At 63.3% G+C, this 110,439-nt stretch carries 119 protein-coding genes, 1 tRNA gene and 4 pseudogenes (1 of these 124 only partly in view); 88 read left to right on the forward strand and 36 right to left on the reverse strand.

Annotated elements, in window-relative coordinates:
• From FJ418_RS23100 to FJ418_RS23275, 36 genes and pseudogenes are all read left to right on the forward strand, one after another.
• Positions 1–84 (forward strand): annotated as a pseudogene (locus FJ418_RS23100) (elongation factor Tu); the annotation flags it as partial.
• Between the two features lie 69 nt (positions 85–153).
• Complete coding sequence (rpsJ, locus tag FJ418_RS23105) at positions 154–462, forward strand: 30S ribosomal protein S10 (RefSeq protein ID WP_006205468.1); 309 nt, start codon at positions 154–156, stop codon at positions 460–462.
• A gap of 108 nt (positions 463–570) precedes the next feature.
• On the forward strand, positions 571–1,290 hold the full coding sequence (gene rplC / locus FJ418_RS23110; protein ID WP_127252190.1) for a 50S ribosomal protein L3: 720 nt from the start codon (positions 571–573) through the stop codon (positions 1,288–1,290).
• On the forward strand, positions 1,290–1,910 hold the full coding sequence (gene rplD, locus FJ418_RS23115; RefSeq protein WP_140646283.1) for a 50S ribosomal protein L4: 621 nt from the start codon (positions 1,290–1,292) through the stop codon (positions 1,908–1,910). Before rplC ends, rplD begins: the two co-directional genes overlap by 1 nt.
• The gene (locus FJ418_RS23120) at positions 1,907–2,200 is read left to right on the forward strand and encodes a 50S ribosomal protein L23 (RefSeq protein WP_040983033.1); all 294 of its coding nucleotides are present in this window, start codon (positions 1,907–1,909) and stop codon (positions 2,198–2,200) included. Before rplD ends, FJ418_RS23120 begins: the two co-directional genes overlap by 4 nt.
• Before the next feature lie 22 nt (positions 2,201–2,222).
• Positions 2,223–3,056 carry a 50S ribosomal protein L2 gene (rplB, locus tag FJ418_RS23125; protein WP_140646282.1) on the forward strand — a complete coding sequence of 278 codons (834 nt, stop codon included), beginning with the start codon at positions 2,223–2,225 and terminating at the stop codon, positions 3,054–3,056.
• Between the two features lie 16 nt (positions 3,057–3,072).
• The gene (gene rpsS / locus FJ418_RS23130) at positions 3,073–3,351 is read left to right on the forward strand and encodes a 30S ribosomal protein S19 (protein ID WP_015317982.1); all 279 of its coding nucleotides are present in this window, start codon (positions 3,073–3,075) and stop codon (positions 3,349–3,351) included.
• 2 nt (positions 3,352–3,353) lie between these two features.
• Positions 3,354–3,743, forward strand: a complete 390-nt coding sequence (gene rplV, locus FJ418_RS23135) for a 50S ribosomal protein L22 (RefSeq protein ID WP_006205462.1) — start codon at positions 3,354–3,356, stop codon at positions 3,741–3,743.
• Positions 3,743–4,474, forward strand: coding sequence for a 30S ribosomal protein S3 (rpsC, locus tag FJ418_RS23140; protein ID WP_140657155.1), 732 nt, complete (start codon positions 3,743–3,745; stop codon positions 4,472–4,474). Before rplV ends, rpsC begins: the two co-directional genes overlap by 1 nt.
• A gap of 27 nt (positions 4,475–4,501) precedes the next feature.
• A complete protein-coding gene (gene rplP, locus FJ418_RS23145; RefSeq protein WP_027170364.1) occupies positions 4,502–4,915 on the forward strand; it encodes a 50S ribosomal protein L16 in 414 nt (137 codons plus the stop codon).
• Between the two features lie 12 nt (positions 4,916–4,927).
• Positions 4,928–5,128: a 50S ribosomal protein L29 gene (rpmC, locus tag FJ418_RS23150; protein ID WP_137934271.1), complete on the forward strand. Its 201-nt coding sequence runs from the start codon at positions 4,928–4,930 to the stop codon at positions 5,126–5,128.
• 11 nt (positions 5,129–5,139) lie between these two features.
• Positions 5,140–5,379, forward strand: a complete 240-nt coding sequence (gene rpsQ / locus FJ418_RS23155; protein WP_023675136.1) for a 30S ribosomal protein S17 — start codon at positions 5,140–5,142, stop codon at positions 5,377–5,379.
• An 83-nt stretch (positions 5,380–5,462) separates the two neighbouring features.
• Positions 5,463–5,831: a 50S ribosomal protein L14 gene (gene rplN, locus FJ418_RS23160; protein ID WP_006205457.1), complete on the forward strand. Its 369-nt coding sequence runs from the start codon at positions 5,463–5,465 to the stop codon at positions 5,829–5,831.
• A gap of 12 nt (positions 5,832–5,843) precedes the next feature.
• Positions 5,844–6,158, forward strand: coding sequence for a 50S ribosomal protein L24 (rplX, locus tag FJ418_RS23165; protein WP_095765510.1), 315 nt, complete (start codon positions 5,844–5,846; stop codon positions 6,156–6,158).
• Positions 6,151–6,729 (forward strand): 50S ribosomal protein L5, encoded by a 579-nt coding sequence (gene rplE / locus FJ418_RS23170; RefSeq protein WP_095765509.1) that lies wholly within the window; start codon positions 6,151–6,153, stop codon positions 6,727–6,729. The genes rplX and rplE overlap by 8 nt, the downstream gene beginning before the upstream one ends.
• Positions 6,730–6,755: 26 nt before the next feature.
• A complete protein-coding gene (gene rpsN, locus FJ418_RS23175; RefSeq protein ID WP_042642199.1) occupies positions 6,756–7,061 on the forward strand; it encodes a 30S ribosomal protein S14 in 306 nt (101 codons plus the stop codon).
• A gap of 12 nt (positions 7,062–7,073) precedes the next feature.
• On the forward strand, positions 7,074–7,472 hold the full coding sequence (gene rpsH / locus FJ418_RS23180; protein ID WP_042642201.1) for a 30S ribosomal protein S8: 399 nt from the start codon (positions 7,074–7,076) through the stop codon (positions 7,470–7,472).
• Positions 7,473–7,562: 90 nt separating this feature from the next.
• A complete protein-coding gene (rplF, locus tag FJ418_RS23185) occupies positions 7,563–8,096 on the forward strand; it encodes a 50S ribosomal protein L6 (protein ID WP_140646281.1) in 534 nt (177 codons plus the stop codon).
• A gap of 138 nt (positions 8,097–8,234) precedes the next feature.
• Positions 8,235–8,597: a 50S ribosomal protein L18 gene (gene rplR, locus FJ418_RS23190; protein WP_140646280.1), complete on the forward strand. Its 363-nt coding sequence runs from the start codon at positions 8,235–8,237 to the stop codon at positions 8,595–8,597.
• A 148-nt stretch (positions 8,598–8,745) separates the two neighbouring features.
• On the forward strand, positions 8,746–9,309 hold the full coding sequence (rpsE, locus tag FJ418_RS23195; RefSeq protein WP_032933400.1) for a 30S ribosomal protein S5: 564 nt from the start codon (positions 8,746–8,748) through the stop codon (positions 9,307–9,309).
• Positions 9,310–9,334: 25 nt separating this feature from the next.
• Positions 9,335–9,532, forward strand: a complete 198-nt coding sequence (gene rpmD / locus FJ418_RS23200; protein WP_027170355.1) for a 50S ribosomal protein L30 — start codon at positions 9,335–9,337, stop codon at positions 9,530–9,532.
• A gap of 22 nt (positions 9,533–9,554) precedes the next feature.
• Entirely contained in the window at positions 9,555–10,028 is a 474-nt protein-coding gene (gene rplO / locus FJ418_RS23205) for a 50S ribosomal protein L15 (protein ID WP_140646279.1), read from the forward strand.
• Between the two features lie 258 nt (positions 10,029–10,286).
• Entirely contained in the window at positions 10,287–11,627 is a 1,341-nt protein-coding gene (gene secY / locus FJ418_RS23210) for a preprotein translocase subunit SecY (protein WP_140678320.1), read from the forward strand.
• Entirely contained in the window at positions 11,624–12,214 is a 591-nt protein-coding gene (locus FJ418_RS23215) for an adenylate kinase (RefSeq protein WP_140657161.1), read from the forward strand. Before secY ends, FJ418_RS23215 begins: the two co-directional genes overlap by 4 nt.
• A 210-nt stretch (positions 12,215–12,424) precedes the next feature.
• The gene (rpsM, locus tag FJ418_RS23220) at positions 12,425–12,793 is read left to right on the forward strand and encodes a 30S ribosomal protein S13 (RefSeq protein ID WP_140646276.1); all 369 of its coding nucleotides are present in this window, start codon (positions 12,425–12,427) and stop codon (positions 12,791–12,793) included.
• A gap of 141 nt (positions 12,794–12,934) precedes the next feature.
• Positions 12,935–13,324 carry a 30S ribosomal protein S11 gene (rpsK, locus tag FJ418_RS23225; protein ID WP_006205444.1) on the forward strand — a complete coding sequence of 130 codons (390 nt, stop codon included), beginning with the start codon at positions 12,935–12,937 and terminating at the stop codon, positions 13,322–13,324.
• 97 nt (positions 13,325–13,421) lie between these two features.
• Positions 13,422–14,432: a DNA-directed RNA polymerase subunit alpha gene (locus FJ418_RS23230; RefSeq protein WP_040983001.1), complete on the forward strand. Its 1,011-nt coding sequence runs from the start codon at positions 13,422–13,424 to the stop codon at positions 14,430–14,432.
• A gap of 104 nt (positions 14,433–14,536) precedes the next feature.
• Positions 14,537–14,968 carry a 50S ribosomal protein L17 gene (rplQ, locus tag FJ418_RS23235; protein WP_140646275.1) on the forward strand — a complete coding sequence of 144 codons (432 nt, stop codon included), beginning with the start codon at positions 14,537–14,539 and terminating at the stop codon, positions 14,966–14,968.
• Between the two features lie 193 nt (positions 14,969–15,161).
• Positions 15,162–16,649: a DegQ family serine endoprotease gene (locus FJ418_RS23240; RefSeq protein WP_140869588.1), complete on the forward strand. Its 1,488-nt coding sequence runs from the start codon at positions 15,162–15,164 to the stop codon at positions 16,647–16,649.
• 47 nt (positions 16,650–16,696) lie between these two features.
• Positions 16,697–18,007: a replication-associated recombination protein A gene (locus FJ418_RS23245; RefSeq protein WP_140784991.1), complete on the forward strand. Its 1,311-nt coding sequence runs from the start codon at positions 16,697–16,699 to the stop codon at positions 18,005–18,007.
• Positions 18,008–18,302: 295 nt separating this feature from the next.
• On the forward strand, positions 18,303–19,127 hold the full coding sequence (locus FJ418_RS23250) for an aspartyl/asparaginyl beta-hydroxylase domain-containing protein (RefSeq protein ID WP_140869591.1): 825 nt from the start codon (positions 18,303–18,305) through the stop codon (positions 19,125–19,127).
• Between the two features lie 98 nt (positions 19,128–19,225).
• Positions 19,226–19,315: pseudogene (locus FJ418_RS32720) on the forward strand (sigma-54-dependent Fis family transcriptional regulator); the annotation flags it as partial.
• Positions 19,316–19,463: 148 nt separating this feature from the next.
• Positions 19,464–20,444: an RluA family pseudouridine synthase gene (locus FJ418_RS23260; protein WP_140646271.1), complete on the forward strand. Its 981-nt coding sequence runs from the start codon at positions 19,464–19,466 to the stop codon at positions 20,442–20,444.
• 43 nt (positions 20,445–20,487) lie between these two features.
• Positions 20,488–21,363, forward strand: coding sequence for a DMT family transporter (locus FJ418_RS23265; protein ID WP_140869742.1), 876 nt, complete (start codon positions 20,488–20,490; stop codon positions 21,361–21,363).
• A 103-nt stretch (positions 21,364–21,466) separates the two neighbouring features.
• Complete coding sequence (locus FJ418_RS23270; protein ID WP_140869594.1) at positions 21,467–22,258, forward strand: ATP12 family chaperone protein; 792 nt, start codon at positions 21,467–21,469, stop codon at positions 22,256–22,258.
• 195 nt (positions 22,259–22,453) lie between these two features.
• On the forward strand, positions 22,454–24,343 hold the full coding sequence (locus tag FJ418_RS23275; RefSeq protein WP_140869597.1) for an MFS transporter: 1,890 nt from the start codon (positions 22,454–22,456) through the stop codon (positions 24,341–24,343).
• Between the two features lie 82 nt (positions 24,344–24,425).
• Here FJ418_RS23275 and FJ418_RS23280 read toward each other — a convergent pair whose 3' ends face one another.
• On the reverse strand, positions 24,426–24,617 hold the full coding sequence (locus tag FJ418_RS23280; protein ID WP_140869600.1) for a DUF2735 domain-containing protein: 192 nt from the start codon (positions 24,615–24,617) through the stop codon (positions 24,426–24,428).
• A gap of 313 nt (positions 24,618–24,930) precedes the next feature.
• On the opposite strand from FJ418_RS23280, the gene FJ418_RS23285 reads away from it, so the two are divergent.
• Positions 24,931–25,968 carry a glutamine synthetase beta-grasp domain-containing protein gene (locus tag FJ418_RS23285; protein WP_140646267.1) on the forward strand — a complete coding sequence of 346 codons (1,038 nt, stop codon included), beginning with the start codon at positions 24,931–24,933 and terminating at the stop codon, positions 25,966–25,968.
• Between the two features lie 121 nt (positions 25,969–26,089).
• Here the strand turns inward: FJ418_RS23285 and FJ418_RS23290 are convergent, their stop codons facing one another.
• Together FJ418_RS23290 and FJ418_RS23295 are read right to left on the reverse strand one after the other, a co-directional pair.
• Positions 26,090–27,256 (reverse strand): P1 family peptidase, encoded by a 1,167-nt coding sequence (locus FJ418_RS23290; protein WP_140869603.1) that lies wholly within the window; start codon positions 27,254–27,256, stop codon positions 26,090–26,092.
• Positions 27,257–27,286: 30 nt separating this feature from the next.
• On the reverse strand, positions 27,287–27,889 hold the full coding sequence (locus FJ418_RS23295) for a TetR family transcriptional regulator C-terminal domain-containing protein (protein ID WP_140869606.1): 603 nt from the start codon (positions 27,887–27,889) through the stop codon (positions 27,287–27,289).
• 146 nt (positions 27,890–28,035) lie between these two features.
• Here FJ418_RS23295 and FJ418_RS23300 point away from each other — a divergent pair, with 146 nt between their 5' ends.
• The gene (locus FJ418_RS23300; RefSeq protein ID WP_140869609.1) at positions 28,036–29,460 is read left to right on the forward strand and encodes an APC family permease; all 1,425 of its coding nucleotides are present in this window, start codon (positions 28,036–28,038) and stop codon (positions 29,458–29,460) included.
• 160 nt (positions 29,461–29,620) lie between these two features.
• On the opposite strand, the gene glnA is transcribed toward FJ418_RS23300, so the two are convergent.
• Entirely contained in the window at positions 29,621–31,030 is a 1,410-nt protein-coding gene (glnA, locus tag FJ418_RS23305) for a type I glutamate--ammonia ligase (protein WP_140646263.1), read from the reverse strand.
• Positions 31,031–31,076: 46 nt separating this feature from the next.
• Positions 31,077–31,415 carry a P-II family nitrogen regulator gene (locus FJ418_RS23310; RefSeq protein ID WP_018428041.1) on the reverse strand — a complete coding sequence of 113 codons (339 nt, stop codon included), beginning with the start codon at positions 31,413–31,415 and terminating at the stop codon, positions 31,077–31,079.
• 348 nt (positions 31,416–31,763) lie between these two features.
• Between FJ418_RS23310 and FJ418_RS23315 the strand changes: the two genes are divergently transcribed.
• Together FJ418_RS23315 and FJ418_RS23320 are read left to right on the forward strand one after the other, a co-directional pair.
• The gene (locus FJ418_RS23315) at positions 31,764–33,281 is read left to right on the forward strand and encodes an NAD(P)H-hydrate dehydratase (protein WP_140869745.1); all 1,518 of its coding nucleotides are present in this window, start codon (positions 31,764–31,766) and stop codon (positions 33,279–33,281) included.
• Positions 33,278–35,284 (forward strand): hypothetical protein, encoded by a 2,007-nt coding sequence (locus FJ418_RS23320; RefSeq protein WP_140869612.1) that lies wholly within the window; start codon positions 33,278–33,280, stop codon positions 35,282–35,284. The genes FJ418_RS23315 and FJ418_RS23320 overlap by 4 nt, the downstream gene beginning before the upstream one ends.
• Position 35,285: 1 nt before the next feature.
• Here the strand turns inward: FJ418_RS23320 and waaF are convergent, their stop codons facing one another.
• From waaF to FJ418_RS23340, 4 genes are all read right to left on the reverse strand, one after another.
• Positions 35,286–36,305, reverse strand: coding sequence for a lipopolysaccharide heptosyltransferase II (gene waaF / locus FJ418_RS23325; protein WP_140869748.1), 1,020 nt, complete (start codon positions 36,303–36,305; stop codon positions 35,286–35,288).
• A gap of 60 nt (positions 36,306–36,365) precedes the next feature.
• Complete coding sequence (locus FJ418_RS23330) at positions 36,366–37,307, reverse strand: glycosyltransferase (protein WP_140869615.1); 942 nt, start codon at positions 37,305–37,307, stop codon at positions 36,366–36,368.
• 56 nt (positions 37,308–37,363) lie between these two features.
• Entirely contained in the window at positions 37,364–38,896 is a 1,533-nt protein-coding gene (locus FJ418_RS23335) for an acyl-CoA carboxylase subunit beta (protein ID WP_140708852.1), read from the reverse strand.
• A gap of 64 nt (positions 38,897–38,960) precedes the next feature.
• On the reverse strand, positions 38,961–39,308 hold the full coding sequence (locus FJ418_RS23340; protein ID WP_140646259.1) for a hypothetical protein: 348 nt from the start codon (positions 39,306–39,308) through the stop codon (positions 38,961–38,963).
• Here FJ418_RS23340 and FJ418_RS23345 point away from each other — a divergent pair.
• Entirely contained in the window at positions 39,307–40,731 is a 1,425-nt protein-coding gene (locus FJ418_RS23345; RefSeq protein ID WP_140869752.1) for a DEAD/DEAH box helicase, read from the forward strand. The genes FJ418_RS23340 and FJ418_RS23345 overlap by 2 nt on opposite strands.
• 72 nt (positions 40,732–40,803) lie before the next feature.
• Here FJ418_RS23345 and FJ418_RS23350 read toward each other — a convergent pair whose 3' ends face one another.
• Both FJ418_RS23350 and FJ418_RS23355 read right to left on the reverse strand, forming a co-directional pair.
• Positions 40,804–41,793: an alpha/beta fold hydrolase gene (locus tag FJ418_RS23350; protein ID WP_140869618.1), complete on the reverse strand. Its 990-nt coding sequence runs from the start codon at positions 41,791–41,793 to the stop codon at positions 40,804–40,806.
• 69 nt (positions 41,794–41,862) lie between these two features.
• A complete protein-coding gene (locus tag FJ418_RS23355; RefSeq protein WP_140785003.1) occupies positions 41,863–42,711 on the reverse strand; it encodes an SDR family NAD(P)-dependent oxidoreductase in 849 nt (282 codons plus the stop codon).
• 191 nt (positions 42,712–42,902) lie between these two features.
• On the opposite strand from FJ418_RS23355, the gene FJ418_RS23360 reads away from it, so the two are divergent.
• From FJ418_RS23360 to FJ418_RS23385, 6 genes are all read left to right on the forward strand, one after another.
• Positions 42,903–43,937 carry a cysteine synthase A gene (locus FJ418_RS23360; protein WP_140869621.1) on the forward strand — a complete coding sequence of 345 codons (1,035 nt, stop codon included), beginning with the start codon at positions 42,903–42,905 and terminating at the stop codon, positions 43,935–43,937.
• Complete coding sequence (locus FJ418_RS23365) at positions 43,937–44,680, forward strand: alanyl-tRNA editing protein (RefSeq protein ID WP_140869755.1); 744 nt, start codon at positions 43,937–43,939, stop codon at positions 44,678–44,680. The genes FJ418_RS23360 and FJ418_RS23365 overlap by 1 nt, the downstream gene beginning before the upstream one ends.
• 32 nt (positions 44,681–44,712) lie before the next feature.
• Entirely contained in the window at positions 44,713–45,564 is an 852-nt protein-coding gene (sseA, locus tag FJ418_RS23370; protein ID WP_140869624.1) for a 3-mercaptopyruvate sulfurtransferase, read from the forward strand.
• On the forward strand, positions 45,564–46,127 hold the full coding sequence (locus FJ418_RS23375; protein ID WP_140869627.1) for a GNAT family N-acetyltransferase: 564 nt from the start codon (positions 45,564–45,566) through the stop codon (positions 46,125–46,127). Before sseA ends, FJ418_RS23375 begins: the two co-directional genes overlap by 1 nt.
• A 129-nt stretch (positions 46,128–46,256) precedes the next feature.
• A complete protein-coding gene (locus FJ418_RS23380; RefSeq protein WP_140646255.1) occupies positions 46,257–46,814 on the forward strand; it encodes an OmpA family protein in 558 nt (185 codons plus the stop codon).
• Positions 46,815–46,957: 143 nt separating this feature from the next.
• On the forward strand, positions 46,958–47,425 hold the full coding sequence (locus FJ418_RS23385) for a DUF1203 domain-containing protein (RefSeq protein ID WP_140657196.1): 468 nt from the start codon (positions 46,958–46,960) through the stop codon (positions 47,423–47,425).
• Positions 47,426–47,850: 425 nt separating this feature from the next.
• On the opposite strand, the gene ald is transcribed toward FJ418_RS23385, so the two are convergent.
• Positions 47,851–48,966, reverse strand: a complete 1,116-nt coding sequence (gene ald / locus FJ418_RS23390) for an alanine dehydrogenase (RefSeq protein ID WP_040982961.1) — start codon at positions 48,964–48,966, stop codon at positions 47,851–47,853.
• 203 nt (positions 48,967–49,169) lie between these two features.
• Between ald and FJ418_RS23395 the strand changes: the two genes are divergently transcribed.
• Entirely contained in the window at positions 49,170–49,643 is a 474-nt protein-coding gene (locus FJ418_RS23395) for an Lrp/AsnC family transcriptional regulator (RefSeq protein ID WP_140657197.1), read from the forward strand.
• Here the strand turns inward: FJ418_RS23395 and FJ418_RS23400 are convergent.
• Positions 49,640–50,296 carry a 5-formyltetrahydrofolate cyclo-ligase gene (locus tag FJ418_RS23400; RefSeq protein WP_140869630.1) on the reverse strand — a complete coding sequence of 219 codons (657 nt, stop codon included), beginning with the start codon at positions 50,294–50,296 and terminating at the stop codon, positions 49,640–49,642. The genes FJ418_RS23395 and FJ418_RS23400 overlap by 4 nt on opposite strands.
• A 173-nt stretch (positions 50,297–50,469) precedes the next feature.
• Between FJ418_RS23400 and FJ418_RS23405 the strand changes: the two genes are divergently transcribed.
• From FJ418_RS23405 to FJ418_RS23495, 20 genes are all read left to right on the forward strand, one after another.
• A complete protein-coding gene (locus FJ418_RS23405; protein ID WP_140869633.1) occupies positions 50,470–51,735 on the forward strand; it encodes an NAD(P)/FAD-dependent oxidoreductase in 1,266 nt (421 codons plus the stop codon).
• 140 nt (positions 51,736–51,875) lie between these two features.
• Complete coding sequence (locus FJ418_RS23410) at positions 51,876–53,864, forward strand: bifunctional 2',3'-cyclic-nucleotide 2'-phosphodiesterase/3'-nucleotidase (RefSeq protein ID WP_140869636.1); 1,989 nt, start codon at positions 51,876–51,878, stop codon at positions 53,862–53,864.
• Positions 53,865–54,005: 141 nt separating this feature from the next.
• The gene (locus FJ418_RS32600) at positions 54,006–54,134 is read left to right on the forward strand and encodes a hypothetical protein (RefSeq protein WP_281405928.1); all 129 of its coding nucleotides are present in this window, start codon (positions 54,006–54,008) and stop codon (positions 54,132–54,134) included.
• Between the two features lie 101 nt (positions 54,135–54,235).
• On the forward strand, positions 54,236–54,526 hold the full coding sequence (locus FJ418_RS23415) for a Dabb family protein (protein ID WP_140646248.1): 291 nt from the start codon (positions 54,236–54,238) through the stop codon (positions 54,524–54,526).
• 70 nt (positions 54,527–54,596) lie between these two features.
• Positions 54,597–55,481 (forward strand): VOC family protein, encoded by an 885-nt coding sequence (locus FJ418_RS23420; RefSeq protein WP_140869639.1) that lies wholly within the window; start codon positions 54,597–54,599, stop codon positions 55,479–55,481.
• Positions 55,478–56,323 (forward strand): 3-deoxy-8-phosphooctulonate synthase, encoded by an 846-nt coding sequence (gene kdsA / locus FJ418_RS23425; RefSeq protein ID WP_140869642.1) that lies wholly within the window; start codon positions 55,478–55,480, stop codon positions 56,321–56,323. Before FJ418_RS23420 ends, kdsA begins: the two co-directional genes overlap by 4 nt.
• Before the next feature lie 87 nt (positions 56,324–56,410).
• Entirely contained in the window at positions 56,411–56,617 is a 207-nt protein-coding gene (locus FJ418_RS23430; protein WP_140657211.1) for a dodecin family protein, read from the forward strand.
• Between the two features lie 70 nt (positions 56,618–56,687).
• Positions 56,688–57,053, forward strand: coding sequence for a PRC-barrel domain-containing protein (locus FJ418_RS23435; RefSeq protein WP_095818099.1), 366 nt, complete (start codon positions 56,688–56,690; stop codon positions 57,051–57,053).
• A gap of 388 nt (positions 57,054–57,441) precedes the next feature.
• A complete protein-coding gene (gene eno / locus FJ418_RS23440; RefSeq protein ID WP_140646244.1) occupies positions 57,442–58,716 on the forward strand; it encodes a phosphopyruvate hydratase in 1,275 nt (424 codons plus the stop codon).
• Between the two features lie 155 nt (positions 58,717–58,871).
• Positions 58,872–59,195 carry a septum formation initiator family protein gene (locus tag FJ418_RS23445; RefSeq protein ID WP_140869645.1) on the forward strand — a complete coding sequence of 108 codons (324 nt, stop codon included), beginning with the start codon at positions 58,872–58,874 and terminating at the stop codon, positions 59,193–59,195.
• Positions 59,196–59,370: 175 nt separating this feature from the next.
• The gene (gene pdhA, locus FJ418_RS23450) at positions 59,371–60,408 is read left to right on the forward strand and encodes a pyruvate dehydrogenase (acetyl-transferring) E1 component subunit alpha (protein WP_140869648.1); all 1,038 of its coding nucleotides are present in this window, start codon (positions 59,371–59,373) and stop codon (positions 60,406–60,408) included.
• Between the two features lie 15 nt (positions 60,409–60,423).
• The gene (locus FJ418_RS23455; protein ID WP_140869651.1) at positions 60,424–61,821 is read left to right on the forward strand and encodes a pyruvate dehydrogenase complex E1 component subunit beta; all 1,398 of its coding nucleotides are present in this window, start codon (positions 60,424–60,426) and stop codon (positions 61,819–61,821) included.
• Between the two features lie 3 nt (positions 61,822–61,824).
• Positions 61,825–62,109, forward strand: a complete 285-nt coding sequence (locus FJ418_RS23460) for a hypothetical protein (RefSeq protein WP_140708881.1) — start codon at positions 61,825–61,827, stop codon at positions 62,107–62,109.
• A 9-nt stretch (positions 62,110–62,118) separates the two neighbouring features.
• On the forward strand, positions 62,119–63,495 hold the full coding sequence (locus tag FJ418_RS23465) for a pyruvate dehydrogenase complex dihydrolipoamide acetyltransferase (protein ID WP_140869654.1): 1,377 nt from the start codon (positions 62,119–62,121) through the stop codon (positions 63,493–63,495).
• A gap of 14 nt (positions 63,496–63,509) precedes the next feature.
• Positions 63,510–63,935, forward strand: coding sequence for a hypothetical protein (locus FJ418_RS23470; protein WP_140869657.1), 426 nt, complete (start codon positions 63,510–63,512; stop codon positions 63,933–63,935).
• Positions 63,932–64,570: an SGNH/GDSL hydrolase family protein gene (locus FJ418_RS23475; protein WP_140708888.1), complete on the forward strand. Its 639-nt coding sequence runs from the start codon at positions 63,932–63,934 to the stop codon at positions 64,568–64,570. The genes FJ418_RS23470 and FJ418_RS23475 overlap by 4 nt, the downstream gene beginning before the upstream one ends.
• A gap of 18 nt (positions 64,571–64,588) precedes the next feature.
• Entirely contained in the window at positions 64,589–66,055 is a 1,467-nt protein-coding gene (lpdA, locus tag FJ418_RS23480) for a dihydrolipoyl dehydrogenase (protein WP_140869660.1), read from the forward strand.
• Positions 66,056–66,211: 156 nt separating this feature from the next.
• On the forward strand, positions 66,212–66,469 hold the full coding sequence (locus FJ418_RS23485; protein WP_140646236.1) for a GlsB/YeaQ/YmgE family stress response membrane protein: 258 nt from the start codon (positions 66,212–66,214) through the stop codon (positions 66,467–66,469).
• Between the two features lie 119 nt (positions 66,470–66,588).
• Complete coding sequence (gene lipA / locus FJ418_RS23490; RefSeq protein ID WP_140646235.1) at positions 66,589–67,554, forward strand: lipoyl synthase; 966 nt, start codon at positions 66,589–66,591, stop codon at positions 67,552–67,554.
• Positions 67,555–67,560: 6 nt separating this feature from the next.
• The gene (locus FJ418_RS23495) at positions 67,561–68,016 is read left to right on the forward strand and encodes a type II toxin-antitoxin system RatA family toxin (protein WP_140785016.1); all 456 of its coding nucleotides are present in this window, start codon (positions 67,561–67,563) and stop codon (positions 68,014–68,016) included.
• Here FJ418_RS23495 and FJ418_RS23500 read toward each other — a convergent pair.
• Entirely contained in the window at positions 68,013–68,501 is a 489-nt protein-coding gene (locus FJ418_RS23500; RefSeq protein ID WP_140708894.1) for a CinA family protein, read from the reverse strand. The genes FJ418_RS23495 and FJ418_RS23500 overlap by 4 nt on opposite strands.
• Positions 68,498–69,727 (reverse strand): bifunctional 2-C-methyl-D-erythritol 4-phosphate cytidylyltransferase/2-C-methyl-D-erythritol 2,4-cyclodiphosphate synthase, encoded by a 1,230-nt coding sequence (locus FJ418_RS23505; protein ID WP_140869663.1) that lies wholly within the window; start codon positions 69,725–69,727, stop codon positions 68,498–68,500. Before FJ418_RS23505 ends, FJ418_RS23500 begins: the two co-directional genes overlap by 4 nt.
• Positions 69,728–69,867: 140 nt before the next feature.
• On the opposite strand from FJ418_RS23505, the gene dusB reads away from it, so the two are divergent.
• The 8 genes from dusB to hflX all read left to right on the forward strand — a co-directional run bounded on the left by dusB (position 69,868) and on the right by hflX (position 80,073).
• Complete coding sequence (gene dusB / locus FJ418_RS23510; protein WP_140869666.1) at positions 69,868–70,896, forward strand: tRNA dihydrouridine synthase DusB; 1,029 nt, start codon at positions 69,868–69,870, stop codon at positions 70,894–70,896.
• Entirely contained in the window at positions 70,893–72,035 is a 1,143-nt protein-coding gene (locus FJ418_RS23515; RefSeq protein WP_140646230.1) for a nitrogen regulation protein NR(II), read from the forward strand. Before dusB ends, FJ418_RS23515 begins: the two co-directional genes overlap by 4 nt.
• Positions 72,032–73,492: a nitrogen regulation protein NR(I) gene (gene ntrC, locus FJ418_RS23520; protein WP_140657239.1), complete on the forward strand. Its 1,461-nt coding sequence runs from the start codon at positions 72,032–72,034 to the stop codon at positions 73,490–73,492. The genes FJ418_RS23515 and ntrC overlap by 4 nt, the downstream gene beginning before the upstream one ends.
• Before the next feature lie 121 nt (positions 73,493–73,613).
• Entirely contained in the window at positions 73,614–75,905 is a 2,292-nt protein-coding gene (locus FJ418_RS23525; RefSeq protein WP_140869669.1) for a PAS domain-containing sensor histidine kinase, read from the forward strand.
• The gene (locus FJ418_RS23530; RefSeq protein ID WP_140646227.1) at positions 75,895–77,256 is read left to right on the forward strand and encodes a sigma-54 dependent transcriptional regulator; all 1,362 of its coding nucleotides are present in this window, start codon (positions 75,895–75,897) and stop codon (positions 77,254–77,256) included. The genes FJ418_RS23525 and FJ418_RS23530 overlap by 11 nt, the downstream gene beginning before the upstream one ends.
• Positions 77,257–77,434: 178 nt before the next feature.
• On the forward strand, positions 77,435–78,298 hold the full coding sequence (locus tag FJ418_RS23535) for a D-amino-acid transaminase (protein WP_140869672.1): 864 nt from the start codon (positions 77,435–77,437) through the stop codon (positions 78,296–78,298).
• Between the two features lie 143 nt (positions 78,299–78,441).
• On the forward strand, positions 78,442–78,687 hold the full coding sequence (hfq, locus tag FJ418_RS23540; RefSeq protein ID WP_006202172.1) for an RNA chaperone Hfq: 246 nt from the start codon (positions 78,442–78,444) through the stop codon (positions 78,685–78,687).
• Complete coding sequence (gene hflX / locus FJ418_RS23545; protein WP_140869675.1) at positions 78,688–80,073, forward strand: GTPase HflX; 1,386 nt, start codon at positions 78,688–78,690, stop codon at positions 80,071–80,073. It begins immediately after the preceding gene.
• On the opposite strand, the gene mazG is transcribed toward hflX, so the two are convergent.
• Both mazG and FJ418_RS23555 read right to left on the reverse strand, forming a co-directional pair.
• Positions 80,070–80,906 (reverse strand): nucleoside triphosphate pyrophosphohydrolase, encoded by an 837-nt coding sequence (mazG, locus tag FJ418_RS23550; RefSeq protein ID WP_140869678.1) that lies wholly within the window; start codon positions 80,904–80,906, stop codon positions 80,070–80,072. The genes hflX and mazG overlap by 4 nt on opposite strands.
• Before the next feature lie 70 nt (positions 80,907–80,976).
• Entirely contained in the window at positions 80,977–82,161 is a 1,185-nt protein-coding gene (locus tag FJ418_RS23555) for an amino acid aminotransferase (RefSeq protein ID WP_140869681.1), read from the reverse strand.
• 146 nt (positions 82,162–82,307) lie between these two features.
• Here FJ418_RS23555 and FJ418_RS23560 point away from each other — a divergent pair, with 146 nt between their 5' ends.
• The 5 genes from FJ418_RS23560 (at position 82,308) to FJ418_RS23580 (ending at position 85,819) form a co-directional block, all read left to right on the forward strand.
• Positions 82,308–82,829, forward strand: a complete 522-nt coding sequence (locus tag FJ418_RS23560) for a sigma-70 family RNA polymerase sigma factor (protein ID WP_246672454.1) — start codon at positions 82,308–82,310, stop codon at positions 82,827–82,829.
• Positions 82,826–83,599 (forward strand): anti-sigma factor, encoded by a 774-nt coding sequence (locus FJ418_RS23565; protein WP_140869684.1) that lies wholly within the window; start codon positions 82,826–82,828, stop codon positions 83,597–83,599. Before FJ418_RS23560 ends, FJ418_RS23565 begins: the two co-directional genes overlap by 4 nt.
• A 34-nt stretch (positions 83,600–83,633) precedes the next feature.
• Complete coding sequence (locus FJ418_RS23570) at positions 83,634–84,350, forward strand: Bax inhibitor-1/YccA family protein (RefSeq protein ID WP_140708914.1); 717 nt, start codon at positions 83,634–83,636, stop codon at positions 84,348–84,350.
• Positions 84,351–84,529: 179 nt separating this feature from the next.
• On the forward strand, positions 84,530–85,405 hold the full coding sequence (locus tag FJ418_RS23575; protein ID WP_140869686.1) for an aldose 1-epimerase family protein: 876 nt from the start codon (positions 84,530–84,532) through the stop codon (positions 85,403–85,405).
• Positions 85,406–85,408: 3 nt separating this feature from the next.
• A complete protein-coding gene (locus FJ418_RS23580) occupies positions 85,409–85,819 on the forward strand; it encodes a hypothetical protein (protein WP_140869689.1) in 411 nt (136 codons plus the stop codon).
• A 16-nt stretch (positions 85,820–85,835) separates the two neighbouring features.
• Here FJ418_RS23580 and FJ418_RS23585 read toward each other — a convergent pair.
• The 9 genes and pseudogenes from FJ418_RS23585 to FJ418_RS23625 all read right to left on the reverse strand — a co-directional run.
• A pseudogene (locus FJ418_RS23585) lies at positions 85,836–86,167 on the reverse strand (arginase family protein); the annotation flags it as partial.
• 123 nt (positions 86,168–86,290) lie between these two features.
• Positions 86,291–87,133 carry an alpha/beta hydrolase gene (locus FJ418_RS23590; protein WP_140869694.1) on the reverse strand — a complete coding sequence of 281 codons (843 nt, stop codon included), beginning with the start codon at positions 87,131–87,133 and terminating at the stop codon, positions 86,291–86,293.
• A 351-nt stretch (positions 87,134–87,484) separates the two neighbouring features.
• Positions 87,485–88,306, reverse strand: coding sequence for an MBL fold metallo-hydrolase (locus tag FJ418_RS23595; RefSeq protein ID WP_140869697.1), 822 nt, complete (start codon positions 88,304–88,306; stop codon positions 87,485–87,487).
• Between the two features lie 3 nt (positions 88,307–88,309).
• A complete protein-coding gene (locus FJ418_RS23600) occupies positions 88,310–89,104 on the reverse strand; it encodes a TatD family hydrolase (RefSeq protein WP_140869700.1) in 795 nt (264 codons plus the stop codon).
• Positions 89,104–90,651, reverse strand: a complete 1,548-nt coding sequence (metG, locus tag FJ418_RS23605; protein ID WP_140869703.1) for a methionine--tRNA ligase — start codon at positions 90,649–90,651, stop codon at positions 89,104–89,106. The genes FJ418_RS23600 and metG overlap by 1 nt, the downstream gene beginning before the upstream one ends.
• 89 nt (positions 90,652–90,740) lie before the next feature.
• Complete coding sequence (locus tag FJ418_RS23610) at positions 90,741–91,796, reverse strand: DNA polymerase III subunit delta' (RefSeq protein ID WP_140869705.1); 1,056 nt, start codon at positions 91,794–91,796, stop codon at positions 90,741–90,743.
• Complete coding sequence (gene tmk / locus FJ418_RS23615; protein WP_140869758.1) at positions 91,793–92,467, reverse strand: dTMP kinase; 675 nt, start codon at positions 92,465–92,467, stop codon at positions 91,793–91,795. The genes FJ418_RS23610 and tmk overlap by 4 nt, the downstream gene beginning before the upstream one ends.
• Positions 92,468–92,539: 72 nt before the next feature.
• Complete coding sequence (locus FJ418_RS23620) at positions 92,540–93,718, reverse strand: D-alanyl-D-alanine carboxypeptidase family protein (protein ID WP_140869708.1); 1,179 nt, start codon at positions 93,716–93,718, stop codon at positions 92,540–92,542.
• A 121-nt stretch (positions 93,719–93,839) separates the two neighbouring features.
• On the reverse strand, positions 93,840–95,102 hold the full coding sequence (locus FJ418_RS23625; RefSeq protein WP_140869711.1) for a septal ring lytic transglycosylase RlpA family protein: 1,263 nt from the start codon (positions 95,100–95,102) through the stop codon (positions 93,840–93,842).
• Positions 95,103–95,168: 66 nt separating this feature from the next.
• Here FJ418_RS23625 and FJ418_RS32055 point away from each other — a divergent pair, with 66 nt between their 5' ends.
• From FJ418_RS32055 to FJ418_RS23635, 3 genes are all read left to right on the forward strand, one after another.
• Positions 95,169–95,345, forward strand: coding sequence for a hypothetical protein (locus FJ418_RS32055; RefSeq protein ID WP_181167062.1), 177 nt, complete (start codon positions 95,169–95,171; stop codon positions 95,343–95,345).
• A 333-nt stretch (positions 95,346–95,678) separates the two neighbouring features.
• Positions 95,679–95,768: transfer RNA gene (locus tag FJ418_RS23630), tRNA-Ser, on the forward strand.
• Between the two features lie 332 nt (positions 95,769–96,100).
• The gene (locus tag FJ418_RS23635) at positions 96,101–96,787 is read left to right on the forward strand and encodes an outer membrane protein (protein ID WP_181167063.1); all 687 of its coding nucleotides are present in this window, start codon (positions 96,101–96,103) and stop codon (positions 96,785–96,787) included.
• 327 nt (positions 96,788–97,114) lie between these two features.
• Here the strand turns inward: FJ418_RS23635 and FJ418_RS32060 are convergent.
• Positions 97,115–97,465 (reverse strand): annotated as a pseudogene (locus FJ418_RS32060) (autotransporter domain-containing protein); the annotation flags it as partial.
• 93 nt (positions 97,466–97,558) lie between these two features.
• Here FJ418_RS32060 and FJ418_RS23645 point away from each other — a divergent pair.
• The 3 genes from FJ418_RS23645 (at position 97,559) to rimO (ending at position 100,417) form a co-directional block, all read left to right on the forward strand.
• Entirely contained in the window at positions 97,559–97,966 is a 408-nt protein-coding gene (locus FJ418_RS23645; RefSeq protein ID WP_181167064.1) for a DUF930 domain-containing protein, read from the forward strand.
• A gap of 272 nt (positions 97,967–98,238) precedes the next feature.
• Positions 98,239–98,925, forward strand: coding sequence for a TerC family protein (locus FJ418_RS23650; RefSeq protein WP_140859370.1), 687 nt, complete (start codon positions 98,239–98,241; stop codon positions 98,923–98,925).
• Between the two features lie 178 nt (positions 98,926–99,103).
• Positions 99,104–100,417: a 30S ribosomal protein S12 methylthiotransferase RimO gene (gene rimO, locus FJ418_RS23655; protein ID WP_140869720.1), complete on the forward strand. Its 1,314-nt coding sequence runs from the start codon at positions 99,104–99,106 to the stop codon at positions 100,415–100,417.
• Between the two features lie 85 nt (positions 100,418–100,502).
• On the opposite strand, the gene FJ418_RS23660 is transcribed toward rimO, so the two are convergent.
• From FJ418_RS23660 to FJ418_RS23695, 8 genes are all read right to left on the reverse strand, one after another.
• Positions 100,503–101,570, reverse strand: coding sequence for a BMP family ABC transporter substrate-binding protein (locus FJ418_RS23660; RefSeq protein ID WP_140646205.1), 1,068 nt, complete (start codon positions 101,568–101,570; stop codon positions 100,503–100,505).
• A 51-nt stretch (positions 101,571–101,621) separates the two neighbouring features.
• Positions 101,622–102,542: an ABC transporter permease gene (locus tag FJ418_RS23665; RefSeq protein ID WP_140657797.1), complete on the reverse strand. Its 921-nt coding sequence runs from the start codon at positions 102,540–102,542 to the stop codon at positions 101,622–101,624.
• A complete protein-coding gene (locus FJ418_RS23670; protein WP_140782750.1) occupies positions 102,542–103,672 on the reverse strand; it encodes an ABC transporter permease in 1,131 nt (376 codons plus the stop codon). Before FJ418_RS23670 ends, FJ418_RS23665 begins: the two co-directional genes overlap by 1 nt.
• Complete coding sequence (locus FJ418_RS23675; protein ID WP_181167065.1) at positions 103,669–105,246, reverse strand: ABC transporter ATP-binding protein; 1,578 nt, start codon at positions 105,244–105,246, stop codon at positions 103,669–103,671. Before FJ418_RS23675 ends, FJ418_RS23670 begins: the two co-directional genes overlap by 4 nt.
• 254 nt (positions 105,247–105,500) lie before the next feature.
• A complete protein-coding gene (locus FJ418_RS23680) occupies positions 105,501–106,478 on the reverse strand; it encodes a quinone oxidoreductase (protein WP_140869726.1) in 978 nt (325 codons plus the stop codon).
• Positions 106,479–106,608: 130 nt separating this feature from the next.
• The gene (gene pcsA, locus FJ418_RS23685; protein WP_181167066.1) at positions 106,609–107,427 is read right to left on the reverse strand and encodes a phosphatidylcholine synthase; all 819 of its coding nucleotides are present in this window, start codon (positions 107,425–107,427) and stop codon (positions 106,609–106,611) included.
• Positions 107,424–108,038 (reverse strand): DUF1326 domain-containing protein, encoded by a 615-nt coding sequence (locus tag FJ418_RS23690; protein WP_140869730.1) that lies wholly within the window; start codon positions 108,036–108,038, stop codon positions 107,424–107,426. Before FJ418_RS23690 ends, pcsA begins: the two co-directional genes overlap by 4 nt.
• A gap of 13 nt (positions 108,039–108,051) precedes the next feature.
• Entirely contained in the window at positions 108,052–108,942 is an 891-nt protein-coding gene (locus FJ418_RS23695) for a DUF2182 domain-containing protein (protein ID WP_140869733.1), read from the reverse strand.
• Between the two features lie 101 nt (positions 108,943–109,043).
• Here FJ418_RS23695 and FJ418_RS23700 point away from each other — a divergent pair, with 101 nt between their 5' ends.
• Positions 109,044–110,255, forward strand: a complete 1,212-nt coding sequence (locus FJ418_RS23700) for a UbiH/UbiF family hydroxylase (protein WP_140869736.1) — start codon at positions 109,044–109,046, stop codon at positions 110,253–110,255.
• Here the strand turns inward: FJ418_RS23700 and FJ418_RS23705 are convergent.
• A protein-coding gene (locus FJ418_RS23705; protein ID WP_140869739.1) for an AEC family transporter crosses the window boundary here: on the reverse strand, positions 110,232–110,439 show its 3' portion. Its footprint extends 755 nt past the window's final position; the window shows 208 of its 963 coding nt (coding positions 756–963); its start codon lies off the right edge, out of view; the stop codon is at positions 110,232–110,234. The two genes, FJ418_RS23700 and FJ418_RS23705, sit on opposite strands and share 24 nt — an antisense overlap.

Below are 110,439 nucleotides of genomic sequence, written 5' to 3' on the forward strand. Positions count from 1 at the left end.
GCCATGGAAGAGAAGCTGCGCTTCGCCATCCGTGAAGGCGGCCGCACCGTCGGTGCCGGCATCGTCGTCACCATCAAAGAGTAATTTGGACTGAAACCGATCTGTCGCGGGCGCGGGAGCTGCCCGCGCCGCGCCAGAACAAGGAATTGACGCATGAACGGACAGAATATCCGCATCCGCCTTAAGGCGTTTGACCACCGGGTGCTCGACGCCTCGACGCGCGAAATCGTGTCGACCGCCAAGCGCACCGGCGCCAACGTCCGCGGCCCCATTCCGCTGCCGACGCGGATCGAGAAATTCACGGTCAACCGGTCGCCCCACGTCGACAAGAAGAGCCGTGAGCAGTTCGAGATGCGCACGCACAAGCGGCTGCTCGACATCGTCGATCCGACCCCGCAGACGGTCGATGCTTTGATGAAGCTCGATCTGGCGGCCGGTGTCGACGTCGAGATCAAGCTCTAAGAGAATGAGAGCGCGGTAAGGGGCGGTGCCCCTGGCCCGGAACTCTAAAGGAACAAGAGGCGTGGAGGGGCGATAGCCCCGACAGGGAACTCTAAAGGAATTGAACCGATGCGTTCAGGTGTGATTGCAAAGAAGGTGGGAATGACCCGCATCTACAACGATGCCGGGGAGCACGTTCCCGTCACCGTTCTCCAGATGGAGAACTGCCAGGTCGTGGCCCAGCGCACGCAGGAGAAGAACGGCTACACCGCCGTCCAGCTCGGCGTTGGCCTTGCCAAGGTGAAGAACACGTCGAAGGCGATGCGCGGCCATTTCGCCGCCGCTTCCGTCGAGCCGAAGGCGAAGGTCGCCGAGTTCCGCGTCTCCGCCGACAACATGATCGACGTCGGTGCCGAGCTGACCGTCGAGCACTTTGTCGCCGGCCAGAAGGTCGACGTCACGGGCACCTCGACCGGCAAGGGCTTCCAGGGCGTGATCAAGCGTCACCACATGGGTGGCGGCCGCGCCACGCACGGTAACTCGGTCTCGCACCGCACGCACGGTTCGACCGGTCAGCGCCAGGACCCCGGCAAGGTGTTCAAGGGCAAGAAGATGGCCGGCCACATGGGCGACACCCGCGTCACCACGCAGAATGTCGAGGTCGTCTCGACCGACGCCGATCGCGGCCTGATCCTGATCCGCGGCGCGGTTCCCGGCGTCAAGGGCGCCTGGATACTGGTTCGCGACGCCGCCAAGGTTGCGCTGCCGGCCAATGCGCCGAAGCCCGCCGCGATCCGTGCCGCTGCTGCCGCCAAGAACGAAGCCCCGGCCACTGAGGGAGCCGAATAATGGATCTCAAGATCACAACGCTGGGCGGCAAGGACGCCGGCAAGGTGAAACTCTCCGAGGAGATTTTCGGCCTTGATCCGCGCGAAGACATCCTGCAGCGCGTCGTGCGCTGGCAGCTTGCAAAGAAGCAGCAGGGCACGCACAAGGCCAAGGGCCGCGCCGAAATCGCGCGCACCGGCGCCAAGATGTACAAGCAGAAGGGTACGGGCCGCGCCCGTCACCACTCGGCTCGCGCCCCGCAGTTCCGCGGCGGCGGCAAGGCACACGGCCCGGTCGTTCGCAGCCACGAGCACGAGCTGCCGAAGAAGGTCCGTGCGCTTGGCCTCAAGCACGCTCTCTCGGCCAAGGCCAAGAGCGCTTCGCTGATCATCGTCGACGAGCTGAAGCTCACCGAGGCCAAGACCAAGGCGCTGGTGGCGAACCTCGAGACGCTGGGGCTGACCAACGCCCTGGTTATCGGCGGCGCCGAGCTTGACCAGAACTTCAAGCTGGCCGCGACCAACATTCCCAACATCGACGTGCTGCCCATCCAGGGCATCAACGTCTACGACATTCTGCGCCGCGGCACGCTGGTCCTTTCGAAGGCCGCCGTCGAGGCTCTCGAGGAGCGCTTTAAATGACCGACCTCCGTCACTACGACGTGATCGTCTCGCCGGCGATCACCGAAAAGTCGACCATGGCTTCCGAGCAGAACCAGGTCGTCTTCAACGTCGCCAAGAAGGCGTCGAAGCCGGAAATCAAGGCTGCCGTGGAAGCTCTCTTCGGCGTCAAGGTGACGGCTGTGAACACGCTCGTCCGCAAGGGCAAGATCAAGCGCTTCCGCGGCACTGTTGGCCGCCAGGGCGACGTCAAGAAGGCGGTTGTGACGCTGGCCGACGGCCAGTCGATCGACGTCGCGACGGGTCTCTGAGCAAGGCCGCGAGGACAGGACAATGGCACTCAAGAAATTCAACCCGGTAACGCCGAGCACCCGCCAGCTGGTCATCGTCGACCGCTCGGGCCTCTACAAGGGCAAGCCCGTCAAGGGCCTGACCGAAGGCCTGACCAAGTCGGGCGGCCGCAACAATTACGGCCGCATCACGGCCCGCTTCATCGGCGGCGGTCACAAGCGTTCGTACCGCATCATCGACTTCAAGCGTAAGAAGTACGACGTCGTCGGCACGGTCGAGCGTATCGAATACGATCCGAACCGCACCGCCTTCATCGCGCTGATCAAGTATGACGACGGCGAGCTGTCCTACATCCTGGCCCCGCAGCGTCTTGCTGCCGGCGACAAGATCGTGGCCGGCGAAGCGGTCGACGTGAAGCCGGGCAACGCGATGCCGCTGGCCGCGATGCCGGTCGGCACGATCGTCCACAACATCGAGCTGAAGCCGGGCAAGGGCGGCCAGGTCGCCCGTTCGGCTGGCGGTTACGCCCAGCTCGTCGGCCGTGACCAGGGCATGGCGATCCTGCGCCTCAACTCGGGCGAGCAGCGTGTCGTGCACGGCTCCTGCATGGCCACCGTCGGTGCCGTGTCGAACCCCGACCACGGCAACATCAATGACGGCAAGGCCGGTCGCACCGTGTGGCGCGGCAAGCGCCCGCACAATCGCGGCGTGACCATGAACCCGGTTGACCATCCGCATGGCGGCGGCGAAGGCCGCACCTCCGGTGGTCGCCATCCGGTTTCCCCGTGGGGCAAGCCGACCAAGGGCAAGAAGACGCGGTCCAACAAGGCGACCGACAAGTTCATCCTGCGCTCGCGTCATCAGCGCAAGAGCTAAGAAGAGGTAACGCCAAGTGACTCGTTCGATTTGGAAAGGCCCCTTTATCGACGGCTACCTTCTCAAGAAGGTGGACAAGGTTCGTGAAGGTGGTCGCAATGAGGTGATCAAGATGTGGAGCCGTCGCTCCACCATCCTGCCGCAGTTCGTCGGCCTCACCTTCGGTGTCTACAACGGCCAGAAGCACGTTCCCGTCTCGGTGAACGAAGACATGGTCGGCCACAAGTTCGGTGAATTCGCTCCGACCCGGACCTATTACGGTCACGGCGCGGATAAAAAGGCGAAGAGGAAATAATCATGGGCAAGGCCAAAGCTCCGCGCAGGCTTGCTGATAACGAGGCGCGTGCCGTTCTGCGCACGATCCGCATCAGCCCGCAGAAGCTCAACCTGGTTGCCGCGCTGATCCGCGGCAAGAAGGTCGCGACAGCGCTTTCCGATCTTGAATTCTCGGCCAAGCGGATTTCCGGCACGGTCAAGAAGACGCTGGAATCGGCGATCGCCAACGCGGAAAACAATCACGACCTCGACGTTGACGCTCTGATCGTGGCGGAAGCCTATGTCGGCAAGTCGATCGTCATGAAGCGTTTCCACGCCCGTGGCCGCGGTCGCGCCAGCCGTATCGAAAAGCCGTTCTCGCACCTCACGATCGTCGTTCGTGAAGTCGAGGAAAAAGGGGAGGCCGCATAATGGGCCAGAAAGTCAATCCGATCGGGCTGCGTCTCGGCATCAACCGTACCTGGGATTCGCGCTGGTTCGCGAACACCGGCGAATACGGCCAGCTGCTGCACGAGGACCTCAAGATCCGCAAGTATCTCGAGAAGGAACTCAAGCAGGCCGCGATCTCGAAGGTCGTGATCGAGCGTCCGCACAAGAAGTGCCGCGTCACCATCCACGCCGCGCGTCCGGGCCTCATCATCGGCAAGAAGGGCGCCGACATCGAGAAGCTTCGCAAGAAGCTGACCGAGATGACGAAGTCCGAAACGCACCTCAACATCGTCGAAGTGCGCAAGCCGGAAATCGACGCCACGCTGGTCGCCCAGTCGATCGCCCAGCAGCTCGAGCGCCGCATCGCGTTCCGCCGCGCTATGAAGCGTGCCGTTCAGTCGGCCATGCGTCTCGGCGCCGAAGGCATCCGCATCAACTGCTCCGGCCGTCTCGGCGGCGCCGAAATCGCGCGCATGGAGTGGTACCGCGAAGGCCGCGTGCCGCTGCATACGCTGCGCGCCGATGTCGACTACGGCACCGCCGAGGCGAACACGGCCTACGGTATCTGCGGCGTCAAGGTGTGGGTGTTCAAGGGCGAGATCCTCGAGCATGACCCGATGGCCTCCGAGCGCCGTGCAACCGAAGGTGATGCCGCGCATGGCGGCGGTGCTGGCGGTGAGCGTGAACGCGGCCGCCGTCGCGAGAACGCCTGAGACATTTGAGAATTTGGAGTTAGAACGATGCTGCAGCCAAAGCGCACAAAGTTCCGCAAGCAGTTCAAGGGCCGTATCCACGGTACCGCCAAGGGCGGCACCAATCTGGATTTCGGCGGTTTCGGGCTGAAGGCGCTTGAGCCGAACCGCGTCACCGCGCGCGAGATCGAGGCGGCCCGCCGCGCGATCACCCGCGAGATGAAGCGCGCCGGCCGCGTCTGGATCCGGGTGTTCCCGGACCTGCCGGTCACCTCGAAGCCGACCGAAGTCCGCATGGGCAAGGGCAAAGGCGCAGTCGACTACTGGGCGGCGCGCGTCAAGCCCGGCCGTATCATGTTCGAGATCGACGGCGTTAGCGAGGAGACGGCTCGTGAAGCGCTGCGTCTCGGCGCCGCCAAGCTCTCGGTCAAGACGCGCTTCGTGCAGCGCATCGCAGAATAAGGACAGGCGATCATGAAAGCCGAAGACATCCGGACCAAGACCCAGGATCAGCTGACCGACGACCTGGCGGCCCTCAAGAAGGAGCAGTTCAACCTGCGCTTCCAGAAGGCCACCGGCCAGCTCGAGAAGACCGCGCGCGTGAAGCAGGTCCGCAAGGACATCGCGCGCATCAAGACCATCGCCGCGGAAAAATCCGCGGCCAAGAAGGCTTAAGGACGAGAACCATGCCAAAGCGCATCCTGCAGGGCACCGTCGTCAGCGACAAGAACGAGAAGACGGTCGTGGTCAAGGTCGAGCGTCGCTTCACCCATCCGGTGATGAAGAAGACCGTGCGCATGACCAAGAAGTACAAGGCGCACGACGAGAACAACGCCCACAAGGTCGGCGACCAGGTGTTCATCCAGGAATCGAAGCCGATTTCCAAGGACAAGCGCTGGGTTGTCGTCTCTTCGGATCAGGCTTGATCCGGGCGAACGAACCGAATTTTGGACAGACCGGGGAGGGGTGAAAGAACCCGTCCCGTTAGAAAAGAAGAAGGCGGCCAGTCATGATTCAGATGCAAACAAACCTCGACGTCGCGGACAATTCCGGCGCCCGTCGTGTCATGTGCATCAAGGTGCTGGGCGGCTCGAAGCGGAAATATGCCTCCGTCGGCGACATCATCGTGGTGTCGATCAAGGAAGCCATTCCGCGCGGCCGCGTTAAGAAGGGCGATGTGATGAAGGCGGTCGTGGTTCGCACGGCCAAGGACATCCGCCGCCCGGACGGCAGCGTGATCCGTTTCGACAAGAACGCGGCCGTTCTCGTCGACAATAAGAAAGAGCCGATCGGCACCCGTATCTTCGGACCGGTTCCGCGCGAATTGCGCGCCAAGAACCACATGAAGATCATCTCGCTCGCGCCTGAAGTGCTGTAAGGAGCCGGACCAATGCAAAAGATCAAAAAAGGCGACAAGGTCGTCGTGCTTGCCGGCAAGGACAAGGGCCGTTCGGGCGAAGTCCTGTCGGTGCAGCCGAAGGAAGACACCGCGGTCGTCCGCGGCGTGAACCTCATTCGCCGTCACCAGAAGCAGACCCAGTCCCAAGAGGCCGGGATCATCACCAAGGAAGCGCCGATCCACCTGTCGAATATCGCGCTGGCCGACCCCAAGGACGGCAAGCCGACCCGCGTCGGCTTCACCATCCAGAAGGATGGCAAGAAGGTGCGCGTCGCCAAGCGTTCGGGAGAAGTCATCAATGGCTAAGGCTGAAACCAAGCAGGCAACTGCCAAGAACGAGCCGCGCCTCAAGAAGGTCTACAACGAGACCATCCGCAAGGCGATGCAGGAGCAGTTCGGCTACGACAATGACATGCAGGTTCCGCGCATCGACAAGATCGTGCTGAACATGGGTGTCGGCGAAGCAACCGCAGACTCCAAGAAACCCTCGGTCGCGGCCGAGGATCTCGCGCTGATCGCCGGCCAGAAGGCCGTCGTCACCCGCGCCCGCAACTCGATTGCCGGCTTCAAGGTGCGCGAGAACATGCCGATCGGCGCCAAGGTCACGCTGCGCAAGGAACGCATGTACGAGTTCCTCGACCGCCTCGTGAACATCGCGCTGCCGCGCGTTCGCGACTTCCGCGGACTGAACCCGAAGAGCTTTGACGGCCGTGGCAACTATGCCATGGGCATCAAGGAGCACATCGTGTTCCCGGAGATCAACTACGACAAGGTTGATCAGGTCTGGGGCATGGACGTCATCGTTTGTACGACGGCGAAGACGGACGACGAGGCAAGAGCGCTGCTCAAGGCCTTCAACTTCCCCTTCCGCCAGTAACGGCAGCGAAAAAGGAAACATCTGAAATGGCAAAGACCAGCTCAGTCGAGAAGAACAACCGGCGCCGCAAGCTCGCCGACCAGTACGCCGCCAAGCGCACGGCGCTCAAGGCCATCATCATGGATCAGTCCAAGCCGATGGAAGAGCGTTTCCGCGCCCAGTTGAAGCTTTCGGCGCTGCCGCGCAACTCGGCCAAGATCCGCATCCGCAACCGCTGCGAAGTGACGGGCCGTCCGCGCGCCTATTATCGCAAGCTGAAGCTTTCGCGTATCGCGCTTCGCGATCTGGGCAATACCGGCCAGATCCCGGGCCTGGTCAAGTCGAGCTGGTAAGGAGACACTGAGATGTCATTGAGCGATCCTCTCGGCGATATGCTGACCCGCATCCGCAACGCCTATGGCCGCAAGAAGTCGAGCGTTTCGACCCCGGCCTCGCGTCTGCGCGCCCGCGTCCTCGAAGTGCTGAAGTCGGAAGGCTATATCCGCGACTACAGCCAGACCGATTTCGAAAACGGCAAGTCCGAAATCGAGATCGAGCTGAAGTATTTCGACGGCGCTCCGGTCGTGCGCGAAATCGAGCGCGTCTCGAAGCCCGGTCGCCGCGTCTATGTCTCGGCCAAGTCGATCCCGCAGGTCGCCAACGGCCTCGGCATCGCCATCCTTTCGACGCCGAAGGGCGTCATGGCCGACCATGAAGCACGCGAGCAGAATGTCGGCGGCGAGATCCTCTGCCAGATCTTCTGATCCGGCGCGAGATTGATGAATGGGCTTCGGTTCTCGGGATCGCGCCCGGGAACTGGAACCTGAAACGAAAGAAGTGACGAGGACAACAAAATGTCTCGTATCGGAAAGAAACCCGTTTTGCTGCCGCAGGGCGTGACCGCGTCCGTCAACGGCCAGACCGTGACGGCGAAGGGCCCCAAGGGCGAGCTGAAGTTCGTGGTGAACGACGAAGTGCTGGTCAAGATGGAGAACAACGAGATCTCCGTCGAGCCGCGCGACCAGACCAAGAACGCCCGCTCCAAGTGGGGCATGTCGCGCACGCAGATCGTCAACATCCTGCAGGGCGTGAGGGACGGCTTCGAAAAGAAGCTCGAGATCACCGGCGTCGGCTATCGCGCGGCGTTGCAGGGCAAGAACCTGCAGCTGGCGCTCGGCTTCAGCCACGACGTGGTTTATCAGACGCCGCAGGGCATCACCATTACGGTGCCGAAGCCGACCGAAATCACCGTCTCGGGCATCGATAAGCAGCAGGTTGGCCAGGTCGCCGCCGAGATCCGCGAATATCGCGGCCCCGAGCCCTACAAGGGCAAAGGCGTGCGCTATGCCAACGAGCGCATCGTGCGCAAGGAAGGCAAGAAGAAGTAATAGGCCTGGCCCCGAAAAGCTGCAGACTTTTCGCAAAGGGCCAAGCCGCAGAAGTGTAACGCCGCGGGGAGCGGCCGCGGGAGGCTTGGCCTACCGCACAGGGTTGCCCCCGTTTTCTGAAGGCAAGGAACTGACATTATGGCAAGTCCCAAAGAAACCATCCAACGCCGCGCGCAGCGCGTGCGCCGCCAGCTGAAGAAGGTCGCCGGCGAGCGTCCGCGGCTTTCGGTGCACCGCACCTCGAAGAACATTTACGTCCAGGTCATCGACGACGCCAACGGCCACACGCTGGCCGCCGCCTCGACGCTGGAGAAGGACCTCAAGGGTTCGCTCAAGACCGGCGCCGACACCTCTGCCGCCGCCGCGGTCGGCAAGCTGATCGCCGAGCGTGCCACCAAGGCAGGCGTCAAGGAAGTCGTCTTCGACCGCGGCCCGTACATCTATCATGGCCGCGTCAAGGCGCTGGCCGAGGCTGCCCGCGAAGGCGGTCTCAGCTTCTAATGCATGATCCCGAACCGGGAGGTCCGCGCAGCGAAAAGTTGCAGACTTTTCGGATAAGATCATGCAAAGGAAAAATTCGCCGCTGACGACCCGAAGCGGCGTCGGCAAACAGCAACCCGTGCTTCCGGAAAAGAACAAGGACTAGGATATGGCACAGGAACGTAGAGAAGGCGGCCGCGGCCGCGAGCGCGAAGAGCGTGACGACGGCATGGTGGACAAGCTCGTCCACATCAACCGCGTCGCCAAGGTGGTGAAGGGCGGCCGTCGTTTCGGCTTTGCCGCTCTCGTCGTCGTCGGCGACCAGAAGGGCCGCGTCGGCTTCGGCCACGGCAAGGCGCGCGAAGTGCCGGAAGCGATCCGCAAGGCGACCGAGTCGGCCAAGCGCGACATGATCTTCGTGCCGCTGCGTTCGGGCCGCACGCTGCATCACGACGTCGAGGGCCGTTGGGGCGCTGGGCGCGTTCTGCTGCGCGCCGCCAAGCAGGGTACCGGCATCATCGCCGGCGGCCCGATGCGCGCCGTCTTCGAGACGCTCGGCATGCATGACGTGGTCGCCAAGTCGATGGGTTCGTCGAACCCCTACAACATGGTTCGCGCCACCTTCGACGCGCTGAAGAGCCAGATGCATCCGAAGGATGTGGCTGCCGCGCGCGGCATCAAGTACTCGACCCTTCAGGCCCGCCGCGGCACCGCCGTTGCGGCTGAAGAATAGTCGACGCTGACCAGGGATTTCGACCATGGCCAAGAAAGCTACCAAGACCATCACCGTCGAGCAGATCGGCTCGCCGATCCGCCGGCCGAAGGAGCAGCGCGCGACGCTGGTCGGCCTCGGCCTGAACAAGATGCACAAGCGGCGCACGCTGGAAGATACCCCTTCGGTGCGCGGCATGATCGCCGCCGTCCAGCACCTCGTCCGCGTCGTGGACGAGGCCTGAACGGAAGCGCAGGAGAAGAAACATGAAACTCAACGATCTGCGTGACAAGGACGGCGCCACGCACTCCAGGAAGCGCCTCGGTCGCGGCATCGGCTCCGGCTCGGGCAAGACCGCCGGTCGCGGCGTCAAGGGCCAGAAGGCCCGCTCGGGCGTTGCCATCAACGGCTTCGAGGGCGGCCAGATGCCGCTCTACCGGCGCCTGCCGAAGCGTGGCTTCAACAACATCTTCGCCAAGAGCTTCACCGTTGTGTCGCTGGCTCGTATCCAGGCCGCGATCGATGCCAAGAAGCTCGACGCCAAGGCGACCGTGACGGCCGAGGCCTTGGTTGCCGCCGGCGTCATCCGCCGCGCCAAGGACGGCGTGCGCGTGCTGTCCGACGGCGAACTCAAGGCCAAGCTCTCCTTCGACGTCGCCGGCGCCTCCAAGGCCGCGATCGAGAAGATCGAGAAGGCCGGCGGTTCGGTGAAGCTGCCGGAAGCGGCCGCCGCCGAGTAACGGCAATTTGAAGCGCGGCCGACCGGGATGATTTCGCATTTTCCGTCGAGCCGCGCTTTGACCGGATGAATTGGGCGGCCGCGTCAACGCGGCCGCTTGCATGTTTACGGTCCGGAGCTTATCTCGTGAGCTTCGGTGACACGCGCCGCCTGAGCTGCGGGCATCGAGCGTGATATGGAAATCAAAAGAAGTAGAGCATGATATCGTCCGAAAACCGCTCCACACTTTTCGGCATCATGGTCTAGCGGAGAATCAGGCATGGCCTCGGCTGCTGAACAACTAGCCTCCAATCTGAATTTCGCGGCCTTCGCCAAGGCCGAGGACCTCAAGAAGCGCATCTGGTTCACCATCGGCGCGCTGCTCGTCTACCGCCTCGGCACCTATATCCCGCTTCCCGGCATCAATCCCGACGCTTTCGCCCAAGCCTTCTCCTCGCAGAGCAAGGGCGTGCTCGGCATGTTCAACATGTTCGCCGGCGGCGCCGTGCAGCGCATGGCGATCTTCGCGCTGGGCATCATGCCCTATATCTCCGCCTCCATCATCATGCAGCTGATGACCTCGGTCATCCCTTCGCTGGAAACGCTGAAGAAGGAAGGCGAGCAGGGTCGCAAGATCATCAACCAGTACACGCGCTACGGCACCGTGCTCCTGGCGCTGATCCAGGCCTACGGCATTTCGATCGGCCTCGAGGGCGGCAACGGCATCGTCAACGATCCCGGCATGTTCTTCCGCATCTCGACCGTCGTCACGCTGGTCGGCGGCACCATGTTCCTGATGTGGCTCGGCGAGCAGATCACCGCGCGCGGCATCGGTAACGGCATTTCGCTGATCATCTTCTCCGGCATCGTCGCCGGCCTGCCCCGCGCGATCTCCGGCACGCTGGAACTCGGCCGCACCGGCGCGCTGTCGACGGGCCTCATCCTCGCGATCATCGTGCTGGCCATCATCGTCATCGCGCTCATCGTTTTCTTCGAGCGCGCGCAGCGCCGTCTGCTCATCCAGTATCCGAAGCGCCAGGTCGGCAACCGCATGTTCCAGGGCGATACCTCGCATCTGCCGCTGAAGCTCAACACCTCTGGCGTCATCCCGCCGATCTTCGCGTCCTCGCTGCTGCTTCTGCCGGCGACGGTCGCGGGCTTCTCGCAGGCGACGAACCTTCCGGCCTGGGCAAGCACGATTCTCGCCTCGCTCGGCCACGGCCAGCCGCTTTACATGATCTTCTATGCGGGCATGATCGTCTTCTTCGCCTTCTTCTACACGGCGATCGTCTTCAACCCGAAGGACACGGCCGACCAGCTCAAGAAGCACTCCGGCTTCATCCCGGGCTATCGTCCGGGCGAGCGCACCGCCGACTATATCGACTATGTTCTGACCCGCATAACCGTCATCGGCGCCATTTATCTGGTGCTGGTCTGTCTGCTGCCGGAGTTCCTGATTTCGGCGACTGGCGTACCTTTCTACCTCGGTGGCACATCGCTTCTGATCGTGGTCAGTGTCACGCTCGACACGGTGGCGCAGATTCAGGGTCACCTGATCGCGCACCAGTATGAGGGCCTGATCAAGAAGTCGAAGTTGCGCGGGGGGAAGAGGAGCAGATGAGGCTGATATTGCTTGGGCCGCCAGGAGCGGGCAAGGGGACGCAAGCACAAAGACTGGTAGAAAAACACGGCATCCCTCAGCTCTCGACTGGTGACATGCTGCGTGCCGCCGTCCAGGCCGGAACCGAGGTCGGCAAGCGTGCCAAGGCGGTGATGGATGCCGGTGAGCTGGTCTCGGATGCGATCGTCAACGCCATCGTCGCCGAACGCATCGATCAGCCGGATTGCGCCAAGGGTTTCATCCTCGATGGTTATCCGCGCACGCTGGTCCAGGCCGACGCGGTGGAGGCGATGCTCGCCGAGCGCGGCATAGCGCTCGACACCGTCATCGAGCTCGTCGTCGATGACAAGGCGCTGGTTGGGCGAATCGTCAAACGCGCCGAAGATGCCAAGGCCGCCGGCCAGCCGGTGCGCAAGGACGACAACCCGGCGGTGTTCGAGGAACGCCTGCGCGAATACTACAAGAAGACGGCGCCGCTGATCGGCTACTACTACGCCAAAGGCAAGCTCAAGACCGTCGACGGCATGGCCAGTATCGATGCCGTGACCGCCGAGATCGGCAAGGTCCTCGCGGCTGCGGCGAAGTAGGCCGGGCCGACAATTAAAGATTGCGCTTGACTGAAGTGGGCCGTTGGGGTATGGCGGCCCGTCTTCCTATCAGGCATGGACTTTGCTTGCCCTTGCGGGCAAGGCGGTCGCTTTGAACCAGGAAACTCCCGCAAGGGCCGGCCTCCACCGGACGCGGGGCAACTTCGACAGCGCCGGGCATGCCCGGCCCACATGGAGAAAGAGAAGAAAATGGCTCGTATAGCCGGCGTCAACATTCCGACTAACAAGCGCGTCGTCATCGCGCTTCAGTACATTCACGGCATCGGCAAGAAGTTTGCCCAGGAGATCGTCGACAAGGTCGGCATCCCGGCGGACCGCCGCGTCAACCAACTGACCGACGCGGAAGTGTTGCAGATCCGCGAGGCGATCGACCGCGATTACCAGGTCGAAGGCGACCTGCGCCGCGAAGTCTCGATGAACATCAAGCGGCTCATGGACCTCGGCTGCTACCGCGGCCTGCGTCACCGCCGCTCGCTGCCGGTCCGCGGCCAGCGCACGCATACCAATGCGCGCACCCGCAAGGGTCCGGCCAAGGCGATCGCCGGCAAGAAGAAGTAATTTAGGGGAGTAAGGGAGTAGGGCAGTAAGGCAATAGGGATTGTGTTTTCCCTACTCCCTTACTGCCTTACTCCCCTACTGCCTTCCCAAGGTGGAGCCGCTGGCATTACGGCGGTGTAGAGATCAACTGAAAGGACTACCATGGCCAAGGAAGCCGCTCGTGTTCGCCGTCGCGAACGCAAGAACATTTCGTCGGGCGTTGCCCACGTCAATTCGACCTTCAACAACACTATGATCACCATCACCGACGCGCAGGGCAATTCGATTGCCTGGTCATCGGCTGGCGCGCAAGGTTTCAAGGGTTCGCGCAAGTCGACCCCGTTCGCCGCCCAGATGGCTGCCGAGGACGTCGCCAAGAAGGCCCAGGAACACGGCATGCGCATGCTCGAGGTCGAGGTCTGCGGACCCGGCTCCGGCCGTGAATCGGCGCTCCGCGCGCTGCAGGCGGCGGGCTTCACCATCACCTCGATCCGTGACGTGACGCCGATCCCGCACAATGGCTGCCGTCCGCGCAAGAAGCGCCGCGTCTGATTTTTAAGCGCCGCGCGAACGCCACGGCGTTCCTCCGCGGTTTTCCGTGTCGCCCGCCACGATTGGATGGTGGCGGGGCAAAGGAAGGAAGACATTTATGATCCAGAAAAACTGGCAGGAACTGATCAAGCCGAACAAGATCGAGTTCTCGTCGAAGAAGAAGACGCTGACCACTCTGGTGGCCGAGCCGCTCGAGCGGGGCTTTGGCTTGACGCTGGGCAACGCGCTGCGGCGCGTGCTTCTGTCTTCGCTGCGCGGTGCGGCCGTCACCGCCGTGCAGATCGACGGCGTGCTGCATGAATTCTCGTCCATCGCCGGCGTGCGCGAGGACGTGACCGACATCGTGCTCAACATCAAGGAAATCGCCATCCGCATGGAAGGCGATGGTCCCAAGCGCATGGTCGTTCGCAAGCAGGGCCCGGGCGCCGTGCTCGCCGGCGACATCCAGACCGTGGGTGACGTCGAGATCCTCAACCCCGACCACGTCATCTGCACGCTGGACGAGGGCGCCGAGATCCGCATGGAGTTCACCGTCGACACCGGCAAGGGCTATGTGCCGGCAGAGCGCAACCGCGCCGAGGACGCGCCGATCGGCCTGATCCCGGTCGACAGCCTCTACTCGCCGGTCAAGAAGGTCTCCTACAAGGTCGAGAACACCCGCGAGGGCCAGGTGCTCGACTACGACAAGCTGACCATGACCATCGAGACCAACGGCTCGATCTCGGGCGAGGACGCGGTGGCTTTCGCCGCCCGCATCCTGCAGGACCAGCTTGCGCTCTTCGTCAACTTCGACGAGCCGCAGAAGGAAGTCGCCGCCGAAGCCGTCACCGAGCTCGCCTTCAACCCGGCGCTGCTCAAGAAGGTCGACGAGCTCGAGCTTTCGGTGCGTTCGGCCAACTGCCTGAAGAACGACAACATCGTCTATATCGGCGACCTGATCCAGAAGACCGAAGCCGAGATGCTGCGCACCCCGAACTTCGGCCGCAAGTCGCTGAACGAGATCAAGGAAGTGCTGGCGGCCATGGGCCTCCATCTCGGCATGGAAGTGCCGGACTGGCCGCCGGAAAACATCGAAGACCTCGCCAAGCGTTACGAAGACCAATATTGAGCATGAATTCCAAGGATCGGCGGCGAGAGCCGCTCGATCCGACGGTCATGCGGAAAACCATCAGAGGCCGTGGCCTCTTGAACAACTGAAGAAGGAAAAGAGCCATGCGCCACGGTTTCAAAGGCCGTCGCTTCGCCCGCAGCGTAAGCCACCGCAAGTCAATGTTCGCCAACCTCGCCGTGTCTCTGATCGAGCACGAGCAGATCCTCACCACCCTGCCGAAGGCGAAGGACCTGCGTCCGATCGTCGAGAAGCTCGTCACGCTCGGCAAGCGCGGCGACCTGCACGCCCGTCGTCAGGTCATCGCCCAGATCGGCAATGAAGGCGTCGTCAAGCGCCTGTTCGAAACCCTCGCCCCGCGCTACGCCACCCGCAACGGCGGCTATCTGCGCATCATGAAGGCGGGCTTCCGCAAGGGCGACAACGCCGCGATGGCGGTCATCGAATTCGTCGACCGCGACACCTCGGCCAAGGGCGCCGCCGACCGCGCCCGCCTCGAGGCCGAGGGCGCCAACGAGGAAGCCGCGGCCGCCTGAGGTCAAGCGTTTTCGTCAATGACTTCAAGGGGCCTGCGGGCCCCTTTTTGCATTTGCCGGAGGGGCGGCAGGCGTGCAGATTTTTCGCCCTTGCGCGAACGCTTTTGCGCGACAAGTGTCGCATTTGTGTGCATTAGCCTTTCATTCTGCACAATCGTCAGGACAATGGCGCCCGATCTGGAGGGATTCGAGAATGCACCTCAAACGACTGTTTCTTGTTGCCGCGCTGGCGGTCTTCGCCGCGGCACCGGCCGCAAGACAGGCTTTTGCCGAGGATGCCGCCAAGCCGGCCGATCCGGGCCTCTCCGATGTGCTGACCGATCTCCTGCATGGCGTCGAAGGCGAGAACGGCACGTCCGGCCCCGACAAGCGCGTGCCGTTCGGCCGCGAGGAGGTGCAGCTCTCCTTCGCGCCGCTGGTCAAGCAGACGGCCCCGGCCGTGGTGAATGTCTATGCCTCGCAGACCGCAAAGGTGACGTCGCCTTTCGAGGGCGATCCCTTCTTCGAGGAATTCTTCGGCCGCGCCCAGCCCCGCGCGCAGTCCTCGCTGGGCTCCGGCGTGCTGGTCGATCCGAGCGGCGTCATCGTCACCAACTTCCACGTCATCAAGGACGCCGACGAGGTGAAGGTCGCGACCGCCGACGGACGCGAGTTCACCTCCAAGGTCATGCTCAAGGACGAGACGCTCGATCTCGCCGTGCTCAAGATCTCGGCCGACAAGCCGTTCCCGGTGATCGCCATCGGCGATTCCGACGCGCTCGAGGTCGGCGACCTGGTGCTCGCCATCGGCAACCCGTTCGGCGTCGGCCAGACCACCACCAGTGGCATCGTCTCGGCGCTTGCCCGCAGCCATATCGGCGTCTCCGATTCGGGCTATTTCATCCAGACCGATGCGGCCATCAATCCCGGCAATTCGGGCGGCGCGCTGATCAACATGGGCGGCCAGCTGGTCGGCATCAACACCGCGATCTACAGCCGCAGCGGCGGCTCGATCGGCATCGGCTTCGCCATTCCCTCGAACATGGTGCGCGCCTTTGCCGACGCCGCCAAGGCCGGGCTCGACTTCTTCGAGCGCCCCTATATCGGCGCCGAGTTCGAAATGGTGACGCCGCAGATCGCCGAATCTCTCGGCATGGAGAAGCCGACCGGCGCCCTGGTGTCGTCCGTGGACGCGACCGGGCCCGCGGGCAAGGCCGGCTTGAAGCCTGGCGACGTCATCCTGTCGCTCAACAACACGCCGGTCGAAAGCATCGAGGCACTCGACTACCGCATGGCGACGCTGTCGATCGGCACCAAGGCGACGTTTGCCGTGCTGAGCAAAGGGCAGCAGGCGACGTTGGAGATTCCGCTGGAGCGCGCGCCGGAAGGCGCCAAGCCCAGCGAAGTCACCTTGCGCGGTCGCAGTCCCTTTTCCGGCGCCAAGGTCACGGAGCTGTCGCCCCGGCTTGCCCAGCGCCTTGGCCTTCGCACGGATATCAAGGGCGTCACCGTCATCGATATCAGCCGCGATTCGCCGGCCGCCGATTTCGGCTTCCAGCCCGGCGATATCGTGCGCGAGGTCAACGGCACCACCATCGACACTGCGGCGAAGCTGGCGCAGGTTGCTCAGCAGGACACGCGCTGGTGGCGCTTTACCGTCGAGCGCGGCGGGCAAATACTGCGCCAGGTGTTGCGCTACTGAGGCGGTCTTCCCATCTTTGAAGATCGCTTTTCAACCAAAAGACTTGCATGGCCGATCTGTTCAGTTCCGATGAACCGGAGAAAGTGGCGCCCGGGCGACCGCTCGCCGACCGGTTGCGCCCCAAAAACCTCGGCGAGGTCGTGGGCCAGGAGCATCTGACGGGTCCCGATGGCGCCCTGACCAGGTTGATCGATTCCGGTTCGCTCGGCTCGATGATCTTCTGGGGGCCGCCCGGCACCGGCAAGACGACGGTGGCGCGGCTGCTCGCCGGCGAGACCAATCTTGCCTTCGAGCAGATTTCGGCCGTGTTTTCCGGTGTCGCGGACCTCAAGAAAGTCTTCGAGGCAGCGAAGCTCAGGCGCTCCAACGGGCGCCAGACGCTGCTCTTCGTCGACGAGATCCATCGCTTCAACCGCGCCCAGCAGGACGGTTTTTTGCCGGTGATGGAAGACGGCACCGTGGTGCTGGTCGGCGCCACGACAGAGAACCCGTCCTTTGAGTTGAATGCCGCGCTTCTGTCCCGCGCGCGCGTGCTGGTGTTCCGTTCGCTGGGCGAGGAAAGCATCGCCAAGCTGCTGGCGCGCGCGGAAGAAACCGAGGGCAGGGCGCTGCCGCTCGATGAAGAAGCGCGCGCGATGCTGATCCGCATGGCGGATGGCGACGGCCGCGCCTCGCTGACGCTCGCCGAGGAAGTCTGGCGCGCCGCCAAGAAAGGCGAGGTGTTCGGCCCGGAGGGCCTGCAGCGCGTCATCCAGCGCCGCGCCCCGATCTACGACAAGGGCCAGGACGGCCATTACAATCTGATCTCGGCGCTGCATAAATCGGTGCGCGGCTCCGATCCGGATGCGGCGCTCTACTATCTTGCCCGCATGTTCGATGCCGGCGAGGATCCGCTCTATCTCGGTCGCCGGCTCGTGCGCATGGCAGTGGAGGATATCGGGCTCGCCGATCCACAGGCGCTTGTCGTCGCCAATGCGGCCAAGGACGCCTATGACTATCTTGGTTCGCCCGAGGGCGAACTCGCCTTCGCCCAGGCCGCTGTCTATCTGGCCACAGCGCCGAAATCGAACGCGGTCTACACCGCCTTCAAGGCTGCGACCGCGGCCGCCAAGGAGTTCGGCTCGCTGCTGCCGCCGAAGCACATCCTCAATGCGCCGACCAAGCTGATGAAGCAGGAGGATTACGGCGCCGGCTATCGCTACGACCATGACGAGCCGGACGCGTTTTCAGGCCAGGACTATTTTCCGGAAAAGATGGGCCGGCGCACTTTCTACGATCCGCCGGAGCGCGGTTTCGAGCGCGATATCCGCAAGCGGCTGGAATACTGGGCAAAGCTGCGCGGCGAACGGAGCAGCTGAGTTGCGCGGCCCGGCGGTCGGCACGCTTCGTCGCAAAGCCGCGCCATGGCGAAAGCGTCGTCGGCTTCGAATTCCTGATCGACGATCTGATCCCTTGGGAAAGATGGGACGAGCTTGGTTTGCCGGCCGTACATTGAGTTGAAGTGGAGTAACATACTCCAATCATCCGGGCCGACCACCGGGACCGTGCGCGGCATTGTGCCGGGAAACAAAAAATCTTATCAAGACGCACGGCGGGCGGGGGTCGCCGTGATTTTGGCAAACGGAACAGGATCGCGCTCCCGCGCGAATGACAATGACAAAGAAAACCGTCAAGACGCTCCGCAAGGCTGCGATTGCAGTCGTGGTTCTCGCGCTCGCCGTCTACTTCATCCCGATCCTGACCGCCATCTGGGTCGTTTTCGGCCTGATCGACGTCATGCGCAACGACCAGAAGAACCGGAACCTGTTCGAGCGCTATTTCCTCGGCAATGGCCTTTTCACCTGGCTGCTGTCGCCGTTCAACCTGATCGTCGACCTTCTCTGCTACCGCAACCCCGGCGTCTGGAAGCCCGAGCAGTTCCCCCAGGACTATCAGCGCGAGATCAACGAGGTGCTGGGCGTCTTCAACGCCCGCAAGGACGAGATCATCGCCGATATCGACGCCAATTTCGGCACCGGCCGGCGCGGCATGTATGTCTACCAGTGGTACGGCAAGCACAAGATCGACAACGTTCCCGAATTCAACAAGGACTACAAATACATCAAGACGATCGCGGTATCCGTTTTCAGCAAGCGTGAATCCACGTCCTGGCATTTCGGACCGCTCCGGCTCAGCCTGCGCATCCTCTACAACCTGATCCCGGTGAAGGCGGAGATCTTCGTCCAGTGCGGCAGCAAGAAGAACTACTGGTACGACAACCCGCTGTTCATCTTCGACGACACGCTCTTCCACCGCTCGGTCAACGAATATGACGGCCGCCGCTATTGCGTCTTCATCGACATCATCCGTCCGTCTCCGTTCCCGAGGCTGATCGCTGGCCTTCTCTCGATCGTCTCGGTCAGCGTGGAGCGCATCAATTCCGTCTTCTACAAGAACTGGAAGATGATCGGCTCGTCCAAGCCGAAGGCTGCCAACTGATCCTGGCGCCTTTTGAATCTCCGGTTCGGGCGGCGTGCGGCCGAACCTCGGATGTCTGCTCTTACCAACGTCCTATAGCGTCGGCTGGCTGCCGCCGGGTCGGCGGGGTCGGCTGCTGCGTGATGCTGGCCGACCGCGACGGCATCCCCGTCGAGCGCCGGGGCGCGGTCGCCGACGACGAAACCTTCGATGAATGGGCCTGTGGACCGGTTCCTGACCGCTCGACCGTCTGTGCGCGGCGACGATTGGGGCAATCGTCGCGCTTTGTTGGGCCTTTGGCTCGCACAATGCCTGCCTTAGTGCTATGGCGCCGCTTTCAAACGGAAAAGCGTATCCATGGCGGGTGTTGAACAGATCACGATTGAGGCCGGCGAGGCGGGCATGCGGCTCGACCGCTGGTTCAAGGTCCATTATCCGGGCCTCGGCTTCGGCCATCTGCAGAAATTGCTTCGGTCCGGCCAGATCCGCGTCGACGGCGGCCGGGTAAAGGCCGACACGCGTGTCGAGCCCGGCCAGTCTGTCCGCGTTCCGCCGCTCGACGTCGATAAGAAGGGCGACGCGCCGCTCACCGGTCACTCGATCCGCAACCAGGGCGATGCCGACGTGCTCGCCAAGATGCTCTTGCATGAGGACCCGAAGGTTTTCGTCTTCAACAAGCCAGCGGGGCTCGCCGTGCAGGGCGGCTCCGGCGTCACCCGCAATGTCGACGACATGCTCGAGGCCTGGCGCAATCAGAAGGGCGAGAAGCCGCGCCTCGTCCACCGCCTCGACCGTGACACGTCCGGCGTGCTGGTGGTTGCCCGCACCCGTCTTGCGGCGATGAAGCTGTCGGAAGCGTTCCGGGCGCGAGAGACCAAGAAAACCTACTGGGCGCTGGTCAAGGGCGTGCCGCCCAAGCGCGAGGACAAGATCTCGACCTGGCTGATCAAGGAGCCGACGGAGGATGGCGACCGCGTGCGCGTGGCCGCGCATGGAGAGAAGGGCGCCGACCACGCCGTCTCCTACTACCGCGTCATCGAGCAGGCGGCGCAGACGATGACCTGGCTGGAGATGGAGCCCTATACCGGCCGCACCCACCAGCTTCGCGTTCACGCCGCCTATATAGGTTGTCCGATCATCGGCGACCCAAAATATTTCGAGGCAGATACCAACTGGGATTTCCCGGGCGGCATTCAAAACCGCCTGCACCTGCATGCGCGCCGCATTATCATCCCGCATCCGGACCAGGGCGTCATCGACGTCACGGCGCCGATGCCGCCGCATATGCGCCAGAGCTGGAACCTGATCGGCTTCGACGACCAGAGCGCGGAGGACTGACTTGGCTGTCGCCCCCGCATTGGATCGTCGCGATGCAGTCGACATGGCCGCGGCTGTCATTATGGTCGGACTGACCTTTTCCTGGGGCCTGAACTACGTCGCCGCCAAGCTCTCATACGCCGGCTACGACCCTGTCTTCGTCTCGGTCGCACGATCGCTCATTGGGGGAGCCTGCGTGCTTGGCTGGTGCCGGCTGCGCGGCATCAAGCTGTTCGAAGCGGATGCGACTTTGCCCGCCGGCATCGTCGTCGGCGTGCTCTTCGGCGTCGAGTTCCTGTGCCTCTATATCGGGCTCGAATACACCACCGTTGCCCGCAACACGCTCCTGGTCAACACCATGCCGTTCTGGGTCCTGATCGGCGGCCATTTCCTGCTTGGCGAGCGCATCAACCCACGCAAGCTCGGTGGGCTTGTTCTGGCCTTCTGCGGCCTGGCGGCGGTTTTCTCCGACGGCATCACTGCCGGCAGCGACGCGACGCTGACGGGTGACCTGCTCAGTCTCGGCTCGGGCATTCTCTGGGCGGCGACCAGCATCTTCATAAAGCGGTCGAAACTGGTGGAAACCAACGCCGAAAAGCTTCTGCTTTACCAGCTGGCGGGTGCAACTGTCGTTGGCCTGCTTGTGATGCCTTTCGCCGGCCCGCCGATCCGTGCGCTTGCCGCCTTGCCGACACTGGCGCTGCTCTTCCAGTCTTTCTATATCGTCGCCTTCACCTATGTGTTGTGGTTCTGGCTGCTCACGCGTTATCCGGCCGCCGGTCTGTCGAGCTTCGCCTTCCTGTCGCCGGTGTTCGGCGTCCTGTGCGGTGCGGTGCTGTTGGGCGAGCTGCCGACGACCAGGATAATCCTGGCGCTCGGCCTGATCGCCGCCGGGCTGATCATCGTCAATCGCCCGGCGCGCAGGCAACCCGCACCATAGAGCAACTCGCCGAACGGCAAGCTGCTCCATCTCTTTGTTTTGACGCAATTCCGGACGGAAAACCGCTTCACACGTTCCCTGGAATTGCTTTAAGGAGTTCGGCATGCGCGACATCCTCGAAGACCTCGAAGCCGGAAAGCTGCTTTCCGACCCCGATCCCGTGCGCCGCGCCCAGATCCAGATGAAGACGCCGCTGCCGAAGCGTTTCTACAAGGCTGTTTCGGTGGCTCCCGTCGAGAATGGCTTTGCCGTTCATCTGGACGGCCGGCCCGTGCGCACGCCGGGCAAGGCTGTGATGGTGCTGCCGACCGAAAACGCTGCCGCGCTCGTTGCCGATGAATTCAGCGCGCAAGGCGAGGTCATCGATCCCGTGACGATGCCTGTCATGCGGCTCGTCAACACTGCCATCGACGGCGTCGCCTCGGATCCGCAGGCGGTGCTGGAGGACGTGCTGCGTTTCGCCTCGTCCGATCTTTTGTGCTACCGCGCCGATGGCCCGCAGGGACTGGTCGATCGCCAGAACAAGCTCTGGGATCCGGTGCTGGACTGGGCACGCGGCAGCCTCGGCGCGCGCTTCAACCTTGCCGAAGGCGTCATCCATGTCGAGCAGCCGCGCGAGGCGATCGCCGTGCTCGGCGCGCATCTTGGCCAGCGTGTCGAGCCGATGCGGCTGGCCGCCATTCATGTCATGACCGCGCTGACCGGTTCGGCGCTGCTGGCTTTGGCCGTCGATTTCGGTCACCTCGACGGCGAGGAAGCTTGGGCTGCCGGCCATGTCGACGAGGACTGGCAGATCGAGCATTGGGGCCAGGATGCGGAGGCCGTTGCGCGCCGCTCGGCGCGCAAGCGCGACATGATGGCGGCGGTCAGCCTGCTCGAAGCGCTGCAAGCCTAGAGCAATTCAAGCGCGGCGCCGCTTTCGCAGCGCACCTAATACCAAAGTCATAATCCCATCGTCGCGGTGCCTTTCGCCCGCCCTTTCTGTCATTTTTTCCTTTGTTGGCTGCGTCTTTGAGTCCGCGTTCGGAGGAGCGCGGACGGTGGCGCGCAGCCATCGAGGACAGACGGGATCTCACGGGAGGATACATCAATGGCAATGGCTTCGACCGCCGGCGGAACCAGCCGCGGCATGACGCGGGAGCAGAAGAAAGTCATCTTCGCCTCCTCGCTCGGCACCGTTTTCGAATGGTACGATTTCTATCTCTACGGCTCGTTGGCCGCCTTCATCGGCTCGACCTTCTTCAGCCCGGCGATTCCCGAGGCAACGCGCAACATCTTTGCGCTGCTTGCCTTTGCCGCCGGCTTCCTTGTCCGACCGTTCGGCGCGCTGCTTTTCGGCCGCATCGGCGATCTCGTCGGCCGCAAATACACCTTCCTCGTCACCATGACGATCATGGGCCTGTCGACCTTCCTGGTCGGCTTGCTGCCCGGCTACGCATCCTTGGGCATCTTGGCTCCCGTGATCCTGATCGGGCTGCGCATGTTGCAAGGCCTGGCGCTCGGCGGCGAATATGGCGGTGCTGCGACCTATGTCGCGGAGCACGCGCCTGACGACCGTCGCGGTTTCTATACGTCGTGGATCCAGACGACGGCGACGCTCGGCCTTTTCCTGTCGTTGATCGTCATCCTGATTGTTCAGGGCTCGCTCAGCAAGGAAACCTACGCTTCCTGGGGCTGGCGCATTCCCTTCATCGTTTCTTTCCTGCTGCTTGCCGTTTCGATCTGGATCCGGCTGTCGCTCTCGGAGTCGCCGACCTTCCAGCGCATGAAGGAAGAGGGCAAGGGCTCCAAGGCGCCGCTCTCGGAAGCCTTCGGTCAATGGAAGAACGCCAAGATCGCGCTGCTGGCGCTGCTCGGCCTCACCGCCGGCCAGGCCGTGATCTGGTACAATGGTCAGTTCTATGCGTTGTTCTTCCTCACGAACGTGCTGAAGGTCGACGCGCAGTCGGTCAACATCATGATCGCGATTGCGCTCGCCATCGGCTCTATCTTCTTCGTCGTGTTCGGCTGGCTGTCCGACAAGATCGGTCGCAAGCCGATCATCATGGCAGGCCTTGCGCTCGGCATCGTCTGCACCTTCCCGCTGTTCAAAGCGCTGACCTGGTCCGCCAATCCGGCACTGGCCACCGCGCAGCAGAACACCCGCGCGACGGTGACGGCCGCGCCCGGCGACTGCAAGTTCCAGTTCAACCCGGTCGGCACGGCAAAATTCACGACATCCTGCGATATCGCGACTTCGTTCCTGACCAAGAACTCGGTGCCTTATGATGTGGTGACCACGGCAACCCCAGGCACCGCAGCCTCGGTCAAGATCGGCAACGAGACGGTGGAATCCTATGACGCCGTCGCCGCCGGCGATCAGGCCAAGGCCAAGGACGCGGCCTTCGCCAAGGCGGTGAACATGTCGCTTCAGGACGGCGGCTATCCGTTGAAGCGCGCCGCGGCCAAGGTGGCGGACCAGAAGCTCGACGCCTTCATCGCGGCCAATCCCGAGCTGAAGCTTGACGCGGCGGCCATCCGCGGCGGCGAGAAGGCGGCGGTTCCGACCGACAAGGCGATCGCCGACAAGCTCCTGACCAAGGATGAGGCAGCCGGTGCGCCGGAAGTCACCGTCTACACCGTCCCGGGCGGTGGCGCCTTCGCCATGACTGCCGATCCGGCAGCGATCAACTGGCCGCTCACGATCGGTATCCTGTTCATCCTGGTGCTGTTCGTCACCATGGTCTACGGGCCGATCGCCGCGATCCTGGTCGAGATGTTCCCGACCCGCATCCGCTACACCGGCATGTCGTTGCCCTATCACATCGGCAATGGCTGGTTCGGCGGCCTGCTGCCGGCGACGGTGTTCGCGCTCAGCGCCTATAAGGGCGATATCTACTACGGCCTCTGGTACCCGGTGATCATCGCGGCGATGTCGCTCATCATCGGCATGATCTTCGTCAGGGATACACTCGGCACCGACCTCCACGCCAAGGACTGACCTCGATCGTCCGCTCAAAAGAAGAAAGCCCGGCGCGAGTGATCGCGCCGGGCTTTTCCGTTCATGAAGCTCAAAGAGGCGATCAGCTCTTGCGCTGATTTTCTTCCTCGACGGCTGCTTCGTGGTACCAGCCGTCAAAGTCGGCATGCTCGCCGCGAAGCGTCGCAAGCTCTGCCGCGAATTTGGCCTTGGCGCCTAAATTTGTGGCAGACTTGCGTCCTGCCAGCGGGAACATCAGGATTTTTGCCGACGGACGCGGCTGCACGACTTGCATTGGCGACCTCCTTGCTTGTCCGGGAACTTGCCGATTCAACTTATCAAGCAAGATAGGTTCTGCGATTCGTTTAGGCAATATGCCTACAGAAAGATCATTATTTGCCAATTATTTATGCAGAAATGTCGATTGAGCGATCCGAGCGCACAAGTGAGGCGGCTGAGCAAAATCAACGCCTTGCCATGACCATTTTGCCGCACCCGCCGAAGGCGGAGTGGCATACGAATTGCTTTTTAATGATCGGCAGGCCGGCAAGCCCGGCCATGCGTTGACGCCGCCCACTTGCGGCGCCCAAGCAACGAGAGGCACTGGAATGACCAAATACAAGCTCGAGTATATCTGGCTCGACGGATACGTCCCGACCCCCAGCCTGCGCGGCAAGACCCAGATCAAGGAATTTGCCGAGTTCCCGACGCTGGAGCAGCTGCCGCTGTGGGGCTTCGATGGCTCGTCCACCAACCAGGCCGAGGGCCACAGCTCCGACTGCGTGCTGAAGCCCGTCGCCGTCTATCCGGATCCGGCCCGCACCAATGGCGTGCTGGTCATGTGCGAAGTCATGATGCCCGATGGCGTGACGCCGCATGCCTCGAACAAGCGCGCCACCATCCTCGACGACGAGGGCGCCTGGTTCGGCTTCGAGCAGGAGTATTTCTTCTACAAGGACGGCCGTCCGCTCGGCTTCCCGGAGAGCGGCTATCCGGCGCCGCAGGGTCCTTACTACACCGGCGTCGGCTACAAGAATGTCGGCGACGTCGCGCGCAAGATCGTCGAGGAGCATCTCGACCTGTGCCTCGCCGCCGGCATCAACCATGAAGGCATCAACGCCGAAGTGGCGAAGGGCCAGTGGGAATTCCAGATCTTCGGCAAGGGCTCCAAGAAGGCCGCCGACCAGATGTGGATGGCCCGCTACCTGCTGCTGCGCCTGACCGAGACGTATGGCATCGACATCGAGTTCCACTGCAAGCCGCTCGGCGACACCGACTGGAACGGCTCGGGCATGCACTGCAACTTCTCCACCTCCTACATGCGCGAAGTCGGCGGCAAGGCCTATTTCGAGGCGCTGATGGCCCAGTTCGACAAGAACCTGATGGATCACATCGCCGTCTACGGCCCGGACAACGACAAGCGCCTGACCGGCAAGCATGAAACCGCGCCGTGGAACAAGTTCAGCTACGGCGTCGCCGATCGCGGCGCTTCGATCCGCGTGCCGCACTCCTTCGTCAAGAACGACTATAAGGGCTATCTGGAAGACCGCCGCCCGAACTCGCAGGGCGACCCCTACCAGATCGCCTCGCAGGTCCTGAAGACGATCTCCGAGGTTTCGACCGCGGCCGTTTCGGCTGCCGCCTGATTTGTTTCGAGGTCACAGGCTTAAGCCTGTGATAAGACGAGAACGACAAAAAAGCCCCGGCGGGTCAACGCCGGGGCTTTTTGCATGGCAACTACCAGCGAGAAATCTCCGCCGACTATCGTCAACTGGTGATGACGCCACGCGATTTAAGCGCCGCCACCACTCGGCCGTGCGGCAGGGCGGGGGTGCGGTTGCCGTCACGACCGACCATATCCTCGTTGGCGACCAGCGCGTTGAGCACGGCCTCCTCGGTCGCCTGCACGACGGCCGTGTAGAAGTCGTCCATGCGGCCCCAGGGAACGAAGTCCATATGGCTGTAGCTCTCCGCGGTCGGCGCGCCTTTCGGGAAGCGGCCATTGAGCGCATCAGGGTTGGCAGTCGAGAAGGCGAGGAAGATGTCGCCGGAAAAATGCGAGCCAGCGGTGCCGGTGCGCGCCAGCCCGAGCGGCACGCGCCGCGCCAGCGCCTTGCACTGTCCAGGCAGCAGCGGCGCGTCGGTGGCGACGATGCCGATGCAGGAGCCGGCGCCCGTCGGCCGACCGCTGAAATACACCTCCATTGGATTGTCGGCGGTAAGCTCGTGCCCGAGCGGAACGCCAGCGATGCTGATCTCATGTCGTGAACCGAAATTGGCCTGCAGGAAGACGCCGACCGTGTAGGCGCGGTGGCCATAATCGACGATCCGCGACGCTGAGCCGGAGCCGCCCTTGAAGGCGTAGCAGTTCATGCCCGTGCCGCCGCCGACGGATCCTTCCTCGATGGCGCCGGCGGCCGCATTCTCGATCGCCTCGATCGCGTGGTCGACGGTGACATGCGAGCCGTTGATGTCGTTGAGATAGCCGTCCCAGGTCTCGGCCACCACCGGCAGCAGCCATTGGTTCGCCACCTCGGGCTTGTTGCGCGCTACCCAGTCGATGATGCCGCGATGGCAGGGGCCGACGGCGTGCGTGTTGGTGATCAGGATCGGCATGGAGAGGCTGCCGGCCTCTTCCAGCCATGAAGCGCCGGTCATCTCGCCATTGCCGTTGAAGGAATGATAGCCGGCAGCCAAAGCCACGCCGATGCCGTCACGGCCGAGCGGCAGGATCGCGGTGACGCCGGTGCGGACTGGCCCGTGACCCATGTTGAGCTTACCGCCGCCCTTGATCAGCGTTGAATAGCCGACGAGCACGCCATCGACATCGGTGATGGCATTGGCAGGTCCCGGGGTGCCCGGCAGGGGAATGCCGAGGCCGCGGGCGCGCGTCTTGCCGGCCGGCGTGGTGGTCAAGTCTATTCGTTGATCCATGCTGAGGATGCTCCGTTGATGAAAGCCGGCTCAGCGTAGGCTGCAGCCGGTCGCGAGTTCGGCGTAACCGGTGAGGATCGCCATTGCCGAGGCGTGGTCGACAGCCGGCACGACGTTGACGAGGTGAAGGCCGAGCCCGTCTTCCATGACGACGAGACTGCGGGCGATGACTTCGCTCGCAGCATTGAGCACGAAGACGCCGGTCGCCGCGCCCGCTTCGAGGATGCCGACATAGATCGCCACCTGGCGCTCGAACAGCGTGATGTGTCGGGCGGCATAGCTTGCGTCCGAGCGCGAATAGGCGACGAGCTCCAGGAGAAGTCGGCAAAGCTGGTCGCCCGGGTCGGTCGGCAGGCCGCTGTCGAGCATTGTTTTCAGGCGCGCCCTCGGATCGGCGATTGTTGCGACCGCTGCCGCGCGCTGCGTGCAGAAGCGCTCGACCGCCTTTGCCTGCACGTCGTCCAGCAGCTCCTTGAGGCCGGGATAGTAATAGAGCAGGGCGCTCGAGCTCATGCCGGCCTCGTTGGCCACGTCGCGCAAGGTGACGGCGGCGAGGCCGCGTTTGGCGATCATCGATTCCGCAGCCGCTACCAGGATCAGGCGGCGATCGGTCTGTGTCTTGGGTCTGCCCATTTCATTTTCCTGAATATGATTCAATAAAAACTGACCAGTGGATTTTTGCAAGCCGACATATCGCATATTTGTTGACGCTATGTGTCGACGCGGCTAGCTTCCGTTACGGATAGTAATTTTTATCAAATTAAAAAAAGGGGAGGACAATGTCCACAAACGAAGCCACTACAGAGGCCGCCGACAAGGTCGCGCCCGGCGCCAAGGGTCTCGACCGGGCGCTGAACGCGCTGGGCACGCTGATGATCGTGCTATCGGCGGTGACGCCGGCATCATCCGTCTTCATCATCGTTCCAGGCGTCATTGCGCTGGCCGGCACCGGCTCGTTCCTGAGCTTCGTGATCGCGGCCGTCATCGGCCTGTTCATGGCCTTCGTCTATGCCGAGCTCTCCTCGGCCTACCCGATGGCCGGCGGCGAATACACCATGATCGGCCGCACGCTCGGGCGCTTCTGGGGTTTCGTCACGCTGGTGCTCGTGTTCGTGTCGATCGTGCTCATCGTCGCGGTCATCGCGCTCGGCGTCGGCACCTATCTCGGCGTCCTCATTCCCAATCTCAGCCCGCAGTGGGTGGGTGTGGTGACCATCATCCTGGCCGGCGCCGTCGCCGCCATGCGCATCAAGCTCAACGCTTTCGTCACCGGCATCTTCCTCGGCATCGAGACGCTGGCGCTGCTGGTCCTGATCTGGCTTGGCTTCACGCATATCGAGCGGCCGCTCTCCAGCCTTTTCACCGCGCCGCAACTGCTCGACGCCACGACCAACACGCTGGTTCCGGCCTCGGCCGCCATCATCCTCGCATCCACCGCCGTGTCGCTCTTTGCCTATAACGGCTACGGCGCCGCCGCCTATTTCGGCGAAGAGACGCACGCCGCCAAGCGCAACATCGGCAAGGTGGTGCTCTGGGCGCTGGTGATCACGGTCGCCGCCGAGCTCATTCCACTGACCGCGGTGCTGCTCGGCGCGCCAGATCTCGTCGGCCTGCTCTCCGCATCCCAGAAGATCGAGTATTTTCTCGAGGCGCGCGGCGGTCATTGGCTGACGGTGGCGATCAGCCTGGCAATCGCGGTCGCCATCTTCAACGCCGTCATCGCCATCATCCTGCAGGCGGCGCGGCTGTTGTTCAGCTCGGGCCGCGACAAGACCTGGTTCGGGCCGATCAACAACGCGGTCGCGTCCGTCCATGGCACTTACGCTTCGCCATGGATCGCCACCATCGTGGTGGTGGTGCTGGCCGCACTGGCCTGCTTTATCGACCTCAACCTCTTGCTGGTGGTCAGCGGCACGTCGCTGGTGGTGATCTATGCGCTGCTCTGCGTCGCGGTCTTCGCCGGCCGCCGCAACGGCACCACCGCGGGCGGCCACTATCGTATGCCGCTGTTTCCGGTGCCGGCGATCCTCGCCTTCGTGGCACTTGTCTATGTTGCCTACCAGAACTGGCTCGACGCCGCCTTCGGACGCCCGAGCCTGATTGCGACGCTGGCGATCATGGCCGTCGCCGCGATCTATTTCCTGCTGTTCCTGTCGCGCCGAGCCGACTGGATGCTGCACGGCCCCGACGAGCTTGCGGGATAGGCGTCAGCCCTCCGACACCTGTCCATGCGAGAACCCCGGCAAAACGCCGGGGTTCTTTTTTGCCGATTGGAAAGCGTGGACGCGAAAACCCGTCTTCAGAAATGAAAAGCCCTTGGAAGTGAGAGCCTTCCAAGGGCGAAACTTTCGTTCGATCAGAAGCTTAGACCGAATAGTACATGTCGTACTCGACCGGGTGCGGGGTCATTTCGAAGCGCATGACCTCGGCCATCTTGAGCTCGATGTAAGAATCGATCTGGTCGTCGTCGAAGACGCCGCCGGCCTTCAGGAAGCCGCGATCCTTGTCGAGGCTCTGCAGCGCTTCGCGCAGCGAGCCGCAGACGGTCGGGATCTTCTTCAGTTCCTTCGGCGGCAGATCGTAGAGGTCCTTGTCCATCGGCTGCCCCGGATGGATCTTGTTCTTGATGCCGTCGAGACCAGCCATCAGCATGGCGGCAAAGCCGAGATAGGGGTTCGCGCCCGGATCGGGGAAGCGGACCTCGACGCGCTTCGACTTCGGCGAGTTGCCGAACGGAATGCGGCACGAGGCCGAGCGATTGCGCGCCGAATAGGCGAGCAGCACCGGCGCCTCATAGCCCGGCACCAGACGCTTGTAGGAGTTGGTGAGCGGGTTGGTGAAGGCGTTGATCGCCTTGGCGTGCTTGATGATACCGCCGATATAAAACAGGCAGCTCTCCGACAGGCCGGCATATTCGTTGCCGGCGAAGGTCGGCTTGCCGCCCTTCCAGATCGACTGATGGACATGCATGCCCGAGCCGTTGTCGCCGAACACCGGCTTCGGCATGAAGGTGGCCGTCTTGCCGTAGGCATTGGCGACCTGGTGCACGACATACTTGTAGATCAGCATCTTGTCGGCGTTGCGCACCAGCGTGTCGAACTTGATGCCGAGCTCGTGCTGTGCGGCGGCGACCTCATGGTGGTGCTTTTCGACCCGCACGCCCATTTCGGCGAGCACGGTCAGCATCTCGGAGCGCATGTCCTGGCAGGAATCGATCGGCGGCACCGGGAAATAGCCGCCCTTGATGCGCGGACGGTGGCCGAGATTGCCGGTCTCGTAGTCGGTGTCGTCGTTGGACGGCAGTTCGGTCGAGTCGAGACGGAAGCCGGTGTTGTAGGGATCGGCCTTGTACTTGACGTCGTCGAACACGAAGAACTCGGCCTCCGGGCCGACATAGATCGTGTCGCCGATGCCTTCGGACTTCATATAGGCTTCGGCCTTCTTGGCGGTGCCGCGCGGATCGCGGTTATAGGCTTCGCCCGAGACCGGATCGAGGATGTCGCACAGGATGACCATGGTCGACTGCGCGAAGAACGGATCCATGTGGACCGTATCCGTGTCCGGCATCAGCACCATGTCGGACTCGTTGATCGCCTTCCAGCCGGCGATCGAGGAGCCGTCGAACATGACGCCGTCGGCAAACATGTCTTCCTCGACCTCGACGACATCCATCGTCACATGTTGCAGCTTGCCCCGCGGATCGGTGAAGCGCAGGTCGACGAATTTCACGTCGTTGTCCTTGATCTGCTTCATGATGTCTTTGGCTGTCGTCATGTCATTTCTTCCCTGTGTGATGACGTCCGGAATGATTGAAGGTCGGTCAGATGGCGTCGATGCCGGTCTCGCCGGTGCGGATGCGCACGACTTCCTCTATGTTGGAGACGAAGATTTTTCCATCGCCGATGCGGCCGGTCTGCGCCGCCTTGCGGATGGCCTCGATGGCGCCTTCGACGGCCTCGTCGCCGAGCACCACTTCGATCTTCACCTTGGGCAGGAAGTCGACGACATATTCGGCGCCTCGATAAAGCTCCGTGTGTCCCTTCTGGCGGCCGAAACCCTTGGCCTCAGTGACAGTGATGCCTTGCAGTCCGGCCTCCTGAAGCGCTTCCTTCACTTCGTCCAGCTTGAATGGCTTGATGATCGCTTCGATCTTTTTCATGTAAAAAGTGGCCTCCACTGCCAAGAAGACGGGTTGTGTGGCCCGCTTGCGCCTCCATCAAGCACGAAGCGTGCCAATCCTGAGGAGCGCAGGCGGCGAGGGGCGTTTTCGCGCCCATGCCGCGTCCGGATGCACATTCGCGTCATCCGCTGCATCGGATGCGTCATGGACGCTCAAATCCTATACATCGCTCCTCCTCACGCCCGCACAAAAAATAGGCAGGCAGCGCAATTTGCAGGCAGAACCCCTCCCGGATGCGACCGCCTTGGCAAGATGATGCGCGGTTGCGCTGGTTTGCTTCGAACCGAAAACTGGACAATGCTTGATCGCATGGAGATCGGCAATCCCATGTACAATGAACTTCTGTCGCCGGCCGAAATGGCCGAGGCCGACAGACTGGCAATCGCGGCCGGTCCGCTCGACGGCTATCGCTTGATGCAACGTGCCGGCGAGGCGGTCGCTGCCGTCGTGCTGGCGCGTTATCCGGCCGCAACGAGGGTGCATGTATTGTGCGGCCCCGGCAACAATGGCGGCGACGGCTATGTCGTGGCGCGGCTGCTGGCCGAGGCGGGCGTGGATGTAGCCCTGTGGACATCCCGCGAACCGCGGGCAGGCAGCGATGCCGCGCTTGCGGCGGCTGACTGCACTCTGGAGCGGCACCTGCTTTCGGCCTTCTCCGCGGAGGCTGGCTCGCTGGTTGTCGATGCGATCTATGGCGCAGGCTTGTCGAAGCCGCTATCCGGCGACGCCAAGGGCGCGGTCGACATCGTGACGGCGATGAACCTGCCGGTTGTCGCGATCGACCTGCCTTCGGGCGTCTCCGGCGAAAGCGGCGAAGTCCTCGGCCCGGCATTTCGCGCTCTCCTCACGGTGGCCTTCGCGCGAAAGAAGCCCGGGCACCTGCTTCTGCCGGGCCGAGAGCGATGCGGCGAGATCGTGTTGGCCGATATCGGCATTCGTGACGAGATTATCGACGCTGTCGCGCCGCGAGCCTTCGAGAATCGACCCGCGCTCTGGATCGCGACCTTTCCCGCGCCGGCCGTCGACACGCACAAATACAAGCGCGGCCACACGAGTGTCTTTTCGGGCGGACCATCCGCGACGGGCGCGGCGCGCCTTTCGGCGCTTGCGGCAGCCCGAAGCGGGGCAGGGGCTGTCACCGTGCTCTCGCCGGCGAACGCCATGCAGGTCAACGCGGCGCATCTGACCTCGATCATGCTGCGCAAGGTCGATGCGATCGAAGATGTGCATGACCTTATCGGCGATCGCAGACCATCCGCCTTCGTCCTCGGCCCCGGCTTCGGTATCGGCGACAAGGCTCGCGATTTCACCCTTGCCGTGCTCGCCAGGAAACGCCAGGACGGCGGCGTCGAGGGCCTCGTGCTCGACGCCGACGGCATCACGTCTTTTCGCAACGCGGCCGCGACGCTGTTCGAGGCGGCCGGCAGGGCTGGCGCGCCGGCCCTGATCATGACGCCGCATGAGGGCGAGTTCGGCAGGCTGTTTGCCGACATTGCGGGTGACAAGGCTTTGTCCAAACTGGCCAAGGCGCGCGAAGCTGCGCGCCGCGCCAACGCCGTGATCGTCTACAAGGGCGCCGACAGCGTGATCGCCTCGCCGGATGGCCGCGCCGCGATCAACAGCAATGGCGCGCCCTGGCTCGCCACCGCCGGCTCGGGCGACGTGCTGGCGGGCATCATTGCCGGGCTTCTCGCGCAAGGCATGCCGGCCTTCGAAGCGGCTTGCGCCGGGGTCTGGATCCACGCCGAGGCCGGCAGCCGTTTTGGGCCGGGTTTGATAGCCGAGGACCTGCCTCTGGCCATGGTGCCGGTTCTTCGCGAACTCGCGGAGAGCGCTGTCCGATGAAACGGCTGGTGCTCTCTATCGTAGTCCTTCTCCTGACTCTATCCGCGACGCAGTCGGCGCGCGCCGCCGACCGCCCGATCACCATCGTCGACGACCCGCGCATCCTCGCCACGCTCGACGCCAGCGGATACGGTTTCGCCGGCCTGTTCGGCGTCGACGGCAGCGACGACCTGAAATCCCTCTACGATGAGGTGCCCACCTACCACGCCATCGTCGACACGGTGGCCGGCGATGTCGCCGCGTTGCGCGGCGACATGAAGACTGGCGGCCGCACTCTCTACGAAGTGACCGACGGCAATGTCGGCCGCATCATCGACATGCGCTGGCTGAAGACGAACGCGGCGCGCTTTCGCCTTGTCGGCGTCGTCAACCGGCTCGACCGGCGCGATTTCGCAGCACTTGGCAACGAGACGAGCTGCGGCGAGGTGCGGTTCATCTATCGCCTGGCCTACAGCTTCAAGAAGAACGGCAGGCAACTGGCCTCGCGCCTGCCGTTCAACTTCAGCGCGATATACCGCGTCGCTCAAGACGCCGATGGCGGCTGCGTGGGCCCTGCCGGCCGCTGGACGCCGCAGATCGACGAAACGGTCGATGCCGGCTGGCTAACCGGCGGGCCGATCGAGAAGACGAGCCTTTCCTTCAAGCAGCTCGAGCTCAACGCGCAAGTTGTGCGCTTTCCTTCCGGCCAGGAAACCGAGTTCGGCGGGCAGGCCGCTTACCTGATGCGCATCTTCAGCATCGATGGTTCGACGGTCGGCCAAAAGCCGCTGGAAAATACGCCGGACATCGCCCGGCTTGCCGAGGATGCTGACCTCAAGGCACGGCTTGCCGACTATGTTCGCGCCAATGCCGCGGCCGTCGATCTCGGCGTCTACGAAATCCCGGATGAATTTCTCGCCCGGAAAGTCGTCTCCTGGTCGACCTTCGGCAGCGCCAGGCAAGCCAATCATCCGTTCACGCCGTTGTTCGACCCGAAGGACTTTGCCGGGCTCGACTATTCCAATCTGAAACTGGTACGTACGCCGGAAGCTCTGGTCGAGCGGCTCGACAACGGCGCCTGCCAGGGCTGCCATCAGGCGGGCTCGACCGCCGGCTTCCATTTCATCGGTCTGGACGACGCCACGACCTCACCGTTGAACCGCCTCGAGGTCGGCATCTCGCCGCATCTGCATGCCGAGATCCCGCGCCGCGAGGCGTGGCTCAAGGCGACCGCCGAGGGCAAGGAGCCCAACCGCTTCCGCCCGCTCTCCTTCGCCCCGCCAGCCGCCTGGAAAGATGCAGGAGAGGTCGATTACACACCGGCCGAAACGGCGATGCCATGCCTGATGCCGGAAGACGCAAGTCGCCTCGGCGGCACCTGGCAATGCGGCGCCGGCACGGTTTGTATGCCGATCGCCACCGCTTCGGGCGTAAGAACCAAATTGGCGCAATGCCTGCTGCCCAGGGAGAGCGACAAAATATTTTCCGGCCACCCATGCCTGACCGGAACTATCGCCAGCAACGGCGCACAGCCTTTCAACGACCGCTACAAGATCACCGGCCAGTTCGCCGCCTTCGCGCCGGCGATCTCGCGCACCGCCTATACCTGCCGGCCGCCGAAGATCGGCGTTCCAGGCGGCTTCGCCTATCGCGCCTGCGATGACAAAGATCGCGCCTTCGCCGCCTTTAAACCCGGCAAGCCGATGCCCAGCGAGATCTGTGGACTGGTCGGCGGCAAGAAGTTCGACATCTGCGTGGCCACCAACAATTTCGACCAGTGTCTCGGTGGCGCCGTCAATCGCGGCAACCGCCCGGCTTGCTCTGCCGATCACTTCTGCCGCGAGGACTATATGTGCCAGTCGCTGCCGGCGGACACGCCGGGCGCCGCCAAGGTCAAAGGCATAGGTTTCTGCTCGCCGACCTATTTCATTTTCCAGATGCGCATCGACAACCACGCCACGCCTTGGACGACCACGGTTCGCGCGAGCATGGGCGCGGGTTTCGGAGCGGCGGCCGAGGAATAAGTCAGGCGAATTGCGGCGCGTTTTTTCGGATCGCTGCCGCGAGCGCCTCGCGAACCCTGTCTTCGGTCACTGCGCGCGTGTTCTCCACCCAACCCGGTGTCGAAATCGGCGGCTCGAGGAAAATCACCTGCTCGTTGACCGGACCGTGCACATAGGCTCGGTTCGAACCGTAGATGAGCACGCACGGACCGCCCAGCGCGCCGGCGGCATGGGAAATGCCGCCGTCGACGCCGAGAAAGACGGTCGAGGCCGCGATCTGGCACATCGCTTCCGCAATATCGGGTGTGGAGGTGAAATCGATCGCCTCAGGCAGTCGCGCCTTTATTTCCGCCGCGGCCTGCCGCTCGCGCGGCCCGCCGATCAGCCAAACCGACCAACCGCAGGCAGCATGGTCGCGCGCGACCGAAACGAAGCGTTCGATCGGCCATGAGCGCTTGTTGGCAAAATCCGAAGTGTAAAGCGCGAGCGCCGGCCTGTCCGGGTCGACGCCATTGCGCCGACGCCAACCGGAAAGCTCCTCGGCGGAGACCACCAATTGCGGAGCCGGCAACGGCCCGTCTTCGGCTGGCCTTTTGCCGAGACGTGCGATTGCGCAGACCTGTTCCGCCAGCCGCGTTTTGCGCGGGCCGAAGGCCACCATCGCTTTCAGCCAGCCGGCGGGCAGGCGGTTGACGATGCCGAACTGGAACTCGCGCGGATAGCCAACGCGCTCCGGTATTCCGGCAAGCCACGGCACCAGCGAAGCTTTGGTGCTGCTGGTGAGCATATAGGCCGCCTGATAATCCTCTTCGCGCAGTTTTCGCGACAGGCGCGCCCGCTCTTTCAGCCCTGGCTTCCAGTCCTTCTCCGCTATCCAGACCTTGCGAACATGCGGCATCAGCCGCGCCAGCGGCGCGGCGATCCTCGAGGTGATGATATCGATCGGCTGCCCCGGGGATCTCTCGGCGATGATCTGGATAGCCGCGTGGCAGCGGATGAAGTCACCGATCGCCGGCAGACAGAAAACCAGGATGGGGCGCAATGCGCGATACCTTCTCGATCCGGAACGGCCATCGCCGACGGGAAATGCCTGCATGATTTGTCACGGAAGCGCTTCGCCATCAAGAATGCGGTGGTAGAGCTCGACATAGGCTTTTGCGGCCTTCTCGATCGGAAACCTGTCTGCCGCGGATTCGCGGCATCTTTGCGCTGGCAAACCGCCAATTTCGCCGAAGCCGCGCGCAAACTCCTCATCCGTGTCGAAGAAACGGCCGGTGTCGGCATCGACAGTTTCGGGCAGTGCGCCGCGTGCCGTCGTGAGGACCGGCGTGCCGCACAGCATCGATTCGACCGGCGCATTGCCGAATGGCTCTTCCCACGAAATCGGGTTCAGAAAGGCCTTGGTCTCGCCCAGCAGGCGCACCTTCGGTTCGCCATCGACCATGCCGTGATAGCGGAAGCGCGACGACAGGCTTTTGAAGAAGACACCCTCGCGGCGGGTCTTGCTGCGGCCAAGCAGCTTCCAGCGCGAGCCGCCGGCGATATCGAGCTTGAAATCGTATTTTTTCGCGAGGTCCACCGCGCGGTTGAGACCCTTTCCGGCCCGCGCGATGGCCGCCATGAAAAACAGATGGTCGTTCTTCGACGGCGCCAGGCGATAGGCATCGACCGGAAAGCCGTTGTAGACGAAGGTCTTGCGGCCATGCAGCTCGGCATGGCGGGCGCTGATGAAGCTCCAGTTCGGCTGCGGCCTCGGATAGTCCGGCAGGTGGCCGCGCTCGGTATTGAGCGTCGGAAAGGGGACCTCGACCTTCCAGGCATGGAGATGGACGATGTCAGTGTCCTTGGGAACGGCCGCGCGGCACTCGTCATTGGTGACCGCGTGGCGGACCTCGCACATCGGATGCGACGACCCCGGGCCGGCGATCAGCGTCACCGGATGCCCCATTTTGACCAATTCCGTGGTCAGCCATTCGACCTGCCGCTGGATCCCGCCATAGCCCTTGCACGGAATAAGGCCCTGGGCCGCAAGTGTTATTCGCATTTCGTCTCCGCGCTCATGTTAGCGGTTGTCGTCCTTTCATCTGGCGGAAGTCTTATTCACAGCGGAATGTTGTCGTGCTTCTTCCAGGGATTCTGCATGTCCTTGTTGCGCAACATGCGCAGCGCCCGCGCGACGCGGCGCCGGGTCGAATGCGGCATGATCACCTCGTCGACATAGCCGCGTTCGGCAGCGACGAAAGGCGACAGGAAGCGATCCTCGTAAGTCTTTGTATGCGCGGCGATTTTCTCTGGATCGCCGATGTCCTTGCGATAGATGATCTCGACCGCGCCCCTGGCGCCCATCACGGCGATCTGTGCCGTCGGCCAGGCATAGTTCATGTCGCCGCGCAGATGCTTCGACGCCATCACGTCATAGGCGCCGCCATAGGCCTTGCGGGTGATCACGGTGATCTTCGGCACGGTCGCCTCGGCATAAGCGAAGAGCAGCTTCGCGCCATGCTTGATCAGCCCGCCATATTCCTGCGCGGTGCCCGGCAGGAAGCCCGGCACGTCGACGAAGGTGACGATCGGGATAGAAAAACAATCGCAGAAGCGCACGAAGCGCGCCGCCTTGCGGCTGGCGTCGGAATCGAGCACGCCTGCCAGCACCATCGGCTGGTTGGCGACGAAGCCCACCGTGCGGCCGTCGACCCGGCCGAAGCCGGTGACGATGTTTTTGGCAAAGCTCTGCTGGATCTCGAAGAAATCGCCTTCGTCGGCAACCTTCAGGATCAGTTCCTTGATATCATAGGGTTTGTTGGCATTGTCCGGGATCAGCCGGTCGAGCGACAGGTCGTGATCCGTCACTGACTGGTAGCACTCGACCTCGGGAATTTCGGCGGTGTTGGAGGCCGGCAGCAGATCGACCAGCCGGCGCATCTGCAAGAGCGCCTCGACGTCGTTGTCATAGGCGCCGTCGGCGATCGAGGACTTGGTGGTGTGGACGGAAGCGCCGCCGAGGCTTTCGGCGGTCACCGTCTCGTTGGTCACTGTCTTTACCACGTCCGGCCCGGTGACGAACATGTAGGAGGTGTCGCGCACCATGAAGATGAAATCGGTCATGGCAGGCGAGTAGACGTCGCCGCCGGCGCAGGGACCCATGATCAGCGAGATCTGCGGGATGACCCCGGAGGCGAGCACGTTGCGCTGGAAGATCTCGGCATAGCCGCCGAGTGCCGCCACGCCTTCCTGGATACGCGCGCCGCCGGCGTCATAGAGGCCGATGATCGGCGCGCGATTGCGCAGCGCCATCTCCTGGACCTTGATGACCTTCTCCGCATGCGCCTCCGACAGCGAGCCGCCGAACACGGTAAAATCCTTGGCGAAGATATAGATCGGGCGACCGTTGACGGTGCCCCAGCCGGTGACGACGCCGTCGCCGGCGATCTTGGTCTTCTCCATGCCGAAATCGGTCGACCGGTGCTCGACATACATGTCGAACTCTTCGAACGAGCCCTCGTCGAGGAAGACCTCGATACGCTCGCGAGCGGTGAGCTTGCCCTTCTTGTGCTGCGCCTCGATGCGGTCCTTGCCGCCGCCCATGCGGGCAATCTCGCGGCGGCGCTCGAGTTCCTTCAGCACGTCTTTCATCGCTGGTCCCCAAAACGGATAAGTGATTTGTGGTAATCGCCAGGATAGGGGAGCGCAAGCGCCCTCATTTTTGTTGCACTGCAACATGAAGCCCCTTGCATTTCGGGCCGGACTCGGCCATATGCAGCGGCATAGGCGCTTGGGCCGGGAACGAATCCGGCCTTCTCGACGAATGAGACTGGTTGCGTCTGTTTTCCCTCTTTCCGGCAAATCGGCCCTGGTCGATCGGCAAGCTGGCGAAAAAGCCCCGAGGCATGATGCTTGCGGGCACGACAGCGCAGCCGCGCGGACGATCGTCCGCCGCCTTGTCGTTCCATGATAATTTATCCGACGGCAGGTTGCGCCCTGCCGCCATTGATGTTTGCGGCCACAAGGCCGCGTGAAAGAAGAATATTTTGACCAACGAAAACATGGCGGAACTGAATGGTTTCGCCGCACTTGGAATTTCGGGCGCGTTGCTGAAGGCCACTCATGCCGCCGGCTTCGCCGATCCCAAGCCGATCCAGATGCAGGCGATCCCGCCGCAGTTGGAAGGCCGCGACATTTTTGGCATCGCCCAGACCGGCTCCGGCAAGACCGCGGCCTTTGCGTTGCCGATCCTGTCCAAGATCATCGGGCTCGGCACCAAGCGCCGGCCGAAGACGACGCGTGCGCTCATCCTGGCGCCGACGCGCGAGCTCGCCGTGCAGATCGAGGACACCATCAAGATCCTCGCCAAGGGCGCGCATGTCTCGACCGCGCTGGTGCTCGGCGGCGTCTCGCGCTTCAGCCAGGTGAAGAAGGTTGCGCCCGGCGTCGACATTCTGATCGCCACGCCGGGCCGCCTGACCGACCTGGTGCGCGAGGGCGATCTCATCCTTGCCGACACCAAATGGCTCGTCCTCGACGAGGGCGACCGCATGCTCGACATGGGCTTCATCAACGACGTCAAGCGCATCGCCAAGGCGACCGCGCCGGACCGCCAGACGGCACTGTTCTCGGCCACCATGCCCGATGAGATCGCAGAGCTTGCCAAGGGCTTGCTGAAGAACCCCGTCCGCATCGAAGTTTCGCCGCAAAGCACCGCGGCAGCCGAGATCGTGCAGAGTGTGGTGCTCGCCCGCACCAAGCAGAAGCGCCAGGTGCTGTCCAAGATGCTCGCCGACGAGGCAATGCGCTCGGTGATCGTGTTCTCGCGCACCAAGCATGGCGCCGACCGCGTCACCAAGGACCTGGCCCGTGACGGTTTCGAGGCTGCCGTCATCCACGGCAACAAATCGCAGAACGCCCGCCAGAAGGCGCTCAACGATTTCCGCGATGGCTCGGTTCGCATCCTGGTCGCCACCGACATCGCGGCGCGCGGCATCGACGTGCCCGGCATCAGCCATGTCGTGAATTTCGACCTGCCGGACGAGGCGGAGAGCTACGTCCACCGCATCGGCCGCACCGGCCGCAACGGCAGGGACGGTATTGCGATCACGCTTTGCGATCCTTCGGAGAACGCCAAGCTGCGGCAGGTCGAGCGTATCATCCGCATGAAGCTGCCGGTTGTTGCCGACCATCTCGGCAGCCCGGATCCGCAGCGCGACCCCAGGGAAAAGACCGAGCGTCATTTTGAACCGGCCAATGATCGCGAACATCACGGCGCCCGCCGCGATGGCCGCCGTCCTGGCAACGGTGGCGACAACAAGCGTTTCGGCGGCAAGCCTCATGGCGAACGCGCTCCGAAGCCGCAGGGCGAACGCCCGGCTGCGGCCAAGCCGAATGGCTCGAGCAAGCCTGACGGCTTCAAGCGCTTCAAGGGCAACAACAAGCGCCGCTTCGGCGGCAAGCGTCCGGCGAACCGGGCTGCTTGAGCCCAGCAGAATCACGCGAACAGGAACGGCCGGAGCGATGCTTCGGCCGTTTTTCATTTCACTGGCCCGACTTCACTCGCCTGACTGCTGCTGCATCAGCGCCTTCACCCACACCACGATGCGCTGGGTGAGAAAGGCCGTGGTCTGCGGCGACAGCACATCGCCGGCGATGACGTGATTGTCCGGATCGCCGGTATCGTCGACCGGCACCAGCTCGTGCGGAGCTCCCCAGCGTCCGGCAATCTCGCGCGTCCGGTCGGGTCGCACCACCTTGTCGGAATCTGAGAAGATGAACAGGGCCGGGATCGTCGCCTTCTCGACCGGCGCGCCATAGGCGAGTTCCGTGAGCGCGGCCATCGGCAGCACCGCCTTCATCGGGTATCTGGTGGTCCAGAACTTTTCGTGGAGCGCGTTGCGCGCCGGAAAACTGCGCTCCTTGCCGCCAACGAGCTCGGCGAGTTGCCCGCCCCAGGGCATGGTCAGCAACTCGGCGCCGGAGGCCTTGACGCCGAAATTGGGCGATATGAACGCGATCGCGGCGACATCGTCCGAAGCGCCCGGCTGCGTTGCGGCCCACGCCGCCAGCGAGCCGCCGGTCGAGGTCCCGATGACGATCACCTTGTCGCCGATGGCGCGGCCGATGGCCAACGCCTCCTCATAGTCGTTGATCCAGGCATTGACACTGCCTTGCGCCATTGCCGCGCCGTCCTGACCGTGGCCGGTCAGGCGCGTGTAGAAGAGATTGGCGTCCAGTTCATCCGCAATGTCGTCCGGCAAGGGGCGGACCTCGCCCTTCGAGGCGGAAAAGCCATGGATATAGACGATGGCCAAGGGCGTCTTGGCATGGACCATCGGGTTCGCCCAGATGATCTCCTTGTCGAGCCCGTCACGGATGTTGGGCACGGCAGCCTCTTCACGCGCCAGATAGGCCTGCGGATCGTCGCCGATCGCCGACGGATTGAAACGGATTGTCGTATCGACCGACACGCGCGGACCAAGGAAGAAACCGGCGACCAGGACGACTGCAAGGCCAAGCACCGCAAGCACGATCCGCCGCCCCATTACAGTCTCCAAGCAATGATTCTCAACCTATGGCCGTCCCCGCCGGCAGGCAATCGCCGTTTCGCCGGCTTATGTCGCCTTGTCGCGGGGCGGATCTTTTTTGCCGGGCAGCCTGCGGTCGAAATGCAATGGCCGCCCCCACCAGTGGGTGGTGAGACCAATGACGAACCGGCAGATCGGCCGCGGCAACAGGCTGAGCAGTTTCAGGGGCAAGCTTACGTGGTACGGGAAGGTGACTTCGAAGCCGCCTTTCCTGATGCCGCGCGCCATGCGGCGTGACGCGCGATGTACAGGCATCAGGCCCGGCATCGGCAGCTTGTTCTTTTCGGTCAGCGGCGTGTCGACGAATCCCGGATTGATGACCTGAACGCGGATGTTCATCTTGTCGAAGTCGTATTTCAGCGACTCCGCCAGGATGTTGATCGCGGCCTTGGTGCCGCCATAGGCCGCCGTGGTCGGCCAGCCGCAATAGGCGGTGACCGATCCGACCAGGACGACATGGCCGCGTCCGCGCACGCGCATATGCTCGACGACCGGCACCACGCCGTTGACGATGCCGAAATAGTTCACGGCGAAGGAGCGATGGAAATCGCGCACCACCAGGTTCTCGCCGGGTGTGGCGATATAGTTGCCGGCGTTGAAGACGGCAAGCACGATCGGCCCCATCTGTTCTTCGATCGCGGCGGCCGCGCGCGCCATGCCCTGCTCGTCGGTCACGTCACAGGGAAAGGACTTCACATGTCCGGACATCTGCGCCGTTTCGACGATCAGCGTGTCGGCTGGATCTTCCGGCAGCGACGTCACCGCGACGGCATAGCCTTGATTGGCGAGATCCTTGGCCAATGCCCGGCCAAGGCCGCTGCTGCCGCCCGTGATCCAGGCGACACCGTCTTTCGGATTGGCCCGGTAGAGTGCCATGGGATGTCCTGCGAATGTTCCGGTTTGCTCTAGCGGCGGAGAAATCGGTTGAAAAGAGCGGTTTTGCGCATGACGTTGAAATGATCGCGAGCATTGCACCATCCGGAATGCGACTGGACCAGGCAAAATCTTGCCTTGAAACCGCGGCTTCCGGTTTTTAGGGTCTCGCCGCACACATGAAGGAATCCCGCATGCCCCGTTCTGTGATCGAAGCGATCGGCAACACGCCCCTGATCCGGCTCAACAAAGCTTCGGAAGCGACCGGCTGTGAGATCCTCGGCAAGGCCGAGTTCATGAATCCCGGGCAATCGGTAAAGGATCGGGCCGGCCTTTTCATCATCCGCGATGCCGAGCAGCGCGGCCTGCTCAAGCCCGGGGGGCTGATCGTCGAAGGCACTGCCGGCAACACCGGCATCGGTTTGACGTTGGTCGCCAAGGCGCTTGGCTACCGCACCGTCATCGTCATCCCCGACACGCAGAGCCAGGAAAAGAAGGACACGATCAAGATCCTGGGCGCGGAGCTGATCGAAGTGCCGGCGGTGCCCTACAAAAACGCCAACAATTACATAAAACTGTCCGGCCGCCTTGCCGAGCAACTGGCGCGCTCGGAGCCGAACGGCGCGATCTGGGCCAACCAGTTCGACAATGTCGCCAACCGCGACGGCCATATCCGCACGACCGCGCAGGAAATCTGGGCTCAGACCAACGGCAAGATCGATGGCTTCGTCTCGGCCGTCGGCTCCGGCGGCACGCTCGCCGGTGTCGCGCTCGGGCTCAAGGGCAAGAGCAAGGACGTCAAGATCGCGCTCGCCGACCCGCTGGGTGCCGCCCTCTACAGCTTCTACACCAGCGGCGAGCTGAAATCCGATGGCAGCTCGATCACCGAAGGTATCGGCCAGGGCCGCATCACCGCCAATCTGGAAGACTTCACGCCGGATTTCTCCTACCAGATCCCGGACGAGGAAGCTTTGCCGATTATCTTCGACCTGATCCAGGAAGAGGGGCTCTGCGTCGGCGGCTCGACCGGCATCAACATCGCCGGAGCCGTCCGACTGGCGCGCGAGCTCGGACCAGGCCACACCATCGTGACGATCCTTGCCGACTACGGCACGCGCTACCAGGCCAAGCTCTTCAATCCGGAGTTCCTGCGCGGCAAGAATCTTCCGGTGCCGGGCTGGATGGAAGAAAAAGCCGATATTTCAGTGCCGTTCGAAAAGGTGGCATGATGGCGTACAAAACCGAGGCGCGGTTTCGCGACGACGCCTATCAGAAGACGGCGGAGGCCGAGGTTATCGCCGTCAACGACCGTGGCGGCATCCTGCTCGACCGAACGATCTTTTATGCCACGTCTGGCGGACAGCCGGGCGATACCGGCATGCTCGAACGTGCCGACGGCGGCCGCATCGCGATCGCCGCCACCATCACCGGCGAGACCAAGGACGAGATCATCCATGTGCCGGCACCGGAGCACGCGCTGCCCGCTGTCGGCGAAAGGCTGAAGCTCTTGATCGACTGGGAGCGGCGGCACCTTCTGATGCGCATGCATTCCGCCTGCCACCTGCTGACCGTGGTCTGTCCGTTTCCGATCACCGGGGCGGCGGTTGCCGAAGACGACAGCCGCGTCGACTTCGACATTCCCGACGCCGGCTTCAGCAAGGAGGATGTGACGGCGAGGCTGATGGAGCTGGTGCGCGCCGACCATCCGATCTTCACAAGGCTGATCACCGACGAGGAACTCGCCTCCAATCCCGGCCTGGTCAAATCGAAGAACGTCCGCCCACCCGTCGGTACAGGAAAAATCCGCCTGGTCTGCATCGGCGCCAACGGCTCGATCGACAGCCAGCCCTGCGGCGGCACGCATGTGAAGTCGACCGGCGAGGTCGGCGAGATCCATATCGGCAAGATCGAGAAGAAAGGCCGCGAGAACCGGCGCTTCCGTATCCGCTTCGGATCGATACCGGCGAATTGACGTTAAGGCGAGGCGGGGCAGGGAGAACAAAAATGGCGCAGGACAGCCCTTTCATCGTCGACGCCGACTGGCTGGAAAAGCAGCTTGGCGAGCCCGGCCTCACCATCATCGACGCCTCCTGGTACCTGCCGGCGCAAAAGCGCGACGCCCGCGCCGAATACGATGCCGCGCACATTCCCGGCGCGCGCTTCCTCGACCAGGATGCGGTTTCCGATCCGGATTCGAAACTGCCGCACACATTGGCCTCGCCACAGCACTTCGCCCAATATGTCGGCGCCATGGGCGTTTCGGCCGACGACACGATCGTCGTCTATGACGGTCCAGGCCTGTTCTCGGCGCCGCGCGCCTGGTGGATGTTCCGCGTCATGGGCGTCTTTCAGGTCTACATCCTGAACGGCGGCATCGACCGCTGGAAGGCCGAGGGGCGACCCGTGACGGCTGAGCCGACGAAGATCGCGCCAAGCGTCTTCCACGCCGATTTCGACGCGGGCCGGGTTGTCGGGCTCGACGAGATGCGCAGGATCGTCGGCGGTCGGCAAAGCCAGATCGCCGACGCGCGCTCTTCAGGCCGCTTTGCCGGCACAGATCCGGAGCCGCGCCCAGGCGTCCGCTCGGGCCATATGCCTGGCGCGCGCAATGTTCCGATCACGGCGCTTGCCGAGAATGGCGAGTTGCTGCCCAAGGACCGCTTGCGCAAGGTGATCGAGGGCGCCGGCATCGACCTGTCGAAGCCGGTCGTCACGTCCTGCGGCTCGGGCATCACCGCGGCGGCGATCACGCTGGCGCTGGAGACGCTCGGCCATACCGATAACCGGCTTTACGATGGTTCCTGGACAGAATGGGGCGGTCTCGGCGACACGCCGGTGGTGACGGGGAAAGAATGATGGAAAACGGCGCGCTGCAAGATATCGATGTCACGGTCACGTTCCTGGAGATGCATGCGGCGCCGGCGGTTTCGCCGCCGATCCCCTACAACCGCCAGATCGCGCTGCTGAAGACGAAAGATATCCCACTCCATTTCTATCGCTATCTGATGGATCGCGTCGGGCGCAAATGGCACTGGGTCAATGTGCTGAGGCTGAGCGACGAGGAGCTTGCCGCCGGCCTGCACCGCGAGGACCGCGACATCAGGGTGCTCTATCTCGACGGCGCTCCCGCCGGCTTCTTCGACCTCAAGCCGCATCTGCCGGACGAGGTGGATCTCGCCTATTTCGGCATGATGGAGCATGCGCACGGCCAGGGCATCGGCCGCTGGTTCCTTGGCGCCGCGATCTCGGCGGCCTGGGCGCTTGGGCCAAGGCGCGTCACCGTGCAGACCTGCACGCTCGACCATCCGGCGGCTCTCCCGCTGTACCAGAAGCTCGGCTTCACGCCGGTGGCGCAGAAGAAGGAGGTCGTGCATCCGCTGAGCTTCGCCGAGCGCTCGGCCAGCGTCATGCGAGGCTAAGCCGTTCAAGCAATTCCGAACGGCAAGCTATAACGTCTCACCGCCTGAACGCCTCGTTCATCGCCGCTTCAGACTGTCTTTGCCATTGTCCCGGCCGCATTACGAGGCCGGGCTTGTAGGAGAAAAGACATGCTGACCCGACGTACATTCGCCGTAGCCATGATCGCGGCAATTGCCATGCCGAGCCTGGCATCCGCGCAGGCGACCACGCCTTCGGCTGCCACGATCGAGCGCCAGCTCGACGCCGCGCCCAGGAAGAAGCTACGCCCGAACGAGCGCGTCACCATTCGCGAGTTCAAGCGCCGGCCCGATCTGCGGCGCATGGCGCGCTCGATCGACATCCAGTCGATCAATTTCGAATTCGGCTCGGCCGCCATCGCCCCTTCGCAATACGGCAAGGTCGAAATCATTGCCGACGCGCTCCATCGCATCTTGCGGCGCGACCGCGGCGCCCGCATCCTGATCGAAGGCCATACAGACGCCGTGGGTTCTTTCGAATCGAACCAGGTCCTGTCCGAACGCCGCGCCGCGTCGCTGAAGCGGACGCTGGTGGGTGAGTTCGGCGTGCCCGCCTTCGCGCTGGACACCGTCGGCTATGGCGAGGAATTCCTGCTTGTGCAGACCCAGCAGGAGAACTGGCGCAACCGGCGCGTGACGCTGCGCCGCTTCGACGATTTCGTGCGGTGAAGCTGAGCCGATAATACCGACAACGGAGCCCGGCCTGTTCAAGGCGGCCGGGCTCTTTCACTTGTGCGCGGCGTCAGTCAGGAATCGGGTGGAAGACACCGTCGCACAGGCATAATTTCCGGAAATCGACACCGGAGATTGCCATGGGCATCCAGTTCAAAGCCTTGCCGACCGAAGCCGTGCGTGCCCTGCAGCGAGGAGGGCCCGACGCCTACGGCCGCACCCCGGAGCACCGGATCTCCGATGGCGACGGCGTACCCTGCAGGCACTGCATGAAGAATGTCGCCGCGGGCAAAGGCTACCTGATCGTGGCTTACCGGCCGTTCCCGCAACTGCAACCTTATGCCGAAACCGGCCCGATCTTCCTCCACGCCGAGGAATGCGAGCGCGCCGCCGAGGGCGATGCGCTGCCGGAGATGCTCGAAAGCAGCGACTATATCGTCAGGGGCTATGGCGAGGACGATCGCATCGTCTATGGCAGCGGCGCCGTCACGCCGACCGGCGAGATTGCCGCCCGGGCGCGGACGCTGTTCGGGCGCGACGACATCGCCTACATCCATGTCCGCTCGGCCCGGAACAATTGCTATCAATGCCGCATCGAGCGGGCATGACCAAAAAAAAAGCCCGCCGATGGTCGGGCGGGCCCGTTGGAGGGTCTGACAGAAGCTGTCGGCCAGTGCTGTCCGGGCCGGACTTGTCCGACCCGGCAGGCTCAGGCCGCCAGTAACGGTCCGTCTCTAGGCGTCTTTCTTGTCGAGCGAATGTGAAGCATTTCACACAAGGGCGCATATTGGCGGAAGACGAGAAAAGGCGCATTTCAAGACTGTCGTATTCCCGTCGCACTACTGCGCTAGAAAGCAGTTGTTGATGATTTGCCGACCGCGGATGGACCGGCGGCAGGTCGCAACATTCGAGGAAGCGGGGCTTTTGCTCCGCTTTTTTGTTGCCCGGTTTTCTTGACGCGACCAGTTTGCGCTCAAGAAAAAGCCCGCCGGAGTGACCCGGCGGGCGACTGAAGGAAATCTCTGCGAATTTATCAGGCGGCAAGAACCGCCTTCGGTTCGACCATTTCGTAGCCGAGCGCTTCGGCGACGGCGCGGTTGGTGATCTTGCCCTTATGGACATTGAGGCCGTTGCGCAGGTGATGGTCGTCGACCAGCGCCTTGAGGCCCTTGTCGGCGAGTTGCAAGCCGTAATGCAGTGTCGCGTTGTTGAGCGCGTGCGCCGAAGTGACCGGCACGGCGCCGGGCATGTTGGCGACGCAATAGTGGATCACGCCATCGACCTCATAGGTCGGATCGGCATGCGTCGTGGCATGCGAGGTCTCGAAGCAGCCGCCCTGGTCGATCGCGACGTCGACCAGCACCGAGCCCTTCTTCATGCCGGAAAGCATTTCGCGGGTCACGAGCTTGGGCGCGGCGGCGCCCGGGATCAGCACGGCGCCGATCACGACGTCGGCCGAAAAGCATTCTTCCTCCAGCGCTTCGACGGTCGAGTAACGCGTATGCACGCGGCCGCCAAAAATGTCGTCGAGCTGGCGCAGACGCGGGATCGAGCGGTCGATGATGGTGACATCGGCGCCGAGGCCGGCCGCCATCTTGGCCGCATGCAGGCCGACGACGCCGCCGCCAAGCACGGTGACCTTGCCGGGCAGCACGCCGGGCACGCCGCCGAGCAGCACGCCGCGGCCGCCATTGGCCTTCTGCAGTGCGGTCGCGCCGGCCTGGATCGAAAGGCGGCCGGCGACTTCCGACATCGGGGCGAGCAGCGGCAGGCCGCCGCGATCGTCTGTTACGGTCTCATAAGCGACCGCGGTCACGCCCGAGCCAAGAAGACCCTTGGTCTGCTCCGGATCGGGAGCGAGATGCAGATAGGTGTAGAGGATCTGGCCGTCGCGCAGTTGGACCCATTCGTTGGGCTGCGGCTCCTTGACCTTGACGATCATGTCCGACTTGGCGAACACGTCGGCGGCCGTCTTGGCGATGGTCGCGCCGGCGGCGCGGTAGGCGTTGTCGTCGGCGCCGATACCGGCGCCAGCGCCTGTCTCGACCAGCACTTCGTGGCCATGCGCGACATATTCGCGGACCGAGCCGGGCGTCAAACCGACGCGATATTCATGGTTCTTGATTTCCTTGGGGCAGCCGACACGCATCTTTTTTCTCCTGTCCGCGCCCTTCAAGGGGCGCTCTCCCTGTCATTGGTGCATGCCACCGGCTCCAAATTCGGAGGTGGACACGCAGTAACCGCAGTCAACCACGAATCGTTCCGTATGTGTTTGCGAATGCACTTGCGGCAACGGTCGCTCTTCGATAATTGTTGCGCGAAATCACTAGAAATTCGCAGGAACCACGAAAAATGCCGCTCGACAGGATTGATATCGCCATTCTGGAGACTTTGCAGAAGGATGGGCGGATACCCAATGCGGCGCTTGCCGAGAAGGTCGGGCTGTCGCAGTCGGCCTGTTCGCGCCGGCTCGACAATTTGGAAAAAGCCGGGACCATCCGCGGCTATCACGCCAGGCTGTCCAATTCCGCGCTCGGCCACCAGATGACGGCGATCGTGCACATATCGCTGTCAGGGCAATTCGAAAAGACGCTGTCGGATTTCGAGGCGGCGATCAAGCGCTGCCCGAACGTGCTCTCCTGCCATTTGATGTCGGGCGAATACGATTACATTCTGCGCATCGCGGCGAAGGATCTCGTCGACTATGAGCGTATCCACAAGGAATGGCTGTCGGCCATGCCGCATGTGACGAAGATCAACTCATCCTTCGCGCTGCGCGAGATCGTCGATCGCACGGCGGTCGGGCTGCGGCCGGAGATGGCTTAAGCGCTAGCCTCCGTAACCACAGTCGTCATCGGAATGTCGTGCGGCTGCGGGTAAATGGTCGCAATGCGCTGCAGTTCGTAACCGACGCCGACGACCAACGGCCTGAACGGCATTGCGGCAAGCGTGCGATCGTAAAAGCCGCCGCCATAACCCAGCCGATAGTTACCTGGATCGATGCCGACGATCGGCGAGATCACGATGTCGGGCAGCACCGGGTCGCCCTCGGCCGGGATCGGAATGTTCCACACGCCCTTTTCCAGCCGGTCGCCCTGTTTGTAGGCGCGAAACACCAGCGGCTGCCCCTTCTCGATGACGACGGGCAGCGCCGTGCGCCCACCGCGCTCGTTGACCGAGGCCATCCAGCCGCGCAGATCCGGCTCACCGCGAAACGGCCAGTAGAGGCTGACCATCCGGCCGGCTATGTCTCCGATCAGCGCGTCGAGGCCGTCCGCGATGCGCGCAGACATGGCCGCGCGCGCATCGGCTGAGACCACAAGGCGGGCGCCGATGAGCCGCTCGCGCTCGGCCTTGCGCCAGCGTCTGACATCCGTCCAGTCGGAGAGCGGCTCCCGGTATTCCGGGTCGAGTTCATGCATAAAGCAGGGCGGCGAGGCGTATTGCGCCGGCCCTTCGTCGTCACGGTTGTCGGCCATGCTTGGCTCCTGTCGATTTGTTTCACGCTATACTCATGGCTGTGCGGTCGCATGTGCATTCACGACGCCGCGCGACGACTCCCGGGCATGGTAATTGCCCGATCCAACATTGTTGCAGCGCACAAAAATACTTACATCACGGGTGACGGTTACACTTGGCGAGACGAAATGAAATGAGCGAAACCGAGCATAACGTCATTGTCGTCGGCGCCGGCTTCGGCGGCCTCGAACTCACGCGTGCGCTGGCGGGAGCTCCGGTGCGCATCACCATGATCGACAAACGCAACCACCATCTTTTCCAGCCGCTGCTTTACCAGGTGGCGACGACGTCGCTTGCGACCTCTGAGGTTGCCTGGCCGATCCGTCATCTGCTGCGCAGGCGCAAGGACGTGACGACGCTTCTCGGCAATGTCACCGGCGTCGACCGCGCCGGCAAACGCGTGCTGCTCGAAGACGGCAGCTCGGTTCCTTATGACACGCTGGTGCTCGCCACCGGCGCGCGCCACGCCTATTTCGGCCATGACGAATGGGAGCCGTTCGCGCCGGGGCTGAAGACGCTCGAGGACGCCACGACGATCCGGCGACGCATCCTGCTGGCCTTCGAGCAGGCGGAACGCGAAACTGACCCGGCCAAGCGCCAGGCGCTGCTGACGCTGGTCATTGTCGGCGGCGGGCCGACCGGCGTCGAACTCGCAGGCACCATTGTCGAGCTCGCGCATGACACGCTGCGCGGCGAGTTCCGCAACATCGATACCCGACAGGCGCGCGTCGTGCTGATCGAGGCTGGCGACCGGATCCTGGCCAATTTCGCGCCGCAGCTTTCCGACTATGCCCGCAAGGCGCTGGAACGGCTGGGCGTCACCGTCGAGCTCGGGCGCCCTGTCACGAAACTGGATGCCGAAGGCGTCGTCTTCGGCGACAGGCGCCTGCCGGCAAGGACGATCATCTGGGCGGCCGGCGTCGCAGCTTCGCCCGCGGCCGAATGGCTGGGGGCTGCGGCCGACCGGGCGGGCCGGGTGCTGGTCGAACCCGATCTCACTGTGCCCGGCAATCCAGACATTTTCGTCATCGGCGACACCGCGCATGTGCTGCGTCCGGATGGAAAGCCGGTACCGGGTGTGGCGCCGTCGGCCAAGCAGGAGGGCAAGCACGTCGCCGCGACGATCAAGGCGCGGCTGGCCGGCGACACCGCGACGCGTCCTTTCCGCTACAAGCATGCCGGCGACCTGGCGACGATCGGCAAGCGCGCCGCCGCCATCGATTTCGGTTGGATCAAGCTCACCGGCTGGCCCGCCTGGTGGCTCTGGGGCATAGCGCACATCTATTTCCTGATCGACTTCCGCAACCGCCTGGCGGTCTCGCTTAGCTGGCTATGGATATATCTTACCGGCCAGCGCAGCGCGCGGCTGATCACCCAGGGCGACGACGACAAGAGCTGATTTCCTCGCCGTCATCGGCTTCATCGAGACGTCACCTTCTCGTGATCGAAAGGCCTTTCGCGCGCGTGGACTCGAAGCCTCATCAGCGCCATGCTCCATGCCTGGGGCAGGGTCGTCGCGTTGTCGAAGAGGAGAAGAAAATGTCACGGCTGCCCATCTCCCGTCGCGGATTCTCCCGTCGCGAATTCCTGGCTGGCGCCGCTGCCGGCGGCGCGCTGATCATGCTGCATCCATTCTCCGCCCGCGCCGCGGCCAATCAGGCGCATCTCAGGATCATGGAGACGACCGATATCCATGTGAACCTGCTGCCTTACGATTATTACGCCGACAAGGCGAACGACACGATGGGCCTGTCGCGCACCGCCTCGCTGATCGACGCGGTGCGCAAGGAAGCCGTGAATTCGATGCTGATCGACAATGGCGACTTGCTGCAGGGCAGTCCGATGGGCGATTACATCGCCTACGAGAAAGGCATGAAGGACGGCGATCTGCACCCCGTCATGAAGGGCATGAACGTGCTCGGCTATGAATGCTCGACGCTCGGCAACCATGAATTCAATTACGGCCTGTCCTTTCTCGACAAGGTGTTGGCCGGCGCCAACTTTCCCTTCGTCTGCGCGAACCTGATCCGCGGCACCACGCTTGCCGCGAACCCGCGCGACGACAAGCTCTATCTCAAGCCCTATGTGATCCTCGACAGGAAGATCAAGGACGGGTCAGGGGCCGAGCAACGGATCAGGATCGGCGTCATCGGCTTCGTGCCGCCGCAGATCATGGTCTGGGACCTGAAGAACCTCGAAGGCAACGTCCAGACGCGCGATATCGTCGAGGCGGCCAAGGCCTGGGTGCCGCAGATCAGGGAAGAGGGCGCCGATATCGTCATCGCGCTTTCGCATTCCGGCATCGACATCAAGCAAGGCGACAAGATGGAGAACGCCTCGTTCTTCGTCGCCGGCGTCGAGGGCATCGACGCGGTCTTCACCGGCCACCAGCATCTGGTCTTCCCCGGCAAGAAGGATTTCCAGGCGCTCGCAGGCGTCGACACCGAGAAGGGCACGCTGCAGGGCAAGCCGGCGGTCATGGGCGGCTTCTGGGGTTCGCATATGGGTCTGATCGACCTGCTTCTGGAGCGCGACGGCTCGAAGTGGCGGATCGTCTCGGCCACCTCCGAGGCGCGGCCGATCTATGAGCGCGTCGACAACAAGAACAAGGCGACCGTTGGCGACGACAAGCGCATCATCGCGGCGCTCGAGCAGGACCACGAGGCAACCCTTGCCTATGTCCGCCGCCCCGTGGGCAAGACATCGGCGCCGCTCTATTCCTATTTCGCCCTGGTGGCCGACGATCCGTCCGTGCAGATCGTCAACCAGGCGCAGACCTGGTATCTCAAGGGCATATTGAAGAGCACTGAGTGGAAGGACGTGCCGCTCCTGTCGGCGGCGGCGCCCTTCAAGGCCGGCGGCCGCAACGGCGCCGACTACTATACCGACGTTCCCGCGGGCGATATCGCCATCAAGAATGTCGCCGACCTCTATCTTTACCCGAACACGGTGCGCGCCGTCGAAATCACCGGCACCGAGGTGAAGGAATGGCTGGAGATGTCCGCCGGCATCTTCAACCATATCGAGCCGGGTAAAGCGGATCAGCCGCTGATCAACACCGACTTTCCATCCTATAATTTCGACGTCATCGACGGCATCACCTACCGGATCGACCTGTCGCAGCCGCCGAAATACGATGCCAAGGGCGGCGTCGCGAACGCCGGTTCCAATCGCATCGCCGACCTGAAATTCAACGGGAAACCGATTGATCCGGCAGCGAAATTCGTCGTTGCCACCAACAATTACCGCGCTGGCGGCGGCGGCAATTTCCCCGACATCGACGCCTCGAAGATCATCTACGAAGCGCCGGACACCAACCGCGACGTGATCGTGCGCTACGTCGTCAGCGAGGGCACGATCAACCCTTCGGCGGACGACAACTGGTCGTTCGCGCCGCTGCCCGGCGCCAGCGTCGTCTTCGAGACCGGACCGGGCGCCAAGGATTTCATCGCCGACGTGAAATCCTTGAAGATAGAGCCTGCCGGCGATGGCGAGGCGGGCTTTGCCAGATATCGCATCACGCTTTGACGTCGTGCCGCGTCGACGCGGCTGCCTAGGCGGCCGCCCGCGCCGCCGCTGACGGGAAAGCTCAGGCAAAAAGCAGTGAACTGCCAAAATCGCTGCCCCGGCCGCTCTGGTTCCGGCTGTCCGCATGGGATAGTTTTAGCCATGCGTTATGTGATCGTCATCGCCGCCGTCACCTTCTTCCTGTTCTGGGACGGCCTCTACAATCGCGGCCACTACCTCGACGCGACCGTACGGGAAGTGTCACGCATCGTGCGCTACGTCACCGGGTAAGGTCTCGCCGCTTTCGCATCGCGGCGCGACATCGTTGCCGGTTGACGCCCGGGCGTTGCTCCCACAGAAACACCGCTGAACCGAAGACCAGGGAGGCTGGCTTGATCCGGCACATCGTTTTCTTCAGCGTGCGGCGCAGGGAAGATGTCGAGGCTGTGCGCTCGGGCCTGCTGGCGCTCGGCAAGATTCCGCACTCGAAGCATTTCGAGGTGACGCTCAACACCAAGGTCGATCTGTTTTCCAACGCGATCGATGTCGTCGTCTATGCCGAGTTCGAGGACGAGGCGGCCCTTGCCGCCTACAAGGCGGATCCGATCTATGCGGACACGACCAGCAAGGTGAAGCCGCTGCGCGAACTGCGCTATTCGGCGGATGTCGTGGCCGCGGCCTGAAGCGGCAGAGCACGTTCCGTCGGTCCGCCGCTCTTGAACAGCCGGCCGGAATGGGGCACACCGCGCCGGCATGATCAAAAGCTCCGCCCATCCGCTCGACCACCTCGTGCTGCCTACCGGAAGCCTCGATGCCGCGCGGTCGCGTCTGGCCTCGCTCGGCTTTGTCGTCGCGCCCACAGGCATCCACCCCTTCGGCACGGAGAACGCCTGCATCTTTTTCGCCGACGGCACCTATCTCGAGCCGCTGGCGGTGGGAAATGAACAGGCAGCAGGACAAGCGATCGCGGCCGGCAATGTCTTCATAGCGCGCGACCGCCTTTATCGCGAGCGGCAGGGCGAGGAGGGTTTTTCGGCCGTCGTGCTTGGAGCCGGCAATGCCGACGCCGACCATACGCGCTTTGTCGAAGCCGGCCTGTCGGCCGGCGACATGCTTAGTTTCTCACGCGTGTTCACCGACGTGAACGGAAAGAGTGATACGGCGTCTTTCAAGCTGGCCTTCGCGGCCGCCAAGGAGGCGCCGGAAGCCTTCCTCTTCGCCTGCGAGCGCGTCAACGCGCCGAAGATCGATCGCACGGCGCTTCAGGCGCACGCCAATGGCGTGACCAGCATCGTCGAAGTGGTTGCGGTCAGCGACGCGCCTTCCGCGCAGATCGGGCTGATCTCTATCGCCGCCGGCGCGAGTGCCGACGACCTTGGGGCGGGCGACGCGGTGCGGCTGCCGAACGCGATCCTGAGCGTCGTCACGCCTGAAACCTACGCGCGGCGCTTCGGCCTGGTGGCCAAGCCGTCGTCGCATTTCCGGTTCGAGGCGATTGTTTTCTCGATCCGCGACAAAGCTTCAGTTGCGCACGTGCTTGCGGCCGGCGCCGTCGATCACGACATGAGCGGCAATGATGTCGTCGTTCCGCCGGCGCCCGGGCAGGGCGCCGCCTTCATCTTCCGGGAGATCCCATGAGCAAGCCCCTGGCGCCCAATTCATCGGTAACCGTCGGCAAGGTCGTCTTCGCCAACAATGCGCCGCTGTCGCTGATCGCCGGCCCGTGCCAGCTTGAATCGCGCCAGCATGCTTTCGACATGGCGGGCGCGTTGAAGGAACTGACGGAACGTCTGGGCATCGGCCTCGTCTACAAGACCAGCTACGACAAGGCCAACCGCACCTCGCTGTCGGCGACGCGCGGCGCCGGGCTCGATGCGGCAATGCCGATCTTCGACGATCTGCGCAAGGAGTTTGGGCTCCCGGTGCTGACCGACGTCCACACCGAGGAGCAGTGCGCGATCGTCGCGCCGCATGTCGATGTCCTGCAGATTCCAGCTTTCCTGTCGCGCCAGACCGACATGCTGGTCGCCGCCGCCAGGACCGGCAAGGTCATCAATGTGAAGAAGGGCCAGTTTCTCGCGCCCTGGGACATGAAGAACGTCGTCGCCAAGATCACCGGCTCCGGCAACCCGAATGTGCTCACTACCGAGCGCGGCGTCTCCTTCGGCTACAACACGCTGGTCTCGGACATGCGCGCGCTGCCGCTCATGGCCGAGATTGGCGCCCCGGTTATCTTCGACGCCACCCATTCGGTGCAGCAGCCGGGCGGGCAGGGCGGCTCCTCGGGCGGTGAACGGCGCTTCGTCGCGACGCTCGCGCGCGCGGCCGTTGCCGTCGGCGTCGCCGGCGTCTTCATCGAAACCCATCAGGACCCGGACAATTCGACGTCTTCGGATGGCCCCAACATGGTGCCTCTCAAGGACATGCCGGCGTTGCTGGAAAAGCTGATGGCCTTCGACCGGATCGCCAAGGGCCACTGATCCGACCCGATCCTGCGCCCGGCTTGTGGTTGCACCGGGCCGGGACTACGCTCGTTTCGTAACTGAGCGTCTTGGCAGGAGGAAGCCATGTCCGTTGCCCGCGTCACCGAAATCACGTCGTCGTCCACGAAGAGCTTTCAGGATGCCATCGAGCAGGGCATCGCGCGCGCCGCAAAAACCCTGAAGAACGTCGAGGGCGCCTGGATCCAGGACCAGAAGATCGTCGTCGAGGACGGCAAGATCGCCGCTTACCGCGTCAATATGAAGGTCACCTTCATCCTGACCGACAGCTGAGCAGGTCGTCGGGAACCTTAGTGCGCTCCTCTCATTGTCAATGCATGCATTCAACGAGAGGAGAACCATCATGACCACCCCGTCCGGGCATACCGAAGCCATCGCCGCCTCGCGCGTCATCGGCACGTCTGTCTACAACACCGAAGGCAAGAGCATCGGCAGCATCGAGGACGTGATGCTCGACAAGATGTCGAATGGCATCATGTTCGCCGTCATCGGTTTCGGCGGCTTTCTTGGCATGGGCGAGAAGTACCACGCCGTTCCGTGGGCGACGCTCGATTATGACGAGGATCAAGGCGGCTATGTCGTGCCGTTCACCAAGGAGCAGCTCCAGGCCGCGCCTGCATATTCGATCGACGAGCTGACCGGCGCCGACGGCGAAGCCGCCCGCGATGCTTCATTCCAGTATTACCATGTGAAGCCCTATTGGCATTGATCGCACGATCGGCAAGCTGAAAATCGAAGGCCCCCGACATAAAGCCGGGGGCCTTTGACGTTTACCTACTCCGCTGCGTTGAGAGTCGATAGCTCTGCCGAACTCTGCTGGGGTTTCCGATCGTCGCATGACGTCAGGAACGCCGCCGCGATCAGGAACAAACTCACGATACCGCTCAACTGGGACATGGCGAAACTCCTCCTGTTTCGCCCCGCGCGAATGCGACCATAGATGAGAAGGCCGTGCAGTGCGCATGACTTATGATGACAGAAATTTGCGCTTCGTGAATCACGCCCGCGGCAATAATTGCTGCCCCGCCGATTGCCTTTTGCTCCGCTTTGGCTAAGAGGGGCGCGACGCTTCAATCGACCAATCGGGGACATCGCAAATGACCGCCATCATCGACATTGTCGGGCGTGAAATCCTGGACAGCCGTGGCAATCCGACCGTCGAGGTCGACGTGGTGCTGGAAGACGGCTCGATGGGCCGCGCCGCTGTGCCGTCGGGCGCATCGACCGGCGCGCATGAGGCGGTTGAGGTGCGGGACGGCGGGCCGCGCTATCTCGGCAAGGGCGTTCAGCGCGCCGTCGAAGCGGTGAACGGCGAGCTGTTCGAGGCGATCGGCGGCATGGAAGCCGAGAACCAGATCCATATCGACCAGACGATGATCGAGCTCGACGGGACGCCGAACAAGAGCCGCCTCGGCGCCAATGCCATCCTCGGCGTGTCGCTGGCGGTCGCCAAGGCCGCGGCGGAAGCCGCGGGCCTGCCGCTCTACCGTTATGTCGGCGGCACCAAGGCGCACATCCTGCCGGTGCCGATGATGAACATCATCAATGGCGGCGCGCATGCCGACAATCCGATCGATTTCCAGGAATTCATGATCCTGCCGATTGGCGCCCCGACGCTGCGCGACGGCGTGCGCTGGGGCTCGGAGATTTTCCACACGCTGCGCAAGAAGCTCAAGGATGCCGGCCACAACACCAATGTCGGCGACGAGGGCGGCTTCGCTCCCAACCTGAAGAGCGCGCCTTCGGCGCTCGATTTCATCATGGAATCGATCGAGAAGGCCGGCTTCAAGCCTGGTGAGGACGTGGCCCTCGGTCTCGATTGCGCGGCGACCGAGTTCTTCAAGGACGGCAACTACGTCTATGAGGGCGAGAAGAAGACCCGTGATCCGAAGGCGCAGGCCAAGTACCTTGCCAAGCTCGCTGCCGACTATCCGATCATCACCATCGAGGACGGCCTTGCCGAGGACGATTGGGAAGGCTGGAAGATCCTGACCGACCTGATCGGCAAGAAGACCCAGCTCGTCGGCGACGATCTCTTCGTCACCAACACCGCGCGGCTGCGCGACGGCATCCGCATGGGCGTCGCCAATTCGATCCTGGTCAAGGTCAACCAGATCGGCTCGCTGACAGAGACGCTCGATGCCGTCGAGACCGCGCACAAGGCCGGCTACACCGCCGTCATGTCGCATCGCTCGGGCGAGACCGAGGATTCGACCATCGCCGACCTCGCGGTCGCCACCAATTGCGGGCAGATCAAGACCGGCTCCTTGTCGCGCTCGGACCGCACCGCCAAATACAACCAGCTCATCCGCATCGAGGAAGAGCTCGGCAAGCAGGCGCGCTACGCCGGCAAGTCGGTGGTCAAGGGCTGATCCAGCCCGTTCGAACAGTCTGAAAAGGGCGGGTCATTCCCGCCCTTTTTCGTTCCGGCGATCCTCGATAAGGCCGCCCGTAACCGTCCATTAAGCACAATCGGGCGAAATACGACTCATGGCCGCTTGCGTTCGCGGCCGCGAGGGTTCGGGTCATGTGGACACGTCAGCACAAGCAGAGAAACACCGGCAGGCTGATCATCCCCTCGCTTTGCGTGCTCTTCCTGGCCTATTTCGGCTTCCATGCCTATCACGGCGAATTCGGCATCTATTCCAAATATCGGCTGCAGGCCCGGGCGGTTGAATTGCAGGCCCAGCTCGATGCCGTGAAGGCGCGCCGAATTGATTTCGAGCGTCGTGTCCAGTTGATGCATGAAGGCACGCTGGAGAAGGATATGCTTGACGAGCAGGCCCGAAAGGCGCTCAATCTGTCCCATCCCGACGAAATCACCATCATGCTGCCCGCCCCGACGAAATAACCGAATTTCGGTTAATCGTCATTATTTTCAATGATTCTAATCGCTTAGATGCATGCCAGCCATGCATTTTTCAGCATGGCGCAATGCATTCTTGCGTGTTAGCTTCTCGCAAATCGGTGGGGAGACGATCGATCTCCCTGAATGTCCGCGAAGAGACGCCAACAGGGAGTGACGCATGGCCACCGCCGCCAAAAAAGCGCCCGCCAAATCCAGATCCGACAAACGGCCCAATCTGTCAGCGCCCAAGCCGGCCGATTTCACCAAGGAAGAAGAGCTGTCCGCGTACCGGCACATGCTTTTGATCCGCCGCTTCGAGGAGAAGGCCGGCCAGCTCTACGGCATGGGCTTCATCGGCGGCTTCTGCCACCTCTATATCGGCCAGGAGGCCGTCGTCACCGGCATGAAGATGGCGCTGGTCGACGGCGACCAGATGATCACCGCCTATCGCGACCATGGCCACATGCTGGCGATGGAGCTGTCGCCGCGCGGCGTCATGGCCGAGCTCACCGGGCGCCGCGGCGGCCTGTCGAAGGGCAAGGGCGGCTCCATGCATATGTTCTCCAAGGAGAAGCATTTCTATGGCGGCCATGGCATCGTCGGCGCACAGGTGTCGCTCGGCACCGGTCTCGCCTTCGCCAACTGCTACCGCGAAAACAAGAACGTTTCGCTGACCTATTTCGGCGACGGCGCCGCCAACCAGGGCCAGGTCTATGAAAGCTTCAACATGGCCTCGCTGTGGAAGCTGCCGGTGATCTACATCATCGAGAACAACCGCTACGCCATGGGCACGTCCGTGTCGCGCTCGTCGGCCGAGACTGACTTCTCGCATCGCGGCGCTTCCTTCAAGATCCCGGGCATCCAGGTCGACGGCATGGACGTCCGCGCCGTGAAGTCGGCGGCCGATCTGGCCACCGAATGGTGCCGGTCCGGCAATGGTCCGCTTATTCTCGAGATGCAGACCTACCGCTATCGCGGCCATTCGATGTCCGACCCGGCAAAATACCGCTCCAAGGAGGAAGTGCAGAAGATGCGCTCCGAGCATGACCCGATCGAGCAGGTCCGGGTGCGGCTGCTCGACAAGAAGTGGGCAAGCGAGGACGAGCTCAAGACCATCGACAAGGAAGTCCGCGACATCGTCGCCGACGCCGCCGAATTCGCCCAGAACGACGCCGAGCCGGATCCGTCCGAGCTCTGGACCGACATCGTACTCTAAGGAGAGGGCAAGGACATGCCGATCGAAATTCTCATGCCCGCGCTGTCGCCGACGATGGAAGAGGGCAATCTTTCCAAATGGCTGAAGAACGAAGGCGACAAGATCGTCGCCGGTGACGTCATCGCCGAGATCGAGACCGACAAGGCGACGATGGAAGTCGAAGCCGTCGACGAAGGCACGCTCGCCAAGATCGTGGTTCCCGCCGGTAGCGAAGGCGTCAAGGTCAACGCGGTCATCGCCGTGCTTGCCGTCGACGGCGAGGATGTCGACAAGGCCGGTGAAGGCATCGGTGAAGAAGAGCCCGCCAAGGCCGAAAAAGCCGCATCGGCGCCGACGCCCGCCGCGGCCAAGAGCGAGGCTCCAGCGCCTGTCGCCGCCGCGCCGAAGGCGGAGATCGCCGCCGATCCGGATATTCCCGCCGGCACCGAGATGGTTTCCACCACGGTGCGCGAAGCGCTCCGTGACGCGATGGCCGAGGAAATGCGCCGCGACGGCGATGTCTTCGTCATGGGCGAGGAGGTCGCCGAATACCAAGGCGCCTACAAGATCACGCAAGGCTTGCTGCAGGAGTTCGGGCCGCGGCGCGTCGTCGACACGCCCATCACCGAGCATGGCTTTGCCGGCGTCGGCGTCGGCGCCGCGATGGCCGGGTTGAAGCCGATCGTCGAATTCATGACCTTCAACTTCGCCATGCAGGCGATCGACCAGATCATCAACTCGGCCGCCAAGACGCTCTATATGTCCGGCGGCCAGATGGGCGCGCCGATCGTGTTCCGTGGTCCTAACGGCGCGGCCGCCCGCGTCGCCGCGCAGCATTCGCAGTGCTATGCCGCCTGGTACAGCCATATCCCCGGCCTGAAGGTGGTGATGCCCTACACGGCCGCCGACGCCAAGGGCCTGCTCAAGGCGGCGATCCGCGATCCGAACCCTGTCATCTTCCTCGAGAACGAGATCCTCTACGGCCATTCCTTCGATGTGCCGAAACTCGACGACTTCGTGCTGCCGATCGGCAAGGCACGTGTCCACAAGCAAGGCAAGGACGTCACGCTCGTCTCCTTCGGCATCGGCATGACCTATGCGGTCAAGGCGGAGGCCGAGTTGCGCGGCATGGGCATCGATGCCGAGATCATCGATCTCAGGACCATTCGGCCGCTCGACTTCGACACGATCATCGCTTCGGTGAAGAAGACAAACCGTCTCGTGGTGGTGGAAGAAGGTTATCCGCAGAACTCGGTCGGCGACCACATCGCCAGCCAGGTCTCGCAGCGTGCCTTCGACTTCCTCGATGCGCCGGTGATCACCATTGCCGGCAAGGACGTGCCGATGCCTTATGCGGCGAACCTCGAGAAGCTGGCGCTGCCCAACGTCGGCGAAGTCGTCGAGGCTGTCAAAGCCGTTACCTATCGGGGATAAGCGATGGCAGCATCGCTGGGATATATTCTTCTTTTCCTAGCGATTATTTCGTTCGCTGTCGGGGGCTATTCTATAGCGATGGTGGCCGCTTTGTCGCTTCGCCAGGAGAATAAGGTTCAAACCAAGGTTTTTGGATTCCTCCCTGTCACCAAGGTTGTTTGGACGGATGAAATGAATCGCCATCGCCGAAGGGGCTTCTTTTGCGTGATCGCTTTTATGCTGCTTAGCCAGGTGGGTGCCTATCTGGCCGGTTTGCCTATGACCATCAACGGAACTAGGATTCAGTGAGGTCCGCGAATGCCAATCAACATCACCATGCCGGCCCTTTCGCCCACGATGGAAGAGGGCAATCTTTCCAAGTGGCTGGTCAAGGAAGGCGATAAGGTTTCGCCCGGCGACGTGATCGCCGAAATCGAGACCGACAAGGCGACGATGGAGGTCGAAGCCGTCGATGAAGGCACCGTCGCCAAGCTGGTGGTTCCGGCCGGCACCGAAGGCGTCAAGGTCAATGCGCTGATCGCCATCCTGGCTGGTGAAGGCGAGGATGCCGCGGCCGCTGCCAAGAGCGGCGGCAACGCCGCGCCAAAGGCCGAAGCGCCGAAGGCGGACGCCCCGAAAGCCGAAACGCCCAAGGAAGCACCCAAGCCGGCAGCGGCGGCCGCGGTGCCCCCGCCGGCGAAGGCCGAGCAGGCTCCCGTCGCCAACGGCCACGCCGCCGGTGATCGCGTCTTCGCATCGCCGCTGGCTCGCCGCATCGCCAAGGATGCCGGCGTCGATGTGTCCGCTGTGACAGGCACCGGCCCGCATGGCCGCGTGGTGAAGGTCGACGTCGAGGCGGCGATCGCTTCCGGCGGCGCCAAGGCCGCACCGGCTGCGAAGGCGCCTGCCGGCACCCCGTCCGCTCCAGCTCCTGCACCCAAGCCGATGTCGGACGACCAGGTGCTGAAGCTGTTCGCCGAAGGCTCCTACGAGCTTGTGCCGCATGACAACATGCGCAAGACGATTGCGCGCCGCCTGGTCGAGGCGAAATCCACCATCCCGCATTTCTACCTGACGCTCGACTGCGATCTCGATGCGCTCTTGGCACTGCGCACGCAGTTGAATGCCGCAGCCCCGATGAGGAAGACCGACAAGGGCGAAGCGCCGGCCTACAAGCTCTCCGTCAACGACATGGTCATCAAGGCGATGGCGATGGCGCTGATGGCTGTGCCGGACGCCAATGCCTCGTGGACCGAGAGCGCCATGGTCAAGCACAAGCACGCCGATGTCGGCGTCGCGGTGTCGATCCCCGGCGGCCTGATCACGCCGATCATCCGGCATGCGGATGAAAAGACGCTGTCTGTCATCTCCAACGAGATGAAGGACCTGGCGAGCCGCGCCAGGAGTCGCAAGTTGAAGCCGGAAGAGTATCAGGGCGGCACCACCGCTGTGTCCAATCTGGGCATGTTCGGCATCAAGGACTTTGCCGCGGTCATCAACCCGCCGCATGCGACGATTTTAGCGGTCGGCGCCGGCGAGGAGCGTGCGGTGGTGAAGAAGGGCGAGATCAGAATAGCCACCGTGATGTCGGTGACACTGTCGACCGATCACCGTGCGGTCGACGGCGCGCTCGGAGCCGAACTGCTCGGCGCCTTCAAGCGCTTGATCGAAAACCCGATGGGCATGCTGGTGTAAGAAGGGAAAAGGCGGTGCGGAAATTCTTCACCAGCCTTTTCGCCTTCGTCCTTTCCGGCTTCGCCGGCGGGCTGGTGGCTCAGGAACTCGCCGTCGCCACCGGTGCCGAGGAAGAATACATCGTCGTTTTCATGGTCTCGGTGTTGGTGACCGCTGTCGTCACTGTCGTCTTCTTCATGGCGCAGTTCATGGTCGATCCGGTCATGGCCGTCGCCAAGGCGGGAAAGTGGTCGCTGATCGTGTTCGCCGTGTTGCTCATCCTGCTGGTCGGCATGGTGCTCCATACAGATGCCAGCAAGGATGTGATGAAGCGCGACGGGCCGATGGTGGCCGGGCTGATACTGCCAGGCATCGTCACGATCATCGTGCAGTGGCTCTTCGTGCGCTGGCGGGTGGGGCATGTCCGGACAGGTTTTGGTAGACGCGGAGCGAAGGCGTGAAGACAATTCTGTGCTACGGCGACTCCCTGACCTGGGGCTATGATGCCGCCAGCCTCGGCCGCCATGCGCTGGCAGACCGCTGGCCGAGCGTGCTCGAGGTCGAGCTCGGCGACGACGTCGAGGTCATCGCCGAAGGCCTCAACGGCCGCACCACGGCCTTCGACGACCATCTGGCCGGCGCCGACCGCAATGGCGCCCGCGTCCTGCCGACGGTCCTGACCAGCCATGCGCCGCTCGATCTCGTCATCATCATGCTCGGCTCCAACGACATGAAGCCGTGGATCCACGGCAATCCGGTCGCCGCCAAGCAGGGCATGCAGCGCCTGATCGATATCGTGCGCGGCCACGACTATCCGTTCGACTGGGATACGCCGCAGATTCTGATCGTCGCTCCGCCGGCGGTAACGCGCACCGACAATGCGGAATTCAAGGAAATGTTCGCCGGCGGCGACGACGCCTCCAAGCGGCTGGCGCCGCAATATTCGGCACTTGCCGACGAGGCCGGCTGCGGCTTCTTCGACGCCGGCACCGTCGCTGCCACCACGCCGCTCGACGGCGTCCATCTCGATGCGGAAAACACGCGGCGGATCGGCCGGGCTTTGGCGCCGCTCGTGCGCATCATGCTCTCACTCTAACCCTTAGAAAGAAAACCCGTGGCTGAATCCTACGACGTCATCATCATCGGCTCAGGTCCCGGCGGCTATGTCACGGCGGTGCGTTCCGCCCAGCTCGGCTTCAAGACGGCGATCGTCGAGCGCGAGCATCTTGGCGGCATCTGCCTGAACTGGGGCTGCATCCCGACCAAGGCGCTGCTGCGCTCGGCCGAGATCATGCATTATTCCGACCACCTCAAGGACTACGGCCTGAAGCTCGAAGGCGGCAAGGTCAGCCCCGACACATCAGCCGTGGTCGACCGTTCGCGAAAAGTGTCGCTCAGGCTGAACACCGGCGTCGGCTTCCTGATGAAGAAGAACAAGGTCGACGTGATCTGGGGCGAGGCGAAGCTTTCGAAGGCTCCTGCCGGTGACAAACCGGGCGAGGTCGTCGTTTCGAAGACCGCGAAGAAGGCGATGGAGCCGCAGCCGCCGGTGCCAAAAGGCGTCAAGGGCGAGGGCACCTACGCTGCCAAGCACATTATTCTCGCGACCGGCGCAAGGCCGCGCGCGCTGCCCGGCATCGAGCCGGACGGCAAGCTGATCTGGACCTATTTCGAGGCGATGGTGCCGAAGGAAATGCCGAAATCGCTGCTGGTGATGGGTTCGGGCGCCATCGGCATCGAATTCGCTTCCTTCTACCGCACCATGGGCGCCGATGTGACGGTGGTCGAGCTGCTGCCCGCGGTGATGCCGGTCGAGGACGCCGAGGTCTCGAAATTCGCGCAAAAGCAGTTCGAGAAGCAGGGGATGAAGATACTGCTCGAGGCCAAGGTGACCAAGGTCGAAAAGGGCGCCAATTCGGTCACCGCGCATGTCGAGATGAAGGACGGCAAGGTCGAGAAGATCACCGCCGACCGGATGATCTCTGCCGTCGGCGTGCAGGGCAACATCGAAAATCTTGGCCTGGAAGCGCTCGGCGTGAAGACGGACCGCGGCTGCGTCGCCGTCGATGGCTACGGCAAGACCAATGTGCCCGGCGTCTACGCCATCGGCGACGTCGCCGGACCGCCGATGCTTGCCCACAAGGCAGAGCATGAAGGCGTCGTCTGCATCGAGAAAATAGCCAATTTCCCGGGCGTACACGCCATTGACAAGCTGAAGATCCCCGGCTGCACCTATTGCAGCCCGCAGGTTGCGTCCGTTGGCTTGACGGAAGCCAGGGCCAAGGCTGAAGGCAAGGATATCCGCGTCGGCCGCTTCCCCTTCAGCGCCAACGGCAAGGCCATCGCGCTCGGCGAGGACCAGGGCTTCGTCAAGACCATCTTCGACAAGAAGACGGGCCAGCTTCTCGGCGCGCATATGGTCGGCGCCGAGGTGACCGAGCTCATCCAGGGTTTTGTCGTGGCGATGAACCTGGAGACCACCGAGGAAGAGCTGATGCACACGATCTTCCCGCATCCGACCTTGTCGGAAATGATGAAGGAGAGCGTGCTCGACGCCTATGGCCGCGCTTTGAACGCATGACAAGTCACCAACCGGTGACAGATCACCAATCGGTGATAGACGGTCAATCCATGCTAAATTGGTCGGGCGAGACTCACTCGCGGCAGCCGGAGAAAGCTGACGGCAAGGCAGTTCGTATCCGGATGCATCTTCACCTGATCGAGGAGGAATTGGCATATGCATATGAATGGCGTCGGCTGGATTACAGCCATCATCGTCGGCGGTCTGGCGGGCTGGTTCGCCGAGATGGTCATGAAGAGCAACACCGGCATCGTCATGAACATCATCATGGGCATTGTCGGCGCCGTGGTGCTGAACGCGATCCTGCAGGCCCTCAATATCGGGGCCTTCGGTGCCGGCTGGGTGGCCTATCTGATCACCGGCTTCATAGGTGCCTGCCTGCTGATCTTCGTCGGACGGCTCGTTCGCCGCTGAACCGCTATGCGAAAAAGGCTGTGGCGGCATGCGCTGCCACGGCCTTTTTCTTTGCCTCGAAAAGTCCTAGATGACGAAAGACAGGTGGCTGGCGAAATCGCGGCCGCGAAGGGTTTGAGATGGTCACAGTCGTAGACACGATCGCCAACCGGCCGCGCCCGCGGCATCCCGAGAAGGCGCACCGGCCCGACCAGGAGGTGCTGCGCAAGCCCGACTGGATCCGCGTCAAGGCGCCGGTTTCCAAGGGCTATGCTGAAACGCGCGAGATCGTGAAGTCGCACAAGCTGGTGACGGTGTGCGAGGAGGCCGGCTGCCCGAATATCGGCGAGTGCTGGGACAAGAAGCACGCCACCTTCATGATCATGGGCGAGATCTGCACGCGCGCCTGCGCCTTCTGCAATGTCGCGACCGGTATCCCGACCGCGCTCGATGCGGATGAGCCGGCGCGCGTCGCGCACGCCGTCAAGCAGATGGGGCTGAGCCACGTCGTCATCACCTCGGTCGACCGCGACGACCTGGCCGATGGCGGCGCGCAGCATTTCGCCGACGTCATCCGCGCCATCCGCGCGGCGACGCCCTCGACGACGATCGAGATCCTGACGCCCGACTTCCTGCGCAAGGACGGCGCGCTGGAGATCGTCGTCGCGGCCAAGCCCGACGTCTTCAACCATAATCTCGAAACCGTGCCGTCGAATTACCTGACGGTCCGTCCCGGCGCGCGTTATTTCCACTCGATCCGGCTTTTGCAGCGGGTCAAGGAACTCGACCCGTCGATCTTCACCAAATCCGGCATCATGGTCGGCCTCGGCGAGGAGCGGAACGAGGTGCTGCAATTGATGGACGATCTGCGTTCGGCCAATGTCGACTTCATGACCATCGGCCAGTACCTGCAGCCCTCGAAGAAGCACCATCCGGTGATCCGCTTCATCCCGCCGGACGAGTTCAAGTCCTATGAGACGATAGGCAAGACCAAGGGCTTCCTTCTGATGGCTTCGAGCCCGCTGACCCGCTCCTCGCATCACGCCGGCGAGGATTTCGCCAGGTTGCGCGCGGCGCGCGAGGCGCAGCTCGCGAAGGCCAGCTGACCTTCAATGCCGAAATTCGAGGCGACACGCCGCGTCGCGCACACGCCGCAAGAGATGTTCGCGCTGGTTGCGGACATCGAGGCCTATCCGCAATTCCTGCCGCTCTGTGAGTCGCTCACCGTGCGCTCTCGCAAGGAGCGCGACGGCCGCACCATCCTGGTTGCCGACATGAGCATCGGCTACAAGGCGATCCGCGAGACCTTTACCACGCAGGTGCTGCTCAATCCGGCCGAGCATGCCATCGATGTCAAATACATCGACGGTCCGTTCAAATATCTCAGCAATATTTGGCGCTTCGATCCCGCTGGCGGCGGCTGCGAGGTGCATTTCTTCATCGACTACGAATTCAAGAGCCGCATCCTGGGCGCGGTGATGGGCACGATGTTCGATCGCGCCTTCCGCATGTTCTCGGAAGCCTTCGAGAAACGGGCAGACGTCATCTATGGGGTGAAGCAAGCCTAACGCTCACCGAGCGCGCGCAGCCCAAGCTGCAGCGCGTGCCGCACCGTCTCGTGCCGGATGAATTCGCGGCCCTTGTGACCGAACAGCTGCCGCTCGGCGATAACCGGCTGTCCGGCAAGCGCTATCCCGAACCAGACAAGACCGACCGGCTTGTCGGCCGAGCCGCCGCTGGGGCCGGCAATGCCGGTGACGGCGAGCGACAGGCTTGCCTGCGAATGCGCCAGCGCGCCCGCCGCCATTTCCAGAACCGTCTCGCGCGAGACCGCGCCATGCGCATCGAGCGTGGCGGCGGAGACGCCGAGCATCTCCATCTTGGCTTCGTTGGAATAGGTGATGAAGCCGCGATCGACCACCGCGGAGGACCCGGCGATGTCGGTCAGCGCCGCGATGATCAGGCCGCCGGTGCAGCTTTCGGCCGTCGCCAGCATGATGCCGCGCTGCTGACAGGCCTGGAGCAAAGCGATAGCGAGTTCGGCGTTGCTCATGCCGGCACCTCTCCCGGGTAGACGACGCTGGCGGTGGCGATCGCGGCGATGCCTTCGCCACGCCCGACAAAGCCCAGCTTCTCGTTGGTTGTCGCCTTGATCGAAATGCGCTCGCGCGCGATGCCGAGCATGGCCGAAAGCGCCTCCGTCATCGCCGCGCGATGCGGCCCGACGCGCGGCGCCTCGCAGATCAACGTGATGTCGGCATTGGCGATGCGGCCGCCACGCTCGCGCACCAGCTTTGCCGCATGCTCGACGAAGATCTTCGAGGCCGCTCCCTTCCATTGCGGGTCGGACGGCGGGAAATGCGTGCCTATGTCGCCGGCGCCGCAGGTGGCAAGCAACGCGTCGGTCAGCGCATGCAGCCCGACATCGGCGTCCGAATGGCCGGACAGTTTTCGCTCGTAGGGAATGGCGACGCCACAGAGCGTTACATGGTCGCCGGGCTCGAAGGCATGCACGTCGTAGCCATTGCCGGTGCGAATATCAGGGAAGCGTTGCTGCGCGCTCAAGAGCCGCTGGTCGGCCAATGCAATATCCCTTGCCCAGGTGAGTTTGACGTTGTCCGGCGATCCCGGAACGATCTTGACCGGTATCTGCGCCCATTCGGCGATCGCCGCGTCGTCGGTGAATTCCGTTTTCCCCAAATGATGCGCCTTTTCGTGCGCGGCGAGCAGCGGCCAGAACGGAAAGCCCTGCGGCGTCTGCGCCGCATGAAGGCCGGCTCTCGACACCGTCTCGTCGATCATGCCGGCAGCCGATTCCCGCTTCAGCGTATCGGCGACGGGCAGCGCCGGCAGCGCGCCCTGGCGCTCGCCGATCGCCTCGATGGTGCGGTCGATCAGCCCGGCATCGACGAACGGGCGTACGGCATCGTGCACCAGCACTTTTGCGGGTGCCTGGTCCCTCAGCGCCAGGAGGCCGAGCCGGACGGAAGCCTGGCGCGAAGGGCCGCCGATCACGGCGACAAGACGATCGCCATGCGCCTCGGCCGCGCGTTGGAAGAGTTCGGCATCGTCGGCATGGATCGCCACGACCACCGGGCCGATCATTGGATGCGAGAGGAAGATATCCAATGTATGCGCGATGACGGCACGGCCGCCGATGCGCTGATATTGCTTCGGACCGTCGGCCTGTCCGGCGCGCGCGCCGCGTCCGGCGGCAACGATCACCACCCCGATCCCACCGCTTGGGCCCGCCGCTTGCTTTTCGCTTGCCTCGCTCATTCCGATCGGTCCTAGTCGGCGTGATGGCCGAAGGCCAGCATTTTCCAAAATGCGCCTTAATGTGACGTCATTGCGCGTTGCACAATGCCACACTTCTGGCTAGAGAATGTGCAACGATTGAACATGCTTGGTTTTTGTGCATGGTTGAACTGACCACTTTGGCATCGCCACTCGATGTCGGCGGCGTGAGAATCCGCAATCGCGTTTTTCTGGCGCCGATGTCGGGCATCACCGACGAGCCGTTCCGGCAGCGCGCCCACGCGCATGGCGCGGGGCTGGTCGTGTCGGAAATGGTGGCAAGCGGCGAACTGGCCAAGGGCAGGGCCGGCTGCGACCTGCGCATCCGCCATTCCGGCCTGCCGGTGCATATGGTTCAGTTGGCCGGCCGCGAGGTTATCCATATGGGCGAGGGCGCGCGCATAGCGGCGGGCGAGGGCGCTGATATCATCGACATCAACATGGGCTGCCCTGCGAAGAAGGTGACCGGCGGCTATGCCGGTTCGGCGCTGATGCGCGACCTCGACCATGCGCTGTCGCTGATCGAGGCAGTGGTCAGCGCCGTTTCGGTGCCGGTGACGGTCAAGATGCGGCTCGGCTGGGACGAAAGCGCGCTCAACGCGCCGGTGCTGGCCCGCCGCGCCGAACAGGCCGGCGTCAAGATGGTGACAGTGCATGGCCGCACGCGCTGCCAGTTCTACCAGGGGAAGGCCGATTGGCGCGCCATCGCGCGCGTCAAGGAAGCTGTATCGATACCCGTGGTGGCCAATGGCGATGTCGGCTCGCCGGAAGAGGCGGCGACAATCCTCGAACAGTCCGGAGCAGACGCGGTGATGATCGGCCGCGCGCACTATGGCGCACCATGGATCGCTGGCGACATTGCCACAACCGCCGCCGGTGCAAGCGCGCAAGCAATTCCGCGCATGCCGCGAGCGCTCGCCGACTACGTCGTGTCCCACTACGAGGACATGCTCTCGCTCTACGGTATCGAAAGCGGCCTGCGCCAAGCGCGCAAGCATCTCGGCTGGTATCTTGACCGCCATACGGCCGATGTTTCAGCCGAGCAGCGCAAACGCATTCTGACTTCCTTCGACCCGCGGGAAGTCGTCGCCGAGCTGCGCCGCGCGTTCACTGACAGCTTGTCCTCGATCAGCCTGCGGAGCGCGGCATGAAGGCCAACGTTCCCCAGCCGGCCGATATGGCGGATGCCGCCAATATCGTGCTCAACACCATCCGCCGCCCGGTCATCATGGTCGACCTCGACGGCTTTATCACTTTTGCCAATGCCGATGCCGAGGACTTCTTCCGCTCCAGCGCGACCATGCTCGCCCGCAACACGCTGTCCAAGCTGGTGCCCTTCGGCAGCCCGTTGCTGACGCTGGTCGACCAGGTGCGCGAACGCCGCGCGCCGGTCAACGAATACCGCGTCGACGTCTCGTCGCCGCGCCTCGGCATCGAGAAGATGGTCGACCTCTATGTCGCGCCGGTGCCGGAGTTTCCCGGCTCGATCGTGGTCATGTTCCAGGAACGGTCGATGGCCGACAAGATCGACCGCCAGATGACACATCGCGGTGCCGCGCGCTCAGTCACCGGCCTGGCCGCCATGCTGGCGCATGAGATCAAGAACCCGCTCTCCGGCATCCGCGGCGCCGCTCAATTGCTTGAGTTGTCGGCCTCCGACGAGGACCGCGCGCTGACCCGGCTGATCACCGACGAGACTGACCGCATCGTCTCGTTGGTCGACCGCATGGAGGTGTTTTCCGACGAGCGGCCGATCGAGCGCTATCCGGTCAACATCCACGTCGTTCTCGATCATGTGAAGGCGATTGCCAAGAATGGTTTTGCAAGGCGGATCAAGATCTTGGAGGAATATGATCCATCATTGCCTCCGGTCTTCGCCAATCGCGACCAACTGATCCAGGTCTTCCTCAATCTGGTGAAGAACGCCGCCGAGGCGATCGGCGCCGACCCGCAGGGCGAGATCATGCTCTCGACGGCTTTCCGCCCTGGCATCCGCGTTTCCGTGCCCGGGACGCAGGACCGCGTCTCGTTGCCGCTGGAGTTCTGCGTGCATGACAACGGGCCCGGCGTCTCCGAGGACATCCTGCCGATCCTGTTTGATCCGTTCATCACCACCAAACCCAATGGCTCAGGACTTGGGCTGGCGCTGGTAGCCAAGATCGTCGGCGAGCATGGCGGCATCATCGAATGCGATTCGACGCCGCGCGGGACGACATTCCGCATCCTGCTTCCGGCCTGGAAGGAGACCGCGCCCGGCGCAGGCGAGGAAGCTGAAGGAGACCGCACATGACCGCTCGCGGCAATATTCTCGTCGCCGACGACGATGCGGCCATCCGCACCGTGCTCAACCAGGCGCTGTCGCGGGTCGGCCACGAGGTGCGCGTCACCTCCAACGCCTCGACGCTGTGGCGCTGGGTCGCGGCGGGCGAGGGCGATCTCGTCATCACCGATGTGGTGATGCCGGACGAAAACGCCTTCGACATGCTGCCGCGCATCAAGAAGGCGCGGCCCGAGCTGCCGGTCATCGTCATGAGCGCGCAAAACACGTTCATGACCGCCATCCGCGCCTCCGAGACCGGCGCCTACGAATATCTGCCGAAGCCGTTCGACCTGACGGAGCTGCTCAACATCGTCAACCGGGCGCTGGCCGAGCCGAAGCGGCCGAAGCTCGATGCCCGCGCGGAAGACCAGCCGGAGACGATGCCGCTGGTTGGTCGCTCCGCCGCCATGCAGGATATCTACCGCATGCTGGCGCGCATGATGCAGACCGACCTCACGGTCATGATCAGCGGCGAGTCCGGCACCGGCAAGGAGCTGGTGGCGCGCGCGCTGCATGAATATGGCCGCCGCCGCGGCGGCCCGTTCGTGGCCATCAACATGGCGGCGATTCCGCGCGACCTGATCGAATCGGAACTGTTCGGCCACGAGAAGGGCGCCTTCACCGGGGCACAGAACCGCTCCAGCGGCCGTTTCGAACAGGCCGAGGGCGGCACGCTGTTCCTCGATGAGATCGGCGACATGCCGATGGAAGCGCAGACCCGGCTGCTGCGCGTGCTGCAGCAGGGCGAATACACTACGGTCGGCGGCCGCACGCCGATCAAGACCGACGTGCGTATCGTCGCGGCTACAAACAAGGATCTGCGCACGCTCATCAACCAGGGCCTCTTCCGCGAGGACCTGTTCTATCGCCTCAATGTCGTGCCGCTGAGGCTGCCGGCGCTGCGCGAGCGTTCCGAGGACATCCCCGATCTGGTGCGGCACTTCTTCAAGCAGGGCGCCAGCGAGGGCTTGCAGACCAAGCGCATTTCGTCCGGCGGCATCGAGCTCATGAAGCGCTACCCCTGGCCGGGCAACGTGCGCGAGTTGGAAAACCTGGTGCGCCGGCTGGCCGCCCTCTACTCGCAGGACGAAATTTCGTCGGAAATCATTGAATCCGAGCTGAAAACCGGCGAAAGGCCGGTCGTGCCCGACGGCGGCGCGCTCATCCCCGACGATCTGTCGATCGGCCAGGCAGTCGAGCACTTCCTGCAGCGATATTTCGCCTCCTTCGCCGGCGAATTGCCGCCGGCCGGGCTCTACCAGCGCATTCTTGCCGAGGTCGAGTATCCGCTGGTGCTGGCTTCGATGACGGCGACGCGCGGCAACCAGATCAAGGCGGCGGAACTTTTGGGGCTCAACCGCAACACGCTGCGCAAGAAGATCCGCGAACTCGGCGTCAACGTCTACAAATCGGCCAGGCAGCCATAGCGTCACCTCGTCACCTCGGTGAATTTTGTCTGGGAAAGATTATCTTCCCGGCCACACTTGTTGCATAATCGCCACAATGCGTTGCATACATCCGACGCGATGATCGACTCTGTACCGCGACATGGCAGCTGAGGCTCCGACCCTGAACCAACCGCTTTTCAACCAGACCGGCGCGCGTGACGGGCGACGGTTGCTGGCGTTGCCGGGCGTCGTCGCGATTGCCGGCGCGATGATCACGGCGGCGATCTCGTTCGCGATCCTGGTCGGCGCAACGCCGATAGCGCCGACGGCCCACGCGACCTGGGCCTTGATCGCGGCCAATGCCGTCTTTGTCCTGTTCCTCATCGCCTTGATCGCCCGCGAGGTGCGCCGCATCGTCCTGGCGCGGCGCCATGGCAGGGCCGCCTCGCGGCTGCATGTGCGCATCGTCGCCATGTTCGCGCTGGTTGCCGCCATTCCGGCCATCATGGTGGCGATCATCGCCTCGATCACGCTCGACATCGGCCTCGACCGCTGGTTCGAAATCCGCACCAAGACGATCGTCAACTCGTCGCTGTCGATTGCCGACGCCTATGTGCAGGAGAACGCGCGCAACCTGCAGGGCACGACATTGTCCATGGCGTACGATCTCGACGCCTCGCGCACGCTCTACGGCCTCGACCGAGGCGGTTTCCTCGACCTGTTGAACAAGGAAGCCGTCGGGCGCGGACTGGCGCATGCGGCCCTGATCAAGCCGGATGGCTCGTTCGTCATGAACGCCAAGACCGACGCCGACTTTCCCATGCCAGAGCCGCCCTCGGGCGCTGTCGACACCGCGTCCGACGGCAAGCCGGTGCTGATCGAGCCGCGCACCCGCAACATCATGGGCGCCATCATCAAGCTGCGGGAGATCGAAGGGCTTTACCTGTATACGATCCGGCTCGTCGATCCCGACGTGATCAAGGCGCGCCAGATCGTCAGGTCCAACACCGACGAATACCGCAATCTCGAGGACAACCGCCGGACCTCTCAGGTCGCTTTCGCGCTGCCCTATCTGTCGCTCACGCTGATCATCACGCTCTCCGCTATCTGGACCGGCATCGCGGTCGCCGACCGGATCGTGCGGCCGATCCGCCAGCTGATCGGCGCCGCCGACGAGGTGGCGACCGGCAATCTCGACGCTGCCGTTCCGGTGCGCCAGTCCGATGGCGACGTCGCCTCGCTCGGCGAGACCTTCAACAACATGATCCTGGAGCTCAAATCGCAGCGCAACGAGCTGCTCTCGGCCAAGGATCTGATCGACGAGCGGCGGCGCTTCTCCGAGGCCGTGCTGGCCGGTGTCACCGCCGGCGTCATCGGCGTCGACCCTTACGGCATCATCACCATCGTCAATCGCTCGGCCGAAACCATGCTGGCGATTTCGGCAAATGCGACGCTCGGCCAGAACCTTTCGGCGGTCCTGCCGCTTGTCGGCCGCGTCTTCGAGATCGGGCGGCAGTCCGGCAAGCCGGTCTATCGCGAGCAGGTGACCTTCTTCCGCAGCGGCCTGGAGCGCACCTTCAATGTCCAGGTCACCGTCGAAGCCGCTGACGACGGCGAGGAAGAGAAATCCTATGTGGTCACGGTCGACGACATCACCGATCTCGTCCAGGCGCAGCGCTCGTCGGCCTGGGCCGATGTCGCGCGGCGCATCGCGCATGAGATCAAGAACCCGCTGACGCCGATCCAGCTTTCGGCCGAGCGCATCAAGCGCCGCTACGGCAAGGTCATCACCGAGGACCGCGAGGTCTTCGACCAGTGCACCGATACCATCATCCGCCAGGTCGAGGACATCGGCCGCATGGTCGACGAATTCTCGGCCTTTGCCCGCATGCCGAAGCCCGAGATGAAGGCTATCGACCTGCGTGAATCGCTGCGCGAGGCGTCCTTCCTGGTCGAGGTCAGCCGCTCCGACATCGCCTTCGAACGTGATTTCGGCAGCGAGCCGTTGAAAGGCACTTTCGACAGCCGCCTGATGGCGCAGGCCTTCGGCAACGTCATCAAGAACGCGGCCGAGGCGATCGACGGACTTGATGCGCAGGACCGTTCGGACGGCACAATCCGGATTCAGGCCGGGCGCCAAGATGGCGCCATACGAATCGACGTTATCGATAACGGCAAGGGGCTGCCGCGCGAGAATCGTCAAAGGCTTCTCGAGCCCTATATGACGACACGCGAGAAGGGCACCGGGCTTGGTCTCGCTATCGTCAAGAAGATCGTGGAAGACCATGGCGGCCGTCTCGAATTGCACGACGCGCCAGCGGATTTCCATGGTGGCCGGGGCGCGATGATCTCGATCATCCTGCCCCCGGCGACGATCGTAGCCGCGCCGCCACGCGGTGAAGGTCGAAGCGAACACGAAAGAGAAACTGAAAAGGTCGGTAATGGCGTCTGACATTCTCATCGTCGATGACGAGGAAGACATCCGCGAACTTGTCGCCGGTATCCTGAGCGACGAGGGTCATGAAACACGCACGGCGCATGATGCCGACAGCGCGCTCGCGGCGATCGCCGATCGCGCGCCGCGGCTGATTTTCCTCGACATCTGGCTGCAGGGTTCGCGCCTCGACGGCCTGGCGTTGCTCGACGAGATCAAGACCATGCACCCGAACATGCCGGTGGTGATGATTTCCGGCCACGGCAACATCGAGACGGCGGTGTCGGCCATCCGGCGCGGCGCGTACGACTTCATCGAGAAGCCGTTCAAGGCCGATCGCCTCATCCTGGTCGCAGAGCGCGCGCTGGAGACGTCCAAGCTGCGGCGCGAGGTTTCCGACCTCAAGCAGCGCAGCGGCGAGACCTTCGACCTGATCGGCATGTCGTCGGCGATGAGCCAGCTGCGGCAGACCATCGAGCGCGTCGCGCCCACCAACAGCCGCGTCATGATCGTCGGTCCCTCAGGCTCCGGCAAGGAACTGACGGCGCGCGCCATCCACACGCTTTCGTCGCGCAAGACCGGTCCATTCGTGACACTGAGCGCGGCCACCATCACGCCCGAACGCATGGAGATCGAGCTGTTCGGTACAGAATCGAACGGCACCGAGCGCAAGGTCGGCGCGCTGGAAGAGGCGCATCGCGGCATCCTCTACATCGACGAAGTCGCCGATATGCCGCGCGAAACGCAAAACAAGATCCTGCGCGTGCTGGTCGAGCAGCAATTCGAGCGGGTAGGCGGCACCAAGCGCGTCAAGGTCGATGTCCGCATCATCTCTTCGACCTCGCAGAATCTCGAAGCGATGATCGCCGACGGCCGCTTCCGCGAGGACCTTTACCATCGCCTGGCGGTGGTTCCGGTCATCGTGCCGGGACTCGCCGAGCGGCGCGAGGACATTCCCTATCTCGTCGACAATTTCATGAAGCAGATCGCGCGCCAGGCAGGCATCAAGCCGCGCCGCATCGGCGACGATGCGCTGGCCGTGCTGCAGGCGCATAACTGGCCGGGCAACGTTCGCCAACTGCGCAACAATGTCGAGCGATTGATGATTCTGGCGCGCGGCGAAGAGGCCGATGCGCCGATCACCGCGGATCTTCTGCCCTCCGAGATCGGCGACGTGATGCCACGCACGCCCAACCAGTCGGACCAGCACATCATGGCGCTGCCGTTGCGCGAGGCCCGCGAGCAATTCGAGAAGGACTATCTGATCGCCCAGATCAACCGCTTCGGCGGCAACATCTCGAAGACGGCCGAGTTCATCGGCATGGAACGCTCGGCGCTCCACCGCAAGCTGAAGTCGCTGGGTGTGTAAAGCAATTCCAGGAAAGGTGCGCAGCGGTTAGGCTCGGCGGTTTCGCCGTAGCTGTCCGTCCGGAATTGCGTAAGATTCCCCAGGGCCGGCTTGCCAGGGCCGGCTTGGCCCACGCGATTGTTCATTACGGCAGGGGCGGAATCGCCTAAGAAAGCCCGATATTTCCCTGAGGATGCCCATGCCGCGCATTGCCTATGTCAACGGGCGCTATGTCGTCCATGCCCAAGCCAGCGTCCATGTTGAGGACCGTGGCTATCAGTTCGCGGACGGCGTCTATGAGGTCTGCGAAGTGGCGCGCGGCCATATCGTCGACATGCCGCGTCATCTTGCCCGGCTCAAGCGCTCGCTGAAGGAACTTTCGATCGCCTGGCCGGTCTCGGAAGGCGTCCTGCCGATGCTGCTGCGCGAGGTGGTCAATCGCAACGGCGTCATCAACGGCCTTGTCTATGTGCAGGTGACACGCGGCGTCGCCAGCCGTGAGTTCGTGTTTCCGCCGGCAGGCACGAGGCCTTCCCTGGTCATAACCGCCAGAAAGGCCGATCCGGCCGCGGCGGCGAAGCGGGTGGAAGCCGGCATCAAGGTCATCACAGTGCCTGAGAATCGCTGGGACCGCGTAGACATCAAGAGCACGGGCCTCTTGCCCAATGTGCTCGCCAAGCAGAAGGCCAAGGAAGCCGGCGCCCAGGAAGCCTGGTTCGTCGACACCGACGGCAACGTCAAGGAAGGCGGCTCGTCCAACGCCTGGATCGTCACACGCGACGGCGTCCTGGTGACCCGGCCGGCCGAGCACGGCATCCTGCGCGGCATCACCCGCACGACGCTTTTCGACGTCGCCGCAAAGCTCGGCCTCAAGATCGAAGAACGTGGTTTTTCGGTCACCGAGGCCAAGGCGGCCAGGGAAGCGTTCATCAGTTCGGCGACGACAATCGCCATGCCGGTGGTCGAAATTGACGGCGCGCCGATCGCAAATGGACATCCTGGTTCCATGACACTTTCGTTGCGGCAGGCCTTTTTTGACGTTGCGGAAAAAAGTCCAGCCTGATAACCGCACAACTGGAATTAACCTCAACTATCTCATTCTGCTTGCCATTGTGTCGGCAAGAGGGGGTTTGCTCGCTTGACAGGCGCCGCGTAATTTGGCGCATTGGCCCGCAAACCGAAGGGGATCGGCGAAAGACAAGAAAAATGGCGGAACGATCGCAAAACCTTCAGGACCTGTTCCTGAATTCAGTTCGCAAGAGCAAAAATCCACTTACCATCTTCCTCATCAACGGCGTGAAGCTGACCGGTGTCGTCACTTCGTTCGACAATTTTTGTGTGTTGTTGCGGCGTGACGGGCACTCCCAGCTCGTCTACAAGCACGCCATTTCCACGATTATGCCGAGCCAGCCGGTTCAGATGTTCGATGGCGAGGAAAGCCAGGGCGCCTGATTGGCACGTGATAAGGACGCGGACCGCAGCGTTCGCGGGAAACAAGAACATCAACTCGGGCCGGAATCCAAGGATCCGACCCGGGCCGTTGTCATTGTGCCGGTGCTTACCCGCCAGCAGCGCGGCGACGATGAGTCGAGTCGCCCGCGTCTGAGCCGTTCGGCGGATGCACGCCACGACGAAGCGGTCGGCCTTGCCAGCGCCATCGATCTCAACCCGGTTCACACCGCGGTGGTGACGGTTGCCGATCCGCGGCCGGCCACGCTGCTCGGCAGCGGCAAGGTGGCCGAGTTCGCGGATATCGTGAAGGAACGCAAGGCGGAACTGGTCATTGTCGACCATCCGCTGACCCCGGTGCAGCAGCGCAATCTCGAAAAGGAACTGAACGCCAAGGTGCTTGATCGCACCGGGCTCATCCTCGAGATCTTCGGCGAGCGGGCGCGCACCAAGGAAGGCACGCTGCAGGTCGAGCTCGCCCATCTCAACTACCAGAAGGGCCGCCTGGTGCGGAGCTGGACTCACCTCGAGCGGCAGCGCGGCGGCGCCGGCTTCCTCGGCGGTCCCGGCGAAACCCAGATCGAATCCGACCGTCGCATCCTGCAGGACAAGATCACCAAGCTGAAGCATGAGCTGGAAACGGTGCGGCGCACACGCGACCTGCATCGCGCCAAGCGCAAGAAGGTGCCTTTCCCGGTGGTGGCGATCGTCGGCTACACCAATGCCGGCAAGTCGACGCTGTTCAACCGGTTGACCGGGGCAGGGGTGCTGGCCGAGGACATGCTGTTCGCAACGCTTGACCCGACGTTGCGGCGCGTGCGGCTGCCGCACGGCACGCCGGTCATCCTGTCCGACACGGTGGGCTTCATTTCCGACCTTCCGACGCATCTGGTGGCGGCCTTCCGGGCAACGCTGGAAGAGGTGGTCGAGGCGGATCTGGTACTTCATCTGCGCGACATCTCGGATCCGGACACGGCCGCCCAGGCTGAGGACGTCGAACGCATCCTTGGCGATCTCGGCGTCGACGCCGCCGACGCGAACCGCGTGATCGAGGTCTGGAACAAGATTGATCTCCTAGACGAAGGCAATCGCGAGCGGCTGCTTGACGAAGGGGCAAGCGGCAAGTCTCCGCCGATAGCCATTTCAGCGGTGACCGGCGAAGGACTGGACACGCTGAAAGCACTCATCGAAACTCGGGTGTCGGGCGAGCTGGAAACGATGACCGTGACGTTGAGCCCGGCTCAGCTCGGCCAAGTCGACTGGCTCTACCGCAACGGCGACGTCGTTTCGCGCACCGACAATGAAGACGGCAGCGTCACCCTCTCGCTCACGGCCACGCATAGCGCCAGGCGGGAAATCGAGAGCCGCCTGCATCGCAAGGGCAGCTAATCGGCTGATTCCTTGCCGCTTTTGGCCTCCTGCCAGAGCGCTTCCATTTCGTCGAGCGTTGCCTTCTCCAGTGAACCGCCCGAAGCCTCCAAGGCTTGCTCGACATAGTGAAAGCGCGACCGGAACTTGTCGTTGGTGCCGCTGAGCGCCGCTTCCGAATCGAGCTTGAGGTGGCGGCCGAGATTGACGACGGCAAACAGCATGTCGCCGAACTCATCCTTGATCGGAGCCGCGTCACCGGAGGCGAGCGCCTCGCGCAATTCGCCGATCTCTTCCTCTATTTTGTCGAGGATCGGGGCTGCCTCGCTCCAGTCGAAGCCGACGCGCGCTGCCTTCTCCTGCAGCTTCAGGGCGCGCGTCAGGGCAGGGAGCGCGACCGGCACGCTGTCGAGATAGCCTTTGCCGTGATCTTCCGGATCGAGCCCGCGCGCGAGCCGGGCGTTGCGCTTCTCGGCTTTTTCAACCGCCTTGATCTTCTCCCACATGCCCTTGGCCATGCCGGCGCTGCGCGCCTTCTCGTCGCCGAAGACGTGCGGATGGCGGCGGATCATCTTGGTGGTGATGGCCTCGACGACATCGCCGAAAGCGAACTCGCCGATCTCCTCGGCCATCTGCGCATGGTAGACGACCTGCAGCAGCAGATCGCCCAGCTCCTCGCGCAGATCGTCGAAATCGCCGCGCGCGATCGCGTCGGCCACTTCATAGGCCTCCTCGATCGTGTAGGGCGCGATGGTCGTAAAATTCTGCTCGATATCCCAGGGGCAGCCGGTCTTCGGCGCTCGCAGCGCCGCCATGATCTCGATCAGCCGGGAAATGTCCTTGGAGGGCTTCATGAATTGAGCCTATCCCGCGGTCAGCGTCCGACCAATCCTGGCCGGACACCGAAACGAGTTGTCCACAGCCTCAGTCAAGCACCGAAACGATCGCCTTGGCGAGATCGTCCATGCCGTCCTCCGGCAGGCCGGCCACGTTGATGCGGCTGTCGCCCACCATATAGACGGCGTGCTCGGTGCGCAGGCGTTCGACTTGCGCCTCGGTCAAGCCGAGCCGCGAAAACATGCCGCGATGGCTGGCGACGAAATCGAAGCGATCGGAGTTGGACTGACGCCTGAGGGCTTCGGCGAAGGCGACGCGCAGCCTGAGCATGCGCAGCCGCATCTCCTCGAGCTCCGTCTCCCAATCCTTTCTCAGGCTGGCGTCCTCCAGCACCATGCGCACCGCCGCCGCACCATGATCCGGCGGCATCGAATAGAGCGCGCGCGCCGCCGCCAGCATCTGGCTCATCGCCACGTCCGCCTGGGTGCCGTCCTTGGCCATGACCATCGCCGCGCCGACGCGGTCGCGATAGACGGCGAAATTCTTCGAGCAGCTCGAGGCGACGACCATTTCCGGCACCTTGCCGGCCAAGAGCCGCAGACCGGCGGCGTCGGCGTCGAGGCCCTCGCCAAAGCCCTGATAGGCAATGTCGACGAAAGGCAGCAGACCGCGCTCCAGCAGCACGTCGGCGACCTTGGCCCACTGCGCGGCATCCAGATTGGCGCCGGTCGGATTGTGGCAGCAGCCATGCAGCAGCACGACATCGCCACTGTTGGCCATCTTGAGCGTCGCCAGCATCTCGTCGAAGCGGACAGCGCCGGAAGCAGCATCGAAATAAGGATAGTCGCGGACTTGCAGACCGGCGGCGCGCATCACCGGCAGATGGTTCGGCCAGGTCGGGTCGGACAGCCACACGGTCGCGCCGGCGCGCGTGCGCTGCAGAAGCTCCGCCACCAGCCTGAGCGCGCCGGATCCGCCCGGCGCCTGTGCCGCGCGGATGCGCGAAGGGTCGGCCTTCTCGCCGAAGGCGAGCTTGATCATGGCGGCGTTGAAGCCGGCATCGCCGGCAAGGCCGAGATAGGTCTTGGTGTCCTGGCTGGCCAGCAGCCGCTTCTCGGCCTCGCGCACGGCGCGCATCACCGGCGTCCTGCCGTCGATGTCCTTGTAGACGCCGACACCGAGGTCGACTTTGCCGGGCCGCGGGTCGTTGCGATAGAGGCCGATCAGGGCAAGGATCTTGTCGGCGGGGGCGGGCTGCAGGGTCTCGAACATCGAAAAGGACTCCAATGGCGGCGGATTGATACGCAAATCGACCCCGCCGCGCCAGCGGTTTCCTCAGACACGGGCGGCACGAAAAGAAATGCCGGGCAGGGGATTAAAATCCCTACATGCTCCGTAAACAGGGCATGAAACGGTCGATGGCACGCTTCGACATCGTCGGGCAGTTGGGGTCGCTGCGGCGCTACGCGCGCTCGCTGACGCGCGACAGCGCCGACGCTGAGGATCTCGTCCATGACGCGCTGGTGCGCGCCTATGAGCGACGCGCGACCTTTCGCTCGGGCGGCAATTTGCGTGCCTGGCTTCTGGCGATCGTGCACAACATCTTCATCGACCGCATGCGCTCGCGCCGCTCCGAGGCGGCGCGCATCGAACAGGCCGGCCTTGTTGCGGACCAAAGCATGCCGGCAGCACAGGACCATTCGGTGCGCCTGTCGCAAGTGCGGGAAGCGTTTCTTTCGCTGCCGGAGGAGCAGCGCTCAGCGCTCCATCTCGTTGCTATCGAGGGGCTTTCCTATCAGCAGGCCGCCGAAGTCATCGGCGTGCCGCTCGGAACGCTGATGTCGCGCATCGGCCGCGCGCGTGCCGCGCTGCGCGAGATGGAAGAAGGCGCGACGCCGAAGACCAAGCCTCATCTCAGGATCGTGGGAGACGATCAATGACCGCCATTGTCGACCCCGTGACCGATGCCGATCTCGACGCCTATGTCGACGATCAACTGGATGTCGCCCGCCGCATCGAGGTCGAGGCGTTCCTCGCCGCGCGCCCGGAAGCGGCGGCGCGCGTGATGTCCGATTTGAGGACGCGCGATGAACTGCGAGTTGCGCTTGCAGGCCCCATCGGCATGGCGCGTCCGGCCACGACAGAAGCGGCGCGGCGGCTGGAAAGGGCACTTGCCAGGGGACGTATCCTTGCCGTGCTGCAGCGGGCCGCGGCCGCGGCCGTGCTGGTCGCGGCGGGCTGGCTGGCCAACGGCATTTTCGGGCCGATCGCGGTGACCAAGGTGGTCGCCTCGACGCAGCCGCCGGCCTATGTCGAGGATGCGGTCAGGGCGCACCGCACGACTTTGGTGCGCGAGACGATGCCGTCGCAGCAGGAGGCGCCGGGCTACGATGCCGACGAGATCCGCGCCGCCACCGCGATCGTCATGCCGTCGCTGCCCGACGACTGGAAGATCCGCGACGTCCAGGTCTACCCCTCGCAATTCGGGCCGAGCGTCGAGGTGGCGGTCGAGACCAAGGATCTCGGTCTCGTCTCGCTGTTCGCCATCAGGCCCGGCACGTTCGACGTCGTGAAGCCCACGGTCGCGCCCTCCAATGACATTTCGACTGCGTATTTCCAGATCGGCGAGGTCGCCTATGCCGTGGTCGGACGCAGCGGCGCCGGCAATCTCGACCATGCCGCCGAGAAACTCGCCAGAACGCTCTACTGAAAACAGACCTCTACCAAGAACCAAGGAGAACCAAATGAACAGCCCCAATCTGGGATACCGAACGGGCGCCGGCGTGCAGGCCGGAGCCGTCTATGACCAGGGCCTGCGCAAGCACATGCTGCGCGTCTACAACTATATGGGCCTCGGCCTCGTCGTCACCGGCCTCGTCGCCTTCTTCGTGGCCTCGACACCCGCGCTCTATGTGCCGATCTTCTCCAGCCCGCTGAAATGGGTGGTGATGCTGGCGCCGCTCGCCTTCGTCATGCTCTTCTCGTTCAGGATGCAGACCATGTCGGCCTCGGGCGCGCAAGCGATGTTCTGGGCCTTCTGCGCCGTCATGGGCCTGTCGCTTGCCTCGGTGTTCCTGGTCTTCACCTCGACCAGCATCGCGCGCACCTTCTTCATCGCCGCCACGATGTTCGGCGCCACCAGCCTCTACGGCTACACGACCAGGCGCGACCTGACGCAGTTCTCGTCCTTTCTGATCATGGGCCTGATCGGCGTGGTCATCGCCAGCCTGGTCAACCTGTTCCTCGGCTCGACCGCGCTGCAGTTCGCCATCTCGGTGATCGGCATTGCCGTCTTCGTCGGCCTGACCGCCTGGGACACGCAGACCATCAAGGAGCAGTATGCTGAGAATTTCGACGCGGAATCGCAGCAGAAGCTCGCCGTCTTCGGCGCCTTCTCGCTCTATCTGAACTTCATCAACATCTTCCAGCTGCTCTTGAATTTCACCGGTGAGCGCGAATAAGCCGGACCGTAGCAGGCAACACTGCTGACCTCGGCGTGGCCGGAGGGAAACCTCCGGCCATTTTTTGTCGATTGCGCACCAAGGCGCCCAGGACCAAGGTGAGATCTGCCTGCCGCGCTTGAGTTCACGCGCGGCCTTTTGCTAGCCTGCCGGCCAGACCAGCCAGCCGCGAGGACGCAATGGAACAACTGACGCTTCACGCTGACGGCATTTCGGCGACCGTCGTCGGGCAGGGGGCCGAGCTGGTCTCGCTGCGCGATGGCGACGGCACCGAGCTTCTGTGGCAGGCAGGCCCCGTCTGGCGCCGTCATTCGCCGGTCCTGTTCCCGATCGTCGGCCGGCTCAAGGGCGACCAGCTGCGGCATCGCGGCCAAACCCATCCGATGACGCAGCACGGCTTTGCCCGCGACCGGCGCTTTGCCTGGGCGGAGCAGGGGCCGACCTCCTGCACATTGGTGCTGACGGATGATGCCGAGACGCGAACGCACTATCCCTTCGCCTTTCGCCTCGCCATCGGCTACGAGCTGAAACCCCGGCAGCTCGGCGTGACCTTCGAGATCGCCAACACGGGCGACGAGCCGCTGCCCGCCTCGATCGGCGCGCATCCGGCGTTCAACTGGCCGCTGCTGCCGGAACTGCCCAAGGAGGCCTACCGGCTGACCTTCGCCGACAATGAACCGTCGCCGGTCCGCCGCCTGAAGGACGGCCTGCTGCTGCCGGACCTGCAACCGACACCCATCGAGGGAAAGACGTTGCCGCTTTCCGAAAAACTGTTCGACGATGACGCCGTCATCCTCGACAAGCCGGCCAGCACCAGTGTGCGCTATGCCGCGGCGCGAGGGCCGGCGATCGAGGTGTCCTGGCAGGGTTTCAACGAGCTGGGCATCTGGTCCAAGCCCGGCGGCGCGCCCTTCCTGTGCATCGAGCCCTGGCACGGCATCGCCAGTCCCGTCGATTTCGACGGCGAATTCGCCGACAAGCCGGGCGTCATGCTGATCGAGCCGGCCGGCCGGCGCGTGCTGAGTTACCGGATAGGCCTCAGCCGGGAACCGTAGGGCATGGCATACGCCATCAAGACCGAAATCGAGGACCCGGCGGCGGAGACGTTCGTGTTCGCCGCCCAGAAAACCATGTATGGCGGCAAGCGCATTGCCGAAGGCGACGTCATCTTCCTGTTCGCCAGCGAGAACGAAGGCGGGCAGGGGCTTGTCGCCCGCGGCGTCGTGACATCCTCCGAGGCCACTTCCAGACGTCCGGATGTCGAACGGCAGACGCCGCGCGTCAGCGTTGCCGTCCACCGCACCGCCATGGCAACGAGACGCTTGGGTCGCGATGAGCTCAAGCGCTTCAAGGATTGGAAGGACGGCCGGCCCGAGACCGAGCTCAACTTCAAATTCTACCGCCAGGCGACCAACAAGATCGTTGGTGTTTCAGACGAGGCATCGGCATTTCTGAACAGCTTTTTCTAGACCATCCGATCGGATCTCAGCCGGTCTGCCGGACAATGGCGCCGATCACGTTGACAAGAAGACGGGCGGCCGTGAGCGCCGACACGCCGTCAATATCGGCGGGAGGATAAAGCTCGACAAGGTCGAATCCAGCAATCCTCGCCCGCTTGCCGAGGCCTGCGATCAGATCGATCGCTTGCGTGTAGGTGAGGCCGCCGGGCGTGCGCGCGGCCACTCCCGGCATGATCGATGGATCGAGGCTGTCGGAGTCGAAAGTGACGACGACACGCGCGCCTTCCGGAATGTGCCGCAAAGCGGCTTCGACGCCCTGGGCGTGAACCTCGCGGGCGTGACAAAGCGGCTGCCGTAGCGCCAGGCAAGCGAGACGGTGCCGAGCGGAAATGGCCGACAGGCAGTGGCCAGAACATTGATGCCGGACAATGTAGCCCAGGCGTCGGCCGCGTTCGGGCCGGCCAGACCTCAAGGACTGTTTTATTGCCGTTCCAGGAAGTCGACCATCAACGACGCAGCTTGGTTGGCATGCGTTTCCAGCAGGAAATGAGGCCCGTCGAGAATGTGTGCTTCCATCCTCGGCAGGGCCTGCATCCATGATAGCGTCTCTGCCAGGTCAAAGAACGTGTCATGCCGACCCCACAGCATCAGGGCGCGAGGCTGCCGGCGCTGCAGATAGTCGGCAATCGCGTCGAAACCAGCGACGTAGTTGCCATAGTCTGCAATAAGCGCGCGCTGCGTCTCGATGCCTCCGGGGCGCTGCATCACGCGCCAGTCTTCCTCCCAGTTCTCCTGCGGAATTTGTGCGGCCACATCGTCGGGAACACCTGCCACATACTGTTCGCGCGTGCCCTCGAAGGTCAGATGCGCGGTGGCTTTCGCTTCATTGTCGCGGTTCGGATTGGCCCAAAAGTCCTGCGTCGCCTTCCATGATGGCCCCATTCCGCTCCGATGCGCGTTGGCGTTCTGGACGATCAAGCCCAACACCGCATCGGGAGCCTGCATGGCTATCCGCAGGCCGACCGGCGCGCCAAAGTCATGCAGGTAGATGTAGCGCGAGCCGACCGAGAGGTGGCCGAGCAACTCCGAGATCGCATCGGCAAAACCATCAAAAGACGGCTCGGGCAGAGCATCGGACATGCCGAACCCAGGCATGTCGGGCGCAACCACATAAGCCACCTTCGACAATGCGGGAATAACGTGGCGAAAGGTCCTGGAGGAACTCGGAAAACCGTGAAGAAGCAGAAGAGCCGGTTTGGAGGGCTCTCCAGCCGTGAGGAAAGACAATTCCGTGCCGCTCGCCAACTCAAGCCGTGAACGCATGCAAAGGTCCTCAAACCGCTCACCAGGCCAACGCGAGGTTCGGCGGTGAGTTCCGAGCACTTGCTGCCGCAATGAGGGACGACTCCTGTTCGTACCCGTTAATGCGCAACAGCTCCGTGCGGCTGGCGAGCAGGGCTGTATGACGCAGCGCTTTCGACATCTCTGTGGCCACACCGGAAAGTCGCATAAGATAGATTATGGAACTAACGGGTCGGGCGCATACCCAGGAATGGCTGCGGCTTTCGCTGCTGGCGACGAGCTCCGCGGATTACTCCCTGCAACGCTTCGCGCCTTCGAGATCTCTACCGAACGTTCGACAGACGAACTGCAACACAAACTGAGCAGCTGACGCTATCGTTCTGACTCGTAAGGAATTTCGACCACCATGCCGTCATAGGCCGGCGCCACGTACTCCGGCGTTTCGGCCATCACGGCGGCATAATCCAGCGGCACATGCATATGGGTCAGCACGGCGTTCTTCGGCGCCAGCTTCTCGATCCACTCCAGCGCCTGGCCGAGCGACAGATGGCTGGGATGCGTGTTGTACTGCAGCGCATCGATGACCAGCATGTCGAGGCCGCGCAGGCGCTCGGCGGTGGCGTCCGGGAAGCCGCTGATATCCGGGCAATAGGCAAGCCCGCCGATGCGGAAGCCCAGCGAGATGATATCGCCATGAAACTGCGGCAGCGGCTCTAAGGTGAGGGCGCCGCCCTCGCCTTCGATCACGACCGGCCTCGCGTGATCGATGATGTGAGCCTCGACGATCGGCGGATAAGAGCTGCCGGATGGCGTCTCGAAGCAATAGCGGAATGCCTGGCGCAGCCGCAGCATGGTCGGCTCGTCGGCATGGATGTCGATGCGATGGCGTTGCTCGAGCACATAGCCGCGCAGATCGTCGATGCCGTGGATGTGGTCGGCATGCGGATGCGTGTAGACGACCGCGTCGATGCGCTTGACCGAGGCCAGCAGCATCTGCTCGCGGAAATCCGGCCCGGTGTCGATGACGACCGTGGTGCGCGCGCCATTGGCGGCAATCCGCTCGACCAGCGCGGCCGTGCGCATGCGCCGGTTCTTCGGGTTCTTGGGGTCGCAATTGCCCCAATCGCCGGTGATGCGCGGCGTGCCGGGCGATGAGCCGCAGCCAAGAATGGTAAAGCGCAGCCGGTCGCTCATGCCTCAGCCCGCAGCCGTTTCGGGACGCGGCATCTTGGTGAACAGCCTGAAGAAGTTCCCGGTGGTGATATCGGCGATCTCGGCCTCGCTTACGCCGATGGTCTCGGCAAGCACCTTTGCAGTGTTCGCCACATAGGCCGGTTCGTTGCGTTTTCCGCGATGCGGGACCGGCGCAAGGTAGGGTGCATCCGTTTCGACCAGCAGCCGATCGCGCGGGACGTCGGCGGCGATGGCGCGCAATTCGGTGGAATTCTTGAAGGTCAGGATGCCGGAAAAGGAGACATAGCCGCCCAGCGCCACGCCGACTTCGGCCAGCCTGCGCCCGGATGAAAAACAGTGCAGAATGAAGGGGAAAGCGCCCTTCCCTGTTTCGTCCTCGAGGATCGCCGCCATGTCGTCGTCGGCATCGCGCGAATGGATGACCAGCGGCAGGCCGGTCCGGCGCGCGGCCGCTATATGGGTGCGAAAGCCTTGCGCCTGCGCATCGCGCGGCGCCTTGTCATAATAGTAATCGAGCCCGGCTTCGCCGATCGCCACCACTTTGGGATGGTCGGAAAGCCGCACCAGCTCGTCGGCGGTGACGTCCAGCTCTTCCGCGGCATTGTGCGGATGAGTGCCGACCGAGCAATAGACCTCATTGAAAGTTTCAGCGATTTCAAGGATTTGCTGAAAGCGCCTCACGCGCGTCGAGATCGTCACCATGCGACCGATGCCGGCGGCGAGGGCGCGGGCGACGATAGCCGCCCGCTCCTCGGCGAAGTCCGGAAAGTCGAGATGGCAATGGCTGTCGACCAGCATCAGCTGTTGCCGTCCTGCTCGACATAGCGCGGAAACACGCCCTCCGGTGCCGGCAATGCCGCGCCGGGCACCAGCGCGTGGTCGGCGTGGACATGCTCGAAAGCGCGTTTGTCCGCGGGCACGGCCAACAGGTCGAGCAGTTTCGCGGCCGATCCGGGAACGAAGGGCTGGCAAAGCAGTGCCACACGCCGCACCAGTTCGGCCGTTGCCCACAAGACGGTTTCCATGCGCTCCGGGTCGGTCTTCTTAAGCGCCCAAGGCTCCTGCGAAGCGAAATAGCGATCGGCTTCGGCAACAACGCCGAAGATCGCCGCCAGCGCCAGGTGGATGCCCTGCTCCGCCATCGCCCGACGCGAAACCGCCAACGCTTCGATCGCCTGGTCGAGGATCGCCGTGTCGGCCTCGGTAAGGTCGCCGCGCGCCGGCACCTTGCCACCACAGTTCTTGGCGATCATCGACAGCGAGCGCTGCGCCAGATTGCCGAGACCGTTGGCGAGGTCGGCGTTGGTGCGGTTGACGATCGCCTCATGGCTGTAACTGCCGTCCTGGCCGAACGGCACCTCGCGCAGGAAGAAGTAGCGCACGCGGTCGAGACCGTAATGTTCGACCATGGCGAACGGGTCGACGACATTGCCGACCGACTTCGACATCTTCTCGCCGCGGTTGAACAGGAAGCCGTGGGCAAAGACCCGTTTCGGCAGCTCGATCCCCGCCGACATCAGGAAAGCCGGCCAGTAAACGGCATGGAAGCGCACGATATCCTTGCCGATGACATGCGTGGCCGGCCAAAAGCTCCATTTCTGGGACTTGGTATCGGGATAGCCGGCGGCGGTGATGTAGTTGGTCAATGCATCGACCCACACATACATCACATGCTTGTCGTCGCCGGGCACCGGAACGCCCCACTTGAAGGTGGTTCGTGAGATCGACAGATCCTTCAGGCCGGACTTGACGAAGCTCATCACCTCGTTGCGGCGCTCCGCCGGACCGACGAAGTCCGGCTGGGTTTCATACAGCGCCAGCAACTTGTCCTGGTAGGCGGACAGCCGGAAGAAATAGCTTTCCTCCTCGTTCCATTCGACTGGCGACCCAAGCGGTTCGCGGCGCACGCCATCCTCGCCGAGCGTGGTTTCGCTCTCGTCGAAATAGGCCTCCTGCCGCACCGAATACCAGCCGCTGTAGCGGTCCAGATAGATGTCGCCATTCGCGGCCATCGCCTTCCAGATCGCCTGGCAGGACGCGTAATGGCGTGGTTCGGTCGTGCGGATGAATTCGTCGTTTGAGGCGCCGAGGGTCTCGGTCATCGAGCGGAAGATTGCTGAATTGCGGTCGGCAAGCTCTAAGGGCGTGATGCCTTCCTTCTCGGCCGTCTGCTGCATCTTGAGACCATGCTCGTCAGTGCCCGTGAGAAAGAACACGTCCTTGCCGTCCAGCCGCTGGAAGCGGGCCAGCGCGTCGCTGGCAATGACCGTATAGGCGTGGCCGATATGCGGCTTGCCATTCGGATAAAAGATCGGGGTGGTCAGATAGAATTTTTCGCGTGCCATGGATGAAATCGCCATGAATGTCTGAATGGGAAGTGTGGCGGTGGATATCTCATCGAGACGGCGATTGCCATCCCGAGGACAAGGCGCATTCACATTCGCATCGCAGAATTCAGGCGGTCGATCATGGTCAGGGCGTGCTGCTTCTTGTCGAGGTTGTAGGTCTCGGCCTCAGATATCGTGTTCAGCGCTTCGTGCCAAGCCTCGGACAGCGATTTGGCCCTGGCGAGGTCGCCGGCCAGCGCCGCTTCGCTGGCGGCGGTCGAAAGCAGGTCTAGCGCGCGGCGGTTGAAGATGTCGAACTGGATCGCCTGATCGCGTCCCGCCACGGCCTCGGCAAGGCGGTGGACGCCGGCAATGTCGGGCTTCCTGGCCGCCACCAGTGCGTCGAGCGCGCCGGCGATCTCCAGCCCGCCATATTGGGTGAGCAGGATCGCGTTGCGGGCGCTGCCCCCTGCCCGCTCGGCAAGTGCTGCGCGCGCGGCCGGATCGTCCGGCGGCTGAGGCTCGACATTTTCCAGCACCGCCATCAGCTCGTCGGCGGCCAGAGGCGCCAGCCGCACCATCTGGCAGCGCGAGCGGATCGTCGGCAACAGGCTGCCCGGTGCGTGCACCACCAGAATGAACAGGGTGCGTGCCGGCGGCTCTTCGAGATTCTTGAGCAAGGCATTGGCGGCGTTGATGTTCATGTCGTCGGCCGGATCGACGATGACGACGCGGTAGCTGCCGTCATGCGAGGTCATCGACAGGAAGCGGCTGACCTTGCGGATCTCGTCGACGGTCAGCACCGTCTTGAAGCTCTTGGTCTTGTCATTGGCCGGACGGGTGAGATGCAGCACCGAAGGATGCGCGCCGGTGGCAATCTGGCGAAACAGCGAGGAGGCCGGATCGGGAACGGCGAGCGCGTCGGGCGCCGTCTTGAAATCCGGATATCTCAGGAGATGGTGCGCCATGTGGAACGCCAGCGTCGCCTTGCCGATGCCTTGCGGCCCGGCGAAAATCAGCGCATGCGGCAGCTTCCCGGCGCGGTAGGCGCCGGCAAGCATCCCTGCCGCGGTCGAGTGGCCGATCAGCTGCGGCGTTTCAGCCGGCTGAGGCACGCCGTCCAGCGTGTCGTGCTGCTCGGGGGCAATGCGTTCGAAGATCATGCCGGCGCCGTCTCAATCCTTTGCGCCGGCATCCGTTCTTCCAGCGCCGCGAAGACGGCGGCGGTGACGACATCCTCCACCGTATCGGGATCCGCGGAAGCGTCGACGACGATGCAGCGCTCCGGCTCCGCCTCGGCGATGGCAAGGAAAGCCTCGCGCCGTCGCCGGTGGATGGCCAAGGTCTCCTTCTCGAAGCGGTCGGCGGCGTCCCCGGCGCCGCGCCGCGCGGCGGCCCGCTTCAGGCCTTCAGCGGGATCGATGTCGAAGATCAGCGTCATGTCCGGCATCATGCCGTTGATGGCCACTGCCTCCAGCGCCTTCATGAAATCGGCATCGAGGCCGCCTGTGACCCCTTGGTAGACGCGCGAGGAATCGATGAAACGGTCGCACAGCACGATCGAGCCGCGCTCGACCGCCGGCCGGATGACCTGCTCGACATGGTCGGAGCGCGCGGCGGCGAACAGGATCGCCTCCATCTTCGGGCCGAACGGCTCGGCCGCCCCGGACAGGAGCACATGCCTTACGGCCTCGGCGCCGGGCGATCCACCCGGTTCGCGGCTGACCAGCACCTCATACTTCTTGGCGCGCATGCGCCGCGCCAGCCGCTCGATCTGCGTCGACTTGCCTGCTCCTTCGCCGCCCTCGAAGGTGATGAAAAATCCGCTCGCCAATCGAGACTGCCTTTGCCCATGCTGGCCGCTGTCATAGCTCTCGTCCGACAAAAGGTCCACGAACTTGCCCGATCACAAATGTTTCTGACGCAGCCAGCCGACAGCGAGTTCCTTGGCCGCGTCGAGCGCGCGCTGCGGCAGCGTGCCCACCTTCACCGACTCGGCGGCATATAGAGGCGTCTGCTGGCTCAGCGTGTCGCCTATCCAAACGCGCAGTTCCCCGACCGGTTGCCCTTCCTCGATCGGCGCCGACACCGGACCCTGGTAGACGATCCTGGCGGTCAGCTTGTCGCGATTGGCGATCGGCAGAAAGATGTCTACCGGACCTTTCGCTTTCAAGGCGAGGCCAGACTTGGCACCGCCGAAAACCTCTGCTTCGCCGACCACCTCGTCCTTGGCGAAGATCTCGGTCTTCTGGAATGACCGCGAGCCCCAGTCGAGCAGCTTGCGCGCCTCTTCGGAGCGTTCGCGGTCATTTGCCAGCCCGCTGAGAGCGGCGATCACGCGCGTGCCGTTGTGGCTGACGGTGCCGACCAGGCCGAAGCCCGCCTGCTCGCTGGCGCCGGCCACGAAGCCGTCGGCCTCGATGCCCATGGCGATCAGCGGATTGCGGTTCCTCTGCGATATCTTGTTCCAGGTGAAGTCCGGCTGGCCGTAGTAGTGGAAGAATTCCGGATAGTCGCGCCACAGATGCAGCGCCAGCATCGTCAGCTCACGCACCGTCGTCTGCTGGCCGTCCGCCGGCAGGCCGGTCGAATTGACGAAGGTGGATTTCGAGAGGCCGAGCTGACGGGCGCGATCGGTCATCTGGGCGGCGAAATTCGCTTCCGAGCCCGCCATGCCCTCGGCGAGCACGATACAGCCGTCATTGGCCGCCTGCACGGTGACGCCCTGGATCAAATCCTCGACGCGGACCGCGGATTTGAGCTTGGCGAACATGGTCGAGGTCCCGGATGGCGCGCCGCCGGTGCGCCAGGCGTTTTCGCTGACGACAAAAGTGTCGTCGAGCGTGATCCGCTTCGACTTGATGGCGTTGAAGACCATTTCCATCGTCATCAGCTTGGCCATCGAGGCCGGCGGGATCGGCTTGTCGGGGTCCTTGGCGAAGAGCACGGTGCCGGTGTCGGCATCGATCATGAACGCCTGCGTCGCCTTGGTCTCGAAAAGCTGCGCGCCGGCCGGGGCGCAGCAAAGCAGCGCCAGCACCAATCCCAGAAGGCTGGCGAAAGGTGGAAAAAGGCGCAATTGCATGAAATGTCGACCCAATCTGGGCAATACCGGAAGCGGGGAGCCACCCGGAATTGCGCAAAACTACCCCGCGGCCAAGCTATCAGGATTGTTTCGACCGGATCAACGGGCCGCGCGAATTTGATCAGTTACGCACAGCCAACGCATCCGGCGCGCCATGCGACCAGGCTGCCTGAAGCAGGTCGTCGATGCTGCCATGGCCGTCCGGGTAGACGTTGACCGCATACCAGTCATTGCCGTCGAGTTCGGTGCGCTGGATCTCGGCCCGGCCGAACGGCTCGAGCGCCGCGGCCACGCGCTTTGCCTCCGCGGCCTCGTCGAAGGAGCCGGCGGCGACGTAGTCGGACGCGGGCGTCTGTTCCTGACGGATCGATTTCCGCCACGACTGCAGGACATCAGCCGGCGACATGCCGCCTGCATCGAGCGCCGCAAAGACATCCGCGCGCTTTACCCGTTCGTCCGCGTAAGACAGCGAAGCCATGGCGAAGGGCGAGTTCGACGGGAGCGTAAGATCCGGCCGTTCCGGTACGATCGGCCCGAAATCGGGCAGCACGACATCGCTGGCGCCCTCCACCGAGAATGCAGCCGGCTGCACGGCCGGCTGCTCCGACAGGCCCGGTTGCGCGGCAAAGGCCTCGCCCGAATTGGTCAATTGGCCAGGGAACGGCACGGCGGCCGGCGGCGCGCCCACCGGCAGGCTCGGCGATGGGCCGTTCATGGCCACCATCACGCCGGTCGGCAGGCCGTCCGAAGGATCCGGCCGGTTGTTGCCGGGGTGGTAGGAAGCCACCAGATACCGGTCGTCGTCGCCGTCGAGCGGCGCGCGGCCGACATATTCCACTTTGACCCTGGCCGTGCCGACCTTGGCATAGTCGAGCATCTGCGCCGCGCGTTCGGAGACGTCGATGATGCGGCCTTCGTGATAGGGGCCGCGGTCGTTGACGCGCACGATCACCGAGCTGCCGGTCTCCAGATTGGTGACGCGGGCATAGCTCGGCAGCGGCATTGTCGGATGCGCCGCCGTCAGATGCGTCATGTCATAGATTTCGCCATTGGCGGTCAGACGGCCGTGGAACGCATCGCCATACCAGGAAGCAAGCCCGACCTTGGCGTACCCCTTGTCTTCCTTGGGGTAGTACCACTTGCCGCGCACCTGGTAGGGCTTGCCGAGCTGGTCGCGGCCGCCGCCGCGCCGCATGAACTGGACACGCGGGCTCGCTTTCACGCCATATTCGGATTCGGCGAAATATTCCTTGGAGCGGGCCTTCTTGTAGACCATCCCTTTGGGTTCGGGCTGCGAGGCGCAGGCAGCCAAAAGCAGGCCCGAAAGGGCGCACAGGGCGAAAGCAGAAGCGCGACGAAGACGCGGGCGCGCCGAAATCTGCATGTTTTCGATTGTCCCCTACCGTGCTGCCACCCGTCCGGGCCAGAAGTCGCCCGCCAGGCCAACACCTTGATCCCCAATCCCTTTTGCACAGGAATTGCTTATCACGATGTTAATCGATTATGGCCGCAACAGGGCGAGATTATGGCGCGAGGCGGTACCACCACGCTCGGAAAATCCGCGTTCTTCGAGAATGCCCTGCTGCCAACAACGGCCCGCAAGATCGACGGCATCAAATCCGAATAAGAGTAAAGGTTGTCCGCTAATCCGCCCGCGCATCGGACGGCACCTGCTGGGCCGTCGCACGAGACAGCATGCCACGCTTTGTCAGCACGGGTTTCTCGTAGGTTTTCTTCATGATTGCCCCCTGTTTGAAATATTAGCAGATTGAGATTGACAGGCTCTTGACGGCACTGTCAATGCAACGAACCGGCTGTCCCCGGGTCCGCAAAACAATGGATTGAGCCGTTCCTGCGATTGACAGGTCTTTGCGCGTCGCACTAGAGCATGGGCGCTCTCGATCCTGTCGGCACGGTCTATGGCCCCAAACAGGACGAAGCGCCTCGTGAAGATCACGATGGAGGGATGGCCGAGCGGTTTAAGGCACCGGTCTTGAAAACCGGCGTGGGCGCAAGTTCACCGTGGGTTCGAATCCCACTCCCTCCGCCACAATGACTTGATTTAATTTAATAATTTAGCATTTTTCAAAGCTTACCCGCCAAAATGCCCGCTATTCGAAATGCTATTGATTCAGACGGTATGCGACGCCATGCAACAGCATCTCTCACCCTCTTGGCAGCTTATGAATCTCCAACCTGACCGGCCCGCCCCTGTGAAAATCCATGCGTCCCGCCGGCCATGACGTGCTCTGATAACGTCCCTTTCCAGGTCGTGTTGCTTCGCCGCAACAGGGCATTGAAATCGCCTGAAGGCTCGGAAGTACAGATATTGCCGCTAAGACGTTGCTCCTATAGCCCCTGATGCGTAACACGGAGCCTGGCATGAAATCGATTCTGCTCGCGACCGCAACTCTCATTGCTTCTACTGGCGGCGCTTTCGCTGCTGGCGTTCTAGCCTCGGACCCGGTGGCGTCTACGTACAACTGGACGGGGCTCTACGTCGGGGCTCAAGCCGGTTACGAGTGGGCGAGGACCAGCTACAGTTTCAACGGCCCTCACGCCCCTTACCCAAGCGGGACTTTTACTCCAAGCGGCTTTGTTGGTGGCCTGTACGTTGGATACAATCACCAATTCGACTCGCCGCTTGTCGTTGGTGTGCAAGGCGATATCGAATACGCCAATGTCAAAGGCAGTTTTAACAAGCCAATTTTAAGTTTGGGTGCCGGTAGCGCCGATTTGCGCTGGCAAGGCTCCGCGCGCGTTAGGGTCGGATACGCCTTCGATCGCTTCCTGCCCTATGTTACCGGTGGCGTTGCCTTTGGCAATTTCCGCTTTGCCGGCGGCCCGGACCCGGCAACTTTGCAATCTTGGACGAAGACCAAAACCGGTTGGACCATCGGTGCCGGATTGGAGTACGCGTTCGCTGATAAATGGAGCGCGCGACTAGAGTATCGCTACACTGACTTCGGGACCGCAAGCGGAAATGAGGCCCCAGTCTTTCCGGATGTGATCGAAACTATGAAAATTCGAGGCCACGCAGTTCGCGTTGGTGTGAGCTACAAGTTTTAATCTGCCCACTTGCCTCTGCCATTGCGACCGTCGCAAAGCTCACCAGCAAGCCAGAATGGACCCCTACCTTTACCCCACTTGCCATTCCCTAGGTCGAGCGCACCATTGATCGTTGAATTCGTTGTGAAGTTGTCGCAGATCGACCGCGCCAGCGCCTGTTTGAATATTTGCTGCTCTTCCGCCCAACCTCCCTCTCGCAACCAACAGAAGTTCGGCGAGCTATGGAATCGAAGAGTTTAAAAACCACTCCCTCCGCCACCTTGCATCGCGGTTCAAGCTTCGCAGGATCGGGGCGCGATCCTCGGTCGAGGTTGGTCGCCAGTCCCTCTACCAGTTCACCTTGAGACCGACATCGCCGCCATAGCTCTGCAAGCCGTCACCGAACTTGCCGTCGAAGGCGGCGAACATCGAGGTGTTTGAGCTCCAGTTCATCTTCAGCCCGGCATTGACCGCAACCGTGTCCTCGGCGGCCGAGGTGCCCTGGATGACGAAGGAGGTGCCCGGAGCCGCCTGGAAGCTTGGCTTCACCGAGCGGTCTGGCTCGAACTCATGCACCCAGGCCGCGCGGCCCCAGGCCTGCAGCGACTGGCCGTCGCCGACGCCGATCGTGGTACCGAGTTGCAGGCCCAGCGAGACCGGCAGCGAGGTGACGACGCGGTGATCGAAGCTGAAGCCTAGCGCGCCGCCGTCAGACGAAGCGGTTTCCGGCGCGCATTGGTGGAACGGTCAACAGTTGGTAAAACACCGTTCATTTGATTTCTCGGACAAAATATGCTGCTTCTCGCGCCCATGAAAAAGCTCTGCCTGATGGTTCTGGCGTCGCTGACGCCGGTCTTGCCGGCCAAGGCGATGGACAATGCCTTGCGCGCCGGCCTGATGAAACTCGATCCGCAGACTCGCCTCGAGCAGCGCTGTGACGCCGAGGTGCTCGACCGGATCAGCCACGACGATCGCAACTACAAGGCCGACCGCGTCGTGGCCTACGCCTTCGCCACGCCGCAGATGAGCGCCGATGCCATCAAGAGCTCGGGCGCCGCCTTCCGCAGCAAGGGTCAATGGTACCGGCTGAAGTTCAAATGCCAGACCGGGCCGGACCATATGGAAGTGCTGCAGTTCCGCTACAAGATCGGCGACGAAATCCCGGAATCCGACTGGGCCAAATATAATCTCTACGATTAATGCATGTCGCGCAAAAATATGCAGCGGTTTTGCGATAACGACATGCATGAAAACAAAGCCTTAAAGCGCGTCGCCTGAATCCGCTTCAGCGCGACGCGCTTTAGCTTTCGGCTGTGTCCGCCTTGCCGGCGACCACCCGAAATCCTTGAGGGCTTGCGCCGCCGGCGTTGTTTTCCGGCGATGTCCAAACCTGCGCCTTGACGCCGATGGACCATGCCTTTAGGGCCGTCTCGGTAAAGGCTACGCTCATTTCAGGCAAGGATTTCTAGTCGATGGAAATATTCACTGCCGCAGGCCTTTCGGCTCTCCTCCAGGTCGTCGCAATCGATCTCGCGCTCGCGGGCGACAACGCGATTGTGATCGGCCTCGCGGCGGCCGGCCTTCCCGCGGATCAGCGCAAGCGCGCCATCCTTGTCGGCATCGCGGCGGCCACTGTCCTGCGCATCGTCTTTGCCCTGATCACCCAATGGCTGCTGAGCATCGGCCCCATGCTGCTTATCGCCGGCGGACTTCTGCTTCTGTGGGTGTGCTGGAAGATGTGGCGCGAGCTGCGCGTCAGCCACGAGGATGAGCGCGACGCGACGGAAGCACTGTCGAACGGCGATTATAACAAGGACGGCAAAATCGCTGGCAAGGGCCCGCGCAAGACATTCTCGCAGGCCGCTTGGCAGATCGTCATTGCCGACGTTTCGATGTCGCTCGACAACGTGCTCGCCGTTGCCGGCGCAGCCATGAAGCATCCCACGGTGCTGATCATCGGATTGGTCCTTTCGATCGCGCTGATGGGCTTTGCCGCATCCTTCGTCGCGCGCCTGCTGCACAAATACCGCTGGATCGCCTATATCGGCCTGCTGATCATCCTCTATGTCGCCGTGAACATGCTTCTGGGAGGCGCCGTGCAGCAGTTTCCCGACCATTTTGCCTTCCTGGCGCCATGGTTCGGGCCGGACGGCCACTGACGCCCTTTCAGGCGAGCGTTTGCCGCATCGCCTTTTTCCTGGCCGGCTGGCAGGTTTGCATCTCTGCCGAAGCGTGCTATTGCGCCGCGCGAAATGGCTCAAAGCCGCGCGCGTAGATCGATCTCCGGAGCCTGAGGCTCAATCCTCGATCTCGCTCTCATCTCTTGGAAAAAAGTCCATGTCCGCCCCACGCGTCAGTTTCGTCAGTCTTGGATGCCCGAAGGCGCTCGTCGATTCCGAGCGCATCATCACGCGGCTGCGCGCCGAGGGCTATGAGATCGCACGCAAGCATGACGGTGCCGACCTCGTCGTGGTCAACACCTGCGGCTTCCTCGATTCCGCGCGCGACGAGTCGCTCAACGCCATCGGCTCGGCGCTGTCGGAGAACGGTCGCGTCATCGTCACAGGCTGCCTCGGTGCCGAGCCGGAGGTCATCCGCGAAAAACACCCCAATGTGTTGGCGATCACCGGCCCGCAGGCCTATGAGAGCGTGATGGCGGCGGTCCACGAGGCGGCTCCGCCCAGCCACGATCCCTATGTCGACCTGCTGCCGCCGCAGGGCGTGAAGCTGACGCCGCGCCACTACGCCTATCTGAAGATTTCCGAGGGCTGCAACAACCGCTGCACCTTCTGCATCATCCCGGCATTGCGCGGCGACCTCATCTCGCGCCCGGCCGCGGATGTGCTGCGCGAAGCCGAAAAGCTCGCCAAGGCCGGCGTCAAGGAGATCCTGGTCATCTCGCAAGACACTAGCGCCTACGGCATCGACATCAAATACCAGACGTCGATGTTCGGCGATCGCGAGGTGCGGGCGAAATTCCTCGACCTTTCCGAGGAGCTCGGCAAGCTCGGCATCTGGATACGCATGCATTATGTGTACCCCTACCCGCATGTCGCCGACGTCATTCCGCTGATGGCCGAGGGAAAGATCCTCCCCTATCTCGACATTCCCTTCCAGCACGCCTCGCCACAGGTGCTGAAGAACATGCGGCGCCCCGCGCATGGCGAAAAGACGCTGGACCGCATCCGCGGCTGGCGCGAGGTCTGCCCTGACCTCGCCATCCGCTCGACCTTCATCGTCGGTTTTCCCGGCGAGACCGAAGACGATTTTCAGATGCTGCTCGATTGGCTGGACGAAGCCAGGATCGACCGCGCCGGCTGTTTCAAATACGAGCCGGTCAAGGGCGCGCGCTCCAACGACCTCGGGCTGGAACAGGTGCCGCAGGAGATCAAGGAAGCGCGCTGGCACCGGTTCATGCAGCGCCAGCAGAAAATCTCGGCAGCGCAGTTGGCCAAGAAAGTCGGCAAGCGCCTGCCCGTGCTGGTCGACGACGCGTATGGTACATCCGGCAAAGGCCGCACCAAATACGACGCGCCGGAGATCGACGGCTCGGTGCATATCCAGTCGCGGCGGCCGCTGCGCGCCGGCGAGATCGTCACCGTCAAGATCGACCGTGCGGACGCTTATGATCTTTATGGATCGGCCGTCTGATCGCCCTCGACCGCGAAGGGAACGCCAAATGAAGAAGGGCGCCGCGCGGCGCCCTTTTCATTTCTGATTTTGCGACTTGCCCGCCTTATTGCGGCAGCTTGTCGTCGATGCCCTTGACGTAGAAATTCATGCCGAGCAGCGTGCCGTCGTCGGCGACCTCGCCGTCCTTCAGCCAGGGCGAGCCATCCTGCTTGGAGACAGGTCCGGTGAAGGGATTCCAGCCGCCGGCGATCTTCTTCTCGGTCGCCTCGGCCATCGCCTTCACATCGTCCGGCATGTTGGTGTAGGGCGCGAGCTTGACGGCGCCGTCCTTGATGCCGAGCCAGACATTGTCCGGCTTCCAGCTGCCGTCGAGCGCCGCCTGGACGCGGCTGATATAGTACGGGCCCCATTCGTCGGTCAGCGAGGTCAGCTGCGCGTTCGGCGCGAACTTGATCATGTCGGACGACTGGCCGAAACCATGCAGCTTGCGCTCCTCGGCGACCTGCAGCGCGGCGGTCGAATCGGTGTGCTGGACGATGATGTCGGCGCCCTGGTCGAACAGCGCCTTGGCGGCGTCGGCTTCCTTGCCCGGATCGAACCAGGAGTTCACCCACACGATCTTCACCTTGAAGTCGGGATTGACCGATTGGGCGCCGAGGATGAAGGAGTTGATGCCCATCACCACTTCCGGGATCGGGAAGGAAACGATGTAGCCGGCGAGGCCCTTCTTCGATTCCTTGGCCGCGATCTGGCCGAGCACATAGCGGCCTTCATAGAAGCGCGCATTGTAGATGCCGAGATTGTCGCCGGTCTTGAAGCCGGTGGCATGCTCGAACATCACCTTGGGAAACTTCTTGGCGACCTTCACCTCGGCATCCATGAAGCCGAAGGAAGTGCCGAAGATGATCTTGCAATTCTCGCGCGCCAGGCGCTCGAAAGCGCGGTCGGCGTCCGGGCCCTCCGAGACGTTTTCGAGATAGGCGGTCTCGACCTTGTCGCCGAGCGCCTTCTCGACTTCGAGCCGGCCCTGGTCGTGCTGGTAGGAATAGCCGAAGTCGCCGATCGGACCCGTGTAGACCCAGCAGGCCTTGAGCTTGTCGGCGGCCTGGGCGGTTGCCGCCAGGGACAGGGCCGCGGCCGTGGTCATCAACGCAATAAGCAGTTTTTTCATTGTGTTACCTCTCTGAGTTAAGCCTTGGAGCTTCCCGTCTTTTTGTTGTTGTCAACGATCCGGAACAAATGGCTGCCCCAACGAAGCCGGCGTGTTCATCATCGTCAGCCGCTTGTTGCGCGAGATTAGAACGAGAACCACGACGGTTGCCAGATAGGGCAGCGAAGAAAGAAACTGCGAAGGCACCGGAATGCCAAAAGCCTGTGCATGAAGCTGGCCGATCCACACTGCGCCGAAGATGTAAGCGCCGGCCAGCACCCGCCACGGGCGCCAGGAAGCGAACACCACCAGCGCCAGCGCGATCCAGCCGCGGCCCGCGCTCATGTTCTCCACCCATTGCGGCGTGTAGACCAGCGACAGGTGGCCGCCGGCAAGGCCGGCGCAGGCGCCGCCGAAGATCACGGCGAGATAGCGGTAGCGGATGACCTTGATGCCAAGCGCGTGCGCAGACGTATGGCTGTCGCCGATCGAGCGAAGCGTAAGCCCTGTGCGCGTCTTGAACAGGAACCACATCACCGCCGCGGTCAGCGCGATCGAGATGTAGAAGACCGGATCCTGGCCGAAGATCAGCCTGCCGACGACCGGGATCGAGCTGATCCCCGGGATGTCGAGATTTGGCAATCTCACGCCCGGCTGGCCGACAAAGCTGGTGCCGATCATGCCGGAAAGGCCGAGACCGAGCAGCGTCAGCGACAGGCCGGTCGCCACCTGGTTGGTCGCGAGCGACAGCGTCATGACGGCGAACAGCAGCGAGAACAGCGCACCGACGATGATAGCGGCAAGCAGGCCGATCCACGGCGACCCGGTGAGGTAGCCGGCACCGAAGCCGCCGACGGCGCCCATGATCATCATGCCCTCGACGCCGAGATTGAGCACACCGGAGCGCTCGACCACCAGTTCGCCGATCGCCGCGATCAAAAGCGGCGTCGCCGCGGTCGCAATGGTCAAAAGGATGTTGACGGCGATGTCCATCAGCGGGCCTCCTCGAGCTTGGGCGCCGCTTCGAGCTGCGCCGCGCCGTTCGGCTTCGTCAGCGCCATGCCGATCAGGCGAATGCGGTAATGGATGAGCGTGTCACAGCCGAGCACGAAGAACAAAAGCATGCCCTGGAACACGCGCGCCACCTTGTCGGAAATGCCGAGGGCGCTCTGAACCGCCTCGCCGCCCAGATAGGTCAGCGCCAGCACCAGGCCCGCGGCCACGATACCCAGCGGATTGAGCCGGCCGAGGAAGGCGACGATGATGGCGGTGAAGCCGTAGCCGGGCGATATCACCGGCTGCAACTGGCCGATGGCGCCGGACACTTCCGAGATGCCTGCAAGGCCGGCCAGCGCGCCGGACAGAAGGAAGGTGAAGAACACCATCCGGTTGAAGCCGAAGCCGGCGAAGCGCCCTGCCCTTGGGCTGGAGCCCAGCACGCGCACCTCGAAACCCTTGAGCATGCGGCTCATCATCAGCCAGACCAGCACGGCGGCCACCAGGGCGAAGACGAAGCCCCAATTGGCGCGGCCGGCATCCGGCATCAGCTCGGGCAGCACGGCGGAATCGCCAAACTGGATCGTCTGCGGGAAGCCGTGGCCTTGCGGATCGCGCCATGGACCGCGCACCAGCCAGTCGAGGAAGAGCTGCGCGACATAGACCAGCATCAGGCTGGTCAGGATCTCGTTGGTGCTGAAGCGGGTCTTCAACAACGCCGGGATGGAAGCGTAGAACGCGCCGCCGACCATGCCGAGCAGAAGCATCAGCGGGATCACCAGCGGGCCTTCGAACTGCGGGAACAGCACCGGGATGATCGAGCCGAAGATCGCGCCGAAAATGAACTGGCCTTCGGCGCCGATGTTCCAGATGTTGGCCTTGTAGCAGACCGACAAGCCGACCGCGATCAGGATGAGCGGTGCTGCCTTGATCGCCAGTTCGTGCAGCTGCCAGACCTGGCTGATCGGCTCGACGAAATAGATTTGGAAGGCGTTGAGCGGATTGACGCCGAGCAGGGCGAACATGATGGCGCCGGCGATGATCGTCAGCGCGAAGGCGATGAAGGGCGACAGCATCGAGAACAGCGCCGAGCGCTGCGGGCGTTTGACGAGTTCGATACGCATCATGCCACCTCCAGGCTGTGTTCGGCGTGGCCGGGCTCGGCGCCGCCCATCAACAGGCCGATCTTCTCGAACGTCGCCTCGGCGATCGGCAGCGGCACCGACAGTTCTCCGTTGTGCATGACGGCGATCGCATCCGACAGTTCGAACAATTCGTCGAGGTCCTGGCTGATGACGAGGACCGCCGAGCCGCTGCGGGCAAGTTCGATGAGTGCCTGGCGGATATGGGCGGCAGCCCCGGCATCCACGCCCCAAGTCGGCTGGTTGACGATCATCACGCTCGGCTTGCGGTCGAGCTCGCGGCCGACGATGAATTTCTGCAGATTGCCGCCCGACAGCGCAGCCGCCTCCGGATCGGGCGCGCTCTTGCGCACGTCCATGGCCGTGATGATGCGCTGCGCGGCGCTGTACACCGCGCCGTTCTTGACCATGCCGCCTGAGCCGACGAAAGCCTTGCCGTCGGTGGCATGGCGGGACAGAAGCAGGTTTTCCGAAAGCTTCATGCGCGGCGCCGCGCCATGGCCGAGGCGCTCTTCCGGCACAAAGGCGGCGCCCATCAGGCGGCGGCCGGTGATCGATAGGCCGCCGGCGTCCTTGCCGCGAATGCGCACCGAGCCGGCGTCCTGCTGCAGCACTTCGCCGGAGGCGGATTCGAAGAACTCGCCCTGGCCGTTGCCGGCCACGCCGGCGATGCCGATCACTTCGCCGGCGCGCACGGTGAGGTTGATGTTCTTGAGCGGAATGGCGAAAGGGGTCGCCGGCTTGCGGGTAAGCCCGCGGATTTCCAGCAGCGCCGGCGCCGTTTCGATGCCTTCGGCCGGCGCGCGCACCACGGCCTTCACCTCGCTGCCGACCATCATGCGGGCGAGCGACGCGGCGGTCTCCTGGCGCGGGTTGCAATGGCCGACGACCTTGCCATGGCGCAGCACCGTGGCGCGGTCGCAGATGCGTTTGACCTCTTCCAGCCGGTGCGAGATGTAGAGGATCGACTTGCCTTCCGAGCGCAGGCGCTCCAGCGTTTCGAACAGCTTGTCGGCTTCCTGCGGCGTCAACACCGAGGTCGGCTCGTCGAGGATGATGAGCTGCGGCGTCTGCAACAGGCAGCGGATGATCTCGATGCGCTGGCGTTCGCCGACCGAGAGGTCTCCGACCAGCGAATCCGGATCGAGCGGCAGGCCGTAGCTGTAAGACAGCGCCCTCGCCTTCGCCGCGATGCTGCCGATTGGCGAACCGTCATTGAGCGAAAGCGCGATGTTCTCGGCCGCAGTAAGCGCTTCGAACAGCGAGAAATGCTGGAACACCATGCCGATGCCGAGCTTCTTGGCCACGCCCGGGCTGGTGATCTTGACCGGCTTGCCGTCCCAGAAGATCTCGCCCGAGTTCGGCTCGAGCGATCCGAACAGCATCTTGACCAGCGTCGACTTGCCGGCGCCGTTCTCGCCGAGCAGCGCGTGGATCTCGCCTTTTGCGATATTGAGATCGATGTGATCGCACGCCGTCAGCGTGCCGAAAATCTTGGTTAGGCCACGAACCTCGAGCAGGTTCGCCCTGTCATGATTTGCACTCACAGTGCCTCCCATCTGGTTTCCCAGATATGTTCTGTGTTCCCGAAAGCATGGTATGCGCGGCCGGCTCCAGTCGGAAAGCAGCACCCGACTTGAAAGAGCTTCAAGAATTTCAGCGGAAACTCAAGGGCTAAGATAGACCCGTAGAGAACGACAGCAAATCAACAACGCTTTTCGGGCAAGGCCCTGCCTTCGGGGACGGCAGGTCGCCGAAAAACAGGGCAGCCGGCTACAGCATGGCGCCGAAAAGTGTGAAGCGGTGAAGCGCTCTAGGGAATGAGGACAGTCGTTCCCGTTGTCTTGCGCGCCTCGAGATCCGCTTGCGCCTTTGCCGCGTCCTTCAGCGCATAGCGCTGGTTGATCTTGATCTCGACAGCGCCGCTCTCGACCACGTCGAAAAGCGCTTCGGCCGACTTCACCAGATCCTCGCGCTTGGCGTTGTAGACGAACAGCGTCGGCCGGGTCGCATAGATCGAGCCCTTCTGCGCCAGGAGCGACATCGAGAAAGGCGGGATCGGCCCGGACGACTGGCCGAAGCTGACGAACATGCCGAGCGGCCGCAGGCAATCGAGCGATGCCGGAAAGGTGTCGGCGCCGACGGAATCGTAGACGACGTCGCATTTCTTCCCGCCCGTAAGCGCCGCGACGCCGGCGGCGAAATCCTGATCCTTGTAGTTGATGACGTGGTCGAAGCCATGCGCCCGGGCGAGCTCGATCTTGTCGGCGGAGCTCGCGGTGCCGATCACCGTCGCGCCGAGATGCTTTGCCCATTGGCCGAGGATCAGGCCGACGCCGCCGGCGGCGGCGTGATAGAGGATCGTGTCGCCGGCCTTGACGGGAAAGGTGCGGCGCAAGAGGTATTCGGCCGTCATGCCCTTCAGCATCATGGCCGCCGCCTGTTCGTCGCTGATGCCGTCCGGCACCTTGACCACACGGTCGGCGGCGATCACCCGTTTCTCGCAATAGGCCCCGACATTGACGGCATAGGCAATGCGGTCGCCGGGCTTCAGCCAGTCGACGCCGGTACCGAGCGCCAGCACGACCCCTGCCGCCTCGCCGCCCGGGATCAGCGGAAAGCCGCCGGGTGGCGGGTAAAGCCCGGAGCGGTGATAGACGTCGATGAAGTTGAGGCCGATCGCCGTGTGCCGGATCAGGATCTGGCCTTCTCCCGGCTGGCCCGGATCGGCATTTTCATAGGCCAGGACTTCGGGACCGCCATTGGCGTGGATGCGGATTGCCTTGGACATCGCTCAACTCTCTGAAGGATATGGGATATGGACAGGATCTGGAGCATGACCGCGCGCCTGTCGTCGGGGAAGACCATGCTCCAACAAAAGTTCAGGATGACCATCCAACAAATGTCATCCAGATCCAGGATCAGGACTTCTTGGTGCCCAGATTGGGAAACATCTGCATGACGCCTCCGATGCAGGCGAGATAGAGGCCGGTGATCGTGATGCCGATCTTGGTGAAGCTGTTGACCTGCTCTCCCAGCACGCCGATCTTGTCGTAGAAGGCGGCAAGTGCTGCCTGCGCCAGCGCCAGCGCGCCGAAGGCGCACCATAAAAGCGTCATGCCGAGATTGACCGGCCTCAGCCGCACGACGCGCACCGGATGGATGAAATTGATCGGCAGGAAGGTCAAAATGCCTGCGACCACCACAACGGCAAAAGACACCCATTGGCCCGGCTCTATGACGAAGAGCGTGAACACCACCATGTTCCAGACGACCGGGAACCCCTTGAAGAAGTTCTCCTTCGTCTTCATGCCGGTGTCGGCATAGTAGATCGCGCTGGAGACGACGATGATGGCCGCGGACAGGAAGGACAGGTTCTCGCCCATGAAGCCACGCTGATAGAGCGCGAAGGCCGGTATGAGCACGTAAGTGACATAGTCGATGATGTTGTCGAGGAGCTCGCCCGACCACGTCGGCAGGATCTCCTTGACCTCGAGCTTCCTGGCGATCGGGCCGTCGATGCCGTCGACGAAAAGCGCCAGCCCCAGCCACCAGAACATCGCCGTCCAGCGTTCCTCGCTCGCCGCCACCAGCGACAGGAAGGCAAGGAACGATCCTGACGCCGTGAGCAGATGAACCGAGAACGCGCGCGCCTGCGGCCACGTCACCTTCTTCTTCGGCAGCGGAAGCCGCTCTGCGATCTTCTTGGCTGCCTTCCTGGCCGCTGTGTTCTTGCTCACGGTCCCCGCCAGTCCAGCTTGCAGATTTCGGCCGAGCGGCCGGCGAAATTCCAATTGCGGCCGAAGGCCCGCATCTTGCTCTTGTCGGACTTCGCCACGATGATTTCCGGCGCGATCCAATATTCCGAATTGGTGATCACCGTATCCTTCTCGCGATCCTTGCCGGCAATTGGCGTCACGGCACCGTCTATGATCTTCGGTATCTGGAAGACGCGCGTCTTGTCGCGCGTCTCGTAGGTGATCGGTACCTGCTCGACGCCGAGGAATTTCCCGACCAGGATCGACAGCAGCGATGTCGTGCCACCGGCCTTGCCGGTGAATATCTTCGTCAGCGCCTTCACCGCATAGACCGAGGCGCACTTGTCGATGAACAGTCCGGCCGTCCAGTTGCCGCGGCTCATATAGCCGGGGATTTCCATGATCAGGCCAAGATTGAGGCCCGACAGGTCGACGTCGCCGAAATGGCCTGCGTCGATGCGGAAGCCGGCCCAGGTCTGGCAATAGCCCTCGGTCGGCGGGTGGCTGCCGAGCGACAGCACGCAGGGACAGAAAACCGTGCAATTGCAGGAGAGTACCAACTCCCCTTTCATTGCCCAGCTTTGGTCGCTCATCGAATTCTCCCCCTCACGCCGAAACTAATAGCAGGGCAGCCGCCCACACAAGCAGTATCGCACCGGCAACCCGGCTGACCACCCTGCCGGTGGTCTGTTTTTCGATCAGGGTGAACAGGCCGATCAACGCCATCCAGAAGACGTTCATCGCGCCGACGGCGAACATCACCAGCATCAGCGCCCAGCAGCAACCGAGGCACCAGGCGCCCTGCTCCAGCCCCAAACGGAAGATGCGGGCTGGTTTGGCGCTCCAGTTGGCGAACAGGATCGAGAACGGGTTGCGGCACTTTTCCAGGCATGCCTGTTTCAGGCCGCTGAACTGATAGAGGCCGGCGACGAGCAGCGCGGCGCCGCCGGCAATGCCGATGGCGGGATCGAGCATCCGGCCGGAACCGGCAAAGGCGTAGATCGCAAGCGTCAACAGCGTGAAGCCCACGGATGCGCCAAGCCATGTGGTAAGGTATCCGGCGACAAGCACCAGCGGATGAACGGCGGGTTCGCCCTTGATTCTCGCCGTGTCGGCGATTTCGCAATAGGTGCGGATCAAGGGCGCCGCCGAAGGCAGCATTGTCGCCACGGCCATCAGGAACCACATCAGCACCAGCGCCGGCGCCTGCAGGCTGGCCGGGCCGGCAAGCGGCGCGGGCGCGAGGCAAAGAGCGAAGAAGCGGTCCAGAATACTCGGCAACGGCAGGCTCGGCAGATTCTTCAGCAGCATGTCGCCGGGGACGCCGACGGGGCTGCTTTCAGCGCCACGTATCGCCATCGCGCCGAGCAGGAGCCAGGCAAGAGCGACGCCCATACCGATCGTCAGCATGACAGCGCGGCGCGGGCTGCGCGCCACGCCTGCCGTCGCGCGGGCCGCCCGGTCGAGATGGCTGAAATCATGCTGCTCACCACTCATGACAATCGAATGGGCTGAATCGCCGCGTTGATCAAGCCGGCTGATCTGCCCTATATCCGTACAAAGGCCCGACGGGTCGCCTCGCATTGTGGAAGCCTGGCGTGGAGCACAACGACAAAGCCCGCATCCTGGTTGCCGGCAGCGGTCCGGCCGGCTTGATCGCGGCGCTCGGCTTTGCCGAGGCCGGTTTTCATGTGACGCTGGTCGGCCCTGAGGCCAATACCGCCGACGGCCGCACCACCGCCCTGATGAATCCAGCGCTTAAGGTTCTCGACCGGCTGGGCATCCTTGCCGAACTGAAGCCGCAGGCCGCGCCGCTCAAGGTGATGCGCATCGTCGACGCAACCCGCCGGTTGATCCGAAGCCCGACCGTGACCTTTCGCGCCAGCGAGATCGGCGAGGAACAGTTCGGACTCAATTTGCCGAACAAGGTTCTGATCCCCATCCTCGCCAAGGCCGTTTCAGCCCATCGCGGCGTCGAATGGCTGAAATCCATTGTCGAGTCATGGCGCCTGGACGCCGATCAGGCCCGCGCCCGGCTGGCCGACGGCAGCGAAATCTCCGCGTCCCTGGCGGTCGCCGCCGACGGTCGCCTGTCCCCGGCGCGGGAAGCCGCCGGCATTCGCGCCTCTGCGCGGCCCTATCCGCAATCGGCGCTCGTGCTCAATTTCGGCCACCGCAGCGAGCACGGCTTCGTTTCGACCGAGTTCCACACCGAAACAGGGCCGTTCACGCAGGTTCCGCTGCCCGGCAGGCGCTCGAGCCTTGTCTGGGTGGTCAAGCCGGAAACGGCGCAGGAGCTTGCCGCGCTCGACGATACAACCTTGTCGGGGCGTGTCGAGGAACAGATGCAATCGATGCTTGGCCGGGTCTCGGTCGAGCCGGGCCGCCAAGTCTATCCTTTGTCGGCGGCCTCGTCCGGTCGCTTCGCGCAAAACCGCGTGGCGCTGGTCGGCGAGGCAGCGCATGTGTTTCCGCCGATAGGCGCCCAAGGCCTCAACCTCGGCATCAGGGATATCGACGATCTGGTTGGAATCGCGAGTGAAAACAGCAGCGATCCCGGATCACGCCGAAGCCTAGCCTCCTATGACACGAGGCGCCGGCCCGACATATGGGCGCGCAGCGGTGCGGTGAACCTGCTCAACATGTCGCTCTTGTCCGACATGCTGCCGGCGCAGCTGGCGCGCAGCGCCGGCCTCAACGCGCTGGGCGGCTTCGCGCCGCTGCGCGCCTTCTTCATGCGCGAGGGACTGCGGCCCGGCAGCGGTTTCCGCGCGATTGCCGGCGGCTTAAGGAAAGAGGTCGGCCGGTAGGATTCCGTGCCGGATCGCGTAGAGCAGCGCGGTCACCGTCACCACCGAAAGGCATGTCGTGATCAGCACGCTGGCCGAAGCCCGCTGCACCCACACGTCGTATTGCTGCGCGATCACGAAGACGTTGGTCGCCGTCGGCAGCGCCGCCAGCAGCATGGCGGAAAAGACCCAGGTCGGCGAGAAA

It is taken from the genome of Mesorhizobium sp. B2-8-3 (genome assembly GCF_006440815.1).
Classification (GTDB): Bacteria; Pseudomonadota; Alphaproteobacteria; order Rhizobiales; family Rhizobiaceae; genus Mesorhizobium.

Coding starts and splice junctions, on each gene's coding strand:
- rpsJ (WP_006205468.1), top strand. CDS start 154: ATGAACGGACAGAATATCCGCATCCGCCTTAAGGCGTTTGACCACCGG.
- rplC (WP_127252190.1), top strand. CDS start 571: ATGCGTTCAGGTGTGATTGCAAAGAAGGTGGGAATGACCCGCATCTAC.
- rplD (WP_140646283.1), top strand. CDS start 1,290: ATGGATCTCAAGATCACAACGCTGGGCGGCAAGGACGCCGGCAAGGTG.
- FJ418_RS23120 (WP_040983033.1), top strand. CDS start 1,907: ATGACCGACCTCCGTCACTACGACGTGATCGTCTCGCCGGCGATCACC.
- rplB (WP_140646282.1), top strand. CDS start 2,223: ATGGCACTCAAGAAATTCAACCCGGTAACGCCGAGCACCCGCCAGCTG.
- rplV (WP_006205462.1), top strand. CDS start 3,354: ATGGGCAAGGCCAAAGCTCCGCGCAGGCTTGCTGATAACGAGGCGCGT.
- rpsC (WP_140657155.1), top strand. CDS start 3,743: ATGGGCCAGAAAGTCAATCCGATCGGGCTGCGTCTCGGCATCAACCGT.
- rplP (WP_027170364.1), top strand. CDS start 4,502: ATGCTGCAGCCAAAGCGCACAAAGTTCCGCAAGCAGTTCAAGGGCCGT.
- rpmC (WP_137934271.1), top strand. CDS start 4,928: ATGAAAGCCGAAGACATCCGGACCAAGACCCAGGATCAGCTGACCGAC.
- rpsQ (WP_023675136.1), top strand. CDS start 5,140: ATGCCAAAGCGCATCCTGCAGGGCACCGTCGTCAGCGACAAGAACGAG.
- rplN (WP_006205457.1), top strand. CDS start 5,463: ATGATTCAGATGCAAACAAACCTCGACGTCGCGGACAATTCCGGCGCC.
- rplX (WP_095765510.1), top strand. CDS start 5,844: ATGCAAAAGATCAAAAAAGGCGACAAGGTCGTCGTGCTTGCCGGCAAG.
- rplE (WP_095765509.1), top strand. CDS start 6,151: ATGGCTAAGGCTGAAACCAAGCAGGCAACTGCCAAGAACGAGCCGCGC.
- rpsN (WP_042642199.1), top strand. CDS start 6,756: ATGGCAAAGACCAGCTCAGTCGAGAAGAACAACCGGCGCCGCAAGCTC.
- rpsH (WP_042642201.1), top strand. CDS start 7,074: ATGTCATTGAGCGATCCTCTCGGCGATATGCTGACCCGCATCCGCAAC.
- rplF (WP_140646281.1), top strand. CDS start 7,563: ATGTCTCGTATCGGAAAGAAACCCGTTTTGCTGCCGCAGGGCGTGACC.
- rplR (WP_140646280.1), top strand. CDS start 8,235: ATGGCAAGTCCCAAAGAAACCATCCAACGCCGCGCGCAGCGCGTGCGC.
- rpsE (WP_032933400.1), top strand. CDS start 8,746: ATGGCACAGGAACGTAGAGAAGGCGGCCGCGGCCGCGAGCGCGAAGAG.
- rpmD (WP_027170355.1), top strand. CDS start 9,335: ATGGCCAAGAAAGCTACCAAGACCATCACCGTCGAGCAGATCGGCTCG.
- rplO (WP_140646279.1), top strand. CDS start 9,555: ATGAAACTCAACGATCTGCGTGACAAGGACGGCGCCACGCACTCCAGG.
- secY (WP_140678320.1), top strand. CDS start 10,287: ATGGCCTCGGCTGCTGAACAACTAGCCTCCAATCTGAATTTCGCGGCC.
- FJ418_RS23215 (WP_140657161.1), top strand. CDS start 11,624: ATGAGGCTGATATTGCTTGGGCCGCCAGGAGCGGGCAAGGGGACGCAA.
- rpsM (WP_140646276.1), top strand. CDS start 12,425: ATGGCTCGTATAGCCGGCGTCAACATTCCGACTAACAAGCGCGTCGTC.
- rpsK (WP_006205444.1), top strand. CDS start 12,935: ATGGCCAAGGAAGCCGCTCGTGTTCGCCGTCGCGAACGCAAGAACATT.
- FJ418_RS23230 (WP_040983001.1), top strand. CDS start 13,422: ATGATCCAGAAAAACTGGCAGGAACTGATCAAGCCGAACAAGATCGAG.
- rplQ (WP_140646275.1), top strand. CDS start 14,537: ATGCGCCACGGTTTCAAAGGCCGTCGCTTCGCCCGCAGCGTAAGCCAC.
- FJ418_RS23240 (WP_140869588.1), top strand. CDS start 15,162: ATGCACCTCAAACGACTGTTTCTTGTTGCCGCGCTGGCGGTCTTCGCC.
- FJ418_RS23245 (WP_140784991.1), top strand. CDS start 16,697: ATGGCCGATCTGTTCAGTTCCGATGAACCGGAGAAAGTGGCGCCCGGG.
- FJ418_RS23250 (WP_140869591.1), top strand. CDS start 18,303: ATGACAAAGAAAACCGTCAAGACGCTCCGCAAGGCTGCGATTGCAGTC.
- FJ418_RS23260 (WP_140646271.1), top strand. CDS start 19,464: ATGGCGGGTGTTGAACAGATCACGATTGAGGCCGGCGAGGCGGGCATG.
- FJ418_RS23265 (WP_140869742.1), top strand. CDS start 20,488: ATGGCCGCGGCTGTCATTATGGTCGGACTGACCTTTTCCTGGGGCCTG.
- FJ418_RS23270 (WP_140869594.1), top strand. CDS start 21,467: ATGCGCGACATCCTCGAAGACCTCGAAGCCGGAAAGCTGCTTTCCGAC.
- FJ418_RS23275 (WP_140869597.1), top strand. CDS start 22,454: ATGGCAATGGCTTCGACCGCCGGCGGAACCAGCCGCGGCATGACGCGG.
- FJ418_RS23280 (WP_140869600.1), bottom strand. CDS start 24,617: ATGCAAGTCGTGCAGCCGCGTCCGTCGGCAAAAATCCTGATGTTCCCG.
- FJ418_RS23285 (WP_140646267.1), top strand. CDS start 24,931: ATGACCAAATACAAGCTCGAGTATATCTGGCTCGACGGATACGTCCCG.
- FJ418_RS23290 (WP_140869603.1), bottom strand. CDS start 27,256: ATGGATCAACGAATAGACTTGACCACCACGCCGGCCGGCAAGACGCGC.
- FJ418_RS23295 (WP_140869606.1), bottom strand. CDS start 27,889: ATGGGCAGACCCAAGACACAGACCGATCGCCGCCTGATCCTGGTAGCG.
- FJ418_RS23300 (WP_140869609.1), top strand. CDS start 28,036: ATGTCCACAAACGAAGCCACTACAGAGGCCGCCGACAAGGTCGCGCCC.
- glnA (WP_140646263.1), bottom strand. CDS start 31,030: ATGACGACAGCCAAAGACATCATGAAGCAGATCAAGGACAACGACGTG.
- FJ418_RS23310 (WP_018428041.1), bottom strand. CDS start 31,415: ATGAAAAAGATCGAAGCGATCATCAAGCCATTCAAGCTGGACGAAGTG.
- FJ418_RS23315 (WP_140869745.1), top strand. CDS start 31,764: ATGTACAATGAACTTCTGTCGCCGGCCGAAATGGCCGAGGCCGACAGA.
- FJ418_RS23320 (WP_140869612.1), top strand. CDS start 33,278: ATGAAACGGCTGGTGCTCTCTATCGTAGTCCTTCTCCTGACTCTATCC.
- FJ418_RS23330 (WP_140869615.1), bottom strand. CDS start 37,307: ATGCGAATAACACTTGCGGCCCAGGGCCTTATTCCGTGCAAGGGCTAT.
- FJ418_RS23335 (WP_140708852.1), bottom strand. CDS start 38,896: ATGAAAGACGTGCTGAAGGAACTCGAGCGCCGCCGCGAGATTGCCCGC.
- FJ418_RS23345 (WP_140869752.1), top strand. CDS start 39,307: ATGGCGGAACTGAATGGTTTCGCCGCACTTGGAATTTCGGGCGCGTTG.
- FJ418_RS23340 (WP_140646259.1), bottom strand. CDS start 39,308: ATGTTTTCGTTGGTCAAAATATTCTTCTTTCACGCGGCCTTGTGGCCG.
- FJ418_RS23350 (WP_140869618.1), bottom strand. CDS start 41,793: ATGGGGCGGCGGATCGTGCTTGCGGTGCTTGGCCTTGCAGTCGTCCTG.
- FJ418_RS23355 (WP_140785003.1), bottom strand. CDS start 42,711: ATGGCACTCTACCGGGCCAATCCGAAAGACGGTGTCGCCTGGATCACG.
- FJ418_RS23360 (WP_140869621.1), top strand. CDS start 42,903: ATGCCCCGTTCTGTGATCGAAGCGATCGGCAACACGCCCCTGATCCGG.
- FJ418_RS23365 (WP_140869755.1), top strand. CDS start 43,937: ATGGCGTACAAAACCGAGGCGCGGTTTCGCGACGACGCCTATCAGAAG.
- sseA (WP_140869624.1), top strand. CDS start 44,713: ATGGCGCAGGACAGCCCTTTCATCGTCGACGCCGACTGGCTGGAAAAG.
- FJ418_RS23375 (WP_140869627.1), top strand. CDS start 45,564: ATGGAAAACGGCGCGCTGCAAGATATCGATGTCACGGTCACGTTCCTG.
- FJ418_RS23380 (WP_140646255.1), top strand. CDS start 46,257: ATGCTGACCCGACGTACATTCGCCGTAGCCATGATCGCGGCAATTGCC.
- FJ418_RS23385 (WP_140657196.1), top strand. CDS start 46,958: ATGGGCATCCAGTTCAAAGCCTTGCCGACCGAAGCCGTGCGTGCCCTG.
- ald (WP_040982961.1), bottom strand. CDS start 48,966: ATGCGTGTCGGCTGCCCCAAGGAAATCAAGAACCATGAATATCGCGTC.
- FJ418_RS23395 (WP_140657197.1), top strand. CDS start 49,170: ATGCCGCTCGACAGGATTGATATCGCCATTCTGGAGACTTTGCAGAAG.
- FJ418_RS23400 (WP_140869630.1), bottom strand. CDS start 50,296: ATGGCCGACAACCGTGACGACGAAGGGCCGGCGCAATACGCCTCGCCG.
- FJ418_RS23405 (WP_140869633.1), top strand. CDS start 50,470: ATGAGCGAAACCGAGCATAACGTCATTGTCGTCGGCGCCGGCTTCGGC.
- FJ418_RS23410 (WP_140869636.1), top strand. CDS start 51,876: ATGTCACGGCTGCCCATCTCCCGTCGCGGATTCTCCCGTCGCGAATTC.
- FJ418_RS32600 (WP_281405928.1), top strand. CDS start 54,006: ATGCGTTATGTGATCGTCATCGCCGCCGTCACCTTCTTCCTGTTCTGG.
- FJ418_RS23420 (WP_140869639.1), top strand. CDS start 54,597: ATGATCAAAAGCTCCGCCCATCCGCTCGACCACCTCGTGCTGCCTACC.
- kdsA (WP_140869642.1), top strand. CDS start 55,478: ATGAGCAAGCCCCTGGCGCCCAATTCATCGGTAACCGTCGGCAAGGTC.
- FJ418_RS23430 (WP_140657211.1), top strand. CDS start 56,411: ATGTCCGTTGCCCGCGTCACCGAAATCACGTCGTCGTCCACGAAGAGC.
- FJ418_RS23435 (WP_095818099.1), top strand. CDS start 56,688: ATGACCACCCCGTCCGGGCATACCGAAGCCATCGCCGCCTCGCGCGTC.
- eno (WP_140646244.1), top strand. CDS start 57,442: ATGACCGCCATCATCGACATTGTCGGGCGTGAAATCCTGGACAGCCGT.
- FJ418_RS23445 (WP_140869645.1), top strand. CDS start 58,872: ATGTGGACACGTCAGCACAAGCAGAGAAACACCGGCAGGCTGATCATC.
- pdhA (WP_140869648.1), top strand. CDS start 59,371: ATGGCCACCGCCGCCAAAAAAGCGCCCGCCAAATCCAGATCCGACAAA.
- FJ418_RS23455 (WP_140869651.1), top strand. CDS start 60,424: ATGCCGATCGAAATTCTCATGCCCGCGCTGTCGCCGACGATGGAAGAG.
- FJ418_RS23460 (WP_140708881.1), top strand. CDS start 61,825: ATGGCAGCATCGCTGGGATATATTCTTCTTTTCCTAGCGATTATTTCG.
- FJ418_RS23465 (WP_140869654.1), top strand. CDS start 62,119: ATGCCAATCAACATCACCATGCCGGCCCTTTCGCCCACGATGGAAGAG.
- FJ418_RS23485 (WP_140646236.1), top strand. CDS start 66,212: ATGCATATGAATGGCGTCGGCTGGATTACAGCCATCATCGTCGGCGGT.
- lipA (WP_140646235.1), top strand. CDS start 66,589: ATGGTCACAGTCGTAGACACGATCGCCAACCGGCCGCGCCCGCGGCAT.
- FJ418_RS23495 (WP_140785016.1), top strand. CDS start 67,561: ATGCCGAAATTCGAGGCGACACGCCGCGTCGCGCACACGCCGCAAGAG.
- FJ418_RS23500 (WP_140708894.1), bottom strand. CDS start 68,501: ATGAGCAACGCCGAACTCGCTATCGCTTTGCTCCAGGCCTGTCAGCAG.
- FJ418_RS23505 (WP_140869663.1), bottom strand. CDS start 69,727: ATGAGCGAGGCAAGCGAAAAGCAAGCGGCGGGCCCAAGCGGTGGGATC.
- dusB (WP_140869666.1), top strand. CDS start 69,868: ATGGTTGAACTGACCACTTTGGCATCGCCACTCGATGTCGGCGGCGTG.
- FJ418_RS23515 (WP_140646230.1), top strand. CDS start 70,893: ATGAAGGCCAACGTTCCCCAGCCGGCCGATATGGCGGATGCCGCCAAT.
- ntrC (WP_140657239.1), top strand. CDS start 72,032: ATGACCGCTCGCGGCAATATTCTCGTCGCCGACGACGATGCGGCCATC.
- FJ418_RS23525 (WP_140869669.1), top strand. CDS start 73,614: ATGGCAGCTGAGGCTCCGACCCTGAACCAACCGCTTTTCAACCAGACC.
- FJ418_RS23530 (WP_140646227.1), top strand. CDS start 75,895: ATGGCGTCTGACATTCTCATCGTCGATGACGAGGAAGACATCCGCGAA.
- FJ418_RS23535 (WP_140869672.1), top strand. CDS start 77,435: ATGCCGCGCATTGCCTATGTCAACGGGCGCTATGTCGTCCATGCCCAA.
- hfq (WP_006202172.1), top strand. CDS start 78,442: ATGGCGGAACGATCGCAAAACCTTCAGGACCTGTTCCTGAATTCAGTT.
- mazG (WP_140869678.1), bottom strand. CDS start 80,906: ATGAAGCCCTCCAAGGACATTTCCCGGCTGATCGAGATCATGGCGGCG.
- FJ418_RS23555 (WP_140869681.1), bottom strand. CDS start 82,161: ATGTTCGAGACCCTGCAGCCCGCCCCCGCCGACAAGATCCTTGCCCTG.
- FJ418_RS23560 (WP_246672454.1), top strand. CDS start 82,308: ATGGCACGCTTCGACATCGTCGGGCAGTTGGGGTCGCTGCGGCGCTAC.
- FJ418_RS23565 (WP_140869684.1), top strand. CDS start 82,826: ATGACCGCCATTGTCGACCCCGTGACCGATGCCGATCTCGACGCCTAT.
- FJ418_RS23570 (WP_140708914.1), top strand. CDS start 83,634: ATGAACAGCCCCAATCTGGGATACCGAACGGGCGCCGGCGTGCAGGCC.
- FJ418_RS23575 (WP_140869686.1), top strand. CDS start 84,530: ATGGAACAACTGACGCTTCACGCTGACGGCATTTCGGCGACCGTCGTC.
- FJ418_RS23580 (WP_140869689.1), top strand. CDS start 85,409: ATGGCATACGCCATCAAGACCGAAATCGAGGACCCGGCGGCGGAGACG.
- FJ418_RS23590 (WP_140869694.1), bottom strand. CDS start 87,133: ATGCGTTCACGGCTTGAGTTGGCGAGCGGCACGGAATTGTCTTTCCTC.
- FJ418_RS23595 (WP_140869697.1), bottom strand. CDS start 88,306: ATGAGCGACCGGCTGCGCTTTACCATTCTTGGCTGCGGCTCATCGCCC.
- FJ418_RS23600 (WP_140869700.1), bottom strand. CDS start 89,104: ATGCTGGTCGACAGCCATTGCCATCTCGACTTTCCGGACTTCGCCGAG.
- metG (WP_140869703.1), bottom strand. CDS start 90,651: ATGGCACGCGAAAAATTCTATCTGACCACCCCGATCTTTTATCCGAAT.
- FJ418_RS23610 (WP_140869705.1), bottom strand. CDS start 91,796: ATGATCTTCGAACGCATTGCCCCCGAGCAGCACGACACGCTGGACGGC.
- FJ418_RS23620 (WP_140869708.1), bottom strand. CDS start 93,718: ATGCAATTGCGCCTTTTTCCACCTTTCGCCAGCCTTCTGGGATTGGTG.
- FJ418_RS23625 (WP_140869711.1), bottom strand. CDS start 95,102: ATGCAGATTTCGGCGCGCCCGCGTCTTCGTCGCGCTTCTGCTTTCGCC.
- FJ418_RS23635 (WP_181167063.1), top strand. CDS start 96,101: ATGAAATCGATTCTGCTCGCGACCGCAACTCTCATTGCTTCTACTGGC.
- FJ418_RS23645 (WP_181167064.1), top strand. CDS start 97,559: ATGCTGCTTCTCGCGCCCATGAAAAAGCTCTGCCTGATGGTTCTGGCG.
- FJ418_RS23650 (WP_140859370.1), top strand. CDS start 98,239: ATGGAAATATTCACTGCCGCAGGCCTTTCGGCTCTCCTCCAGGTCGTC.
- rimO (WP_140869720.1), top strand. CDS start 99,104: ATGTCCGCCCCACGCGTCAGTTTCGTCAGTCTTGGATGCCCGAAGGCG.
- FJ418_RS23660 (WP_140646205.1), bottom strand. CDS start 101,570: ATGAAAAAACTGCTTATTGCGTTGATGACCACGGCCGCGGCCCTGTCC.
- FJ418_RS23665 (WP_140657797.1), bottom strand. CDS start 102,542: ATGGACATCGCCGTCAACATCCTTTTGACCATTGCGACCGCGGCGACG.
- FJ418_RS23670 (WP_140782750.1), bottom strand. CDS start 103,672: ATGATGCGTATCGAACTCGTCAAACGCCCGCAGCGCTCGGCGCTGTTC.
- FJ418_RS23675 (WP_181167065.1), bottom strand. CDS start 105,246: ATGGGAGGCACTGTGAGTGCAAATCATGACAGGGCGAACCTGCTCGAG.
- FJ418_RS23680 (WP_140869726.1), bottom strand. CDS start 106,478: ATGTCCAAGGCAATCCGCATCCACGCCAATGGCGGTCCCGAAGTCCTG.
- FJ418_RS23690 (WP_140869730.1), bottom strand. CDS start 108,038: ATGAGCGACCAAAGCTGGGCAATGAAAGGGGAGTTGGTACTCTCCTGC.
- FJ418_RS23695 (WP_140869733.1), bottom strand. CDS start 108,942: ATGAGTGGTGAGCAGCATGATTTCAGCCATCTCGACCGGGCGGCCCGC.